The following is a 114,263-nucleotide window of genomic DNA, read 5'->3' on the forward strand; positions in this document are numbered from 1 at the left end:
CAGGCCTGCTGGAGCTGCGCCAGGATATCGATCTTAAAAGCAATAAAATCGGCATCTACAGCCGCCCGGCCAAGCTGGGCGATACGCTGAACGATGGCGACCGGGTGGAGATTTACCGGCCGCTGATCGCCGATCCGAAAGAGCTGCGCCGGCAACGGGCAGAAAAGGCAAAAAAATAAGGCGCTATAAGCGCCTTATTTTTTATCTGAAACTGATTTTCTCTTCCGTGTTGCAGCCTGCGACTGTCATGAGGAACACCATGCCCCCTCATGGGCCGGAAGAGCGGGAAGCGCCGATTACTTGGTCAGCGCCGGTTTGTTCTGGATGTCGGTCAACACGCCTGCGCTGTCGAAGGTCAGCGTCAGCGTCTGCTGGGTGATATCTTCATGGCCAGGCTGCTGGCGGAACACATAGAACCACGTCTGAGTTCCGAACGGGTCTTGCAGCATTGGGGTGCCCAATGTGTAAGCGACCTGTTGTTGGGTCATCCCTTTCTGAATTTTCGCCACGTCGGTCGACGTCAGGTAGTTCCCCTGGTTGATGTCAGGACGATAAACCACCTTTTCAAAAGTAGAACAGCCTGCAGTCAGCATCACAAGAACTACAGCGGCGGCAGTCAGCGTTTTACAGCGCATAGTAATCACATTCCTTTAGGGCATAGGATGCCGATGATAATAGACCTTGCGGCAGTTGGAAACCTTTATACCCTTCATCTTTCACGTTGCGACGCATTGGCTTTCCTTTAGCACCTCAAGCGCTTGGCCTTTTTCAGGCTGTTGAGATGGCTTTGGATCACCGCCGCGCCGCACTTTAGATATTTCTCGGGCCAACAGCGTCACTGTCAGACCGCAGGAAAGTGAAAAAGTTGAGCTTTTTTATGCCGCCAGCAGTTCTTTGGCGTTCGCCAACGTATTGCGGGTGACTTCGCTGCCGCCGAGCAGGCGCGCCAGCTCCTGCAGCCGGGCGCGTTTATCCAGCGGCGCCATCTGGGTTTCGGTAACCGTGCCGTCGGTCTGCTTGCTGACGAACAGGTGCTGATGCCCGCATCCGGCCACCTGCGGCAGGTGGGTGACGCACATCACCTGGGTGGATTCACCGAGCTGGCGCAGCAGGCGGCCGACGATGGCGGCGGTCGGGCCGCTGATGCCCACGTCCACCTCATCGAAGATCAGCGCCGGGGTTTCCATCTTGCGGGCGGTGATCACCTGAATGGCCAGCGCGATGCGCGACAGCTCGCCGCCGGAGGCGACCTTCGCCAGCGGCTGCAGCGGCTGGCCCGGGTTGGTGGAGACGCAGAACTCGGTGCGGCTGGCCCCTTCGGCGCTCAGGTGCTGCGGTTCGAAGCGCACGTCGATGTTGAACTTGCCGTGCGGCATGGAGAGCGCCTGCATGCTGTCGGTGATGAGCGTGGTCAGCTCGGCGGCGTAGTGCAGGCGTTTCTGATGCAGCTGCTCCGCCAGCGCCAGCGCCTGCTGATGATGCAGGGTCACCGCCTCGTTCAGGTGCTCATGGTCGCTTTCCTGCTGCGACAGCAGCTGCTGTTCATCCAGCAACTGCTGATGCAGCTGCGGCAGCTCTTCCGGCGCGACCTGGTGTTTGCGCGCCAGGCTGATTTGACGCGACAGGCGCTGTTCCAGCTCGTGCAGGCGATTGGGATCGAGATCCATGCGATCGGCGTAATGGCGCAGTTCGTCGCTGGCTTCGCTGATCTGGATAGAGGCCTCTTCCAGCATGTCCAGCAGACCGCTGAGCTTATCGTCCAGCCCGGCCAGCTCAAGCAGCAGGTGTTTGGCGCTGTAAAGCTGGCTGAGCATGTTGTTCTCGTCGCTGTCGGCCAGCAGCTGCAGCGTTTGCTGGCTGAGGGTCAGCAGTTGGCCGCTGTTGGCCAGGCGCTTGTACTCGGCGTCGGTCTGTTCGAACTCGCCGGCCTGCGGCGCGAATTCGTTCAGCTCTTTCAATTGGTATTGCAGCAGCTGCTTGCGCGCTTCGCGCTCGATGGACTGCTGCTGATGGTGCGCCAGCTCGCGGCAGCTCTGATGCCAGCGTTGATAGGCCTGGCTCATCGCCGCCAGCAGGGCGGGTTCGTCGGCGTAGGCGTCGAGCAGCGCTTTTTGGTGCTCCGGCTTGAGCAGCAGCTGATGGGCGTGTTGACCGTGGATTTGGATTAGGCGTTGCCCCAGCTCACGCAGCTGCGACAGCGGCACGGCGGTGCCGTTGATAAAGCCGCGCGAACGGCCGTCGGCGTTGATCACCCGGCGCAGCAGGCATTCGTTGCTGTCGTCCAGCTGGTTTTGCTCCAGCCACGCGCGCGCGGACGGGGTGTCCGCCAGCGAGAAGCGGGCGCAGATGTCGGCGCGGGCGGCTCCCAGGCGCACCACGTTGCCGTCGGCGCGGTTGCCGAGGCACAGCCCCAGCGCATCGATGGCGATGGATTTGCCGGCGCCGGTTTCACCGGTGATCGCCGTCATGCCCGGTTGAAAATCGATTTCCAACTCACGAACGATAGCAAAGTTGCTGATGGTTAATTGCGCCAGCATGGGAACCTTCCTGTGTATAAACACATAACTGTAGTTTCATACAGTATAAACTGGTTTTATATACAGTAAAGTGGCCGATGCAGATTTTAGAACAATTTTTTCGACCAGCCCAACTTGGTGCTTAACGTGTTGAAATAGCTGTAGTCCTTCGGGTGAATCAGGTTCAGATGGAAGTTGCTGCGGCGGATCAGCACTTCTTCGCCTTCCTGGATCGGCAGTGCGATCTGGCTGTCGCAGCTGATCTCCAGATCGCTGCCGATCTGCGAGAATTTCAGGCGGATGGTGCTGTCGCCGTTGATCACCAACGGCCGGGCGGAAAGGGTGTGCGGGAACATCGGCACCAGCGCGATCGCCTCCAGCGACGGGGTGAGGATCGGCCCGCCGGCGGAGAGCGAGTAGGCGGTGGAGCCGGTCGGCGTGGCGATGATCAGGCCGTCGGAGCGCTGCGAGAAGGCGAAGCGATCGTCGATGTACACCTCGAATTCGATCATGTGCGCCACTTTGCCGGGGTGCAGCACCACTTCGTTGATGGCGGTGCTGATGCGGCACTGCTGGTGCTCTTTATGCACGATGGTTTCCAGCAGGAAACGCTGTTCGTCGATGTACTCGCCTTCCAGCACGTCCGCCAGCTGCTGCAGGGCGTTGTCGGGATCGAGATCGGTGAGGAAACCGAGGTTGCCGCGGTTGACTCCGATTACCTTGATGTCGTAGCGCGCCAGCACGCGCGCGGCGCCGAGCATGTTGCCGTCGCCGCCGACCACCACCGCCAGATCGGCGCGCTGGCCGATATCCGCCAGGCTGCCGGTGACGGCGTCTTTCAGCCCCAAATCATGGGCGATTTGGCGTTCGACCATCACCGAATAGCCGCGGGCGACCAGCCAGTGGAACAGCATCTCGTGGGTTGCCAGCGCTGAAGGGTGACGCGGGTGGCCAACAATGCCAATACAGGCGAATTTTTTATTCATTTGTTGTGATTTTCCTCACCGGGACCCGTTTATGCCCCACATTGTGACCGGTTGACTTGAAACCCCGGTTTTGATCCCCATAATAAGCCAAGTTGCGAGATTAATGCTAAAACGCGGAGATATTCATGAGTAGTAAAGAACAGAAGACGCCAAACGAGCAAGTCTCGGAAGAAATGGAACAACACGCTCATCACGAGGATACGCTGCCGGAAGCGGCGGAAGGCGTCGATCTGCGCGATGCGCGTATCGCCGAACTGGAAGCCCAACTGGCGGAAGCTCAGCAGCACGAGCGCGACAGCCTGCTGCGCGCCAAAGCGGAAGCGGAGAACATCCGTCGCCGCGCCGAACTGGACGTCGAGAAAGCGCACAAGTTCGCCCTGGAGAAATTCTCCGGCGATCTGCTGCCGGTGATCGACAACCTGGAGCGCGCGCTGGATCTGGCGGATAAAAACAATCCGGAACTGGCCGCGATGATCGAAGGCATCGAGCTGACGCTGAAATCGCTGCTGGACGTGGTGCGCAAGTACGGCATCGAAATCGTCGGCGACGTCAACGTGCCGTTCAACCCGGAAGTGCATCAGGCGATGAGCATGATGGAATCCGCCGATCACCAGCCGAACCACGTGATGATGGTGATGCAGAAAGGTTATACGCTGAACGGCCGCCTGCTGCGTCCGGCGATGGTCGCGGTCTCCAAAGCCAAGGCGTAACCGCCCCGGCAACGGCATAAAGAAAGGCACCCGAGGGTGCCTTTTTTGTCTCTGGACTACGCCTGCGGCAGGCGCGGCATCCAGTCGATCGGCGTGAGCCCTTGCTGCTCCAGCAGCTGATTGGCCTGCGAGAAGTGGCGGCAGCCGAGGAAACCGCGGTGCGCGGAGAGCGGCGACGGGTGCGGCGCTTTCAGCACATGGTGACGGTTGCGGTCGATAAAGTTGCCTTTCTTCTGCGCGTGCGAGCCCCACAGCAGGAACACCACGCCTTCGCGGTTCTCGTTCAGGGCGGCGATCACCTTATCGGTAAAGGTTTCCCAGCCCAGGTTGGCGTGCGAGTGCGCGCGGCCGCCTTCCACCGTCAGCACGGTGTTGAGCAGTAGTACCCCTTGTTCGGCCCAGCTTTGCAGGTAGCCGTGATCCGGGCGCTCGAAACCGGGAATGTCGGTCGCCAGCTCTTTATACATGTTCACCAGCGACGGCGGCGCCGGCACGCCGGGGCGCACCGAGAAAGAGAGGCCGTGCGCCTGATTGGGGCCGTGGTAGGGATCCTGGCCGAGGATGACGACTTTGACGTCCGCCAGCTCGGTAAAGCGGAACGCGTTGAACACGTCTTTCTGCGGTGGATAAATGGTCTTACCGGCCTGGCGCTCAGCGGCAACAAAGGCGAGCGTTTCAACAAAATAGGGCTGCTCTTTCTCTTTGCCGATCACGTCATGCCAGGTGAGGGAGGTGGCCATAAACGCTCTCCTTTGTTTTCTTTAGCAATTCATGGGCTATAGCTTACCGTGTCGGCCCGCGCAGCGAAACCCGCTTTTCATTTCTCGCCGCCGTTTGCAATGCAATTATTTTTGAAAATTTACAAAAATAATTGTTTTTTAGCGCGACGGGAAAATTGATATAAAACATAAATTTGCCCCTTCACGCCTTGTGCCCACCCGGTAAAAATTGACTTTAATCAAAGAACTGGCCCGGTCAGGCTGGTATACAGAACAACAAGACAACAATGGTTTTACCAAATGGCCGAAACCAGAATTGGGTTTTCTCACGATGTGAATTTTTACGCCCTTGTACGGAGGCAACATAATGATTACCGGTATTCAAATTACCAAAGCGAACGACCAGGCGCTGGTGAATTCTTTCTGGCTGCTGGACGATGAAAAAGCGGAAGCTCGCTGCGTGTGCGCCAAGGCCAACTACGCGGAAGATCAGGTTGTCGCGGTCAGCGATCTGGGCCAGATCGAATACCGTGAAGTGCCGCTGGAAATGCAGCCGACCGTGCGCGTGGAAGGCGGCCAGCACCTGAACGTCAACGTGCTGCGTCGCGAAACCCTGGAAGACGCGGTCAAGCATCCGGAAAAATACCCGCAGCTGACCATCCGCGTGTCCGGCTATGCGGTGCGTTTCAATTCCCTGACGCCGGAACAGCAGCGCGACGTTATCGCCCGCACCTTTACCGAAAGCCTGTAATCGGCGGCGCAGTCAATCAGGGAGCTTCGGCTCCCTTTTTTGTGCTTGATGGCCGAAAACTGAAGGCGGATCACATTCTGCACAAAGATAAGCATTCCTGATACAGAACTCATCCGACCTGCCGATAGCTAAATCAGCACCTATTCAGGTGCTAAATAAAAAAGTCTATCGACAAGGAGTCGGCATGAGTATGCCTTTAAGTTTTACCTCTGCAGTATCCCCGGTGGCCGCGATCCCTACACCTCGCGCCGCTGCCGAAACGGCGACGGCATCGCAGCCTGCGGCAGCGCCGGCAAATCCGGCGCCGGTAGCCACCCCTTCTCAGAATACGCTGAACGCGCAGAACCTGTTGAATACGCTGGTCGGCGATATCTCCGCGGCGGCGCCGACGGCGGTTGCGCCGGGCGTGACCCGGGGGCAGCAATCTCAGGAAGGCGATTATGCGTTGGCGCTGTTGGCCAAGGACGTTTACTCGCTGAACGGCCAGGGCGCCGCCGGGTTCAACCGTCTGAGCGACAGCGCGTTGCTCGGGTTCGGCATCGATCCCGCCAGCCTGCACGACGCGGGCAGCGGTTTCCAGGCCGGGATTTACAGCAACGACAAGCAGTATGTGTTGGCGTTCGCCGGCACCAACGACTGGCGCGACTGGCTGAGCAACGTGCGGCAGGCGACGGGTTATGACGATGTGCAGTACAATCAGGCGGTTGCCGCCGCCAAAAGCGCCAAGGCGGCCTTCGGCGATGCGCTGGTGATCGCCGGTCATTCGCTCGGCGGTGGTCTGGCGGCCACGGCGGCGCTGGCGACCGGCACCGTCGCGGTCACCTTCAATGCGGCCGGGGTGTCGGATTACACCCTGAATCGCCTGGGGATCGATCCGGCGGCGGCGAAGAAAGACGCCGAAGCCGGGGGCATTCGCCGTTACAGCGAGCAATATGACATGCTGACCAGCACCCAGGAATCGACTTCGCTGATCCCGGACGCCATCGGCCACAACATTACCCTGGCCAACAACGATACCCTGACCGGCATCGATGACTGGCGGCCGAGCAAGCATCTGGATCGCAGCCTGACGGCGCACGGCATCGACAAGGTGATAAGCTCGATGGCGGAACAAAAGCCGTGGGAGGCGAAGGCCAATGCCTGAAGGGCGTCGCTTGCGGCGCGCGCTGGCGATAGCCTTACTGGCGCTGGTCGCGGTGACCGGTTTACTGATGATGGCTAAGGAGCAACAGATGGGGCAGGAGATTTCACCGTTTGACGGCCGCAGCAATCAGGCGCTGGCTCAGGCGGTGGCGCGCGGCGATACGCAGGGCATCGGTGCGCAGGCCACACAGGAGCGCTTGCGCGAACGGGGCGATCGGCAGGTCACGCTGTTGCAGTGGGCGGTGTTTTCGCAACAGCCGGCCAGCGTGCAGACGTTGCTGGAGCTCGGTGCCGACCCGGCAACGGCGGGGCTGGACGGCAACAGCGCGCTGCACACCGCGGCGATGTTGCAAGACGCGCAGTATCTGCGGTTGTTGCTGACCGAAGGGGCGCAGGTGAACGTGCGCAATGCCGTTACCGGCGCCACGCCGCTCGCGGCAGCGGTGCTGGCCGGGCGTGAGGAGCAGCTGCGGCTGCTGTTGGCGGCCGGGGCGGACACCACGTTGAGCGATCGGCTGGGGGATACTCCGCTGCATCTGGCGGCGAAGATCAACGCGCCGTACTTGGCGCTGTTGCTGTTGCAGGCCGGTGCCGATGCCCGGGCGCGCAATCAGCAGGGTTATGCGTTCCAGTTTTACTTCTCGCAAACGCCGGCGCATTTGCAGAATGACGAGCTGAAGGCGCAGTTCCGCGAGCTGGATAAATGGCTGCAGGGGCGCCGCCTGGCCACGCATTACGCGCAGCAGTAAACGCCCATAAAAAAACCGCCTGTACAGGCGGTTTTTTCTTTGGCAGCGGCGGTTATTGCGCGTCGCCGGCCGGTTTGGCCTTCGCCTGACGGCGTTTGCCGACGTTTTTGGCGTCGCGATGGCGCACTTTCACCTTGGCCTTTTCTTTGTTCTTCGCCTTGTCTTCCGCGCGCTTGGCCAGCACTTTCTTCGACGGTTTACCGTTGCTCTTCTCGTTCGGCACCTTGGTTTTCGGCCGCAGTTCGTCGATCACGCGCGCTTTCAGCGGCTCGTTCAGGTAACGGCCCACTTTGCCCAGCAGCAGATGGTCGTGCGCTTCCACCAGCGAAATGGCAGTGCCTTTGCGCCCGGCGCGGCCGGTACGGCCGATGCGGTGCAGGTAGGTATCCGCAGTGCGCGGCATGTCGAAGTTGAACACGTGGGTGATATCGAGGATATCCAGGCCGCGCGCGGCAACGTCGGTGGCCACCAGCACGTTAACCCGGCCATCCATCATGCGTTTGACCGCTTCGTTGCGTTTGGCCTGCACCATTTCGCCTTCGAGATAGCAGGTGTTGATGCCCGCTTCGCGCAGCCAGGTGGCCAGCTCATGCACGCGCTCGCGTTTGCGCACGAAGATCACCGATTTCTGCACGTCCGGCTGCTTCAGCAGGTGGATCAGCAGCGCGGTTTTGTGCTGCACGTCATCGGCGCGATAGTACCATTGCAGGATCTTTTTGCGTTCGCGGCGCGACGGATCGGCTTCCACTTCCACCGGCTCTTTCAGGATGCGCTCGGCGAATTCGCGGATCGCTTCGCCTTCCAGCGTGGCGGAGAACAGCAGCGTCTGGTTGCGCCAGCGGGTTTCGGCGGAGATGGTTTCGATGTCCTGCGCGAAGCCCATGTCGAGCATGCGGTCGGCTTCGTCGAGGATCAGGGTTTCCACCGCGCGGCAGTCGAAGTTCTCTTCTTTAATGTATTGCAGCAAGCGGCCGGTGGTGGCGACCACCACGTCCTGGTTTTCGCTGAACACTTCCGCGTGGTTCATGTAAGCGACGCCGCCGGTGATGGTGGCGATATCCAGCGAGGTATGAGCAGCCAATTCACGCGCCTGGTCGGCGACTTGCATCGCCAGTTCACGCGTTGGCGTCAGGATCAGCACGCGCGGCGGGCCGGATTTCTTGCGTGGAAAGTCCAGCAGATGCTGCAACACGGGCAGCAGGAAGGCGGCGGTTTTGCCGGTGCCGGTCGGAGCCGAACCTAAGACGTCGCGCCCGTCCATCGCCGGCGGGATCGCAGCGGCCTGAATGGCGGTGGGGCGATCGTAGCCTTTGTCGCGCAGCGCGTCGATCAGGCGATCATCGAGTTCGAGTTCGGAAAAAGTGGTTGCTGTCATGGTCTACCTCTACTTGGGGCGCCGATTATAGACGGGTTGGCCGCGATCTTCACCTATTTAAGCGGAAAGCCGCTCTTTTCCCGCCGATCAGATTGCCTTATGCTACGCCAGTTTTATAGCCAGGTGGTGAGTGTGAGCAAGCGATCGAAAGCCGATTTTACCCCACGCCGCGGGGGTTTTACCTTTAAACAATTCTTTGTCGCCCACGATCGTTGCGCCATGAAAGTGGGCACCGACGGGGTGCTGCTCGGCGCCTGGGCGCCGCTGGGGCAGGCGCGCCGGGCGCTGGACATCGGCAGCGGCAGCGGGCTGATCGCGCTGATGCTGGCGCAGCGCAGCGGCGACGAAGTGACCATCGATGCGGTGGAGCTGGATGAAGCCGCCGCCGGCCAGGCGCGCGAAAACGCGGCGGAATCGCCGTGGCCGCAGCGCATCCGCGTGCATGCGCAGGATATTCACCATTATGCGCAGCAGCATGCCGCTGAGTATGATCTGATCGTCAGCAATCCGCCTTATTTTGAGCCGGCGGTGGCCTGCCGCGACCAGGCGCGCCACAACGCGCGCTACACCGAAACCCTGACGCACGAGGCGCTGTTAGCCTGTGCAGTACAGCTGCTGGCGGAACAGGGTACGTTCTGCGTGGTGCTGCCGCACGACATCGGCGCCGCATTCGAACGCCTGGCGCAGCAAAGCGGTTGGCACACGGCGGCGAAAGTGAACGTCAGCGATCGGGCCGATACGCCGCTGCACCGGGTGTTGCTGGCGTTGACGCGGCGGGAAACGCCGCTGCGGGAGCAGGCGCTGGCGATCAAACAGGCCGACGGCAGCTATACCGACGATTTCCGCCGGTTGATCACCGACTTCTACCTGTTCTACTGAAAAGAAAAGGGCGCCGATAAGGCGCCCTGTCGCAGAGTTTAAGGCTGCAAAATGGTCGGCAGCGCTTCCGGCAGCAAATCCGGGTAGTCCAGCGTGTAGTGCAGGCCGCGGCTCTCTTTGCGCGCCATGGCGCTGCGCACGATAAGCTCGGCCACCTGCACCAGATTGCGCAGCTCCAGCAGGTTGTTGGAGATGCGGAAGTGAGCGTAGTACTCGTCGATTTCCGCCTGCAGCGTGTTGATGCGGCGCAGGGCGCGCTCAAGGCGCTTGGTGGTGCGCACGATGCCGACGTAATCCCACATGAACAGCCGCAGCTCGTGCCAGTTGTGTTGAATCACCACCCGTTCGTCCGCATCGTCCACCCGGCTTTCATCCCAGTGCGGCACCTGTTTGGCCTGCTGGATGAACGGCAGGCGCTGCAGAATGTCTTCCGCCGCCGACCAACCGTAAACCAGGCACTCCAGCAGCGAATTCGACGCCATGCGATTGGCGCCGTGCAGGCCGGTGTAGCTGACCTCGCCGATGGCGTACAGCCCGTCGAGATCGGTGCGGCCGTGCTGATCGACCATCACGCCGCCGCAGGTGTAGTGCGCCGCCGGGACGATAGGGATCGGTTGCCGAGTCAGATCGAAGCCCAGCGTCAGCAGCTTTTCGTGGATCATCGGGAAATGCTGGGTGATGAACTCCGCCGGCTTGTGGCTGATGTCCAGGTACATGCAGTCGGCGCCCAGGCGCTTCATTTCATGGTCGATGGCACGGGCGACGATATCGCGCGGTGCCAGTTCGCCACGCGGGTCGAAATCCGGCATAAAGCGGCTGCCGTCCGGGCGCTTCAGGTAAGCCCCTTCGCCGCGCAGCGCTTCGGTCAGCAGGAAGTTGCGCGCCTGCGGGTGGAACAGGCAGGTCGGGTGGAACTGGTTGAACTCCAGGTTGGCGACCCGGCAGCCGGCGCGCCAGGCCATGGCGATGCCGTCGCCGGAGGAGATGTCCGGGTTGGTGGTGTATTGGTATACCTTGGCCGCGCCGCCGGTGGCCAGCACCACCGTTTTGGCGCGGTAGGTTTCCACCCGCTCGAGCTCGCGGTTCCAGACGTAAGCGCCCACGACTCGGCGGGTGCCCGGCAGGCCGATTTTGTTCGAGGTAATAAGGTCAACCGCGTTGCGGCGTTCCATCACGCAAATATTGGGGTGAGCGCTTGCTTTCCCCACCAGCGTGGTCTCTACTTCCTTACCGGTAGCATCCGCAGCGTGCAGGATGCGGCGATGGCTGTGGCCGCCTTCGCGCGTGAGGTGATAATGCGCCTCGCCCTGCGCGTTGACCTCGGTGTCGAACAGCACGCCCTGATCGATCAGCCACTGCACGCAGTGGCGCGCGTTGCCGGCGATGAATTCGACGGCCTCTTTGTCGCACAGGCCGGCGCCGGCAATCAAAGTGTCATCAACGTGTGAGGCAATGCTGTCCGTCTCATCGAACACCGCGGCGATCCCGCCTTGGGCGTAAAAGGTGGCCCCCTCGCTGAGCGGCCCCTTGCTGAGAACGGTAACCTTGCAATGCTGCGCCAGGCGCAGCGCCAGTGACAGGCCCGCAGCGCCGCTGCCGACGATCAGTACATCGCTAACATGTTCAGATGATGGTTGCATAACGTATGATGTGTGCAGAAGAAGAGTGAATTTCATGTTAGCCTAACTGTCCGGGCAAAAGCCACGGATAGGGTGACATCAACAGAAAAAACAATGGCGATATGGAACTTCGTGTTCTATATGAACTCCAAGCGAGTGCTTGCTCAGGAAAATAATGTATGGCTGGCAGTACAATTTTACGCGTGGAGACGGATTTGGGGAGAGTTTACCTCGGATGAGCGAGCAGTTAACGGATCAAGTTCTGGTTGAGCGGGTCCAAAAGGGCGACCAGAAATCGTTTAACCTACTGGTAGTGCGCTATCAGCATAAGGTGGCGAGTCTCGTTTCCCGCTATGTGCCGCAGGGCGATGTGCCCGATGTGGTGCAGGAGTCGTTTATCAAGGCCTATCGCGCACTGGAATCGTTCCGTGGCGACAGCGCTTTTTATACCTGGTTGTATCGAATCGCCGTGAACACGGCAAAGAATTATCTGGTTGCTCAGGGGCGCCGTCCGCCATCCAGTGATGTGGACGCCAACGATGCGGAAAATTACGAAAGTGCGGGCGCACTGAAAGAAATTTCGAACCCTGAGAACTTAATGTTGTCAGAAGAGCTGAGACAGATAGTTTTCCGTACCATTGAGTCTCTCCCTGAGGATCTTCGCATGGCGATTACCCTGCGGGAGTTGGATGGTCTAAGCTACGAAGAGATAGCCGCCATCATGGATTGCCCGGTCGGAACCGTACGTTCGCGTATTTTCCGCGCCCGGGAAGCTATCGATAATAAAGTTCAACCGCTGATCCAGCGTTAGCAATGGCGGGCACAGGAAGGGTACTTAGGCATGCAGAAAGAAAAGCTTTCCGCTCTGATGGATGGTGAATCGTTCGACAGCGAGCTGTTGAGTTCTCTGTCGCAAGATCGAACGCTTCAGCAAAGCTGGCAGAGCTATCACCTGATACGTGACACACTGCGGGGTGATATCGGACAAGTGATGCATTTCGATATCGCCGATCGCGTCGCCGCTGCACTTGAGAAAGAACCTGCCCGGCTGGTGCCTTCCGCCGTTCAGGAATCTCAGCCGCAGCCTCACACCTGGCAGAAAATGCCGTTCTGGGACAAAGTGCGTCCTTGGGCGAGCCAGATTACGCAAATCGGCATGGCGGCCTGCGTGTCGCTGGCGGTCATCGTCGGCGTGCAGCACTACAACCAGCCTTCTGCGTCATCGAACGCGTCCGAATCGCCGGCCTTCACCACGTTGCCGATCATGGGCCAGGCCTCACCGGTCAGCCTGGGCGTTCCTGCCGACAGTTTCTCCACCGGCAGCGGCCAACAGCAGCAGGTGCAGGAACAGCGTAAGCGTATCAACGCCATGCTGCAGGACTATGAACTGCAACGTCGCCTGCATTCGGATCAGCTGCAGCTTGAGCAAAGCAATCCGCAACAGGCTGCCATTCAGGTTCCCGGAACTCAGTCTTTAGGAATGCAACAGCAGTAATGAAGCAAATCTGGTTCTCCGTTTGTTTATTGACGGGCAGCCTGCTCTATTCCAGCATCGCCCCGGCGCAGCCGACTGCGTCCGGGGCGTTATTGCAACAGATGAGCAGCGCCAGCCGTTCTCTCAATTACGAGCTCGCCTACATCAGCATCAGCAAGCAGGGAATCGAGTCGTTGCGCTATCGCCATGCGGTGATCGGCAACGTGCCGCTCGGCCAGCTGTTGCACATGGACGGCCCGCGCCGCGAAGTGCTGCAGCGCGGCGGCGGGATCAGCTACTTCGAACCCGGCCTGGAGCCGTTCACGCTCACCGGCGATCACATCGTCGATGCGCTGCCGGCGATCGTTTATGCCGATTTCACCCGCCTGGCCAAGTACTACGACTTTATCTCCGTGGGCAGCACCCGCATCGCCGATCGGCCGTGTGAAGTGCTGCGCGTGGTGGCGCGCGACGGTTCCCGCTACAGCTACATCGTCTGGATGGACGAGGACACCAAGCTGCCGCTGCGGGTGGATTTGCTCGATCGCGACGGCGAAACGCTGGAGCAATATCGGGTGATCTCCTTCGCGGTCGGCGCCGACGTGCAGGGCGCGATGCAGGGGCTGCTCAAAGCCAACCTGCCGCCGCTGCTGTCGCTGCCGGCGGTGGAAAACGTCCAGCTGAGCTGGAGCACCGGCTGGCTGCCGGCGGGGGTAGACGAGGTGGCGCGCAACCGCCGCAAATTGCCGAACGTCGCCGTGCCGGTTGAATCCCGCCTTTACAGCGACGGCTTGTTCAGCTTCTCGGTCAACGTCAGCCCGGCGGGCAGCGGAGCCGGGCAGCAGTACTACCGTCAAGGGCGCCGCACCATCCAGACCGAAGTGCGTGCGGGCAACGAAATCACGATTGTGGGCGAATTGCCGCCGGCGACGGCCAAACGCATCGCCGACAGCATTTCTTTCAAGGTATCGCCGTAATGATGAAAGAGTGGGCCACGGTGGTTTCGTGGCAACAGGGCGTAGCGCTGCTGCGCTGTGAACCCAAGGCCGGCTGCGGCAGCTGCACCGCGCGCTCCGGCTGTGGCGCGCGTGCGTTGAACGAGCTGGTGCCGGAAACCGAGCATCAGCTGCAGGTGCATATCGATCAGCCGCTCGAGCCGGGGCAGCGCGTCGAGGTCGGCATTGCGGAAGGCAGCCTGCTGCGCTCCGCCATGCTGGTTTACCTGACGCCGCTGCTGGGCATGATGCTGGGTGGCGCGTTATTGCAATATTGTTTCGGCAGCGACGCCTCGGCGGCAGTCGGCGCCGTACTGGGCGGCGGGGTGGCCTTTATGCTGGCGCGCCGCTTGGCCCGGCATTTGGGCGAGCAGGCCGACTATCAGCCGGTGGTGCTGCAGATTGGCTTACCGCCTACCGCACTGCGCATGCAGGCGGAAAACTCCCCGCTGATTTAAACCGACGACCGCGTCATCGCCGGGTTGTGATAGGCGGGGATGCGGTTGTGGATCATATGTTCCAGCAGCGCGATGAACAGATCGGCGCTGAGCAGCGAATCATCGTTGATAGCGAACAGCACATTGCCCTGGCCGTCGAATAAGCGGATGCCGCGCTGCGGATGATTTTCCAACGCGCGGATCTGCTCGATAGGCACGTTGCCCCGTTCAGTGGTCAGCAGGGTGGCGCTCAGCCGCAGCGTTTCGGTCGGCGTGCCTTGCCGTTTGCCGAGCAGCAACTGCCACAGCCAGCGTGCGTCGCCCTCAACCGTGTGAAACGACACCGTCTCCCCCTGATAGAGCGCGTTCAACGCCAATGGCCCGCGCTGCTGCAGCTGCTGATCGACGATCACGTCCGCCAGTCGCCACGAATGGGCGACATTGCTGAAGACCGTGCACCAGGGCTGATCCGCGCCGGCGCGGAACGCCGTGACGTCAAACAACCCGCCAAAAGCCTTGCCGCCGCGAAAGCGATAGATGTCGCCGATTTTCTCAAACGGAATGAAACGCTCTTTGTGATGGTGGCCGTCAAAGACCCGCACGCCGTGCTCGTAGAGCCGATATGTCAACACCGGGCGCAGGTAATGCCGCAGCGCCAGCAGCGTACAGCCGAGTAAAATTGTGCCCGCGCCGGCCTGCAACAGCGTGATGACGTCGTTCTCATCAATGCTGCTCAGCAGCGGCAGCACCAACAGCGCGGCCCCCACGCTGAACAGCAGCGCCGCCGCCGCCAGAATGCCCCAGTTGACCTTCGAAAAATCGTGCCGGCTCAGCATTTGCCCTTTATCGATCATAATGCACCTTCCAATCAACGTACGCAGATATGCTGGTGAACCCCGGTGGGCTGCCGATGTAGTGCCCGGAATAATGTTTTGTCGCGGAGTTCATGCCCTTTCTATCCGAGGGACGGTGGTGGCGTATATGGGGTTTTTCCTAAAGGATGTGGGGCAAAATCGAATTCTAAGAGGTTGATCCAAATATTCTTTTTCGATAATTTCAGAAGGGGTTTATTGCGCTGCGGCCGGTTATGTATTAGCGCCGGAGTTTGACGGCCACGGAGCACCTGCAAGCCTTGGGTTCAGGCCGTATAGCCCGTGTTAACATCTGTTTTCATCAGCCGGGGCGCCCTGTAACATTTAGCTGCGCATAATAGAATGCCTTCACTGCACCGATCGCTAGGTTTTCAGTGGTGTGGCATGTAGAATGCAGCGATTCAGGTGCAAGACGGCCTAACCCATTCACTGTCGCTTTAGGTCCATGCGGGTTTCTATAGGCGAGTAATTCAGAAATACCAAGGCAGAAAAACTTTTATAATGAAGCATATACGAAATTTCTCCATTATTGCCCATATTGACCACGGTAAGTCGACGCTGTCTGACCGCATTATCCAAATTTGCGGTGGCCTGTCCGACCGTGAAATGGCTGCGCAGGTGCTCGATTCCATGGATCTGGAGCGCGAGCGCGGCATCACCATCAAGGCGCAGAGCGTCACGCTGGATTACAAGGCGCTGGATGGGCAGACCTATCAGCTTAACTTTATCGACACCCCAGGCCACGTTGACTTCTCCTATGAAGTGTCCCGCTCGCTGGCGGCCTGCGAAGGCGCGCTGCTGGTGGTGGACGCCGGCCAGGGCGTAGAAGCCCAGACGCTGGCCAACTGCTACACCGCGATCGAAATGGATCTGGAAGTGGTGCCGGTGTTGAATAAAATCGACCTGCCGGCCGCCGATCCGGATCGCGCCGCGCAGGAAATTGAAGACATCGTCGGCATTGACGCCACCGATGCCGTGCGCTGCTCGGCCAAAACCGGCGTCGGCGTGCCCGACGTGCTGGAGCGCCTGGTGCGCGACATTCCTGCGCCGCAGGGCGATCCGGATGCGCCGCTGCAGGCGCTGATCATCGACTCCTGGTTCGATAACTACCTGGGCGTCGTGTCGCTGGTGCGCGTCAAGAACGGCACGCTGCGCAAGGGCGACAAGATCAAGGTCATGAGCACCGGCCAGGTGTACAACGCCGATCGTTTGGGCATTTTCACGCCGAAGCAGGTCGATCGCGACGTGCTGAACTGCGGCGAAGTGGGCTGGCTGGTCTGCGCGATCAAAGACATCCTCGGCGCGCCAGTGGGCGATACCCTGACGCAGGCGCGTCAGCCGGCGGATAAAGCGTTGCCGGGCTTCAAAAAAGTGAAGCCGCAGGTGTACGCCGGTCTGTTCCCGATCAGCTCCGACGACTATGAGTCTTTCCGCGATGCGCTAGGCAAGCTGAGCCTTAACGACGCCTCCCTGTTCTACGAACCGGAAAGCTCCACCGCGTTGGGCTTCGGCTTCCGCTGCGGCTTCCTCGGTCTGCTGCACATGGAGATCATTCAGGAGCGTCTGGAGCGTGAATACGATCTGGATCTGATCACCACCGCGCCGACGGTAGTCTACGAAGTGGAAACCACCGGCAAAGAAGTGATCTACGTCGACAGCCCATCCAAGCTGCCGCCGTTGAACAACATCCAGGAACTGCGCGAGCCGATCGCCGAATGCCACATGCTGATGCCGCAGGAATACCTGGGCAACGTCATCACCCTGTGCGTTGAGAAACGCGGCGTGCAGACCAACATGGTCTACCACGGCAACCAGGTGGCGTTGACCTATGAAATCCCGATGGCGGAAGTGGTGCTCGACTTCTTCGACCGCCTGAAGTCCACGTCGCGCGGTTATGCGTCGCTGGATTACAACTTCAAGCGCTTCCAGGCCTCCGACATGGTGCGCGTGGACGTGCTGATCAACAACGAGCGCGTGGATGCGCTGGCGCTGATCACCCACCGCGACAACTCGCAGTATCGCGGCCGTGAATTGGTGGAGAAGATGAAAGATCTGATCCCGCGTCAGCAGTTCGACATCGCGATTCAGGCGGCGATCGGCACGCACATCATCGCGCGCTCCACCGTGAAGCAGCTGCGTAAAAACGTGCTGGCGAAATGCTACGGCGGTGACGTCAGCCGTAAGAAAAAGCTGCTGCAGAAACAGAAAGACGGTAAGAAGCGCATGAAGCAGGTCGGCAACGTAGAGCTGCCGCAGGAAGCGTTCCTGGCCATTCTGCACGTCGGTAAAGACGGCAAGTAACCGCGACGAGTTCGCGAAACGAGGGAGTTTGCATGGCGAATATGTTTGCCCTGATCCTGGCGTTGGCCACCCTGGTCACCGGGATCATCTGGTGCTTCGAGCGCTTTAAATGGGCGCCGGCCCGCCGCGCGAAGATTGCGGCGGTCAACGAGCAGACCGCGGGCGCAGTAGACGATAAAACGCTGGCGAAAGTGGCTAAGCAGCCAGGCTGGGTAGAGACCGGGGCATCGGTCTTCCCGGTGTTGCTGCTGGTCTTTGTGGTGCGCTCGTTTATTTACGAACCGTTCCAAATCCCGTCCGGCTCAATGATGCCGACGCTGTTGATTGGCGATTTCATTCTGGTGGAGAAATATGCTTACGGCATTAAAGATCCGATAACCCAGACCACGCTAATTGAAACCGGTCATCCGAAGCGCGGCGATATTGCGGTATTTAAATATCCGCTGGATCCGAAGCTGGATTATATCAAGCGCGTGATTGGCCTGCCGGGCGACCGTATTACTTACGATCCGGTGAATAAGCGCGTTACGGTGCAGCCGTCGTGCAACAGCGGGCAGTCCTGCGATACCGCGCTGGCGGTCACCTACGCCGACGCGCAGCCGAGCGACTTCGTACAGCTGTTCAGCCGCAGCGGCATGGGCGAGGCCAGCAACGGTTTCTACCAGATCCCGCTGAATGACAACGTGCCGCAGGGCGGCATTCGTCTGCGTGAACGTCAGGAGAGCCTGGGCAACGTGACGCACCGCATCCTGACCGTGCCGGGCACGCAGGATCAGGTGGGCGCTTACTACCAACAGCCGGGCAAACCGCTGGCGGAGTGGGTGGTGCCGGCCGGGCATTACTTCATGATGGGCGACAACCGCGACAACAGCGCGGACAGCCGTTACTGGGGCTTTGTGCCGGAGAAGAATCTGGTGGGTAAAGCCACGGCCATCTGGATGAGCTTTGAAAAGCAGGAAGGCGAGTGGCCTACCGGCGTGCGTTTCAGCCGGATTGGCGGCATTCATTAATCGCTGATTTATTCCCTGTCAATTTCACGCCGCAGCCTGCTGCGGCGTGAAAGATTAAGGGGATATAAACACAGCATTATGTTTCCACTCGTTGTAGAATACTTTCTCGGGCGATAAAAGTTGGCTCCTGCTGGGAGCCACTGCAAACGAAACAGCTTTGGATCGGCTTTCGGCGAAGCAGGCCTGTTCCGTATGCTGCAAGTTTTTGACGCATTCTTGATCTATTGGTAACTCATGAACCCCATCGTAATAAACAGGCTGCAGCGGAAGCTGGGCTACACTTTTCAACAGCAGGAGCTTTTACTGCAGGCTTTGACTCACCGCAGCGCCAGCAGTAAACACAATGAACGTCTTGAGTTTCTGGGTGACTCGATTCTTAGCTTTGTCATCGCCAATGCGCTCTATCACCGCTTTCCTCGCGTAGACGAGGGCGATATGAGCCGCATGCGCGCCACGCTGGTGCGCGGCAACACGCTGGCGGAGATGGCGCGCGAGTTTGACCTGGGCGAATGTCTGCGGCTTGGGCCGGGCGAATTGAAAAGTGGTGGGTTCCGCCGCGAGTCAATCCTGGCGGATACGGTGGAGGCATTGATCGGCGGCGTGTTCCTGGACAGCGACATCCAGACCGTCGAGCGCCTGATTTTGGACTGGTATCGCAGCCGGTTGGACGAAATCAGCCCCGGTGATAAGCAGAAAGACCCGAAAACCCGTTTGCAGGAATTTTTGCAGGGGCGTCATCTGCCGTTGCCTTCTTATTTGGTGGTGCAGGTTCGCGGTGAAGCGCACGACCAAGAGTTTACCATCCACTGCCAGGTGAGTGGTTTGAGCGAGCCCGTGGTGGGCACCGGCTCGAGCCGCCGTAAAGCCGAGCAGGCGGCAGCGGAACAAGCGCTGAAAAAGCTGGAGCTTGAATGAGTGAAGTAAAACAACACTGCGGTTTTATCGCCATCGTTGGCCGCCCGAACGTGGGCAAATCGACGTTGCTGAACCAACTGCTGGGGCAGAAGGTTTCCATTACGTCGCGTAAGCCGCAGACGACCCGTCACCGCATCATGGGCATCGACACCGATGGCGCCTATCAGGCGATCTACGTCGATACCCCAGGGCTGCACATCGAAGAAAAACGCGCCATCAACCGTTTGATGAACCGCGCGGCCAGCAGCTCGATCGGCGACGTCGAACTGGTTATCTTCGTGGTCGAAGGCACCAACTGGACCGCCGACGACGAAATGGTGGTCAACAAGCTGCGCAGCCTGCGCTGCCCGGTACTGCTTGCGATCAACAAGGTCGATAACGTCACCGACAAATCCAAGCTGTTGCCGCACATCGCATTCCTCAGCCAGCAGATGAATTTCCTCGACGTGGTGCCTATCTCCGCCGAGAAAGGGATGAACGTCGACACCATCGCCGGCATCGTGCGCAAGCTGCTGCCGGAAGCAGAGCACCACTTCCCGGAAGACTACATCACCGATCGCTCCCAGCGCTTTATGGCGTCTGAGATCATCCGCGAGAAGCTGATGCGTTTCCTGGGTGAAGAGCTGCCGTATTCGGTGACGGTGGAAATCGAACAGTTCGTGGCCAACGATCGCGGCGGCTACGATGTGCACGGCCTGATCCTGGTCGAGCGCGAAGGCCAGAAGAAAATGGTCATCGGCAACAAGGGCGCCAAGATCAAAACCATCGGCATTGAAGCGCGCCAGGACATGGAACAGATGTTCGACGCCAAAGTGCATCTGGAGCTGTGGGTGAAAGTGAAATCCGGTTGGGCGGACGACGAACGTGCGCTGCGCAGCCTGGGCTATGTTGACGATCTGAAGTAACGCCGTGGACGGCTGGGAGCGCGCTTTCGTCCTGCATGGGCGGCCGTACAGTGAAACCAGTCTGATGCTGGATCTGTTTACCGAAGGTCATGGGCGGGTGCGCTTGCTGGCAAAAGGCGCGCGCAGCCGCCGCTCCAATCTGAAGGGCTGCCTGCAGCCCTTTACCCCCCTGTTAGTGCGCTGGGGCGGCCGCGGCGAAGTGAAAACGCTGCGCAACGCCGAAGCGGTCTCTCTCGGTTTACCCCTCAGCGGCATGATGCTTTACAGCGGCCTGTACGTGAACGAACTGCTGGCGCGCGTGCTGGAGCAGGAAACCAACTACTCGGTGCTGTTCTTCGACTACCTGCAGTGCCTGCAGGCGCTGGCGGCGGAAGACAGCTCGCCGGAACAGGCGTTGCGCCAGTTCGAGCTGGCCTTGTTGCAGCACCTGGGTTACGGCCTCGATTTCCTGCACTGCGCCGGCAGCGGCCTGCCGGTGGATGACGCCATGACCTACCGCTACCGTGAAGAGAAAGGCTTTATCGCCAGCCTGGTGGTGGATCACTACAGCTTCACCGGGCGCGAACTGCGCGCGCTGGCGGAGCGGCAGTTTCCCGATGCCGAGACGTTGCGCGCCGCCAAGCGTTTCACCCGCATGGCGCTGAAACCCTACCTCGGCGGCAAGCCGTTGAAGAGCCGCGAACTGTTTCGCCAATTCGTGCGCAAACAGCCGAATACGCCGGTCGACGACGCCTGACCTTTTCCCCTTTTGCCGTTCTGCACCCGCGTGTAAACTGCTGGCACTGAAAATCGTATTTAGAGGTTGTCATGGCTGATTTACTGTTGGGCGTCAATATCGATCACATCGCCACGTTACGTAACGCGCGCGGAACCCAATACCCGGATCCGGTTCAGGCGGCATTCATTGCCGAACAGGCGGGGGCCGACGGCATTACCGTGCATCTGCGCGAAGACCGTCGCCACATCACCGACCGCGACGTGCGTTTGCTGCGCCAGACCATCCAGACGCGCATGAATCTGGAGATGGCGGTGACCGACGAGATGCTGGACATCGCCGTGGAGCTGAAGCCGCATTTCTGTTGCCTGGTGCCGGAAAAGCGCGAAGAAGTGACCACCGAAGGCGGCCTGGACGTCGCCGGCCAGCTGGACAAAATGAGCGTGGCGGTCGAGCGCCTGGCGCAGGCGGGCATTCTGGTCTCGCTGTTCATCGATCCCGATCATCGCCAAATCGACGCGGCGGTGGCGGTGGGCGCCCCCTATATTGAAATCCACACCGGCGCCTACGCCGAAGCGCAGGGCGAGCTGGCGGTACAGGCCGAGCTGCGCCGCATCGCGGTCGCCGCCGCCTACGCGGCCGAGAAGGGGCTGAAGGTCAACGCCGGCCACGGCCTGACCTATCACAACGTGCAGCCGATCGCCGCGCTGCCGGAAATGCACGAGCTGAACATCGGCCATGCGATTATCGGCCAGGCGGTGATGAGCGGGCTGCCGGCCGCGGTTGCCGACATGAAAGTGTTGATGCGGGAAGCGCGCCGGTAATGGCGGTGCTCGGGCTGGGTACCGACATCGTCGAGATGGCGCGTATCGAAGCGGTGGTGGAGCGCAGCGGCGATCGTCTGGCGCGCCGGGTGCTAAGCGACGCCGAGTGGGCGCTGTACCAGCAGCACCAGCAGCCGATTCGCTTTCTGGCCAAGCGTTTCGCCGTGAAAGAGGCCACCGCCAAGGCGTTCGGCACCGGCATTCGCAACGGCCTGGCGTTCAACCAGTTCGAGGTGTTCAACGATGCGTTGGGCAAACCGAATATTCGTTTGCACGGCCGCGCCGCCGAGCTGGCGGGGGAGATGGGGGTCACCGCGATCCACGTTTCGCTGGCCGATGAACGGCGCTATGCCTGCGCGACGGTGATCGTCGAAAGCTGAAAATAGAAAGGGCGCCCTGCGGCGCCCTTGTCAGCCCTGCGGCGGGTTAAATGCGATCGGCGTGGTGCAACACCACGAACTTATCCCACAGCTGCTCATTAGTCTCGCGATGCTGCGGATCGGTAATGATGGTGTTGTCGATCGGGCAGACCTGCTGACAGGTTGGCGTATCGTAATGGCCAACGCACTCGGTGCAGCGGTCGGTATCGATTTGGTAGATCTCATCGCCCATCGAAATCGCCTGGTTCGGGCATTCCGGCTCGCACATGTCGCAGTTGATGCATTTGCGTGTGATTAGCAGGGCCATGACGTATCTCTCATTATTAACAGGGGTATTTTTCGCAGCGGCGATTATACCGGTTAAACCAACTTTTTCATCAATTGTTCGCTGTGCCTGATACGGTCGCGGGCATGATCGAGGTCGTGCTGGATCAGCGCCATAAACAGCAGGTCGGTGAGAGCGTACTGGGCGGTGCTGGAAGAGATGGCCGCGCTGCGGGTGCGGGGCTCTTCGGCGATGGTATAGAGGCAGTGATCGGCGCGTTGCTGCAGGCCGTTGGGCGAGAAGCTGGTCAGCGCCAGCACCCTGGCGCCGGCCTGGCGCGCTTCTTCCGCCGCCAGATTGATTTCACGCCGCTCGCCGCTGAAGGAGATCGCCACCAGCAGATCGCGTTTGTCCAGCGCCTGCACCGCCGCCAGTTGAACGTGCATATCCGCTTCGGCCACCGCCATCACCCCGATTTTCAGCAGCTTGAAGGAAAAATCCTTGGCCACCAGCCCGGAGGCGCCGATGCCGATCAGCATCACCCGGCGCGCCTGGCGCAGCATGTCCAGCGCCTGATGCAGCCGTTCTTCGCTGTTGATGTCCAGCGTCGCGCGCAGCGCCGCCTGCTTTTCCGCCAACAGCTTTTCACCGACGGTTTTCAGCGTGTCGCTGCTGAGAATGTGGTTATGAACGGTCACTACCGGTTCGGCCTGCGGCTGGGCCAGCGTCTCGCTCAGCGCCAGCTTCAGCGCCGGGAAACCTTTATAGCCCAGCTTTTGGGCGAACTTCACCACGCTCGATTGGCTGACGCCGGCCAACTGGGCCAGCTTTTGCGAGCTGAGATGGCGCGCCTGTTCGGCGTTGTTCAGCAAAAAATCCGCCAGCTTGCGGTCGTTTTGCGCCAGTGTCGGATACATCTGGCGAATGCGCAGAAGGGTACTCATTGATCTTTCCCTGGAAACCAGCGGCCATTTTGCCACGCAGGCGGCGAAAACGCGCGGTGAAAATTTTTGTGAGCTCGTCGTTAAAATAGCAAATAGCGCTCGCTTTGTTGAATAAAATATTCAAATATTGATTTAATTTTGTGAATTAAAAATTCAAAGGTGAACAGATGAACTTAGGCGCACTGGTATCGGAAACCCGCAACCCGGCCACCATGGGGCTGGATGAGATGTCGACGCTGGACATGGTCCGCTGCTTTAACCAGGAAGATCGCAAGGTGCCGGAGGCGATTGAAAAGGTGCTGCCGGCGATCGCGCAGGCGGTCGATTTGGCCGCGGCGGCGCTGAAGGCCGGCGGGCGGCTGATTTATTTGGGCGCCGGCACCAGCGGGCGCCTGGGCGTACTGGATGCCTCCGAGTGCCCGCCGACCTTCGGCGTGCCGCACGGTGTGGTGGTGGGGCTAATCGCCGGCGGCCCGGGCGCGCTGCTCAAAGCGGTGGAAGGGGCGGAAGATGACGCAGCCCTGGGTGAGGCCGACCTCAGCGCGCTGAACCTGAGCGCCGTCGATATGGTGGTGGGATTGGCGGCCTCGGGGCGCACGCCCTACGTGATCGGCGCGCTGCGCTATGCGCGCGGGCTGGGTTGCCCGACGGCGGCCATCTCCTGCAACCCGGATTCGCCGATCGCGCACGAAGCGCAGGTGGCGATCTCGCCGGTGGTGGGGCCGGAGGCGCTGACCGGTTCGACGCGCCTGAAATCAGGCACCGCGCAGAAGCTGGTGCTCAACATGCTGTCGACCGGCGCGATGGTCAAGCTGGGCAAGGTCTACCAGAACCTGATGGTGGACGTGAAGGCCACCAACGTCAAACTGGTGGATCGCGCCTGCCGCATCGTGGTGGAGGCCACCGGCGCCGAACGCGCTCAGGCGGAGGCGGCGCTGGCGCAGACCGGCTTTGAGGTCAAACCGGCGATCCTGATGATTTTAGCCGGCGTCAGCGCCGATGAGGCGCAGCAGCGGCTGCAGCGGCACGACGGCTACCTGCGCGCGGCGTTGGCGCGTTAATTCACGGTGGGGGCGGCGATGGACAAGACAACGGCATTGGCGACACAGATCCTGGCGGGCGTGGGGGGCGAGGGCAATATCCTCAAACTGGAGAACTGCATGACGCGGGTGCGCGTCGAGGTCAGCGACGAACAGCGTCTGGATCTGGCGGCCCTCAAGCAGTTGCCCGGCGTGAAGGGCTATATCAAGCAGGGTGAACAGCATCAGTTTATCGTCGGCCCGGGCGCCGCCGCCAAGGTGGTGGACGCCATGCGCGCTTTGCTGAGCGGCAGCGCGCAGCCCGCGGTTGGTGACGCCGCCCGCACCAAGGCGCAGGCCAAACAGAAATACGCGGCGCCGATGAGCGGCGCGCTGAAAAAACTGGCCGACGTTTTTATTCCGCTGATCCCGGCGTTTATCGCCTCGGGGCTGATCACCGGCATCATCAACCTGCTGAAACGGCCCGACATCGCCGGACAGTTGGCGTTGGACTACCCGAACGCGCTGGGGCTGCTGGCGATCTTCGGCAGCGCGGTGTTCGCCATCATGAACATTCTGGTCGGGGTGAACGCCGCGCGGGTGTTCGGCGGCTCACAGGCGATGGGCGGCGTGATGGCCGGGATCCTCTCCAGCCCGGCGCTGGCGCAGATCACCCTGTTCGGCGAGGCGCTGCAGCCGGGGCGCGGCGGGGTGATCGCCGTGCTGCTGGTGGTGGCGTTGATGTGCTGGGTGGAGAAACGCCTGCGCACGCTGCTGCCGGAGTCGGTCGAACTGATCCTCAATCCGCTGCTGACCACGCTGGTGACCGCCTCGTTGGCGATCCTGATCCTGCAGCCGATCGGCGGCGCCATTTCCGATGCCATCGCCCACGGCGCCAATCTGGCGATCGACAAGGGCGGGCTGCTTGTCGGGGCGCTGCTCTCCGGGCTGTTCCTGCCGCTGGTGCTGTCTGGCTTGCACCAGGGGCTGGTGCCGATCCACGTCGAGCTGGTGCAGGCGCACGGTTCCAACCCGCTGTTGCCGATCCTGGCGATGGCCGGCGTCGGTCAGGTGGGGGCGGCGCTGGCGGTGCTGTTGAAAACCCGTAACGCGCGGCTGAAGAAGGTGATCAAAGGGGCGTTGCCGGTCGGCATTCTCGGCATCGGCGAGCCGCTGATCTTCGGGGTGACGCTGCCGCTGGGCCGGCCGTTTATCGGCGCCTGCCTCGGCGGTGCGGTAGGCGGCGCGGTGATCAGCTACTGGAAAGTGGCGACGGTGATTACCTTCGGCATTTCGGGGCTGCCTTTGGCGTTGACCATCGTCTCAGGTAAGGTGATGTTGTATCTGGCGGGGATGCTGATTACGATTATCGCCGGTTTTCTCTTCACCTGGATGATGGGGTTCAACGATCCCGAGGAGTAGCGTTTGAGCGACAAGCAGCAACCATCGGCCGCAGCAGGGCGCCGCGTGGTCTTTTTCGATCTGGACGGCACTCTGCATCAGGAGGATATGTTCGGCAGTTTCTTGCGTTTCCTGCTGCGCCGTTTACCGCTGAATTTGCTGCTGGTGATACCGCTGTTGCCATTGATTGGCCTGGCGCTGTTGCTGCTGGGGCGCGCCGCGCGCTGGCCGATGAGCCTGTTGCTGTGGGCTATCACCTTCGGGCGTACCGAAGCGACGCTGAAGGCGCTGGAGCGGCAGTTCATCGAGGTTTTCCGCCAGAAGGTCACTGCGTTTCCGGTGGTGCAAATGCGCTTGCGGCAGTATTTGGATGAGCACGATGCCGAGGTGTGGCTGATTACCGGCTCGCCGGAGCAACTGGTGGCGCAGGTGTATCGGGATTCGGCGTTTCTGCCGCGGGTGCGATTGGTCGGCAGCCGCATCGCGCGCCGCTATGGCGGCTGGGTGCTGACCTTGCGCTGTCTGGGCGTACAAAAAGTGGTGCAGTTGGAGCAACGGCTCGGCGCGCCGCTGAAACTGTACAGCGGTTACAGCGACAGCAAGCAGGATAACCCGCTGCTGTTTTTTTGCGAGCACCGTTGGCGGGTGAGCAAGCAGGGCGAGCTGCAGCAGCTGGAATAAACAAAGGGCGGAGAATTCCGCCCTTTGCTGTTATCGCTGCCGCGATCAGTCGTCGGTTACGTCGTGCGGTTTGCGTCCGAGCTGCCAAATCTTCTCCGCATAATGCCCCAACGCCCACAGGCTCAGGCCGAGCAGCGCGAAGAAAATCGTCTTCGGCATGCTGTCCCAGAAAAACTCGAACAGGCGGGTATAGAGGTTGATGCCGAGGAAGGTCAGCCCGAAACCGCGCAGCATGGCGTCGTCATGCTTCAACCCCAGCCAGATGGCGGCGAAGGCGGCCAGCCCGAACAGCAGGCTCCAGTGGAACAGCTCAATCTGGCGCGCGCGGTACCAGCTGTCGAGATCGCCGTAGTTGCCGAAGATGGACAGCAGCCACAGCGCGATGAACAGGTACAGCAGGCCCATCGCCAGCGACACCCGCTGCAGGCCGCGCTGCGCCAATAGCGGCCGCAGCAGCAATGCGGCGGCGATCAGCACCGCGCCGAAGGCGATAAAGCGAATCGGGTAGCTCATGCCGAGCCAGTAGGCGCCCCAGCCGGACAGGTAGCCGGTCTCGGCGCCGAAGGCATTGCCGAGAGACAGCAGGGCGAACCACCATACCAGCCCGGAGCGGCTGAACCAGCCGATGGCGCCGTACAGCAGCGCGGCGACCAGCAGCAGCACGGAAACCCGCCCGCTGCCGTTATCCAGCCAGACGCCCAGTTGCCATAAGGCGCAGGCGGTGAGCAACACGGCGACAAACAGCGCCGCCTCATTGCCGTAGCGTTTTTCTGGGTGGCGTTGACGACGACGCAGCGCCCAGACGTAGGCCAGCGCCGCCAGTACGCCGGCGATCGCCATGCGCACCGGCGCGTCGAAGCGGAACAGTTCGCTCAGCCATTCAAGCAGTGCGCTGTCGGCGAACAGGCTGGTGACGGCGATCAGCAACGAGGCCAGCGCGGCGAGAAACGCATAGCGCGCCAGCCGTCGCCAGTCGAAAGGCTGCACGTCCACATGCAGCAGCAGTTGCTGTTGTTGCTCGGGGCTCAAGGCGCCTTCCCCAACCCAGCCGTCCAGCGCCTTGCGCACCACGACGGCGTTCTTTTTACTGAGTTTCATGTTTCTTGTCCCTGAATCACACGCTGATGTGGCCAGTATAGCCATTGGCGGGCGGCTACGACAAAGGGAGGCTAGTGTGTATAATGCCCGCCGCAAAAGCGCACGAGGAATTATGCGATGACTGAATATAACGATGAGTACTGGATGCGTCAGGCATTGCAGCTGGCCCTGCGCGCGCAGGAAGAGGGCGAGGTGCCGGTGGGTGCGCTGCTGGTGCTGGACAATCAGGTCATCGGCGAGGGCTGGAACCGGCCGATCGGCCGGCACGATCCTACCGCGCACGCCGAGATCATGGCGCTGCGCCAGGGCGGCGCGGTGCTGCAAAACTACCGCTTGTTGAACGCCACGCTGTACGTCACGTTGGAACCCTGCGTGATGTGCGCCGGCGCGATGGTGCACAGCCGCATCCGCCGGTTGGTGTACGGCGCCGCCGACGAGAAAACCGGCGCGGCCGGTTCGCTGGTGGATATTTTGCGCCATCCGGGCATGAATCATCAGGTGGAGATCGTCTCGGGCGTGCTGGCGGACGAATGCGCCGCCACCCTGAGCAATTTCTTCCGCCTGCGCCGCGAACAGAAAAAAGCGCTCAAGCTGGCGCAGCGGGCGGCGGATAAGCCGGAATAATCAGTAGTTGAGCGCCAGTTCCGGCATCACCGTCGGATAGCCTTTTCCCAACGCTTCCTGCTCGGCGGCCGCTTGCGCCGCCTTTCTCTCTTTTTCCTGCAGATAACCCACCAGGCTGACCTGGTAGCGGCGGATGTTTTCTACATAGTTGTAGGCTTCACGCCCGCGCGCATAGCCATAGGTCAGCTGCGGGTAGTAGCGCTTTTGGCTAAGCATCGGCAGGCGCTGTTTGACGTCGACCCAGCTGTCCGGATTGCCTTTTTGCGTTTTGGTCAGCTTACGCGCGTCCAGCATATGCCCCCAGCCCATGTTGTAGGCCGCCAGCGAGAACCAGATGCGCTCATCTTCCGGCACGCTGTCCGGCACCTTGGCCATCAGCCGCTGCAGGTACAGGGCGCCACCCTGAATGCTCTCTTCCGGATCGAGGCGATCGTTGACCCCCAGGCCGTCGGCGGTGGCGCGGGTCAGCATCATCAGGCCGCGCACGCCGGTGGGGGAGGTGGCCTGCGGATTCCAGTGCGATTCCTGATAGGCGATGGCCGCCAGCAGCTTCCAGTCGATCTCGTTGGCGTGTTTCTCGAACAGCGGGCGGAAGTTGGGCAGCACCGAGTCGATGGCCGACAGGAAGGTTTTGGTATCCACGTAGTCGAAGCTGCCGACGTGGCCGAGGTATTTCTCTTCCAGCCGCGCCAGGGTGCCGTCGTCCACCATTTGACTGTAGAAATCCAGCATCGCCGCGTACAGGCTGTCGTCGCCGTCGCGTTTGAGGTACCAGGTGACCGGCTCTTCGTCGGTGACGTCGAACGCCACCGCCAGCTGCGGATGGATGCGCTGCAGCAACGCGATGGTCACCGAATCGCCGAGGGTATAGTCCAGCTTGCCGTCGGCAACCCGCTCCAGCAGCTCTTTGGAGGTGAGATCGCTGGAGGACTCCCAGGCGAGATCCGGGTATTTATCCTGTTTGAGCTGCTTTAGCGTGCTGACGTGCGCGGAACCGGAGGCGACCGCCAGCTTGCCTTTGATGTCGGCGAAGCCTTTTGGCCGCGGGGTGCCCAGCCGGTACACCAGCTGTTGGGAAACGGAGTAGTAGGCGGGGCCGGTGCGCGCGCGGCTGAGGCGCTCCTGGTTGTAGATAAGGCCCGCCGCCAGCAGGTCGGCGTCGTCGTCGTCCAGATCGTCGAACAGGTCATTGATGTTCTGATGGGGGATCACCACCAGTTTTACCCCGAGGTAGTTGGCGAAGCGCTTGGCCAGTTCGTAGTCGAGCCCACCCGGCCCTTGCTTGGTGTTGAAATAGGTCAGCGGTGAGTTCAGCGTGCTGATACGCAACTCGCCGCGGGAAATGATCTCCTGGAGTTGCCCGCCCTGGCCGCTGCGCCAGGTGATATTGGGCCACAGCGCGAGAGCCAGAAGCAGGGTGACAACGCCGATGAGGATGTAGTTTATTTTAAGACGTTTCAAATAGTTATCCAGTGGTGGCACAGGTACGCCGGCGACGACAACCGCGACTTTTCTCATGGTTAAATCACCAGTGCGGGGGGCATTTTGCGCAACAAAACGCCAGTGTGCAACTTTATTGACACGTTATGACAATTCGACGGTGCGGCGCGCTTTTATCAATAATCCCTACGCAAACGGTTTCGTCGGCGGCGAGGATTCTCTATAATGACGCGCGTTTTCCCCTGTTGCGCCCAATGAAGCGTCTTATCCGTCGCTTCGAAGACGAGAGAACTTTGATTATGGAAATTCTGCGTGGTTCGCCCGCTTTATCGGCTTTTCGCATTACCAAACTGCTGTCCCGCTGCCAGGACGCCCACCTGCCCGTCAGTGATATCTACGCCGAGTACGTCCACTTTGCCGATGTTAGCGCACCGCTAAGTGCCGAAGAACACGCCAAACTTCAGCGCTTGCTCAAGTACGGTCCTTCTCTCGCCGAACACGCCCCCGAAGGCCGGCTGCTGCTGGTCACGCCGCGCCCGGGCACCATTTCTCCCTGGTCTTCCAAAGCCACCGACATCGCCCACAACTGCGGTTTGCAACAGGTGCTGCGGCTGGAGCGCGGTCTGGCGTTCTACGTCAAGGCGCCTGAGCTGACGGAAGCCCAGTGGCACCAGCTCGCCGCGCTGCTGCACGATCGCATGATGGAAACCGTCTTCAGCGAGCTGCAACAGGCTGAACAGCTGTTCGCGCACCATCAGCCGGCGCCGTATCAGTCGGTCGACGTGCTGGGCGCAGGGCGCGCCGCGCTGGAGCAGGCCAACGTCCGGCTCGGCCTGGCGCTGGCGCAGGACGAGATCGATTACCTGCTGAATGCCTTTACCGGTTTGGGGCGCAACCCGACGGATATCGAACTCTATATGTTTGCGCAGGCCAACTCTGAGCACTGCCGCCACAAGATTTTCAACGCCGACTGGATCATCGACGGCGAACAGCAGCCCAAGTCGCTGTTCAAAATGATCAAGAACACCTATGAGCAGACGCCGGACTATGTGCTGTCGGCGTATAAAGACAACGCCGCGGTGATGGAAGGCTCGCAGGTCGGCCGCTTCTTCGCCGCGCCGGAGAACGGCACGTACGACTACCATCAGGAAGACGCGCATATCCTGATGAAGGTGGAAACTCACAACCACCCGACGGCGATCTCGCCGTGGCCTGGCGCCGCGACCGGCTCCGGCGGCGAGATCCGCGACGAAGGCGCCACCGGCCGCGGCGCCAAGCCGAAGGCCGGCCTGGTGGGCTTCTCGGTGTCCAACCTGCGCATTCCCGGCTTTGAACAGCCGTGGGAGCAGGACTTCGGCAAACCGGAGCGCATCGTCACCGCGCTGGACATCATGACCGAAGGCCCGCTGGGCGGCGCGGCGTTCAACAACGAATTCGGTCGCCCGGCGCTGCTGGGCTACTTCCGCACCTATGAAGAGCGCGTCAACAGCCATAACGGCGTTGAGCTGCGCGGCTACCACAAACCGATCATGCTGGCGGGCGGTATCGGCAACATCCGCGCCGATCACGTGCAGAAAGGGGAAATCACCGTCGGCGCCAAGCTGGTGGTGCTGGGCGGCCCGGCGATGAATATCGGTCTGGGCGGCGGCGCGGCGTCATCGATGGCGTCAGGCCAGTCCGATGCCGATTTGGACTTCGCATCGGTGCAGCGCGACAACCCGGAAATGGAACGCCGCTGTCAGGAAGTGATCGACCGCTGCTGGCAGCTGGGCGACCAGAACCCGATCCTGTTTATCCATGACGTCGGCGCCGGCGGCCTGTCCAACGCCATGCCGGAGCTGGTGAGCGACGGCGGCCGCGGCGGCCGTTTCGAACTGCGCGACATTCTCAACGACGAGCCGGGCATGAGCCCGCTGGAAGTATGGTGCAACGAATCGCAGGAACGTTACGTGATGGCGATCGCCCCGGCGCAGATGGCGCAGTTCGACGAGGTCTGCCGACGCGAGCGCGCGCCTTACGCGGTGATCGGCGAAGCGACCGAAGAGCAACATCTGACGTTGAACGATCGTCACTTCGACAATCAGCCGATCGACATGCCGCTGGACGTGCTGCTCGGCAAGACGCCGAAGATGACCCGTGACGTAACCCGTCTGCAGGCGCAGGGCCAGGCGGTACAGCGTGAGAACATCACGCTGGCCGACGCGGTGAAGCGCGTGCTGCATCTGCCGGCCGTCGCGGAGAAAACCTTCCTGATCACCATCGGCGACCGCACCGTCACCGGCATGGTGGCGCGCGACCAAATGGTCGGCCCGTGGCAGATCCCGGTGGCCGACTGCGCGGTCACCACCGCCAGTCTGGACAGCTATTATGGCGAAGCGATGTCGCTCGGCGAACGCGCGCCGGTGGCGCTGCTGGACTTCGCCGCCTCCGGCCGCCTGGCGGTCGGGGAAGCGCTGACCAACCTGGCCGCCACGGAAATCGGCAGCCTGAAGCGCGTGAAGCTGTCCGCCAACTGGATGGCCGCCGCCGGCCACCCGGGTGAAGACGCCGGCCTGTACGAAGCGGTGAAAGCGGTGGGCGAAGAGCTGTGTCCGGCGCTGGGCATCACCATTCCGGTGGGTAAAGACTCCATGTCGATGAAAACCCGCTGGCAGGAAGGCAATGAACAGCGTGAAATGACCTCGCCGCTGTCGCTGGTCATCACCGCCTTCGCCCGCGTGGAAGACGTGCGCCACACCGTGACGCCGCAATTGCGCACCGATAAGGGCGACAGTGCGCTGCTGTTGATCGACCTGGGTAACGGCCATAACGCACTGGGCGCTACCGCGCTGGCGCAGGTTTATCGCCAACTGGGCGACAAACCGGCCGATGTGCGCGATGTCGCGCAGCTGGCGGGCTTCTTCAACGCCATGCAGCAACTGGTGGCCGATCGCGCGCTGCTGGCTTATCACGACCGTGCTGACGGCGGCCTGCTGGTGACGCTGGCGGAGATGGCCTTCGCCGGTCACTGCGGCGTAGAGGTTAACCTCGATGGCCTCGGCGACGATGCGCTGGCGGTGCTGTTCAACGAAGAGCTGGGCGCGGTGATCCAGGTGAGCGCCGAACGTCTTGACGACGTGAAGCGGGCGTTCGCGCAGCACGGTCTGACCGACAACGTGCATCACATCGGCAGCGTACAGGCCGGCGATCGTTTCGTCATCAATCAGCACGGCAAAGCGTTGTACAGCGAAAGCCGCAATACCCTGCGCACCTGGTGGGCGGAAACGACCTGGCAGATGCAGCGTCTGCGCGACAACCCGGCGTGCGCCGATCAGGAACATCAGGCCAAGCAGGATGAACAAGATCCCGGCCTGAACGTGAAGCTGACCTTCGCACCCGAGGAAGACATCGCTGCGCCGTACATCGCCAAGGGCGCTCGCCCGAAAGTGGCGGTGCTGCGCGAGCAGGGGGTGAACTCCCACGTTGAAATGGCGGCGGCGTTCCATCGAGCCGGCTTTGACGCCGTGGATGTGCACATGAGCGATCTGCTGGCCGGGCGCCGCGATCTGCAGGACTTCCACACGCTGGTGGCCTGCGGCGGCTTCTCTTACGGCGACGTTCTGGGCGCCGGCGAAGGCTGGGCGAAATCTATCCTGTTCAACGAGCGGGTGCGCGACGAGTTCGAGGCGTTCTTCCACCGTCCGCAGACGCTGGCGCTGGGCGTGTGCAACGGCTGCCAGATGATGTCCAACCTGCGTGAGCTGATCCCGGGCGCCGAACACTGGCCGCGTTTCGTGCGCAACCTGTCGGATCGCTTCGAGGCGCGCTTCAGCCTGGTGGAAGTCGCAGCCAGCCCGTCGCTGTTCATGCAGGGCATGACCGGCTCGCGCATGCCGATCGCCGTTTCCCATGGCGAAGGGCATGTCGAAGTGCGCGATGCGGCGCATCTGGCGGCGTTGGAAAGCCACGGCCTGGTGGCGCTGCGTTTCGTCAACAACGCCGGTCAGGTCACGGAAGCTTACCCGGCTAACCCGAACGGTTCGCCGAATGGCATCACCGCCGTGACCAGCGCCAACGGGCGCGCAACGGTGATGATGCCGCATCCGGAACGCGTGTTCCGCACCGTCAGCAACTCCTGGCACCCGGAAGAGTGGGGCGAGGATAGCCCGTGGATGCGCATGTTCCGCAACGCCCGTAAGCAACTGGGCTAAAAACGGCCACCACCGTACAGAGGGCGCAAGCAATTGCGCCCTTTTTTATGGCCGGCATTCGGCGATTGGCGGCAGTGTCTGCATTTTGCGACAAGCGCTGGTTTGCTTGTCGCTAAATGGAGACATTTAAGCCATTGATTTTATTATCGGTAAACAGGTTTGACTTTAGTTGTCGGCGTTTGGCGACAGAGCGGCGTTTATTTCATCACTGCTCGGCGCGGAATCGGCGAATCAAACGGCAGAATTTTATTTATTTTTTAGTGAAATCAATTTGTTATTAATTTAATTGCAAAGTTGGCACGTAACGTGCATTATTCTCTGCGGTTGCTCATTCACCTTTTTATGACGGCGCCGTAATTATAAACGGCAAATCGCCTCATAAGCCTCCGAATGATGCCAAAGAAATGGTGCCTATCGTCCAACCAAACCGATAACAGACCGCGCAAGCGGCTTTATCAAGCATCGGGCGACACGTGGAGTGAGGCACCGCCTGTATCCAACTGTGATGAAGGGTTCATCAATCCTGGATACTTACGGATGCTATTCGTCCTGTTCGATGCCAGCCGCTGCGCTACATCACCCTGGGGACGAGGTTCAAGGGCATCCACACTTTCCTTGCGGCGGGGCAAGCTTATTGCCCCGGCGTCAATTCTCAACGCTGCGCTTACCCCTGTTTCGTTGCCTATGCCCTCGAACGCAGACGCTATTCCCACACTCTCGCTTTCGTACCGGTTTTTGTTACCGGGGCCGTATACTATCGGCAGGCCAACCTTATCGGCGCGGTTCACCGATCCCGCGGCTTTTTCCTTGTGCGTTCAGGATTCTCCCTTGCCGGGCTTTTCTCTTTCCGGCGAGTCAGTTAGCATCGTGACAGGCCTGAGAGAATGAGATGATTTCGTTGAAAAAATGGCGTTTATTCCCACGTTCGCTGCGGCAATTGGTGCTGCTGGCGTTCCTGTTGGTGCTGCTGCCGCTGTTGGTGCTGGCCTATCAGGCCTACCAGAGTCTGGATCACCTGAGCGCGCAGGCGGCGGACATCAACCGCACCACGCTGGTGGACGCGCGGCGCAGCGAGGCGATGACCAGCGTGGCGCTGGAGATGGAGCGCAGCTATCGTCAGTACTGCGTGCTGGTTGAGCCCACGCTGCAGAAGCTGTACCAAAATCAGCGCAAGCAGTATTCGCAGATGCTGGACGCCCACGCGCCGATCTTGCCGGACGAGCGCTACTACCAAACGTTGCGTCAGTTGCTGACCCAGCTGGCGGCGATCAAGTGCCATAACAGCGGGCCGGACCAAGAGGCTTCGGCCTTGCTCGAATCGTTCTCGCGCTCCAATGCCGAAATGGTGCAGGCCACGCGCGCGGTGGTGTTCTCGCGCGGCCAGCAGCTGCAGCAGGCCATCGCAGAGCGCGGCCAGTTCTTCGGCTGGCAGGCGCTGCTGCTGTTCCTGGTCAGCGTGCTGCTGGTGGTGCTGTTCACCCGCATGATCATCGGGCCGGTCAAGGCCGTGGAGCGGATGATCAACCGCCTGGGGGAAGGGCGCGCGTTGGGCAGCACCGCATCGTTTAAAGGGCCGCGCGAGCTGCGTTCGCTGGCGCAGCGCATCATCTGGCTGAGCGAACGGCTGGCGTGGCTGGAGTCGCAGCGCCACGAGTTCCTGCGCCATATCTCGCACGAATTGAAAACGCCGCTGGCCAGCATGCGCGAAGGCACCGAACTGCTGGCCGACGAGGTGGCGGGGCCGCTGACTTCCGACCAGAAAGAGGTGGTGACGATCCTCGACAACAGCAGCCGCCACCTGCAGCAGCTGATTGAACAACTGCTGGATTACAACCGCAAACTGGCCGATGGCCCGGCGGAGCACGAGAACGTCGAGCTGCGCGAGATGGTCGATTTGGTGGTCGCCGCGCACAGTTTGCCGGCGCGGGCGAAGATGATTTCCACCGAAATCGCGCTGGAAGCGGAAATCTGCTGGGCAGAGCCTACGCTATTAATGCGCGTGCTGGATAATCTCTACTCCAATGCGGTGCACTACGGCAAGGAATCCGGTAACATTTGGATCCGCAGCCGTCAGGTTGGACAACGGGTGCAAATCGACGTCGCCAATACCGGCACGCCGATCCCCGAGGCTGAAAGAGCCATGATTTTCGAGCCTTTTTTCCAGGGTAGTCACCAGCGAAAAGGGGCGGTAAAAGGAAGCGGACTGGGGTTGAGCATCGCTCAGGACTGTATCCGTCGCATGCGCGGTGAGCTGCAACTGGCGACGGTCGCCGGTGCAGACGTCTGCTTCCGCATTGAACTGCCGTTAACCGCCGAGAATGAATAAATAATGTACACATGGTCTAAACGCCTTCGTCTTTCACAGACCGAACGTTCACCGCGTGCCACGCACAGAGCGCCGCTCGGCAAACGCCCGATCACCTGGCTGGGCGCCGTTTTCTTTATGCCGCTGTTGCTGGCGGGCTGCGTCGATCGCGCCGTCAGCGGCGGATTGAGCGCTCAGCAGCAAGAGGCGATCCCGGATACCAAGGTGATCGATTACCGCACCGCGGCTTGCGATACCCTGTGGCAATTGGACGACAAGGACGCGCTGGATAACGCGCTCTACTGGCTGCGCGCGATGGACTGCGCCGATCGCATCGGCTCGACCCAGGCGCGTGCGCTGGCGAAAACGGTGCCGGGTGACAGCTGGTCCGGCGTTTTCAAACAGAGCATCCTGCTGGGGAGCGCACAGCCGACCTCCGGTGAACGCCGCCAGATGCTCGACAGGATCAACAGTTACCGGATGGAGTTCCCCGGTTCGCTACGTCCGTTGACGCAGCTGTGGCGCCAGCAGCAGATGCTGCAGATCACGTTGTTCGATGAGAAAGCGCGCTATCAGCATCTGCAGGAGAGCAGCGACAGCCAGATCGATTCGCTGCGCCAGAGCCAGGCGCGCCTGCAATCGCAGCTGCAGGACACCTCGCGCAAGCTGGAAAACCTGACCGATATCGAGCGCCAGCTCTCATCGCGCAAGCAGCTGCAAGGGGAAATCCCGGAAAACGGCGCGGGCCAGCAGAAGGGCGAAGCCGCCGGTAAAAGCGGCGCGGCCGCCAAAGGCGCTGAAACGCAGGACGAACCGGAAAAAGGCACCGCGTTGCCGGTTGAACCGGAAGACACCTATACGCCGCACCCCGCCAATAAGGAGTCCCACGCGCAATGACCGCACGCAAACCGGCCAACCTGTTATTGGTTGACGACGATCCCAGCCTGCTGAAGCTGCTGGGCATGCGCCTGACCAGCGAAGGTTTTCACGTCACCACCGCCGAAAGCGGCCAGGAGGCGCTGCGCCTGTTGGCGCGCGAACAGATCGATCTGGTGATCAGCGATCTGCGCATGGATGAGATGGACGGCATGGCGCTGTTCGCCGAAATCCAAAAGCATCAGCCGGGCATGCCGGTGATCATTCTTACCGCGCACGGTTCGATTCCCGATGCGGTGGCCGCCACCCAGCAGGGGGTGTTCAGCTTCCTCACCAAACCGGTGGATCGCGATGCGCTCTATAAGGCCATCGACGAGGCGCTGTCGCTGTCGGCCTCTCCTGCGGGGGACGACGCCTGGCGCGAAGACATCGTCACCCGCAGCCCGTTGATGCTGCGGCTGCTGGAGCAGGTGAAAATGGTGGCCCAGTCCGACGTCAGCGTGTTGATCAACGGCCAGAGCGGCACCGGCAAAGAGGTGTTGGCGCAGGCGATCCACGCCGCCAGCCCGCGCGCCGGCAAGGCGTTCATCGCCATCAACTGCGGGGCGCTGCCGGAGCAACTGCTGGAGTCCGAACTGTTCGGCCACGCCAAGGGCGCCTTCACCGGCGCGGTCAGCAGCCGCGAAGGGCTGTTCCAGGCGGCGGCGGGCGGCACGCTGTTCCTCGACGAGATAGGCGACATGCCGCTGTCGCTGCAGGTGAAACTGCTGCGCGTGCTGCAGGAGCGCAAGGTGCGGCCGCTGGGCAGCAACCGCGATCTGGACATCGACGTGCGCATCATCTCCGCCACCCACCGCGATCTGCAAAAGGCGATGGCGAAGAACGAGTTCCGCGAAGATCTCTACTATCGCCTCAACGTGGTAAACCTGAAGATCCCGGCGCTCAACGAGCGCGCCGAAGACATTCCGCTGCTGGCCAATCACCTGTTGCGCGAAGCGGCTCAGCGGCACAAGCCGTTCGTGCGCAGCTTCTCGACCGACGCCATGAAGCGGCTGATGACCGCCAGCTGGCCGGGCAACGTGCGTCAGTTGGTCAACGTCATCGAACAGTGCGTGGCGCTGACCTCGGCGCCGGTGATCAGCGAGGCGCTAGTGGAACAGGCGCTGGAAGGGGAAAACACCGCGCTGCCGACTTTCGCCGAAGCGCGCAACCAGTTTGAGTTGCACTATCTGCGCAAACTGCTGCAGATCACCAAGGGCAACGTGACCCAGGCCGCGCGCATGGCGGGCCGCAACCGCACCGAGTTTTACAAATTGCTGTCGCGCCACGAGCTGGACGCCAACGATTTCAAAGAATGACAGATTCCCGCCGGCGCCTGCCACGCAGGTTCTCAACAAATCCGGCGGAATGATTTACACTCCGTTCTCTTTGCCGCGGCGCGCCCCGGCGTAGAGCACCATGGAACGTATTAAGCGGGATCGTACACAAATGAGCAGATCACTTTCTATCGCCCTGGCCCAGCTGAACCTGCTGGTCGGCGACATTGAAGGCAACACCGAACGCATGTTGCAAATCGTGCAGGAGCAGCAGAAGGCGGGAGCCGATCTGGTCATGTTCACCGAACTGGCGCTGTCCGGCTACCCGCCGGAAGACCTGCTGTACCGCAATGATTTCTATCAGCGCTGTGATGCGCAGCTGCTGCGCCTGCAGCAGGCTTCCGCCGAGACGGCGATCCTGGTCGGCCACCCGTGGCGCGAAGGCGACAAGCTGTACAACGCGCTGTCGCTGTTTGCCGAAGGCCGCCTGCTGACCCGCTACTTCAAGCAGCAGTTGCCGAACTACGGCGTGTTCGATGAGAAGCGCTATTTCCACGCCGGCAACGACACCTGCGTGGTGGAACTGAAAGGCTACCGTCTGGGGCTGCTGATTTGCGAAGATCTGTGGTTCCCGGAGCCGATCGACGCCGCCAAGGCCGCCGGCGCGGAGATTATCCTGTCGATCAACGCCTCGCCGTATAACCGCGAAAAACCGTATATCCGCAAAACGCTGATGGCCGGCCACTGCCAGCGCACCCAGCTGCCGCTGGTGTACCTCAACCAGGTCGGCGGCCAGGATGAGCTGATCTTCGACGGCTGCTCCAAGGTCTTCGACGCCGCCGGCAGCATGACCCACCGTCTGGCGGCCTTCGACGAGCAGGTCACTCGCCTGGAATTCAACGAGCTGGACGTGGTGCCGATGGCCGATCCGGCCGCCGAACTGCCGCAGCTGGCGCAGGTGTATCAGGCGCTGGTGTTGGCGGTGCGCGACTACGTGACCAAGAACGGTTTCAAAGGCGCGGTGCTGGGGCTGTCCGGCGGCATCGACTCGGCGCTGACGCTGGCGATCGCCGTGGATGCGTTAGGTAAAGACAAGGTGCAGGCGCTGATGATGCCGTTCCGCTATACCGCAGATATCAGCATCGCCGACGCCAAGGAAGAGGCGGAAATCCTCGGCGTGGAGTTCGATATCGTCTCCATCGAGCCGATGTTCGATGCCTTTATGGGCCAGCTGTCGCCGATGTTCGCCGGCACCGAGCGCGACACCACCGAAGAGAACCTGCAGGCGCGTTGCCGCGGGGTGGTGCTGATGGCGCTGTCCAACAAACGCCGCAGCATCGTGCTGACCACCGGCAACAAGAGCGAAATGGCGGTGGGTTACGCCACGCTGTACGGCGATATGGCCGGCGGTTTCGACGTGCTGAAGGACGTGCCGAAAACGCTGGTGTTCAAGCTGTCCGAATACCGCAACACCGTCTCCTACGTGATCCCGCAGCGGGTGATCGATCGTCCGCCGTCCGCCGAGCTGGCGCCGGATCAGGTCGATCAGGACAGCCTGCCGCCGTACGATATCCTGGATGCGATCCTGGAAGGCTACGTTGAGCGCGACAAGTCGGTCGCCGATCTGGTGGCCGAAGGCTTCGACGAAGCGATCGTGCGCAAGGTGATCCGCCTGGTGGACATCAACGAATACAAGCGGCGTCAGGCCGCCGTCGGGCCGCGCATCACCGCCCGTAACTTCGGCAAAGACCGCCGTTATCCCATCACATCCGGTTTTGGCCGCAAAAATTGGTAAAAGGAAAGAAGATGAAAAAGATCGACGCGATTATCAAGCCGTTCAAACTGGATGACGTCCGCGAAGCGCTGGCCGAAGTGGGCATCACCGGCATGACGGTCACCGAAGTGAAAGGCTTCGGCCGCCAGAAGGGCCACACCGAGCTGTACCGCGGCGCCGAGTACATGGTCGACTTTCTGCCGAAGGTGAAGATAGAGATCGTGGTTGCCGACGACATCGTCGACACCTGCGTAGAAACCATCATGCAGACGGCGCAGACCGGCAAGATCGGCGACGGCAAGATCTTCGTCTTCGACGTGGCGCGCGTGGTGCGCATCCGTACCGGCGAGCAGGACGAAGAAGCGATCTGATCCTCCGCAGGATCATCGGTCATCAGGGCGCAGCTTGCTGCGCCCTTGTCATTTCTGTCCCCCGCACATCGCACTTCTTCGCCTCATTGTTCCCCCCATTTTTGCCTGTCAGCATTCTAAAAAAGCGAACGCTATCGCGTTTTTGATACTTTTCCCGATCGCTTCTCTCGCGAGATCTACAATCAACGTAACTATTTTGATTAAGGTGATCCCCAATGAATTTCAAGTTGCGGCTAGGCGGCAAGGGCGTGCATCCCCAGGAGCTTACTCAAGTAAGTGACTGGGGTAAGCGAACGCAGACAACAACGCAGCGGCTTGAAAGGCGATGGGGATGATGACGTTACGCCAAATCCGCCACTTTATCGCGGTGGCGGAAACCGGGTCGATCTCCGCCGGCGCCCAGGCGGTGTTTGTCTCCCAGTCTTCGCTGACGCTCGCTATCCAGCAGCTGGAAACCGAGATCGGCGTGCGGCTGTTCGATCGCCACGCCAAGGGCATGACGCTGACCCATCAGGGGCACCAGTTTTTGCGCCAGTCGTATCTGATCCTGGCGACGGTGGACAATGCCAAGCGCAGCCTGCAGATCGGCACTGAAAGCCTGACCGGCAAGCTGACCATCGGCGTCACCAGCCTGGTGGCCGGCTACTTCCTGGTGGAACTGCTCACGCGCTTTAAATCGGCCTATCCCAACGTCACCGTGCAGGTGGTTGAAGACGAACGCCCGTACATCGAGCATCTGCTGGTCAGCGGCGAGATCGACATCGGCGTGCTGATCTTGTCGAACATCGAGGACCGCGACGCGCTGCAGACCGAGGTGCTGATGCACTCGCCGTATCGCCTGTGGCTACCGCCGCTGCACCCGCTGCTGGAGCACGAGAGCATCAGCCTGGCGGACGTGGCCAAACAGCCGCTGATCCAGCTCAACGCTGATGAAATGGACGTGCACGCGCGGCGCATCTGGGCGCGCGCCGGGCTGAAGCCGGAGATCGCGATGAAGACCGCCTCGACCGAGGCGGTGCGCAGCCTGGTGGCGGCGGGGATGGGGGTCTCCATCCAGCCGGACATGGCGTACCGCGCCTGGTCGCTGGAGGGCAATATGATCGAGGCGCGCAAGCTGGACGATCTGCTGGAGCCGCTGGATATCGGGCTGGCATGGCGGCGCGGCAGCGCGCGGCCGGAGCTGGTGACGCCGTTCCTCACCATCGCGCGCGAGAACGGCAGCAAACACGCCGCTGGGCTTAAGCATTCGATTTAATCGAACGCGGCGTTCAGTATTTAGAATTTGTTGCCCGCCAGAGGCTCGCTTAGGCTGATTAAAACTAACTTATTCACATTTGGTTAACGTTTTTGTCACTTAGGGGCGTCAGGCGATGGCGGATGTGCAGGTTCTCTCAGGTTTGTCCTGTCAGCAGTTCATTAACGGTCAGCTTATCGACGGCGAAGGCCAGCAGGAATGCATCGTCAATCCGGCCAACGGCGAGACGCTGATCGCCCTGACCGAAGCCTCTTCGGCGCAGGTCGGCAGCGCGGTAAAAGCCGCGCAGCAGGCGTTCGGCCATTGGTCGCGCACCACGCCGGCCCAGCGCGCCACGCTGTTGCTGCGCATCGCCGACGCCATCGAGCGGCAGGCGCCGCAGCTGGCGCAGTTGGAAGCCCTCAACTGCGGCAAACCGCTGCATCAGGCGCTCAATGACGATCTGCCGGCGGCGGTCGACGTGTTCCGCTTCTTCGCCGGCGCAGTGCGCACGCAGCAAGGGCAGCTGGCCGGTGAGTATGTGCCGGGCCACACCTCGATGATCCGCCGCGATCCGATCGGCGTAGTCGCCTCGATCGCCCCCTGGAACTATCCGCTGATGATGGCGGCGTGGAAGATCGCGCCGGCGTTGGCGGCGGGCAATACCGTGGTGTTCAAACCGTCCGAGCACACGCCGCTGACTATTCTGGCGCTGGTGCCGGCGCTGCAGGAGATCCTGCCGCCGGGCGTGCTGAACATCGTCTACGGCGGAGGGGAAGGGGTCGGCAGCCAGCTGGTGGGGCACCCGCAGGTGCGGCTGGTGTCGGTCACCGGCGATATCGTCACCGGGCAAAAAATTCTTCAGGCGGCGGCCAAAAGCGTCAAGCGCACCCACCTGGAACTGGGGGGCAAGGCGCCGGTGATCGTCTGCGACGACGCCGATCTTGACGAAGTGGTCAACGGCATTCGCACCTATGGCTATTACAACGCCGGCCAGGACTGCACCGCCGCCTGCCGCATCTACGCGCAGGCCGGTATCTATCCCAAATTGGTGGACGCGCTGGGCGAGGCGGTCGCCAGCCTGCGCTTCGCCCGCAAGCGCGATCAGGACAACGAGATCGGCCCGTTGATAAGCAGCCGCCAGCGCGATCGCGTCGCCAGTTTTGTCGAGCGCGCGCTCAGCCAACCGCATATCGAATTGATCACCGGCGCCGCGGCGCACTCCGGGCCGGGATTCTACTATCAGCCGACCCTGCTGGCGGGCTGCCTGCAAAGCGACGAGATCGTGCAGCGCGAGGTGTTTGGCCCGGTGGTCAGCGTCACGCGCTTCGAGCATCTGGCGCAGGCGGTCGAGTGGGCCAACGACTCGGAATATGGGCTGGCTTCGTCGGTGTGGACGCAAAATATCGATCGGGCGCTGCACATCGCCGCCCATCTGCAGTACGGCAGCACCTGGATCAACACCCATTTCACCTTGGCGAGCGAAATGCCGCACGGCGGCCTGAAACGCTCCGGCTACGGCAAGGATCTGTCCAGCGATTCGCTGCAGGATTACAGCGTTGTCAGGCACGTAATGGCGAAGTTCAAAGCCAGCTTCTAGCGGTTCTATAAAGCAAAATCGGGCGGCAGCCGTTCCCTGCCGCACACAGATACGCAACACAGGGGTAATTACGATGAGAAAAACTACCGCAGTCACCACCACCGTCTCCGCGCTCTGTCTCACCGTGCTGTGCGGCCTGGCTCAGGCGGCCGATCTGCCGCAGTCGCTGGGCAAAGGCGAAGGCCGGCTGGATATCATCGCCTGGCCCGGCTACATCGAACGCGGCCAGTCCGACAAAAACTACGACTGGGTCACCCAGTTTGAGAAGCAAACCGGCTGTGCGGTGAACGTGAAGACCGCCGCCACCTCCGATGAAATGGTCAGCCTGATGGCCAAGGGCGGCTACGATCTGGTGACCGCCTCCGGCGACGCCTCGCTGCGCCTGATCTTCGGCAAGCGGGTGCAGCCGATCAACACCGCGCTGATCCCGAACTGGAAGAACATCGATCCGCGCCTGCTGAACGGCGCCTGGTATACCGTGGACGGCAAAACCTACGGCACGCCGTACCAGTGGGGGCCAAACCTGCTGATGTACAACACCAAAACCTTCCCGACGCCGCCGGACAGCTGGGCGGTGATCTTCCAGCAGCAGAACCTGCCGGACGGCAAGAGCAACCAGGGGCGGGTGCAGGCTTACGACGGCCCGATCTACATCGCCGACGCGGCGCTGTTCCTGAAAGCCACCCAGCCGCAGCTCGGCATCAGCGATCCTTACCAGCTCAACGAAGAGCAGTATCAGGCGGCGCTGAAGCTGCTGCGCAGCCAGCACGCGCTGATCCACCGCTACTGGCACGATACCTCGGTGCAGATGAGCGACTTTAAAAACGAAGGCGTGGTGGCTTCCAGCGCCTGGCCGTATCAGGCCAACGCCCTGAAGGGCGAGGGGCAGCCGATCGCCACCGTGTTCCCAAAAGAGGGCGTGACCGGCTGGGCGGATACCACCATGTTGCACAGCGACGCCAAACACCCGAGCTGCGCCTACCAGTGGATGAACTGGTCGCTGGAGCCGAAGGTGCAGGGCGACGTGGCGGCCTGGTTCGGGTCGGTGCCGGCTTCGCCGGCGGGCTGCAAGGCCAGCGCGCTGCTGGGTGAGAAGGGCTGCGAAACCAACGGCTTCAACCAGTTCGACAAAATCGCCTTCTGGAAAACACCTCAGGCGCAGGGCGGCAAGTTCGTGCCGTACAGCCGCTGGACCCAGGACTACATCGCCATCATGGGCGGCCGCTAAGCCGCGGGGCGCAGCCCGCTGCGCCCGAATTACATCCGTATGGAGCACAGAAAATGACCATTGCCGTGCAATTCATCGATGTTTCGCGGACTTTCGGCGATGTTCGCGCCGTGGATCGGGTATCCATCGATATTCAGGACGGGGAATTCTTCTCCATGCTCGGGCCATCCGGCTCGGGCAAAACCACCTGCCTGCGCCTGATCGCCGGCTTTGAACAGCTGACTTCCGGCTCGATTCGCATTCACGGTCAGGAAGCCGCCAACCTGCCGCCGTATCAGCGCGACGTGAACACCGTGTTTCAGGATTACGCGCTGTTCCCGCACATGTCGGTGCTGGAAAACGTCGCCTACGGCCTGATGGTGAAGGGCGTCGCCAAACGTGAGCGGCTGGCGCGGGCGCAAGAGGCGCTGGAGAGCGTGGCGCTCGGTTTCGTCGCCGAACGCAAACCGGCGCACCTGTCGGGCGGCCAGCGCCAGCGCGTGGCGTTAGCGCGCGCGCTGGTCAATCGGCCGCGGGTGCTGCTGCTGGACGAGCCGCTCGGCGCGCTGGATCTCAAGCTGCGCGAGCAGATGCAGGGCGAGCTGAAGAAGCTGCAGCGTCAGCTGGGCATCACCTTTATCTTCGTCACCCACGATCAAAGCGAAGCGCTGTCGATGTCCGATCGGGTGGCGGTGTTCAATAACGGCCGCATCGAACAGGTGGATACGCCGCGCGAGCTTTACATGCGGCCGAAGACGCCGTTCGTCGCCGAGTTCGTCGGCACCTCCAACGTGGTGCGCAGCGAGCTGGCGCAGCGCCTGCTCGGCGAAAGCCGAACCTTCTCGATCCGGCCGGAACATATCCGCCTGCTGGAGCAAGGCGGCGCGGCGCAGGACGAGATCCAGGTGCAGGGCACGCTGCAGGAAATCCATTACCAGGGCGCGGCCACACGCTATGAAATCGCGCTGAACGGCGGCGAAAAGCTGTTGGTCAGCCAGGCCAATCCGCAGTGGATCGCCGAAGGGCAACAGCGGCAGATCGGCCAGCCGATCGTCGCCTGCTGGCCGCGCGCGGCGATGGTGCCGTTGCTGGAGGAGAGGTGAGATGGACATGAGCATCGATTCCCCCTCGACGCGCGGCGGCACCGTGCGCGCGCTGTCGACCTGGCTTTATCGCCGGCCGACGCTGTATCTGCTTTTGCTGCTGGTGCCGCCGCTGCTGTGGTTCGGCGCGGTGTACCTCGGTTCGCTGCTGACGCTGCTGTGGCAAGGATTTTACACCTTCGACGATTTCACCATGGCGGTGACGCCGGATCTGACCTTCGCCAACCTGGCGGCGCTGTTCAACCCGGCCAACTACGACATTATCCTGCGCACGCTGACCATGGCGGTGCTGGTGTCGCTGGCCAGCGCGGCGCTGGCGTTCCCCATCGCCTATTACATGGCGCGTTACACCAGCGGCCGCGTCAAGGCGTTCTTTTACATCGCCGTGATGATGCCGATGTGGGCCAGCTATATCGTCAAAGCCTATGCCTGGACTTTGCTGCTGGCGAAAGACGGCGTGGCGCAGTGGTTCCTGCAGCACCTGGGGCTGGAGCCGCTGTTGGCGTCGCTGCTGACGGTGCCCGGCGTCGGTGGCAACACGCTGTCGACCTCGGGGCTGGGGCGTTTTCTGGTGTTCGTCTATATCTGGCTGCCGTTCATGATCCTGCCGATCCAGGCGGCGCTGGAGCGCCTGCCGCCCTCGCTGCTGCACGCTTCGGCGGATCTGGGCGCCCGGCCGGCGCAGACCTTCCGCCACGTCATTTTGCCGCTGGCGGTGCCGGGCATCGCCGCCGGATCGATCTTCACCTTCTCGCTGACACTGGGCGACTTTATCGTGCCGCAGCTGGTGGGGCCGCCGGGCTATTTCATCGGCAGCATGGTGTACGCCCAGCAGGGCGCGATCGGCAATATGCCGATGGCTGCGGCCTTTACGCTGGTGCCGATCGTCCTGATCGCCATCTATCTTTCCATCGTCAAACGTCTGGGGGCTTTCGATGCACTCTGAACGCGCGCCCTTAGGGCTGAAGCTGGCCGCCTGGGGCGGACTTGTCTTCCTGCATTTCCCGTTGGCGATCATCGCCATCTACGCCTTCAACACCGAGGACGCGGCCTTCAGCTTCCCGCCGAAGGGCTTCACGCTGCACTGGTTCAACGTCGCCGCCGGGCGGCAGGACATTATCGATGCGGTGTTGCTGTCGGCGCAGATCGCCTGCCTGGCGACCGCCATCGCACTGGTGCTCGGCACCCTGGCGGCGGCGGCGCTGTATCGGCGCGATTTCTTCGGCAAGGACAGCATTTCGCTGCTGTTGCTGCTGCCGATTGCGCTGCCGGGGATCGTCACCGGCCTGGCGCTGCTGGCGGCGTTCAAGGCGCTGAACATCGAGCCCGGCATCCTGACCATCGTCGTCGGCCATGCGACGTTCTGCGTGGTGATCGTGTTCAACAACGTCATCGCCCGGTTCCGCCGCACCTCGTACAGCCTGATCGAAGCGTCGATGGATCTCGGCGCCGACGGCTGGCAAACCTTCCGTTACGTGATCTTGCCGAACCTCGGCTCGGCGCTGCTGGCCGGGGGCATGCTGGCGTTCGCGCTGTCGTTCGACGAAATCATCGTGACCACCTTTACTGCCGGCCACGAGCGCACGCTGCCGCTGTGGCTGCTGAACCAGCTCGGCCGCCCGCGCGACGTGCCAATCACCAACGTGGTGGCGCTGTCGGTGATGCTGTTGACCATGCTGCCGATCCTCGGCGCTTACTACCTGACCAAAGGTGGAGAAAGCGTCGCCGGCAGCGGCAAATAATTTCCTTACCCGACCTCTGACAAAAGGATAACCCTATGCAAAGCCAACTGTTGATTGACGGCCAACTGGTGAATGGCCAGGGCGCGACCCAGCCGGTGTATAACCCGGCGACCGGCGAAGTGATCGCGCAGGTGGCGGAGGCCAGCCCGGAGCAGGTCGATCGCGCGGTGCTGGCGGCGGACGCCGCGTTCGCCGCCTGGGGGCAAACCACGCCGAAGGAGCGCGCCGAGCATCTGCTCAAGCTGGCGGATCTGATCGACGAGCATGCCGAGACCTTCGCCAGGCTGGAGTCGCTCAACTGCGGCAAGCCTTATCACTGCGTATTGAATGACGAACTGCCGGCGGTGGCCGACGTGTTTCGCTTCTTCGCCGGGGCCAGCCGCTGCCTGACCGGCATGGCCGCCGGCGAGTATCTGGCCGGGCACACTTCGATGATCCGCCGCGATCCGCTCGGCGTGGTGGCCTCGATCGCGCCGTGGAACTACCCGCTGATGATGGCGGCCTGGAAACTGGCGCCGGCGTTGGCGGCGGGCAACTGCGTGGTGATCAAGCCTTCTGAGCAGACGCCGCTGACCACTTTCAAACTGGCCGAACTGGCCGCCGGGCTGTTCCCGCCGGGCGTGCTCAACGTGCTGTTCGGGCGCGGCGCCGGCGTGGGCGATCGGCTGACCGGGCATGACAAGGTGCGCATGGTGTCGCTGACCGGGTCGATCGCCACCGGCGAGCACATTATCGCCCACACCGCCGCCGGCATTAAGCGCACTCATATGGAGCTGGGCGGCAAGGCGCCGGTGCTGGTGTTTGACGATGCCGATCTGCAGCAGGTGGTCGACGGCATTCGCGGTTTCGGCTTCTACAACGCCGGGCAGGATTGCACCGCCGCTTGCCGCATCTACGCGCAGAAAAGCATTTATCCCGAGCTGGTCAAGCGGTTGGGCGAGGCGGTGGCCAGCCTGAAGATCGGCGCGCCGGACGACGAGAGCACCGAGCTGGGGCCGTTGATTACCGCCCAGCATCTGGAGCGGGTGGCCGGTTTTGTCGAGCGAGCCAAAGCGTTGCCGCACGTACAGGTGGTGACCGGCGGCGAGAAGGTGAAAGGGCCGGGCTACTACTTCCAGCCGACGCTGTTGGCGGGCGCGCGCCAGGACGATGAGATCGTGCAGCGCGAAGTGTTCGGCCCGGTGGTGACGGTGACGCCGTTCGACGACGAAGAGCAGGTGCTGGCCTGGGCGAACGAATCCAATTACGGGCTGGCGTCGTCCGTGTGGACCCGCGACGTGGGCCGCGCGCATCGCTTAAGCGCCCGCCTGCAATACGGCTGCACCTGGGTGAACACCCACTTCATGTTGGTGAGCGAAATGCCGCACGGCGGCCAGAAATTGTCCGGCTACGGCAAGGATATGTCGATGTACGGGCTGGAGGATTACACGGCCATTCGTCATGTAATGTTCAAACATTGATTTTACAGTAATTATCCGCACAATAGCGCGGCCTTTGAGCCGGCTCCGGCCGGCTGATGATAATAAAAATTGAAAGGAAGCCTATATGGGTATCACCAGACGCGATTTTCTCAACGGAGTGGCGATCACCATCGCCGCCGGGTTGACGCCGCTGCAAATCTTGCGCGCGTCGCCGCAAACCGCCAATCAAACCCTGTACTATCCGCCGGCGCTGACCGGGTTGCGGGGCAACCATCCGGGCTCGTTCGAGCATGCGCACCAGTTGGGGCGCGACGGCAAAACCTTTGATTTCGGCAGCGTACCCGCCGTTGAAGAGTTCGATCTGGTGGTGGTCGGCGCCGGCATCAGCGGGCTGGCGGCCGCCTGTTTCTGGCAGCAACTGAAAGGCGAGCGGCAGCGCATTCTTTTGATCGACAACCACGACGACTTCGGCGGCCACGCCAAGCGCAACGAGTTCAACAGCGACGACGGCATGCTGCTCGGCTACGGCGGCAGCGAATCGTTGCAGTCGCCGCGCTCCAACTTCAGCCCGGTGGCGATGGGGCTGCTGCGCAAGCTCGGCGTCGATATCGACCAACTGGAGCAGGCTTTCGACACCACCTTCTACCCGGATTTGAATTTGAGCCGCGGGGTTTACTTCGATCGCAAGAACTTCGGCGTCGACAAGGTGGTGAGCGGCGATCCGGGGCGCACGGTGGCGGACGACATTCCGCGCGATCGGCTCAACGGCCGTTCTTATGAAGCGTTCATCGGCGATTTCCCGCTGCCGGAAAGCGATCGCCAGGCGCTGATCGCGCTACACACGGTGGAGAAGGATTATCTGCCAGAGATGACGCTGGAGCAGAAGGTCGAGTGGCTCGATACCCACAGCTATACCCAGTTCCTGCGCGAGAAGGTGGGCCTGAGCGAACTGGCGATCCGCTATTTCCAGCAGACCACCAACGACTTCCAGGCGGTGGGTATTGACGGCACCTCGTGCAGCGATGCGCGCATCTGCGATCTGCCGGGCCTTGACGGCATGAATCTGCCGCCGCTGGACGAAGAGTCGCAGGCGGATCTCGACGATCCTTACGTGTTCCACTTCCCGGACGGCAACGCCACGCTGGCGCGCCTGATGGTGCGCCAACTGATCCCGGCGGTGGCGCCGGCCGGCAAGGACATGAACGATGTGGTGCTGGCCAAATTCGACTACAGCCAGCTCGATCGGCCGGAATCGCCGGTGAAGCTGCGTTTGAACAGCACCGGGCTGCACGCGGCCAACGTCGGCGACAAGGTGGAAGTCACCTACATGACCGGCGAGAAGATGACCAAAGTGCGCGCCGGGCAGGTGGTGATGGCCGGCTACAACATGATGATCCCGTATCTGGTGCCGGAGATGTCGCACGAGCAGCAGGAGGCGCTGAAGCAGAACGTCAAGGCGCCGCTGGTGTACAGCAAGGTGGTGATCCGCAACTGGCAGCCGTTCATCAAGCTGGGCGTGCACGAGGTCTATTCGCCGGCCGCGCCGTACAGCCGCGTGAAGCTGGACTATCCGGTGAGCATGGGCGGCTATCAGCACCCGCGCGATCCGGATCGGCCGATCGGCCTGCATATGGTGTATGTGCCGACGCTGCCGGGCAGCGGCCTCAGCACGCGCGAACAGTCGCGCAAAGGGCGCGCGCTGCTGCTGGGCACGCCGTTCGAAGTGCACGAACAGATGATCCGCGAACAGCTGCAGGGCATGCTGGGCGAGGCCGGTTTCGACCATCAGCGCGACATTCAGGCGATCACCGTCAACCGCTGGTCGCACGGTTACTCCTACTTCCTCAACGGGCTGTTTGACGACGAAGACGAAGCCAAGAAAATCATCGAAACGGCGCGGCAGCCGATCGGCAAGATCGCTATCGCCAACTCCGATGCCGACTGGAGCCCGTACGCCAACTCGGCGATCGATCAGGCGTGGCGCGCGGTGAACGAACTGGCCTACGGCAAGGTTGCCGCCAAGGAGGGAGCATGAGTCTGCGTTCGCTGTACCTGTTGAGCCTGCTGGCCGCCGGCGGCTCGGCCCAGGCGATGTCGGCCGGGGAATACGTCGCCAAAGCCGGTGACTGTACCGCCTGCCATGCCGCACCGGGCGGCGCCGAATTGGCGGGCGGCATGAAGTTCCCGACGCCGCTCGGGGCTATCTACGCCACCAACATCACGCCGGACAAGCTGCACGGCATCGGCGCTTACTCGTTCGAAGAGTTCGATCGCGCCATGCGTCAGGGGATCGCCAAAGACGGTCACCGGCTTTATCCGGCGATGCCGTACACCTCGTACGCCAAAATGAGCGCGGAAGACATGCGCGCGCTGTATGACTATCTGATGAACGAGGTGCCGGCGCAGAACGTCGCCAACCGCGCCAGCGACATCAGCTGGCCGCTGTCGATGCGTTGGCCGCTGGCGGTGTGGAACCAGCTGTTCCACGACGACCAGCCGTATCAGGCCGATCCGCAGCAAAGTGCCGAGTGGAACCGCGGCGCCTACCTGGTGCAGGGCGCGGGCCACTGCGGCAGCTGCCATACGCCGCGCGGTTGGGCGATGCAGGAGAAGGGGCTGGACGGTAAGGAACCGGTGTTCCTGAGCGGCGCCGAGCTGGACGGCTGGTACGCTTCCAACCTGCGCGGCCTGCCGCCGGAAGAGGTGACGGCGCTGCTGAAAACCGGCCGCAGCCGCCATGCGGCGGTCGCCGGGCCGATGAGCGAGGTGGTGGCCCACAGCACGCAGTACCTCAGCGACGGCGATCTGAACGCCATCGCGGTGTACCTGCGCAGCCTGGCGCCGGACACCGTCGCCGGGGCCGCCTCGAAGGTTGCGCTGGCGGATAATCCGAGCGGCAAGGCGACCTATGCGATGTATTGCTCGACCTGCCACGGCAATAAGGGAGAGGGCACCGACTTCACCATCCCGGCGCTGGCGGGCAACGCCACGGTAACGGCGGACAATCCGCTGACCGCGCTGCGGGTGGTGCTGGAAGGGGCGCATACCCCGATCACGCAGCAGGCGATGGCGCTCGGGATGCCGGCTTACGGCTGGGCGTTGAACGACCGGCAGGCGGCCGACCTGATGAGCTATCTGCGGGGAAGCTGGGGCAACCAGGCGGCGCCGGTAACGGTGCAGCAGGTGCAGGACGCGCGCCAACTGCAGGCGAAATGAAGAGGGAGCGCGGTCTGACGGCCGCGCTCCGCAAGCATTACAGCACCTTATGCGGGCCGAAGCATTCGTAGTGGATGCGTTCGGCCTCTACGCCCATCTCCAGCAGCTGTTTGCCCACGAACTGCATGAAGGCCACCGGGCCGCAGAAGTAATAGTGCATTTGCGGATCGGCCAGGCTGCCGCGCAGCGCGCTCAAATCCATCAATCCGCGGCTGTGGTAGTCGCGGCCTTCCACGTCATCGGCGCCCGGCTCGCGGTACCACACATGGCGGCTAAGATTCGGCATGCGCCCGGCAATATCCGCCACTTCCTCGGCAAAGGCATGCACGCTGCCGTTTTCCGCCGCGTGCAGCCAGTGGACCTGCGCCTGGTGTTGGTTGTCGTGCAGGCTGTTGAGCATGCCGAGCATCGGGGTTTGGCCGACGCCGGCGGAGATCAGCGCCACCGGCGTGGTCGGCGCCACGTCGAGGAAGAAGTCGCCGTGCGGCGGGGCGATGTCGATCACGTCGCCTTCCTGCGCCTGCCGGTGCAGGTAGTTGGACACTTTCCCCTGATCTTCGCGCTTCACCGCGATGCGGTAGAACTCGCCGTTCGGTGAGGTGGTCAGCGAGTACTGGCGAATTTCCTGATGCTCCAGGCTGTCGTGCTTGATGTAGACCGCCAGGTATTGCCCCGGTTTGAAGTCCGCCACCCGGCCGCCGTCCACCGGCGCCAGCACGAAGCTGCAGATCACGTCGCTCTGCGGCTGTTTCTTCAGGATGCGGAATGCGCGCAGATCGCGCCAGCCGCCGTTGTCGGTTTCGCTCTGCTGATAAATCTGCTCTTCACGCTGAATAAACACGTTGGCCAGCACGCCGTAGGCTTTGCCCCAGGCGTCCAACACTTCCTGACCCGGGCTGAACATTTCGTCCAGCGTCGCCAGCAGGTGGCCGCCGACGATTTGGTATTGTTCCGGCTGGATATTGAAGCTGGTGTGCTTCTGCGCGATGCGCTCCACCGCCGGCAGCAGCGCCGCCAGGTTCTCGATGTTGGCGGCATAGGCGCAGATGGCGTCGAACAACGCCTGACGCTGATCGCCGTTGCGCTGGTTGCTCATGTTGAAAATGTCTTTCAATTCCGGGTTGTGCGCGAACATGCGATCGTAAAAGTGGGCGGTCAGCTTCGGCCCGGTCGCAGCCAGCAGGGGAAGGGTGGATTTTACGGTAGCGATGGTTTGGCTATCCAGCATGGGAGCGCTCCTTGGGTTGGGATCTTGACGAGAATTTTAATGATGTATTTTAAATGCATCTTATTGAGTTCCACGCCGCTTGTAAATACCCTTGTTTTCGTTGCGGTGTTCTTCCGGCGTCGATCGCGCTCACAGAACATGAAAAAAGCGCATCGTTCGCATGAGGAAATGTCCGTTGATAAACGGCGGCGTTTAGCGGATCAAAGCCTTGCGCCGCCTTATGCCAATCGTTTGCGTAAAAACCTCTGTCAAGACCTATCTTCGGTGGGGCGAAACGGTTTACACTGTGGCCCAGAACCCAAACGGGTAGTTATTTGGTGATTTTTTAGTTAGCTGATTTAAGTCAGGAGATGCCGGATGTTAAAGCGTGAAATGAACATTGCCGATTACGATGCGGAACTGTGGCGTGCCATGGAGCAGGAAGTGGTGCGTCAGGAAGAGCACATCGAGCTGATCGCGTCTGAGAACTACACCAGCCCGCGCGTGATGCAGGCTCAGGGTTCCCAGCTGACCAACAAATACGCTGAAGGCTATCCGGGCAAGCGTTACTACGGCGGCTGCGAATACGTGGATATCGTTGAGCAGCTGGCTATCGACCGCGCCAAAGAATTGTTCGGCGCCGATTACGCCAACGTGCAGCCGCACTCCGGCTCCCAGGCTAACTTCGCCGTTTACACCGCGCTGCTGCAGCCGGGCGACACCATTCTGGGCATGAACCTGGCGCACGGCGGCCACCTGACCCACGGTTCCCCGGTTAACCTGTCCGGCAAACTGTATAACGTGGTGCCTTACGGCATCGACGACAAAGGTCAAATCGACTATGACGATCTGGCCAAGCAGGCGCAAACCCACAAGCCGAAAATGATCATCGGCGGCTTCTCCGCCTACTCCGGCGTGGTTGACTGGGCCAAAATGCGCGAAATCGCCGACAGCATCGGCGCTTACCTGTTCGTCGACATGGCGCACGTGGCGGGCCTGATCGCCGCCGGCGTGTACCCGAACCCGGTACCGCACGCACACATCGTCACCACCACCACCCACAAAACCCTGGCGGGCCCGCGCGGCGGCCTGATCCTGGCGAAGGGCGGCGACGAAGATCTGTATAAGAAGCTGAACTCCGCCGTGTTCCCTGGCGGCCAGGGCGGCCCGCTGATGCACGTGATCGCCGGCAAGGCGGTGGCGTTGAAAGAAGCGATGGAGCCTGAGTTCAAGGTTTACCAGCAGCAAGTGGCGGTCAACGCCAAGGCGATGGTGGACGTGTTCCTGCAGCGCGGCTACAAAGTGGTCTCCGGCGGCACCCATAACCACCTGTTCCTGCTGGATCTGGTCGATAAAAACCTGACCGGTAAAGAAGCGGACGCCGCCCTGGGCCGCGCCAACATCACCGTCAACAAAAACAGCGTGCCGAACGATCCGAAGAGCCCGTTCGTCACCTCCGGCGTGCGTATCGGCACCCCAGCCGTGACCCGTCGCGGCTTCAAAGAGGCCGACGTGCGCGAACTGGCCGGTTGGATCTGCGATGTGCTGGACAACATCAACGATGAAGCCACCATCGAACGCACCAAGAAGAAAGTGCTGGATATCTGCGCCCGCCTGCCGGTTTACGCATAATCCCGCTTTTGCCTGATAAAACCCGCTGCGGCGGGTTTTTTTGTGGCCGCTCGCGGTAAACTGTGAGCTGTCTGGCACTCTAACGCATTGAAGCGGAATGAAGATTGCGGGGCGGTGTGAGCTCTGTCAAAGTATTGCCCTCACTCCGGAGGGATCATGGTTCTGCAATCCACGCGTTGGCTCGCGCTCAGTTATTTCACCTACTTTTTTTCCTACGGCATTTTCTTACCGTTCTGGGGCGTGTGGCTGAAAGGCGAGGGCATCGCGCCCGAAACCATCGGCATATTGCTCGGCGCCGGTTTGGTGGCCCGCTTCCTCGGCAGTTTACTGATTGCTCCCCGCGTTAAAGATCCCTCTCATCTGGTTTCCGCGCTGCGCCTGCTGGCGCTGCTGACCCTGGCTTTCGCGGTTGGCTTCTGCTTCGGCAACGGCTGGGGCTGGCTGATGCTGGTGATAGCGGGCTTCAACCTGTTCTTCTCGCCGCTGGTGCCGCTGACCGACGCGCTGGCCGCCACCTGGCAAAAGCAGATCCGCATGGACTATGGCCGGGTGCGGCTGTGGGGCTCGCTGGCGTTCGTCATCGGCTCGGCGCTGACCGGGCAACTGGTGGCGGTGTGGGGCCATAACGCCATTCTCTACAGCCTGATCCTCAGCGTGCTGGCGATGCTGCTGGGCATGCTGCTGAAGCCGAGCGTGATGCCGCAGGGCGAAGCGCGCACGCACGGCGGGGCCGAGCGTTCGCTGTGGGCGCTGTTGAAAGAAGGGCCGGTGTGGCGCTTCCTGCTGTGCGTCACGCTGCTGCAGGGCGCGCACGCCGGCTACTACAGCTTCGGCTCCATTTACTGGCAGGAGGCGGGCTATTCGGCCTCGACCATCGGTTATCTGTGGTCGCTGGGCGTGGTGGCGGAAGTGATTATTTTCGCCAGCAGCAACGTGCTGTTCCGCCGCTGGAATGCGCGCAACCTGCTGCTGCTTTCCGCCTGTTGCGGCGTGTTGCGCTGGAGCCTGATGGCCTACAGCACCGAGCTGGGCTGGCTGCTGCTGATCCAGATCCTGCATTGCGGCACCTTCACCGTCTGCCATCTGGCGGCGATGCGCTTTATCGCCGCGCGCCAGGGGCAAGAGGTGATCCGGCTGCAGGCGGTGTATTCGGCGCTGGCGATGGGCGGCGGTATCGCCGTCATGACGGTCATTGCCGGGTTCCTGTTCGAACATTGGCAGGGCGGGGTATTCTGGGTGATGGCGGCGGTCGCGGTGCCGGCCTTGTTCATCCGGCCGCCGGCGGTCAGCGTCAGCCGGTGATTAAGGGGCTTCCAGCAGCGCGCGGATGGCCTGGCGCTGGCGGTTTTCCAGCGGCAGTTCGGTATAGATCAGCGGCGGGTGTGGAGCGCTGTGCACCGCCGCGTAGGGGGTGATCACCAGCGTGACGCCCTGCGGCGCTCCGCCGCACAGATAGTCGCTCAGCGGCAGATACTTGATGTTCAGCGGCAGCAGCGTGAGCTCGCGGATCTGATATTCCACTTCCTCTTCCAACTGCGGGTTATCCAGCGTCAGCAGCAGCACCTGTTTTTCCTGCAGCGCGTTGTCCTGCATCAGCCAGGCGCCGAAGCTGATGGCCACCAGGCCCGCCTCCTCGTTGGAAAAATGCACGCCGTACTCCTGCTCCAGCGGTTTCAACGCTTCCTGCGTGGTGCGCATCAGCCGCGGGTATTTGCGCACCACTTCTTCCAGCAGCATATTGTCGATGCCGATGGCGAAACGGCAGCGCTCCAGCGCCGGCGCCAGATGGGCGAACAGCTGGCTGACCAGCTCCGCCTTGCTGCTGAAAGCCATGCCGGACAGCTGCTGGAACCGCTCGACCATGCTGTCGATCGCCGTCATCAACCGCTGCTCATGCGCCGAGTCGTTGCTGTGGTAGCTGTGGCTTTTCAACAGGGTGAAGGTCAGCGCCAGGAAATCGCGCTCGTCCGCGTGCGGCGGCTGGTTAAACAGCCGGTTGCAGGTCTGATGCAGCCAGGCGGCGGCTTGCTGCTCCGGTTTTTGCCGCAGCCAGTCGCGCTGAACGGCGTCGAAACACGGGTGTTGCTGCAGGCGGTTTTGCCAGGCGCAGTAGAGCAGATAATGCTGCAGGAATTGGCGGTCGCGCGCGTCAAAGTGACGATTGAGCAGCGGCTCGCAGGCGTCGAGCGACTGGGCCAACAGCGATGTCAACTCGGCATCGGCCGCCAGCGCTTGCCGCAGGCGCGGGGCGAAATCGTCTTCGACGAACCGCGGGCTGCAGCGCAGGGTGCGCCTTAGCCAATGGAGCAGGCACAGGCGTTGGTTGAGCGCGCTGCCCCTCAATCGGTAGCCATGGTCGGGATCGACGGCGATCTCCAGATGGTGGAAACGCTGGATTTCACTGGCCACCTCGGCTATATCTTGCCGGGTTATCGGGGGGGCGACGCCATTGATTCGGCTGAGGGTCTCCAGCTGTAACTCGGGCTCCGGCGTGTACAGCATCAGCAGCAGATGGCAGCGCCGTTGTTGTCCGGAGAGCTCAGGCACGGGAGAGGTGTCCAGGCTCATATCACCTTCCGGCATAAAAGGTTGCGATTATGCCTAAGCATAGCAAAAGGCTTTGTGCCGGCAGGGTTAACGCGCGGCTTTTACTTCGGCTTACAACTTTCGTCACAAATATCGCCGGCAGAGGCGGGCCGTTCGACATTTATTTGTGTTACGTTATAACAAATATAGTAAAGCAGGATAATGATGAAGTTACGTCGACTTTTGGCTGCCTTTGGCGCCGTGTTCAGCGCCGGTGCGATCGCGCATCCGCACAGCTTTATCGATATGAACACCACCTTCGTCGCCAAGGATCAGCGGTTGGTCGGCCTGAAAATGGTGTGGGTGATGGATGAAATCACCTCGGCGGATCTGCTCTACGATGCGAAAAACGCCAAGAGCGATTCGGAAGTGTGGAAAAAGCTGGCGGCGGAAGTGATGGCCAACGTGCTGGGGCAGCACTATTTCACCGACCTTTACCGCGACGGCAAGCCGGTGAAATACCTGAACTTGCCCAGCGAATATCACCTGTCGCGCCAGGGCAACCAGGCGGTACTGGAGTTCGTGCTGCCGTTGGCCGAGCCGCAGCCGCTGGCGGGCAAGCCGTTCGAGCTTTCTACTTACGATCCGACTTATTTCGTGGATATGACCTATAAAGACCAAAATGCGCTGCATTTGCCGCCGGAGATGGCGCAACTGTGCAGCTACAAGCTGATGACGCCGAAGCCGATTGCGTCGCTGCAGGCCTATGCGCTGTCGCTCGACAAGAACGACTCGCCCGGCGAAGACCTGGCGCTGGGGCAGCAGTTCGCCCAGCGGGTGACGCTGCAATGTCGCTGAATCTCTCGCAACCGACGATAAACCGGCGCCACTGGGCTTTCGGCCTGTGGCCGCTGCTGCCGTTCACGCTGGCGCTGGCGGCCGCCGCGCTGCTGGCGTGGCACTATTGGCCGCAGCTGCTGATGCAGAGCGTGGTATGGCAAAAAGCGCTGCACCAGCAGATGGCGGGGTTGTTGCAGCAGGTGAAGGCCGCGCCGCAGCAGGCAGGGTTGGCGCTGACGCTGTTCAGCCTCGGCTATGGCGTTTTGCATGCGCTCGGCCCCGGCCACGGCAAAGTGGTGATCGCCACCTATCTGGCCACTCACCCGGCGCGGCTGAAAAGCAGCCTGAAGCTGACCTTCGCCGCTTCGCTGGTGCAGGGCGGGGTGGCGATCGCGCTGGTCACGCTGATGCTGGTGGTATTGCAGCTCTCTTCGCGCCAGCTGCACCAAAGCAGCTTCTGGCTGGAGAAGGGCAGCTTTATTTTGGTGATGTTGCTTGGCGTGTTGCTGAGTTGGCGCGCGCTGAAACGTCTGTTTGCGGCGATCAAGGCGATGCGCCCGGCGCCGGCGCTGCGCATCAACAGCCTGACGCCGCTGGCGGCGGAGCATGTGCACAGCGCCGATTGCGGCTGCGGCCACCGGCATCTGCCGAGCGACAGCGAGCTGCAGGCGGGAAGCGATTGGCGCACCCAGACTGCCATCGTGCTGGCGATGGGCATGCGTCCCTGTTCGGGGGCGATTTTGGTGCTGCTGTTCTCCAAGGTGATCGGCGTGTTCGGCTGGGGAGTGATCTCCGCGCTGGCGATGGCGTTTGGCACGTCGTTGACCATCTCCATGCTGGCGCTGCTGGTGCATTACAGCCGACGGCTGGCGGTGCGCCTTAGCCGCTCGCGTGCGCCCGCCGCCTGGAGCGCGGTGGCCTGGGGCTCGTTGGCGCTGGCCGGGGGCCTGATCCTGTTGGCCGCCGGGCTGTTGCTGTACGTCAGCGCGCAGCCGGCATTCGGCGGCGGCATCCGCCCCTTCTCCCGCTGACGGGCATAAAAAAAGCGCTGCATCGGCAGCGCTTTTTTCGATTCGCTTCTGGCGATTAACGCTTCAGCGCTTCGCTCAGTTCTTCGCGCATGGTGGCCAGCATGGCTTTCACGACGCGCGGGTTGCCTGCTACCACGTTGCCGGAGCTGAAGTGGTTGTGGCCGCCGACGAAGTCGGTGACCAGGCCGCCGGATTCACGCACCAGCAGTTCGCCCGCGGCGAAGTCCCACGGCTTCAGGCCGATTTCGAAGAAACCGTCTACGCGGCCGGCGGCCACATAGGCCAGATCCAGCGCAGCGGAACCGGTGCGGCGGAAGTCCGCGCACTGGGTGAACAGCTTGCCGACGATGTTGATGTAAGGCGTTGCGTGCTGTTTGACTTTGAACGGGAAGCCGGTCGCCAGGATGGTGCCATCCAGATCTTTGGCGTTGGTGCCGCGCAGACGGTAACCGTTGAGCTGGGCGCCCTGACCGCGCGTGGCGGTGAACAGTTCGTTGCGCATCGGATCGTAAACCACGGCCACTTCAGTGCGGCCTTTGATGCGTACGGCGATGGAAACGGAGAAATGAGGGAAACGTTTGATGAAGTTTGCAGTGCCATCCAGTGGATCGATCACCCATTGCACATCGCGATCTTCGCCGATCAGCTCACCGCGTTCTTCGCTCACGATACTGTGTTGCGGATAAGACTTGCGGATGACGTCGATGATCAGATGCTCTGCATCGCGATCGACGTTGGTGACGAAGTCATTGGTCCCTTTCTGGCTCGCTTCTACAGCGTCCGGGGTTTCGTAGTTTTTGGCAATCAGGTTACCGGCCTTGCGCGCAGCGCGCACGGCGATAGTCAGCATCGGATGCATGGGTATCTTCCAACTAGGATGTTAAAGAACAGGAAACGGCGCGAAGTATAGCAGCTGTTCGGCAAATTGCCTACGGCTGTGTTAAGATGCTGCGATTTTCCGCCACGCTCAGAGTTTGTATGCTGCACAATATCCGCATTGTTCTGGTAGAGACTTCACATACCGGCAACATGGGCTCGACCGCCAGAGCCATGAAAACCATGGGGTTAACCAACCTTTATCTGGTTAATCCGCTGATCAAACCCGATTCTCAGGCCATCGCCCTGGCCGCCGGCGCCAGCGACGTGATCGGCAACGCCACTATCGTCGATACCCTCGATGACGCCATCGCCGGCTGTAGCCTGGTGGTGGGCACCAGCGCGCGCTCTCGCACCCTGCCGTGGCCGATGCTGGAGCCGCGCGAATGCGGCGTGCGCGCCGTGCACGAGGGCGAGCACGCGCCGGTGGCGCTGGTGTTCGGCCGTGAACGCGTCGGGCTGACCAACGATGAATTGCAGAAGTGCCACTACCACGTCGCCATTCCGGCCAACCCGGACTACAGCTCGCTGAACCTGGCGATGGCGGTGCAGATCCTGGCGTACGAAGTGCGCGTGGCTTACCTCGATCGCCAACAGGCGGGCGCGCCGCAGCTGGAAGAGACGCCGTATCCGCTGGTGGACGACCTTGAGCGTTTCTATCAGCACCTTGAGCAGACGCTGCAGCGTACCGGCTTCATTCGCCCGTCCCATCCGGGCCAGGTGATGAGTCGCCTGCGTCGGCTGTTCACCCGCGCGCGCCCGGAAGGGCAGGAGCTGAATATCCTGCGCGGCATGCTGACCTCGATCGAGAAACAGGATAAACATCAAGGTAATTAATTGATGTGGCATAACGGTGGGCGACAATAGTATTAGTTATCCAAAGGTTATAACATGTATTTTATATACCTTTGTTCTTGCTAAGTTCAAAACGTGCTAATACTTGAGTTAATTACTAGGTTAAATAGTTGACTGTTTTACTCAGGAATGTCAGACTTTCGGCCATATTTGACCAACAGGTAACCATTGAGCTATGAGACTGACATCCAAAGGCCGTTATGCCGTAACCGCTATGCTCGACGTAGCGCTGCATTCCCAGGAAGGGCCGGTGCCACTGGCGGACATTTCCGAACGCCAGGGTATTTCGCTCTCTTATCTGGAACAATTATTCTCCCGTCTGCGCAAGAATGGCCTGGTGGCCAGCGTGCGCGGTCCGGGCGGTGGTTATCTGCTGGGTAAAGACGCGGGTGAGATCGCCGTTGGCGCTGTCATCACTGCCGTCGATGAATCGGTAGATGCAACCCGTTGCCAGGGCAAAGAAGGCTGTCAGGGCGGCGATCGCTGCTTGACCCACGCCCTGTGGCGCGATCTGAGCGAGCGCATCAGCGGGTTCCTGAACAACATTACGCTGGCTGAACTGGTCAACAACCAGGAAGTGCTGGTGGTGGCGGATCGTCAAAACAACGATACGCGCCGCACGGCCAACGGTCGTCCGCAAGAAACTATCAACGTTAATCTGCGCGCATAAGCAGCTGGCGAAATTATTTTAGTTTTTGGAAGTGATGTACGGAGCACAAGAGCAATGAAATTACCGATTTATCTGGATTACTCAGCAACGACGCCGGTTGACCCGCGCGTTGCTGAGAAGATGATGCAGTTTTTGACCCTGGACGGCACTTTCGGCAACCCGGCTTCCCGTTCCCACCGTTTCGGTTGGCAGGCGGAAGAGGCGGTAGACATCGCCCGTAACCAAATCGCCGAACTGGTGGGCGCCGATCCGCGCGAAATCGTCTTCACCTCCGGGGCGACCGAATCCGACAACCTGGCGATCAAAGGCGCTGCCAATTTCTACCAGAAAAAAGGCAAGCACATCATCACCAGCAAAACCGAACACAAAGCCGTGCTCGACACCTGCCGTCAGCTGGAGCGCGAAGGGTTTGAAGTGACCTACCTGGCGCCGCAGAGCAACGGCATCATCAGCCTGCAGGATCTCGAAGCGGCGATGCGCGATGACACCATCCTGGTCTCCATCATGCACGTCAACAACGAAATCGGCGTGGTGCAGGATATCGAAGCGATCGGCGAAATGTGCCGTGCGCGCGGTATCATCTACCACGTTGACGCCACCCAGAGCGTGGGCAAACTGCCTATCGATCTGAGCAAGCTGAAAGTCGACCTGATGTCGTTCTCCGGCCACAAAATCTATGGTCCGAAAGGCATCGGCGCGCTGTACGTGCGTCGCAAGCCGCGCATCCGCATCGAAGCGCAGGTGCACGGCGGCGGTCACGAGCGCGGCATGCGTTCCGGCACCCTGCCTGTCCACCAGATCGTCGGCATGGGCGAAGCTTATCGCATCGCCAAAGAAGAGATGACCGAAGAGATGGCGCGTCTGCGCACCCTGCGCGATCGTCTGTGGAACGGCGTGAAAGATATGGAAGAAGTGTATCTGAACGGCGATCTGGAGCACGGCGCACCGAACATCCTGAACGTCAGCTTCAACTACGTTGAAGGCGAGTCGCTGATCATGGCGCTGAAAGACCTGGCCGTTTCTTCCGGTTCAGCCTGTACCTCCGCCAGCCTCGAGCCGTCCTATGTGCTGCGCGCGCTGGGCATGAGCGATGAATTGGCGCACAGCTCGATCCGTTTCTCCCTGGGGCGTTTCACCACGGAAGAAGAGATCGACTACACCATTCAACTGGTGCGTAAATCCATCGGCCGTCTGCGCGATCTGTCCCCGCTGTGGGAGATGTTCAAGCAGGGCGTGGACATCAACAGCATCGAATGGGCGCATCATTAATTCTCAGGTTTCAGGAGCAAGGTCATGGCTTACAGCGAAAAAGTAATCGATCATTATGAAAACCCGCGTAACGTGGGTTCTTTCGACAACGAAGATCCTACCGTCGGCAGCGGCATGGTAGGGGCGCCGGCTTGCGGCGACGTGATGAAGCTGCAAATCAAGGTTAACGATGAAGGCATCATCGAAGACGCGCGCTTCAAAACTTACGGCTGCGGTTCCGCCATCGCCTCCAGCTCGCTGGTGACCGAATGGATGAAAGGCAAGTCGCTCGATCAGGCTGAAGCGATCAAAAACACCCAGATCGCCGAAGAGCTGGAATTGCCGCCGGTCAAAATTCACTGCTCGATCCTGGCTGAAGACGCCATCAAAGCAGCGATTGCTGACTATAAGAGCAAGCATAGCGCCAAGTAATTTGTCTGAGTCGGCCCGGCCGCGCCGGGCTTTGATGTGAAGTGTGAGGTTGTGATGTCTATTACCATGAGCGACAGCGCTGCGCAGCGTGTTCAGGCGTTTTTGACGAACCGCGGCAAAGGTCTCGGCCTGCGTCTGGGAGTGCGAACTTCCGGCTGCTCCGGGATGGCGTACGTGCTGGAATTTGTTGACGAAGCCAACGATGACGACATCGTGTTTGAAGACAAAGGCATCAAGGTGATCATCGACGGCAAGAGCCTGGTCTACCTTGACGGCACCGAGCTTGATTTCGTTAAGGAAGGCCTGAACGAAGGCTTCAAGTTCAACAACCCGAACGTCTCAAGCGAGTGCGGCTGCGGCGAGAGTTTCAACGTCTGACAGTCCATCGTGCTCCCCCGTTTCGGCGGGGGAACTTCATCCGCTAACGCCCAGAGCACGCTATGGATTACTTTACTTTATTCGGGCTGCCAGTTCGCTACACCGTGGACGGCAGCCTGCTTGCGTCCCGCTTCCAGGATCTGCAGCGCCAATTCCACCCCGATCGTTTCGCCAACCAGCCGGAGCGCGAACGCCTGATGGCGTTGCAGCAGGCGGCGACCATCAACGAAGCCTACCAGGCGCTGAAGCACCCGTTAAAACGCGCGGAGTATATGCTATCGTTGCACGGCTTCGATCTGGGCAACGAACAGCATACGATGCGCGACACCGCGTTCCTGATGGAACAGCTGGAACTGCGCGAAGAGCTCGACGCCATTGAGCGCAAGCCGGAGGCGGAAAGCCTGCTGGCCGATTTCGGCGCGCGGCTGGCCGCCTCGGTCAAACAGCGCAGCGCGCTGATGCTGCAGCAGTTGGACAGTGAACAGTGGGCGGACGCCGCCGACACCGTGCGCAAGCTGCGCTTCTTGGACAAACTCCAGCAACAGGTTGAACAACTCGAAGAAAAACTGCTGGGTTTTGAGTAACACCTTCTGATTCTGATTGTGGAAGCTTCAACATGGCCTTATTACAAATTAGTGAGCCTGGCCTCAGCGCCGCGCCGCACCAGCGACGTCTGGCCGCCGGCATCGACTTGGGCACCACCAACTCGCTGGTCGCCACGGTGCGCAGCGGGCAAGCGGAAACGCTGGCCGACGAACAGGGTCGCCATTTGCTGCCTTCGGTAGTGCATTATCAGGCGGACGCGCAGCGCGTCGGCTGGGAGGCGCGCCAACAGGCGGCGCAGGATCCGGCCAATACCGTCAGCTCCATCAAACGCATGATGGGCCGCTCGTTGGCGGACGTGCAGCAACGTTACCCGAACCTGCCGTACCAATTCCAAGCCAGCGACAACGGCCTGCCGCTGATCGTCACCGCCGCCGGCGCGGTTAACCCGGTCGGCGTCTCCGCCGATATCCTGCGGGCCCTGTCCGCGCGCGCGCAAGCGGCGCTGGAAGGTGAGCTGGACGGTGTGGTGATCACCGTTCCCGCTTACTTTGACGACGCGCAGCGCCAGGGCACCAAAGACGCGGCGCGTCTGGCCGGCCTGCACGTCCTGCGTCTGCTGAACGAACCGACCGCGGCCGCGATCGCCTACGGGCTGGATTCCGGCCAGGAAGGGGTGATCGCGGTTTACGATCTGGGCGGCGGCACCTTTGATATCTCCATTCTGCGCCTCAGCCGCGGCGTGTTCGAAGTGCTGGCCACCGGCGGCGATTCCGCGCTGGGCGGCGACGACTTCGATCACCTGTTGGCCGACTGGCTGCGCGAGCAGGCCGGCGTGGCCGATCGCAGCGACCACGGCGTGCAGCGCCAACTGCTGGATGCCGCCATCGCCGCCAAAATCGCGTTGAGCGATGCCGACAGCGTGCGCGTCGAGGTGGCCGGCTGGCAGGGTGAAGTGACCCGCGCCCAGTTTGAAGTGCTGATCGCTCCGTTGGTGAAACGCACGCTGATGGCCTGCCGCCGCGCGCTGAAAGACGCCGGCGTCGCCGCCGACGAGGTGCTGGAAGCGGTGATGGTCGGCGGTTCCACCCGCGTGCCGCTGGTGCGTGAGCAGGTGGGCGCCTTCTTCGGCCGCACGCCGCTGACGTCGATCGATCCGGATAAAGTGGTCGCCATCGGCGCCGCGATCCAGGCCGACATTCTGGTGGGCAACAAGCCGGACAGCGACATGCTGCTGCTGGACGTGATCCCGCTGTCGCTGGGCCTCGAAACCATGGGCGGCCTGGTGGAGAAAGTGATCCCGCGCAATACCACCATTCCGGTGGCGCGCGCGCAGGAGTTCACCACCTTTAAAGACGGCCAGAGCGCGATGATGATCCACGTGCTGCAGGGCGAGCGCGAGCTGGTGCAGGATTGCCGTTCGCTGGCGCGCTTCACGCTGCGCGGCCTGCCGCCATTGCCTGCCGGGGGCGCGCATATTCGCGTCACCTTCCAGGTGGATGCCGACGGCCTGCTGAGCGTCACCGCGATGGAGAAATCCACCGGCGTCGAAGCCTCGATCCAGGTCAAGCCGTCGTACGGCCTGTCGGACAGCGAAATCGCCGGCATGATCAAGGATTCGATGGCCAACGCGCAAAGCGACGTGGGCGCGCGCAAGCTGGCGGAGCAACGCGTGGAAGCCGCGCGGGTGCTGGAAAGCCTGCAGGGCGCGCTGGCCACCGACGCCGCGCTGCTGAGCGAGGCGGAAAGCCAGGCGATCGCCGCCGCGACCCAGGCGTTGCAGCAGGCGGTGCAGGGTGAAGACCCCGCCGCTATCGAAGACGCCATCAAAACATTAGATGCACAAACGCAAGATTTTGCCGCGCGCCGCATGGATGCTTCCATTCGCCGCGCGCTGGCTGGCCATTCTGTGGATGAGGTTTAACCATGCCTAAAATTGTTTTCCTGCCCCATCAAGATCTGTGCCCGGAAGGGGCGGTTCTGGAAGCCGAAAAAGGGGAGTCGATCCTCAACGTTGCGCTGCGCAACGGCATTGAAATCGAGCACGCCTGCGAGAAATCCTGCGCCTGCACCACCTGCCACTGCATCGTGCGTGAAGGCTTCGATTCGCTGGAAGAGAGCAGCGAGCTGGAAGACGACATGCTGGACAAAGCGTGGGGGCTGGAGCCGGAAAGCCGTCTGAGCTGCCAGGCGCTGGTCGCCGACGAAGATCTGGTGGTCGAAATGCCGCGCTACACCGTCAACCACGCGCGTGAGCATTAATTGTTAGCCGCAGCGTCAACCCGGAGATCATAATGGGACTGAAGTGGACCGACAGCCGTGAAATCGGCGAAGCCCTGTACGACCAATACCCGGACACCGATCCGAAAACCGTGCGTTTTACCGACATGCATCAGTGGATCTGCGATCTGGAAGAGTTCGATGACGATCCGCAGGCTTCCAACGAAAAAATACTGGAAGCGATCCTGCTGGTCTGGTTAGATGAAGCGGAGTAAATAGCGTAACGGGCTGCCATGGGCGGCCCGTTTATTTTGTATCCGACATACCCGTCGTCTTTCAAACCGCAGCGTTGTTACCTGCACGATCACACCCCAGTCACTTACCTGAGTAAGCTCCTGGGGATGAGATCGCTGGGCGCCTAGCTGCAATTTGAAATCCATAGGGTATGCAATAAAGCCCTAATGAAATAATAAAGGGAACATCCGGAGTAAGAAGGCTATGACAACTGAATTCATGCAGGTCACGCTGTCGCAACAACCTGCCGACGCCCGCTGGGGCGAGAAAGCGCTGCTGAGCACCAACGGTGAAGGGATGACTATCCACCTGACCGGGGCCGACAAGCTGGGCGCGATCCAGCGCGCGGGCCGCAAAATTGACGGCCAGGGCATCAAAAACGTCAAGCTGGCCGGCGACGGTTGGGATTTGGAAAACAGCTGGGCGTTCTGGCAAGGCTATCGCGGGCCGAAAGGGCAGCGCAACGTCGAATGGGCCGAACTGCCGGAAGCCGCGCGTCAGGAGCTGGATAAGCGCCTGAAGATCGTCGACTGGGTGCGTGACACCATCAACATGCCGGCGGAAGAGCTGGGGCCGGAGCAACTGGCGACCCGCGCCGTCGATCTGATGTGCGACGTCGGCTGCGATGCCGTCAGCTACCGCATCACCAAGGGCGAAGATCTGCGCGAGCAGAACTATGCCGGCATCCACACCGTCGGCCGCGGCTCCGAACGTCCGCCGGTGCTGCTGGCATTGGACTTCAACCCGACCGGTAACCCGGATGCGCCGGTGTTCGCTTGCCTGGTCGGCAAGGGCATCACTTTCGACAGCGGCGGCTACAGCCTGAAGCAGAGCGCCTTCATGGATTCGATGAAATCCGACATGGGCGGCGCGGCCACTATCACCGGCGCCCTGGCGCTGGCGGCGGCGCGCGGCCTGAAGCAGCGCGTGAAGCTGTACCTGTGCTGCGCCGACAACATGGTCAGCGGCAACGCCTTCAAACTGGGCGACATCATTCGCTACCGCAACGGCAAAACCGTTGAGGTGATGAACACCGATGCGGAAGGGCGCCTGGTGCTGGCCGACGGCCTGATCGACGCTTCTGAGCAGAACCCGCAGCTGATTATCGACTGCGCCACCCTGACCGGCGCGGCGAAAACGGCGGTAGGCAACGACTATCACGCGCTGTTCAGCTTCGACGACGCGCTGGCGCAAGAGCTGCTGAGCAGCGCCGCCGCCGAGCACGAGCCGTTCTGGCGTCTGCCGCTGGCCGAGTTCCACCGCAGCCAGCTGCCGTCCAACTTCGCCGAGCTGAACAACGTGGCCGGCCCGGCCTACACCGCCGGCGCCAGCACCGCGGCGGCCTTCCTGTCGCATTTCGTTAAGAACTACCAGCAAGGCTGGTTGCACATCGACTGTTCCGCCACCTACCGCAAAGGCGCGGTGGATCAGTGGTCGGCCGGCGCGACCGGGCTGGGCGTGCGCACCCTGGCCAATCTGTTGCTGAGCAAAGCCAAATAATTGAACGCCCGCCGCGTCGGGCGCTAGAATGCGCATTATCTTCGGGGCCCAGCATGCTGGGCCTCGCTATTTGATCCCTGGAGTTTGCCATGAGTTCCCATCATCACGATGCCGCCCCGAGCGAGAACGAGCTTGAACGCCTGCTGAAGCTGGCGGTGACGGAGCCGGCCCACCGTCCGGCGTTCTTCCGTGAACTGCTCGACGCCACGGTGCTGATCCTCGGCGACAGCGAGCAGGTGCAGCAGGACGGCGACATCACGCTGAACGCGGATACGCCGGTCAATATCCAGCATTGGGAAAAGCAGGACGGCGGCAGCATCATTCCGTTCTTCACCTCGCTGGACGCGTTGCAGAAGGCCGTTGAGGACGAACAGCCGTTCATCGCCATGCCGGCGCGGGTGCTGTTTGAAATCACCCAAGGCGCGGATCTGTTCCTCAACCCGAAGGCGGAATACGGCAAAGAGTTCTACCCGGAAGAGGTGGCGATGCTGCTGGCGACCGGCGGCGTCGTCAAACCGGTTGAGCATTACGTTGACAAAGAGACCCAAATCCTGTTGGGGCAGCCCGAAGAGTACCCGTCGGCGATGGTGGATGCGCTGACCACGCTGTTCAGCCAGCGCAAACCGGTGCGCCGCGCGTTTCTGGCGCTGATGCACGACCAGGCGGCGGACGAGAAGCCGAATCTGCTGATCGGGCTGGAAGTGGATGCAGAACCGGCGGAGATCGAGGCGTTGATCAACGAGGCCGGCAGCGTCGCCAGCGAAACGGCGCCGAATGACGAACCGGTCGATTTCTGCCTGGTGTCGGAGAAAGAGCGCGGCATCAGCCACTACCTGATCGCCCATACGCAGCCGTTTTATCAGCGCCGCTGGGGCAGCTGGCTGCGCAATTTGATCCCGTCCACCGACAAGACCCAGTAACGCGGCGCGTGGTCGGAAATGCCGCAGGAAGATCATATTTTTTTAATGAAATGTTGATTTTCCCGTAGGCAAGCGTTAACGGCGCACATATAATCTGCGCCACTTGAGAAGGCCGGCAACATTGCAGACCGGCCTGTTTTGGAAGTCATACAGAGGCCATCATGACCGTAGAACGTACCTTTTCCATCGTTAAACCAAACGCTGTAGCCAACAACGACATCGGCGCTATCTACGCGCGTTTCGAGCGCGCCGGTTTCAAAATCATCGCCGCTAAAATGCTGCGTCTGACTCGCGAGCAAGCTGAAGGCTTCTACGCTGAGCACAAAGGCCGCCCATTCTTCGACGGTCTGGTAGAGTTCATGACCTCCGGCCCAATCATGGTGCAGGTTCTGGAATCTGAAAACGCCGTGCAGCGCAACCGCGACATCATGGGCGCAACCAACCCGGACAACGCACTGGCCGGCACCCTGCGCGCCGACTACGCGGACAGCTTCACCGCTAACGCCGTTCACGGTTCCGACTCCGTTGAATCCGCACAGCGTGAAATCGCTTACTTCTTCAACGAAAGCGAAATCTGCGCACGTTAATCGTGCCGTTTCTGAGCTGATAGCCAGACATTCACCGGCTGAAACAATAAAAATGCCCTGAATGCCTTTCAGCCATAGAAACCCGCTACTAAAATTTGTACAATGCCGCGCCCCTGATAAGACGACTTGTCAGGGGCGTGTTTTTAGTGCCGCCACCCGAATCTCGCGGGCTGAAATGCACAACTTACTTTCCATTCTTTAGCGCCATAACGTGTAATAACGAGGCCAGAGATCATTATGTTAGAACCCATCACGTCCGAGCACACCGTGTCTGAAAATAATTCGCTGACTACCCCCTCCGTTAACGTGGAGCAACCGGCTGCGGCCAAAATCAACCTGCTGGATCTGAACCGCCAGCAAATGCGCGAGTTCTTCGCCGAAATGGGCGAGAAACCGTTCCGCGCCGATCAGGTGATGAAGTGGATTTATCACTACTGCTGCGACGATTTCGAGCAGATGACCGACATCAACAAAGTCCTGCGCGGCAAGCTGCAGCGCGTGGCGGAAATCCGCGCGCCGGAAGTGGCGGAAGAACAGCGCTCGGCCGATGGCACCATCAAGTGGGCGATCAAGGTGGGCGATCAGCAGGTCGAAACCGTGTACATCCCGGAAGCCGACCGCGCGACGCTGTGCGTCTCCTCGCAGGTGGGTTGCGCGCTGGAGTGCAAATTCTGTTCGACGGCGCAGCAGGGCTTCAACCGCAACCTGCGCGTGTCGGAAATCATCGGCCAGGTGTGGCGCGCGGCGAAAATCATCGGCGCGCTGAAGGTGACCGGCCAACGCCCGATCACCAACGTGGTGATGATGGGCATGGGCGAACCACTGCTCAACCTGAACAACGTGGTGCCGGCGATGGAAATCATGCTGGACGACTTCGGCTTTGGCCTGTCCAAACGCCGCGTGACCCTGTCTACCTCCGGCGTGGTGCCGGCGCTGGACAAGCTGGGCGATATGATCGACGTGGCGCTGGCCATTTCGCTGCACGCGCCTAACGACACCATCCGCGATGAGATCGTGCCGATCAACCGCAAGTACAACATCGAGACCTTCCTGTCCGCGGTGCGTCGCTACCTGGAGAAGTCCAACGCCAACCAGGGGCGCGTCACCGTCGAGTACGTGATGCTGGATCATATCAACGACAGCACCGACGATGCGCATCAGCTGGCGGAAGTGCTGAAAGACACGCCGTGCAAGATCAACCTGATCCCATGGAACCCGTTCCCGGGCGCTCCGTACGGTCGCAGCTCCAACAGCCGGGTGGATCGTTTCTCCAAGGTGTTGATGGAATACGGCTTTACGACTATTGTTCGTAAAACCCGCGGTGACGATATCGACGCCGCCTGCGGGCAACTGGCGGGTGAAGTGATCGACCGTACCAAGCGTACCCTGAAAAAGAAAATGGCCGGGGAACCTATCAACGTACGGGCGGTCTGAATCCTATAGCACCTTTTTTGTTATCTAACAGCCTGTTATGCGAGATGTTGACGCTAATGGGCGTTAGCTGACGGCCGATAAGGAAATGAATGCGGGCATGAAGCTGAAACTGTGGGGTGTGTGGCTGGCGGTCGGGTTGTTGGCCGGGTGTTCCGGCTCATCGCCGGAAAAGGAAGCACAGGTCGCTGAGGCGGGCCAGACGCGGTTGCAGCTGGGGCTGGAGTACCTGCAGCAAGGTGACATGGACGCCGCGCGCCAGAACCTGGAAAAGGCGCTGGACGCGGCCCCGCAGGATTACCGCACGCAGTTGGGCATGGCGCTCTACGCGCAGCGGATCGGTGAAAACGCCGCGGCTGAACAGCGTTATCGGCAAGCGCTCAAACTTGCGCCGGGCAATGGCACCGTACTGAATAATTACGGTGCGTTTCTTTGCAGTTTAGGGCAGTATGTACCGGCGCAACAGCAGTTTAGCGCTGCGGCGCTGGCGCCCGATTATGGTCAGGTCGCCGACAGCCTGGAAAACGCAGGTTACTGTTTTCTCAAGGCCGGACAAAACGATGAAGCGCGCACGCTGTTGAGCCGCGCGCTGAAAGTCGATCCGGACAAAGGCGCTCCGCTGTTGGCGGAGGCCGAAAAGCAATTTGGAGAAGGGAAGCGCGCCCAGTCGCAACTTTTATTGGATGTTTATCAGCATGTTCTGCCGGCTAGCGCCAGCAGCTTATGGTTACAGATTCGTTTCGCCGCGTTAGCCGGCCGTCAGGATAGCGTTCAACGCTATGGCAAGCAGTTAGCGCGAAGTTTTCCACAATCCAAACAGTACCAGCAGTTCTTAGCTAATGAATACTGAAGCCTCCCAAGATAAAACCGTATCCATGACGACGGGCCAGCGCCTGCGTCAGGCCCGTGAGCAACTCGGGCTGAGCCAACAGGCCGTTGCAGAACGCCTGTGTCTCAAAATGTCCACCGTGCGCGATATCGAGGAAGACAGCGTGTCCGCTGACCTCGCGTCCACCTTCGTGCGCGGCTACATCCGTTCCTACGCCAAGCTGGTGCATTTGCCGGAAGACGAACTGCTGCCGATGCTGGCCAAGCAGGCACCGTTGAAGATGGCGAAAGTGGCGCCGATGCAAAGCTTCTCGCTGGGCAAGCGCCGCAAGAAACGCGACGGCTGGCTGATGAGCTTCACCTGGCTTATCGTGTTCGTGGTGATTGGCCTGACCGGCGCCTGGTGGTGGCAAAACCACAAGGCGCAGCAGGAAGAGATCGCCACCATGGCCGATCAATCCTCCGCGCAGCTTTCACAGAATAACGAAGGGCAGTCCGTGCCGCTGACGGACGGCAACGCCGACGCCGGCACCAACGTGCCGTTGACCGACAACAGCGCCGCGCCGGCCGATACCGGCGCAGCGGCTCAGGCGCCGGCGGCGACCGCCCAGACGCCGGGCGCGGCTCAGCAACAGCCTGCCGTGGTGTCGCCAAGCCAGACCACCCTGCCGGAAACCGCGCCGGCGGCGCAATCGCCGCTGCCGACCGCCGATGCGGGCGTGGCTGCGCCGGCGGCCGATCCGAACGCGCTGGTGATGGATTTCTCCGCCGACTGCTGGCTGCAGGTGACCGACGCGAGCGGTAAAACGCTGTTCAGCGGCACCCAGAAGCAGGGCGGCAAGCTGAACCTGACCGGCACTGCGCCGTATAAACTGACCATCGGCGCGCCGGCGGCAGTACAGATCCAGTATCAGGGTAAACCGGTTGATTTGAGCCGGTTCGTTAAGTCAAACCGTGTTGCTCGCCTGACCGTCGCCGCGCAGTAATCGCGCGGCCCCGGTCGTGATGTCAGAGCAGCAATGGAGAGTAAGTAATGCATAACCAAGCGCCCATCAACCGTCGAAAATCTACACGCATTTACGTCGGCAAGGTGCCTATTGGTGATGGCGCGCCGATTGCCGTGCAGTCGATGACCAACACCCGTACCACCGATGTTGAAGCAACGGTTAATCAGATTAAAGCGCTGGAGCGCGTGGGCGTCGACATCGTCCGCGTTTCGGTTCCTACCATGGACGCCGCCGAGGCGTTCAAGCTGATCAAGCAGCAGGTCAACGTGCCGCTGGTCGCCGATATCCACTTCGATTATCGCATCGCGCTGCAGGTTGCCGAATACGGCGTGGACTGCCTGCGCATCAACCCGGGCAACATCGGCAACGAATCGCGCATTCGCTCGGTGGTGGACTGCGCCCGCGACAAGAACATCCCGATTCGCATCGGCGTCAACGGCGGTTCGCTGGAGAAAGATCTGCAGGAAAAGTACGGCGAACCTACGCCGGAAGCGCTGCTGGAATCCGCCATGCGCCACGTGGATATCCTCGATCGCCTCAACTTCGACCAGTTCAAGGTCAGCGTCAAGGCATCGGATGTGTTCCTGGCGGTGCAATCCTACCGTCTGCTGGCGTCGCGCATCGATCAGCCGCTGCATCTGGGCATCACCGAAGCCGGCGGCGCGCGCAGCGGGTCGGTCAAATCGGCCATCGGCCTGGGCATGCTGCTGTCTGAAGGCATCGGCGACACCCTGCGCATCTCGCTGGCGGCGGATCCGGTCGAAGAGGTGAAGGTCGGTTTCGACATTCTGAAGTCGCTGCGCATCCGCGCGCGCGGCATCAACTTCATCGCCTGCCCGACCTGTTCGCGTCAGGAGTTCGACGTGATCGGCACGGTGAACGCGCTGGAGCAGCGCCTGGAAGACATCATTACGCCGATGGACGTCTCGATCATCGGTTGCGTGGTGAACGGCCCGGGCGAAGCGCTGGTGTCCACCATGGGCGTGACCGGCGGCCACAAGAAGAGCGGCTTCTACGAAGACGGCGTGCGCCAGAAAGAGCGTTTCGACAACGAACAGATGATCGACCAGTTGGAAGCGAAGATTCGCGCCAAGGCCGCGATGATGGACGAAAGCAACCGTATCACGGTCAATCTGCTGGAAAAATAAGCGTTATCGCTACACGGCGGGCCTGTTGGCCCGCTTGTTTATGCACCTGAAGGGCGGAAAACCGCATCCGCGTTGAATACCGGGCGGCAAAGTCCCTATAATCAGGTTCATTTTTACAGACAACGGACAGAGAACTCACGTGGCAAAGAACATTCAAGCCATCCGCGGCATGAACGACTACCTGCCGGAAGAAACGGCATTATGGCAGCGTATTGAAGGCACCCTCAAGCAGGTGCTGGGCGGCTACGGTTACAGCGAAATCCGGTTGCCGATTGTAGAGCAGACCCCGTTATTCAAACGCGCGATCGGCGAAGTGACCGACGTCGTGGAAAAAGAGATGTATACCTTCGAAGACCGCAACGGCGAAAGCCTGACGCTGCGTCCGGAAGGGACGGCCGGTTGCGTGCGCGCCGGCATCGAACATGGTCTGCTGTACAATCAGGAACAGCGTCTGTGGTACATCGGCCCGATGTTCCGCTACGAGCGCCCGCAAAAGGGCCGCTATCGCCAGTTCCATCAGCTGGGCGCGGAAGTGTTCGGCCTGCAAGGCCCGGATATCGACGCCGAGCTGATCCTGCTGACCGCCCGCTGGTGGAAAGCGCTGGGCATCGCCGAGCACGTCAAGCTGGAGCTGAACTCCATCGGTTCGCTGGAGGCGCGCGCCAACTACCGCGATGCGCTGGTGGCGTTCCTGGAGCAGCACGTCGAGGTGCTGGACGAAGACTGCAAACGCCGCATGTACAGCAACCCGCTGCGCGTGCTGGACTCCAAGAATCCTGAGGTGCAGGCGCTGCTGAACGACGCGCCGCGCCTGTCCGAGTACCTGGATGAAGAATCCCGTGCTCACTTCGCCGGTCTGTGTGAACTTTTGGCGCAGGCAGGTATCCCATATACCGTTAACGAGCGCCTGGTGCGCGGTCTGGATTACTACAACCGCACCGTGTTTGAGTGGGTGACCACCAGCTTGGGCGCGCAGGGCACCGTCTGCGCGGGCGGCCGTTACGACGGTCTGGTCGAGCAGTTGGGCGGCCGCGCCACCCCGGCGGTCGGTTTCGCCATGGGCCTGGAGCGTCTGGTGCTGCTGGTGCAGGCGGTCAACCCGGAATTCAAGGCGCCGTCGGCTATCGACGTGTACGTCATCTCTTCCGGCGCGGGCACCCAGAGCGCGGCGATGCAGCTGGCTGAACAGGTGCGCGACGCGGCGCCGCAGCTGAAGCTGATGACCAATTACGGCGGCGGCAACTTCAAGAAGCAGATCACCCGTGCGGACAAATGGGGCGCGCGCATCGCGCTGATCCTGGGCGAGAGCGAAGTGGCGGCGCAGCAGGTGGTGGTGAAAGACCTGCGCAGTGGTGAACAAGAAACGCTGGCGCAAAGCGAAGTCGCTGCGCGTCTGGCTTTGATGTTAGGTTAAGGAGAAGGACACCGTGGAAGTCTATACCACTGAAAACGAACAAGTCGACGCACTGCGTCGGTTCTTTGCCGAGAACGGCAAAGCGCTGGCGGTGGGCGTGGTGCTCGGAATTGGTGCCCTGGTTGGCTGGCGTTACTGGCAGAGCCATGAAAACTCCAACATGATGGCGGCATCGCAATCCTATCAGGAAGCCAGCGATCGTCTGGCGGCCGGCAAGCCGGATGACGTGGCTGCCGCAGAGAAATTTGTCCAGGCCAACGGCAACAGCTACGGCGTACTGGCCGCGCTGCAGTTGGCCAAGCACTTTGTCGAACAGAATGATTTCGCCAAGGCGGAACAACAATTGGCGCTGGCGCAGGGCCAGACCAAAGACGACAACCTGTTGGCGATGATCGACCTGCGTCTGGCGCGCGTCCAGCTGCAGGAGAAAAAGCTGGATGAAGCACTGAAAACGCTGGATGGCGTGAAAGGCGAAGGCTGGGCGGCGATGATGCAGGATGTGCGCGGCGATGTGCTGCTGGCGAAGGGCGACGCCAAGGGCGCGCGCGAAGCTTACAGCAAAGGCATTGAGTCCAACGCTTCTCAAGCGCTGCAGGTTCTGCTGCGCATGAAATTGAATAACTTGTCCAGCTAAGGGGAATTCCCATGCAATTGCGTAAAACACTCTTGGTCGGACTGGTTTCCGCTGCCTTGCTGAGTGGTTGCTCGCTGTTTAACAGCGAAGAAGACGTGGTTACCATGTCGCCGTTGCCGAAAGTTGAAAATCAGTTTACGCCGAACAAGGCGTGGAGCACCTCGGTGGGCGACGGTATCGGTGAGTATTACTCCCACCTGCGCCCGGCCTATCAGGACAGCACCATTTACGCCGCCGATCGCTTCGGCATCGTGAAAGCGATGGATGCCGACAGCGGCAACGAGAAATGGAAGGTCAATCTTTCCGAGAAGACCGGCTTCTTCTCCAGCAACCTGTCTGCGCTGCTGTCGGGCGGCCTGACGGTTGCGGGTGACAAGGTTTACGTCGGCAGCGAAAAAGCGGTGGTTTACGCATTGAACACCGCCGACGGCGCCATCGCCTGGCAGACCAAAGTGGCCGGCGAAGCGATCTCCCGTCCGGTTGTCAGCGACGGCATGGTGTTGGTGCATACCTCCAACGGCATGCTGCAGGCGCTGAACGAAGCCGACGGCGCGGTGAAGTGGACGGTTAACCTGGACATGCCTTCGCTGTCGCTGCGCGGTGAATCCGCGCCGGCCGTCGCCTTTGGCGCCGCCATCGTCGGCGGTGACAACGGCCGCGTCAGCGCCGTGCTGATGCAGCAGGGCCAACTGATCTGGCAACAGCGCATTTCTCAGCCGAGCGGCGCGACCGAAATCGATCGCCTGAACGACGTGGACACCACGCCGGTGATCGTTGACGGCGTGGTCTACGCGCTGGGTTACAACGGCAACCTGACGGCGCTGGATCTGCGTTCCGGTCAGATCATCTGGAAACGCGAGCTGGGTTCGGTGAATGATTTCATCGTCGACGCGGGCCGCATCTACCTGATCGACCAGAACGATCGCGTGGTGGCGCTCAGCACCGAAGGCGGCGTGACCGTGTGGACGCAAAGCGATCTGCTGCACCGCAACCTGACGCCGCCGGTGATGTATAATGGTTATCTGGTGACCGGTGACGCCGAAGGCTATCTGCACTGGGTCAACACCACCGATGGCCGTTTTGTCGCCCAGCAGGAAGTGGACAGCTCCGGCTTCCTGTCTGCGCCGATGGTGGCCGGCGACAAGCTGGTCATCCAGGCTCGCGGCGGGAAAGTTTACGCTTTCACCCGCTAACGCCGCTCGTCGTAACCCTTCTTGCACCCGAATGATTTCGGGTTGCAGCCAGGCGGCAAGCGCATGAGTCCTCGGGAGCTTAGTGAGCTAAGTGACCGAGGCGAAGGTGCGCAGACAACGCCGCTGTGGCGCGAAAGATGAAGGGGAAAACGGCTCCTGAATGTTCAGGGGCCGTTTCGTATTTTATAAGCTGCACCGCTGGTGTCTATCCACAGTGCAGTAACGCATTGATTATTAAGTAATGAGGCTTCAACAATGATACCTGTCGTCGCGCTGGTCGGGCGCCCGAATGTGGGTAAATCCACCTTGTTCAACCGTTTAACCCATACGCGTGATGCGCTGGTGGCGGATTTCCCGGGGCTGACGCGTGACCGCAAGTATGGTCGTGCTGAAATCGAAGGCAATGAATTTATCATCGTCGATACCGGCGGCATCGACGGCACCGAAGACGGCGTCGAAACGCGCATGGCCGGTCAGTCGCTGCTGGCGATCGAAGAAGCGGACATCGTGCTGTTCATGGTCGACGCCCGCGCCGGCCTGATGCCGGCGGATCAGGGCATCGCCCAGCACCTGCGCAGCCGCCAGAAGGCGACCTTCCTGGTGGCCAACAAGACCGACGGTCTGGATCCGGACACCGCCACCGCCGATTTCTACTCGCTCGGTCTGGGTGAAGTGTTCGCTATCGCCGCTTCTCACGGCCGCGGCGTGACCCAGCTGATCGAACACGTGCTGGTGCCGTTCGTGCCGGAAAAACCGGAAGACGTCGAGCTGACCGAGGAAGAGGCCAACGCCGCTTACTGGGCCGAGCAAAACGGCGAAACGCTGGAAGGCGAAGAAGACGAAGAGCCGGAAGAAGCGTTCAATCCGCAGGATCTGCCGATCAAACTGGCGATCGTCGGCCGCCCGAACGTAGGTAAGTCTACGCTCACTAACCGTATCCTCGGCGAGGAGCGCGTGGTGGTGTATGACATGCCGGGCACCACCCGCGACAGCATCTACATTCCGATGGTGCGCGACGAACGCGAATACGTGCTGATCGACACCGCCGGGGTGCGCAAACGCGGCAAGGTGACCGAAACCGTCGAGAAATTCTCGGTGATCAAGACCCTGCAGGCGATTGAAGACGCCAACGTGGTGCTGCTGGTGATTGACGCGCGTGAAGGCATCTCCGATCAGGACCTCTCGCTGCTCGGCTTTATCCTCAATAGTGGGCGCTCACTGGTGATTGCGGTCAACAAGTGGGACGGCATGAGCGAAGAAGATCGCGAGCACGTGAAAGAGATGCTCGATCTGCGTCTGGGCTTCGTCGACTTCGCGCGGGTGCACTTTATTTCCGCCCTGCACGGCAGCGGCGTCGGCAACCTGTTCGAATCGGTACAGGAAGCCTACGAGTGCGCAACCCGTCGCGTAAACACCTCGATGCTGACCAAAATCATGCAGATGGCGGTTGACGATCACCAGCCGCCGTTGGTGCGCGGCCGCCGCGTGAAGCTGAAATACGCCCACGCCGGCGGTTACAACCCGCCGATCGTGGTGATCCACGGCAACCAGGTCAGCGATCTGGCCGATTCGTACAAGCGCTACCTGATGAACTACTTCCGTCGCTCGCTGAACGTGATGGGGACGCCGATCCGCATCCAGTTCAAAGAGGGCGACAACCCGTTCGCCGGCAAACGCAACCTGCTGACGCCGACCCAGATGCGTAAGCGCAAACGCCTGATGAGCCACCTGAAAAAGAGCAAGTAATCGCTCATGAGGGGCGCGGCAGTGATGCCGCGCCCCTTTTTTATTGGCCCGAAATCGTTTTATTATCTGAAGATTACCTCGCCTGTCTGAAGGAACACCATGTCCTGGGAAACCTGGAGTTTTGCGTTCGACGTCACCGTGCCGAATCTGCTGATGATGCTGCTGGGGATCCTGTTGCGCCATTGGCGCCTGATGGATGACCGCTTCGTCGATGGCGCGACCCGCCTGGTGTTCAATCTGGCGCTGCCGTGCCTGCTGTTTTTCAGCATCGCCAACAACCATCCGCAGCTGCTCGGCAATCTGCCGCTGGTGCTGTTCGGCGCGGTCGGCACGCTGGCGACCTTCCTGCTGCTGGAGCTGGCGGCCAGGTGGGTGGTGAAAGAACCACGTGAGCGCGGGGTATTCGTGCAGGGCGGGTTTCGCGCCAACACCGCCATCGTCGGTTTGGCCTACGCCATGACCGCCTACGGCAGCGAAGGCATTGCGCTCGCCTCGCTGTACCTGACAGTGACCGTGATCCTGTTCAACATACTGTCGGTCATCACCCTCACGCGCAGCCTGCAGGGCGGGCAGGGCAAGAAAATCAGCCACCTGTCGCTGCTGCGCAGCATTGTCACCAATCCGCTGATCATCGGCCTGGTGTGCGGGCTGCTGTATGCGCAAACCGGGCTGGGCATCCCGACCGTGATCCGCCAGACCGGCAGCTATATCTCCGCGCTGTCGCTGCCGTTGGCGCTGCTGTGCACCGGCGCCAGCCTGGATTTCCGCGCCATGTTCCGCTCGTCCAACGTGGCGGCGCTGTCGTCGGCGGCCAAGCTGTTTCTGGTGCCGTTCCTGATGACGCTGGCCGGCTGGCTGTGCGGGTTTCAGGGGGCGGCGCTGGGCATTATCTTCCTGTTTTCCGCCACGCCGACCGCTTCGGGCAGCTATGTGATGACGCGCGCTATGGGCGGCAACGCCACGCTGGCGGCCAACATTATCGCTATCACCACCGTCGGGTCGTTCTTCACCACCGCGTTGGGGATCTATTTCTTGCGCTCATGGGGCGCGATTTAACCTGGGAGCCGTTATGGATGCGCATTGTCCGCACTGTCGTCAGACCATGAATTGGGTAGCGGGTCACTACCATTGTGCCGCCTGTCAGCGCGATTATCGGCAGCTGGCGAGCTGCCCGGAGTGCGGGCAGCCGCTGCAAGAGTTGAAGGCCTGCGGGGCGGTGGATTACCTGTGCCAGAACGGGCACGGGCTGATCTCCAAAAAACGGGTGAATTTCAGCTATCAGCCGCTGTAAGCCCTCACTCATCCACCTGGCCGGTTTTCCACAGATCCACCAGCGCCTGCGGCGCGCTGCTTTCCGGGATTAACAGCACGATCTCGGTGCTCAGGGTGGGGCTGGTGTAGTTGATCTGTACGCGGTAGTAGCGCTGGTCGCCGCAGCCGGGGGAGTTGGGTTGGCCCTCTTCCTGGGCGTACGGCAGCGTCTGATTCAGCAACTGATTCAGGCGCTGCCGTTGCTCCGGCGTGATATCGGCCAGCGCAATGCGGCGCTGGCCCGCCAGTTTGGGAATGTAGGCGAAGCCTCCCTCGCGCGCCAGCTCAATGACCGTATCCTGATTGAGCGTCGGCAGCGGTTTCATTACTCCACCCCCACCTGATGCCAGGCCTGTTGCACCTTGTCCGCCACGCTTTGATCGAAACGCGCCTGCGCGTGTTTCACCGTGGCGCGGGCGAAGGTGGCGAAGTCGGCGTTTTGCGGCAGCGCTTTGTCGCACACCGTGTCATACCAGACGTAGCCGGCTTTTTCCCAGGCGAAGCCGCCCAGCGCGGTTGCCGCCAGGTAGAACGCGCGGTTGGGAATGCCGGAGTTGAGGTGCACGCCGCCGTTGTCTTCCTTGGTCTGGATGTAATCCTTCATGCTGGCAGGCTGCGGGTCTTTGCCCAGCAGCGGGTCGTCGTAGGCGGTGCCGGGCGCTGACATCGAGCGCAGCCCTTTGCCTTTGATGCCCTTGGCGAGCAGCCCGGCGCCGATCAGCCAGTCTGCTTTATCGGCGGTTTGCTGCAGGTGGAATTGTTTGACCAACGAACCGAACACGTCAGACAGCGATTCGTTGAGCGCGCCGGACTGCTGGTAGTAGATCAGCCCGGCTTCGCTCTCGGTCACGCCGTGCGCCAGCTCGTGGCCGACCACGTCGATGGCGATGGTGAAACGGTTGAAGATCTCGCCGTCGCCGTCGCCGAACACCATCTGCTGGCCGTTCCAGAAAGCGTTCTGGTACTCCTTGCCGTAGTGCACGCTGCCGACCAGCGGCAGCCCTTTATTATCCAGCGAATTGCGCCGGTAGGCCTGCCAGAAGAAATCGTAGGTGACGCCGAGATAGTCGTAGGCCTCGTCCACCGCCACGTCGTGGTTGCTGGGCTGGCCCTCCTTGCGCACCTGTTTGCCGGGCAGTTGGGTGCCGTTCTGGGCGTCGTAGATATCGCGGAGCGCTTCGCCGGCTCGGGCGTTTTTCTCGGTCGGTGAACGCAGCGGCTTGTTGCCGAGCAGGCTTTGCACGTGGTTCAGGGTGTGCAGCGCGCAGTCGCGCTGCGGGGCGTTACCGTGTTCAATAATGCGGCGCAGCATGTAGGGAGGAATAACGGAACGCATGCGCTGGGCTGGCATAGTGGCTCTCCTTAGGCAAAAAATTTACCTCATCGAATGAATGCACTGAGCCTAAGTGTAGTCTACTCGTCATAAAGCCTGTGGTTATGCGTGCTCACCGCCGGGGTGGTCTTGTGGGGACTGATGCGCCGCACCGAGGCGCGTACCGCCAACCGGCCATGCAGCAGCAGGTTGCACGGCGGCGCGTCGGCGCGCAGCATGCGCCGCTGCAGCAGCTGGATCGCCTCGTAGCCCAGCTCATCGCGCGGCACCTGTACCGAGGTCAGCGGCACGTCGTGTATTTCCGCCAGGTTGAAGCCATCGGTGCTCATCACCGATACGTCGCCCGGTACGCTCAGCCCCAGCTTGTTGAGCGCCTTGACCGCCCCGACCGCCATGTAGTCGCCGCCGGCCAGGATCGCCGTCGGCAGCGGGGCGCTGTTCAGGTAGGTAGTCAGCGCCTGTTCGGCCTCTTCGCTGCCGAAGCCGGAAGTGGTCACCAGATGGCGGCCGTCGTCGAACGGCAGATGATGCCGCGCGTAGGCCTGCCGGATGCCCGCCAGCCGCAGCTCCATAGTGTGGCGGCGCAGACACTGCAGGTTGAGGATATGGCTGTGCCCCTGCTGGAACAGATAGCTGGCGGAATAGTCGCCAATCAGCTGATGATCCGGCGAGACGCTGTCCAGCCGCATCTGCCGATCGGTGCAGTTGATCAGCACGCAGGGCTTGGGCAGATCGGCCGCCAGGGTATGGATGTGTTCGTCGTCGATGCCGATGATCAGCGCCGCTTCGGTGTGCGGATCGCTCATTTTTTCCAGAAACAGCGCGCCGTCGCTGTGCTGCTCTTCCAGGCCGCAGTAACGGATGCGCACCTCGTGCTGCATCAGTGCGGCGGCGATGCCCTGAATGACCTTGTAGTAGAAGATATCGGTGCGCACGTCGAACGCGCGCTGCGGCGCGAACACCATCACGTTGTTCAACATCAGTCGGCCGCTGGAAATGCCCTGTAGAATGCCGTTTTGCTGCGCGCATTCCAGCACCTTGCGGCGCGCTTCGGCGCTGGTGTTGGCCTTGCCCGCCAGCACGCGGGAAACGGTGCTGATCGACAGCCCGGTTTGGCGGGCGATCTCCTGGATTTTCAGCTTTCCGTTCATTTTGTGATCTCCTTCAAATTCGTCCATGAGAATATTTTCACTGCGGCTTTTCAGCACTTTGACTGGATCCTGCGGCCATTATGACTATTTTTTCACCCGCCTGTGAAAATCTTTGCAAAAAACCCCGTTTCGCTGTGCGTGATCGCTGAGTAGTCTGCATTGGTACACCAATTTTAACGACTTGTCAGTCCAATTTTAACGGTGTGCAAAGAAGAAAACAAAAAATAAATCATGGGGTTGTGATGGAATGCCGGTCTGTTAGGCGGGCATTGGCCTGTGTTCACCGTCCCCTTTTGATAGCGCAATGTACCCTACCAATGCGCGCGTCGTTGTCACGGGCGGCCGCGGGGAGAGAACCGATGAGTGTGGAGATCAATCAGACGGTCGCGCAGAGCGGCCGGCGCAAGTTCAAATCGCTACGCTGGTGGATGCTGGCGCTGTTCTTGTTGGGCGTCACGGTCAACTACATTACCCGCAACTCGCTGGGCATTCTGGCGCCGGAACTGAAAACCAGCCTGAACATGAGCACCGAGCAATATGCCTGGGTGGTGGCGTCGTTCCAGTTGGCCTATACGGTATTTCAGCCGATCTGCGGCTGGCTGATCGACGTCATCGGCCTGAAGATGGGTTTTCTGATCTGCGCGGGCATTTGGGCGGTGGTGTGTATGCTGCACGCCGGTGCCGGCAGCTGGTTGCAACTGGCCATTTTGCGCTTCTTCATGGGGGGCGCGGAGGCGGCGGCCACTCCGGCCAACGCCAAGGCGATCTCCGACTGGTTCCCGAAGAAGGAGCGTCCGATCGCCGCCGGTTGGGCGGGCGTCGGTTTCTCCATCGGCGCCATGCTGGCGCCGCCGATCATCGTCATCGCCCACGTCTCCTTCGGCTGGCAGGGCGCGTTCCTGTTCTCGGGCGGGCTGGCGCTGATCTGGGTAGTGCTGTGGTGGCTGTTCTACCACTCGCCCCAGCAGCACCCGAACCTCAGCCAACAAGAGCTGGATCTGATCCGTGAAGACAACGAGCCGGTGCTGCCGAAGCTGCCGTTCTTCACTTCGCTGGCCAGCCTGTGCAAGAACAAGAAATTCTATGGCATCGCCATCCCGGCCTTTCTCGCCGAGCCGGCCTGGGCGGTCTTCAGTTTCTGGGTGCCGCTGTACCTGGCCACCGAACGCGGCATGGATCTGAAGCAGATCGCGATGTTCGCCTGGCTGCCGTTCCTGGCGGCGGATATCGGCAGCGTCGCCAGCGGCTATCTCACCACGCTATACCGCAAATGGTTCGGCTGCAGCCGCGTCAACTCGGTGGTCGCCAGCTCGGTGACCGGCGCTTTTATGATGGTGTCGCTGGCGTTCGTGGCGATCACCCAAGATCCCTATGTGGCGATCGCGTTGATCTCGATCGGCGGATTCGGCCATCAGGTGATCTCCTGCATGCTCAGCGCCCTGGTGGTGGAATCGTTCGATAAGAACCAAATGGCGACGGTCAACGGCATGCGCGGCTCCAGCGCCTGGATCGCCAGCTTCCTGTTCACGCTCCTGATCGGCGCGGTATCCGACACCCTCGGTTTCAACCCGCTGTTTATCGCGATGGGCTTCTTCGATTTGATCGGCGCCCTGTTCTTGATCACCCTGATCGCCGAGCGCGGCGGTAAGAAAACCCCTTCACACAGCTAAGTGGAATATGTATGAAAACGTTGAAAAATTGGACGCTGGCGGCGCAGCATGCCGACTACGTCGAGCTGCTGGTCGATGAACGCCACCGTTTCTGCCTGTACGTGCTGGAAGACGGTCTGTTCCGCGTGTTGATCAAACGTGAGGGCGAGCTGGCGCTGGATCGCACCTGGAGCATTGCGCCGCAGGAGGATGTGCCCTGGGAGGGGCGAGATCGGCTCAGCGTCGCCGGTTTCAGCCTGCCGGGCTATCAGCTGCGCCGGGAGGGCGATCGGCTGGTGGTCAGCACGCCGCTGCTGCGCGTGACGGTGCATCAGCCGCTGTGGCTGGCGTGGGAGTATTGCAATGCCGCCGGCGAGTGGCGGCCGCTGGCGGCGGATCGGCCGACCAGCGCCTACCTGCTCAACGCGCACGGCGACGGCGTGGCGCATTACCAGCGGCGTTTCGCCGATGAGCGCTATTACGGCCTGGGGGAGAAGGCCGGCGATCTGGAACGCACCGGCCGCCGCTTCGAGATGCGCAACCTGGACGCGATGGGCTACAACGCCGCCAGCACCGATCCGCTGTACAAGCACATTCCGTTTACCATCACCCGCGGGCCGGAGGCGAGCTTCGGCCTGTTCTACGACAACCTGAGCAGCTGCTGGCTGGATCTGGGCAACGAGATCGACAACTACCATACGGCCTACCGCCGCTATCAGGCCGAAGCGGGCGATCTGGATTACTACCTGTTCCTCGGGCCGAAGGTTTTGGATGTCACCAAGGCGTTCGTGCGCCTGACCGGCCGCACCCACTTCGGGCCGAAGTGGAGCCTGGGCTACAGCGGTTCGACCATGCACTACACCGACGCGCCGGACGCCCAGCAGCAGCTGCAACAGTTCATTGCGCTGTGCCGTCAACATGCCATCCCTTGCGACTCTTTCCAGCTGTCGTCGGGCTACACCTCGATCAACAACAAACGCTACGTGTTTAACTGGAACTATGACAAGGTGCCGCAGCCCAGGCTGCTCAGCCAGGCGTTTCACGACGCCGGCCTCAAGCTGGCGGCCAACATCAAGCCGTGCCTGCTGCAGGATCATCCGCAGTATCAAGAGGTGGCGGCGCAGGGGCTGTTTATCCGCGATTCGCAAAGCGACGCGCCGGAACGCTCCAGCTTCTGGGACGACGAAGGATCGCACCTCGACTTCACCAATCCGGCGACGGTGCGTTGGTGGCAGCAGGGCGTCACACAGCAGCTGCTGGAGATGGGCATCGATTCGACCTGGAACGACAACAACGAGTACGAAGTGTGGGACGGCGAAGCGCGCTGCCACGGCTTTGGACGGCCGATCGCCATCAAACATCTCCGCCCGGTGATGCCGCTGCTGATGATGCGCGCCTCGATGGAGGCCCAGTTGCGCTTTGCGCCGCAGCGGCGGCCGTACCTGATCTCGCGCTCCGGCTGCGCCGGCATGCAGCGCTACGTGCAGACCTGGAGCGGCGATAATCGCACCAGCTGGCAGACGCTGCGCTACAACATTCGCATGGGGTTGGGCATGAGCCTGTCCGGGTTGTATAACCTCGGCCACGACGTCGGTGGCTTCTCCGGTGACAAACCGGACGCGGAGCTGCTGGTGCGCTGGGTACAAAACGGCGTGATGCACCCGCGTTTCACCATCCACTCCTGGAATGACGACGCCACGGTCAACGAACCCTGGATGTACCCGGCCGCCACCCCGGCGGTGCGCGAGGCGATCAACCTGCGTTACCGGCTGCTGCCGTATTTCTACACGCTGCTGTGGCAGGCCTGCGCCGACGACGAGCCGATGCTGCGCCCGACTTTTCTCGATCACGAACAGGATGCGCGCACCTTTGGCGAAAACGACGATTTTCTGATTGGCCGCGATCTGCTGGTGGCCAGCGTGGTGGAGCCGGGGCAACGTCGCCGTTCGGTGTATCTGCCGGATAATGGCGAAGGCTGGTACTGCTTCTACAGCGGCCAGTGGTTCGGCGGCGGCCAGACGGTGACGCTGGCGGCGCCGTTGGAGCGTCTGCCGCTGCTGGTGCGCGCCGGGGCGGCGCTGCCGCTGTCGCAGCGGTTGGCGCATGTGGACGTGGCCGCCGACGATCGGCGCGAGCTGCGCCTGTTTCCGCTCAAGGGCGGCGGGGCGAGCGGCGGGCTGCTGTTTGAGGACGACGGCGAAAGCGACGGCTGGCGGCAGGGCGATGCGCTGTGGCTGCGCTGGGAAATGCGCTGCGACCATCAGCGCATCATGGTGGATATCACGACGGAAGGGCATTTCCGCCCGGCCTGGCGCACGCTGATGCTCAGCCTGCCGGAAGGCGAAACGCGCGCGCTGTGGGTGAACGGTGAACCCGGCGAGCGTTTTACGCTGGAGTAGGGCTTACTCGGCCGCGCGCTTCTTGCGCGGCTTTTTGGCGACGGTGATGGTTTTCACCTCGCTTTCCACCCAGCCATCCTGCAGGCGGGTTTTCAGCAGTTCGCCGACCTGCGCCTGCTTGGTGGTTTTCAGCAGCTCGCCGCGCGGAGTTTGCGTCACGCTGTAGCCGCGCGCCAGCGTCGCCAGCGGGCTGACGGTCTCCAGCTGGCTGCACGCCACGCCGAAACGCTGGCGGTAGGCGTTGAGCTGGCGCTCCATCGCCTGCTGCAGACGGTATTCCTGCTGCTGCACGCGCTGTTGGTAGCGGTGAATGCGGCCCTGCGGCTGCACCTGCGCCAGCCGCTGCTGGATACGTTCGCTGCGGCGGGCGGCCAGGCGCAACTGCTGCTGCATGCCGTCTTCCATTCGGCGCTGCAGCTTGAACAGCAGCGTCTGCTGGCGCGCCAGGCGCAGATGCGGATGCTGCTGCTGTAAACGGTGATGAATGCGGGTGAACTGCTGCTGACGCTGCGCCAGGTAGTAATCCATCGCCATCTCCAGCCGCTGCTGCTGCGACTGCAGCTGGCGCAACAGCTCGAGCTGATTGCGGCTCACCAGTTCGGCGGCGGCGGAAGGGGTCGGCGCCCGCAGGTCGGCGACGAAGTCGGCGATGGTGACGTCGGTTTCATGGCCGACGGCGCTGACGATCGGAATGCGGCTGGCGAAGATCGCCCGCGCCACGCGTTCGTCGTTGAAGCTCCACAGATCCTCCAGCGAACCGCCGCCGCGGCCGACGATCAGCACGTCGCATTCATCGCGGCGGTTGGCGGTCTCAATGGCGCGCACGATCTGCATCGGCGCTTCCGCGCCCTGCACCGAGGTGGGGTAGATGACGATCGGCAGCGACGGATCGCGCCGCTGCAATACCTGCAGGATATCGTGCAGCGCCGCGCCGCTGGCGGAGGTGATCACCCCGACGCGTTTGGCCGGGGCGGGCAGCGGCTGCTTGAACTGCTGATCGAACAGCCCTTCGGCGCTCAGGCGCTGTTTTAACTGCTCGAACTGTTGCTGCAGCAGGCCGTCGCCGGCGGGCTGCATGCTCTCGGCGATCAGCTGGTAGTCGCCGCGCGGTTCATACAGCGTGATGCTGGCGCGCACCAAGACCTGCTGGCCGTTTTGCGGCCGGAAGGTGACGCGGCGGTTGCTGTTGCGGAACATCGCGCAGCGCACCTGGGCGCGGTCGTCTTTCAGGGTGAAATACCAGTGGCCGGAGGCGGGCTGGGAGAGGTTGGAGATCTCGGCGGAGAGCCAAATCTGCCCCATTTCCATTTCCAGCAGTTGGCGAACCGTCTGATTCAGGCGGCTTACGGTAAAAATGGAAGGCGAAACAGGTAGCGACATGTGACCCAGATCAAATTTCAAAACAATCACTTAATTGGTCGATACTACATGGCTGAAAAAGGTAATCAAGACTTTTTGTAAGAAAGTGCTGGAGGCAACCGATTCCGCTCTGTATAATGCCGCGGCAATATTTTATCTTTTTCACAGCCCACCCTGGTGAGATATTGCCCATGCTACGTATCGCTAAAGAAGCTCTGACGTTTGACGACGTCCTCCTGGTTCCAGCCCACTCCACGGTTCTGCCTAACACCGCAGAGCTCGGCACTCAACTGACCAAAACCATCCGCCTGAACATCCCTATGCTGTCCGCAGCCATGGATACCGTTACCGAATCCGGCCTGGCCATCGCGCTGGCGCAGGAAGGCGGCCTGGGCTTCATCCACAAAAACATGTCCATCGAGCGCCAGGCTGAAGAAGTCAGCCGCGTGAAAAAACATGAAAGCGGCGTAGTCACCGACCCGCAGACCGTTACCCCGGCCACCACGCTGCAGGAAGTGAAAGAGCTGACCGCGCGCAACGGCTTCGCCGGTTATCCGGTCGTCACCGAAGACAACGAGCTGGTCGGCATCATTACCGGCCGCGACGTGCGCTTCGTGACCGATCTGACTCAGCCGGTGACTGCGGTGATGACGCCGAAAGATCGCCTGGTCACCGTGAAAGAAGGTGAAGCGCGCGACGTGGTGCTGCAGAAGATGCACGAAAAGCGCGTAGAAAAAGCGCTGGTGGTGGACGACAGCTTCCACCTGCTGGGCATGATCACCGTTAAAGACTTCCAGAAAGCGGAACGTAAGCCGAACGCCTGTAAAGACGAGCACGGCCGTCTGCGCGTGGGCGCGGCGGTCGGCGCCGGCGCCGGCAACGAAGAGCGCGTTGATGCGCTGGTGGCGGCAGGCGTTGACGTCCTGCTGATCGACTCCTCGCACGGCCACTCCGAAGGCGTGTTGCAGCGCATCCGCGAAACCCGCGCCAAATACCCGGATCTGCAGATCGTCGGCGGCAACGTCGCGACCGCGGCGGGCGCCAAAGCGCTGGCTGAAGCCGGCGTGAGCGCGGTGAAAGTGGGTATCGGCCCTGGCTCCATCTGTACCACCCGCATCGTGACCGGCGTAGGCGTACCGCAGATCACCGCCATCGCCGACGCGGTGGAAGCGCTGGAAGGCACCGGTATTCCGGTTATCGCCGACGGCGGCATCCGCTTCTCCGGCGATATCGCCAAAGCGATCGCCGCGGGCGCCTCTTGCGTGATGGTCGGCTCCATGCTGGCGGGCACCGAAGAATCTCCGGGCGAAATCGAGCTGTATCAGGGCCGCTCGTTCAAATCTTACCGCGGCATGGGCTCGCTGGGCGCGATGTCCAAAGGCTCTTCCGACCGTTACTTCCAGACCGATAACGCCGCCGACAAACTGGTGCCGGAAGGTATCGAAGGCCGCGTGGCCTATAAAGGCATGCTGAAAGCCATCGTGCACCAGCAGATGGGCGGCCTGCGCTCCTGCATGGGCCTGACCGGCTGCGCCACCATCGACGATCTGCGCACCAAGGCGGAGTTCGTGCGCATCAGCGGCGCCGGCATTCAGGAAAGCCACGTGCACGACGTGACCATCACCAAAGAGTCGCCGAACTACCGCATGGGCTGATGCCTTAACCTCTCCTGAGTGAGAGGCCGGGGTGGGGCGCTAAGCCCCATCCCGAAAACATACATTTTCGCTCTTTTTCTCTTGTTGCTGGAATTCGCCTCACATGACACAAAATATCCATAAGCATCGCATCCTCATACTGGACTTCGGTTCGCAATACACCCAACTGGTCGCCCGCCGCGTGCGCGAAATCGGCGTTTACTGCGAACTGTGGGCCTGGGACGTTAGCGAAGAGCAGATCCGCGAATTCAACCCAAGCGGCATCATCCTGTCCGGCGGCCCGGAAAGCACCACCGAAGCCGGCAGCCCGCGCGCCCCTGACTACGTGTTCAACGCCGGCGTGCCGGTGCTGGGCGTGTGCTACGGCATGCAGACCATGGCGATGCAGCTGGGTGGCCATGTGCAGGGCTCCAACGAACGCGAGTTCGGCTACGCGCAGGTGGAAATCGTCAACGAGAGCGCGCTGCTGCGCGACATCGAAGACGCCATCAGCCCGGCCGGCAAACCGCTGCTGGACGTGTGGATGAGCCACGGCGACAAAGTGACCGCGATCCCGTCCGACTTCGTGACCGTCGCCAGCACCGATACCTGCCCGTTCGCCATTATGGCCAACGAAGAAAAACGCTTCTACGGCGTGCAGTTCCACCCGGAAGTGACCCACACCCGTCAGGGCCAGCGCATGCTGGAGCGCTTCGTACTGGACATCTGCCAGTGTGAGGCCCTGTGGACGCCGGCCACCATCATCGAAGATGCGGTTGAGCGCATCCGCGAGCAGGTGGGTGAAGACCACGTGATCCTCGGTCTGTCCGGCGGCGTTGACTCCTCCGTGACCGCGATGCTGCTGCACCGCGCCATCGGCAAGCGTCTGACCTGCGTGTTCGTCGATAACGGTCTGCTGCGCCTGAACGAAGCCAAGCAGGTGATGGAAATGTTCGGCGACCACTTCGGCCTGAACATCGTGCACGTCGAGGCGGAAAACCGCTTCCTGACCGCGCTGGCGGGCGTCGACGAGCCGGAAGCCAAGCGTAAAATCATCGGCCGCGTGTTCGTTGAAGTGTTCGACGAAGAAGCCTGCAAGCAAGAGCAGGTGAAATGGCTGGCGCAGGGCACCATCTACCCGGACGTAATTGAATCCGCCGCTTCCGCCACCGGCAAAGCGCACGTGATCAAGTCGCACCACAACGTGGGCGGCCTGCCGAAAGAGATGAAGCTGGGCCTGGTCGAGCCGCTGAAAGAGCTGTTCAAAGACGAAGTGCGCAAAATTGGCCTGGAACTGGGCCTGCCGTACGACATGCTGTACCGTCACCCGTTCCCGGGCCCGGGGCTGGGCGTGCGCGTGCTGGGCGAAGTGAAGAAAGAGTACTGCGATCTGCTGCGCCGCGCCGACGCCATCTTCATCGAAGAGCTGCACAAAGCCGATCTGTACAACAAAGTCAGCCAGGCGTTCACCGTGTTCCTGCCGGTGCGCTCGGTCGGCGTGATGGGCGACGGCCGCAAATACGACTGGGTGGTCTCCCTGCGTGCGGTGGAAACCATCGACTTCATGACCGCGCACTGGGCGCATCTGCCGTATGACTTCCTCGGCCGCGTGTCCAACCGCATCATCAACGAAGTGGACGGCATCTCCCGCGTGGTGTACGACATCAGCGGCAAGCCGCCGGCGACGATCGAGTGGGAGTAATCCCGCGTCCGGCGTAGGCTGGCGTCAGTGAACCGCACATGAGAACCAAACCCGCTTAACGGCGGGTTTTTTTATGCCTGATGTTTGGCGCCCTGTGCCGTAGACGGCCTCCGATCCGCAAGAGGGCTGGGTTGAGAGAGGCGCGAATGGAGAGGACAGCCCGCACGGAGCCGCCTGCGCTTTGCTTACGGCTCATTTTCTGAGGCGCGGCGTTTTCCATCTCGGCTTTGCGCCTATCCGCAGAACGGTATTCTGCAACCACGCGCACTTCGCCGGTGCGATGATGTCGTCGGATAACGGGGCTTTATTCACCGTATCCGCCGGGCCGCGGCATTAAAATGAATTGCCGTATTGAGGCGCGTCGACTCATCGGCATCGGGCGATGGCGTAGCTAATTAATCCTCTGCGAAAATTAAAGGACTCCGTGCGCCATTTTATGGGATTTTTCTGAAAGACTTGGTCTGACGAATAAATATATCAGAAGGATGCGATGAATTAGTCTATTTCTTATTTTATAAATCTTTCTTTCTGTTTTTATTGGGGAAATCAGCGGTTTCATTGTTTTTAATAACCCTTCTCAAGGACGAGACCTACGTTTTATCGGCATTCATTGCTTGGAATTGAAATTCTAATTATATGATTTTTCTTATCTTTTAATTATTGTCGTAACATAAAGTGCGAACTATGTAATTATCTGGCATTTGATATTTTCTAAGCTATCTACATAGGCTACTCTAAATGTAAGGGTATTAAAATGCACCGCCGAGAGGGAGGCAAACGATTTATCAACGGATGCCAGGATATGCTTTCTTTTGACTGCTTAGTTGCACAACGTCAGGATGGATATTGGTCAAGATGAAAGAGACAGGAAAAGCCTTCACCAGGGAAAAGCTTTATAAGAATTATACCAATAACGTCACAAGGAGGATGTCTACCCAAAAAGAAGTATCTCTCTGTCAATCAATTATAAAAGGTTCATCGTTTTTCACATTCTAATCCTAATTGCATGATTGCGGCAGCGCTTTGTTTTTCATTTTAATGGATAAAAGCCCAATGAGCAGGTTGTCTGAGGGTGGGTTTTGTTAGGGCATGGATGTCATTATGAGTTACCAGCATAGTATTGTGGTCGAGCTAGTTAATTTGATCGAGATGAATATACAGCATGATCTCTCGATAGAAAAGTTATCGGATTTGTCTGGTTATTCGAAATGGCACTTGCAAAGAATGTTTCAGCGTTATACGGGAATGAAAATAGCGACGTATATCAGAAATAGGCGTCTGAGCAAGTCTGCCGTCATGCTCAAACAGTCTGATTTAAAAGTATTGGAAGTGGCTACTGCTATCGGCTTTAGCTCCCAGCAGGCTTTTAGCCGCGCCTTTCAACGCTTTTTCGGTGAAAGCCCAAAGGACTTTAGAACGAGCCAGGAATGGGACTTTTCCAAACATCTCCCTCCCTTTTTAATACAAAATCCGTCAGCATATCATTTTATCGAAATGCCCAAGAACATATACCTGCTTAAGGGATATAAGTTTTTTCTCTATCATTCGATGAATGCTTCCAGCTCTGGAGGAGAGGAACGACAGAAATACGGCAGCCGCACAGGGAAAAATACCGATACGTCAATGCGCACGGTAAAGTTGGCCTCATCCGGTTGGGAAGTAACGCTCAGCAAAGGGTACTACGAGACACGCAATCTGACGTTGATAAGAGGGCAGTATTTGTTGTTCGAGTTTAACGGCAGGTTGAACGAATACCTGGTTTTTTTTGACAGCATCTATGACGCCTATCTTCCTTTACTTGGCGTGCGAATAAGAAACGGCTTTTTAATTGAGTTGCATAAAGAAAAGAATTTTCAATACGCGGAAATTAACGTCAAAGTGTTGATTTATATTGGCAAGTCTTGACGCTATTCGGGCAGTAAAACAGAGGGATTATCCCAAGGAAAAGGAGGTGCTTATCAGGGTGATCAATTAGCGCTCGGGCTGTTGCCGTTTTTATCTCTATCTATTTTAATTTTAAAAGGAAGTCAGTTATGACTAGTTCTAGTTTGAACACGTTCCCTGTGGGCTATGAGTATGTCAATTTTGTTAATTGGTCAAAAGAAATCTCCGGCAATCATATTCTGACCTGCTATCCACAAAATACGGATGAGCTCTTGGCCGTAATTAACTGGGCGCATGAGAATAAATATTGCGTGCGTCCGGTTGGCATCAAGCACAACTGGTCCCCGCTCGTTATTGCAAACGGGGAGGATAACAGCAATGTCGTGCTGATCGACCTCACCAGGAAATTCAAAAACATCTCAATCAATAAAGTGGGAGAGCATGGATACGTCACCGCGCAAACGGGGGTGACAATGCAGGCTTTGCTCACTGAATTAGAAAAAAAGAAACTCGGCTTTTACGCGACGCCGGCGCCTGGCGATCTGACCCTGGGCGGCGTGCTCGCCATCGGCGGCCATGGAACCTGCATTCCGGCAAAAGATGAGCCTCTGGCTGAGTTTGCCAGCTTTGGTTCCGTGAGCAATAGCGTGGTGTCGCTAAAAGCTGTCGTCTGGGATCAGGCGCGGTCGAAGTATGAATTAAAGGAGTTTACGCGTGATAATGCGGAGAGCTCGGCATTCCTGGTGCATGTCGGCCGGGCTTTTATCAGCGAAGTGACGCTGCAGGTGCCGCGCAACCGGCGTTTACGCTGTCAAAGTTATGTTAATGTCACCGCGGCGGATCTTTTTTCCACTGCAAGCACGACAAAAAATACCTTCAGCCATTTCTTGGATCTGTGCGGGCGCGTTGAAGTCATTTGGTTCCCGTTCACGGAAAAACCATGGCTGAAAGTGTGGAAGCAAGAAGACAGCTTCCCAAAAGTGTCAAAACCGGTTAATGGTCCATTTAACTATCCGTTCTCGGATAATTTGCCGGTTAAAATTTCCGATATCATTAAAAAAATCAATAATGGTCATCCGGAGCTGACCCCGACACTCGGCAAGGCGCAGATGGAGTTGGTCAGCATTGGTTTAGGGGCCACCGTGTCGGCGGATCTGTGGGGGTGGAGCAAGGATCTGCTGTTGTATGTGAAGCCGACAACGCTGCGCGTGACGGCCAATGGTTACGCGATAATCACGAAGCGGAGCAATATTCAAAACGTATTGCACGATTTCACGAAAAAATATGAAGAAATGGTGGCCGATTACCAGAGCAAGAATTCATTTCCGATGAATGGCCCGATTGAAATTCGCGTCACCGGATTGGACAATGCAAAAGAGAGCGCGGTGGCCAATGCCATTGCTCCCGATCTTTCGGCCATTCGCCCCGTTGAATCCCATCCGGAATGGGATGTCGCGATCTGGTTGGATATTCTGACCATGCCCGATACGCCGGATGCCAATAAATTCTACAGTGAAATGGAAAAATGGATTTTTAGCCACTATGCGGGCGACTATGCGACGGTTCGCGTAGAGTGGAGTAAAGGCTGGGGTTATACGTCACAGGCCGCGTGGCAGGATAAAACCGTACTCGAAGAAAACATTCCGCGCAGCTTTAATGCAGGGGCAGGGAACAATGACAGTTGGAATCATGCCTGCAACGTGCTGAATAAGTACGATCCGCACAACGTGTTCTCCTCTCCATTGACCAAAGCGGTTTTCAAACAGAAGAGTTAGTGAGTGCGTAATTGAAATAACCACCTGATTGGGCAGGTGGTTAGCATCATTAACCTTTCAGAGGGAGCCGCTTGTTTTCAAGCACCCCATTCTTTCTCGTAATGATATTCGATACGGCTTGCATCCCCGCCCAGCAGGGAGCCTACGGCTGCAACGCTTTTAAATGCCGCATAGCCAAGCGAGTCCGCGACATTATGAACGGCGCCCAAGCCAAAACCGATCGCGTTGAACCCTTGGCCTACGGAAGAGATCAATCGGGTATTAAGCGCATCATTGGCCAATTTTACGGTATCAATGATAACATCGCCGGCAAATCCTGATACAAAGCTTGCCGTATCGGAAATAATCCCCGCACCAGAAACGATTTCGATCTCTGCAGTATTTAGCTCTTTCATAGTAAATCCTTTCAACTTTATCCCTATGCCTCAGGAACGAAACGTAAAGCGTTTCGCCGCTTAATTCTCGCAGCCTCTGTGAATGACGGCTTGATGAGAATACGCTTAGATTAAAGAGGTCGGCGTTGAAATATGCAACTCATAACGCCGTTGCTAATATTAGGGTCGCACTTTTTGTGACGTTTCAGCAGTTTTGTGTTTTTTTAAGATTATTATTACTTGTGGGTTTTGCCAACAAAGACTAAATCTAAATAAGCGCCGTGTTGGGCCAGGGAAAAGATAAAAATGAACGGTGTCGTTATATATGGAGAGGTCAGAATTTGTTTAGGGAAGAGGCCTTATCGCACAGTCGTTCTAAATGGGCAGGAAAAGCATTGTTAATTGCAGGGTTGCCGGCCTGGGTCATCGCGGGCATTTCACTTTCATTCGTTTCTGTGCTGATCATTTTCGTGACCTATGGCGGTTATACCCGGCGTATCAGCGTGGGCGGAGAGGTCACGACGCTGCCAAGATCGGTCAACATATTTGCTACTCAGCAGGGATTCATTGCACAACGCTTTGTCAATGTGGGCGATCAGGTAAAAAAAGGGCAGCATCTTTATCAGATAGACGTCAGCAGGGTGACGGATTCCGGCACCGTCAGCGCAAGCACGCGGCAGGCGATAGAAAATCAACTAGCGCAGGTCGATAGCATCATCGCCAAATTGGAGGCGAACAAGAAAACGACCCTGGTCAATCTGCAAGCGCAGATTGACCAATATAAACTGGCGCACAGCCAGTCCAAACAGATGGTCGAAAATTCACGCAACGGCGTTAACTTCATGCGCGAAACCATGAAAAATTACGATGAGTATCGCAGTAAGGGGCTCATTAATCGGGATCAGCTGAATAACCAGGTTTACCTCTACTATCAGCAGCAGAGTACGTTCCACAGTCTCTATAACCAAAGCATTCAAGAGTCTTTGCAGATAACTAACCTGAATAGCGATCTCGCGACAAGAGCGTCCGATTTCGATAATCAAATCTCACAATATCAATTTCAGCGCAATGATCTCCTGCGGCAGCTGGCCGAAGCGGACGCCAGCGGCTCGTTGATTGTCAATGCGCCGGCGGACGGGCGCGTTGAATCGCTCAGCGTGACGCCTGGGCAAATGGTCAATACGGGAGACAGCCTGGCGCAATTAATCCCCAGTAATCATGCCATCTATTATTTGGTTTTATGGTTGCCCAACAGCAGCGTGCCTTACGTGAGCCGAGGCGATCACATCAACGTTCGCTATGACGCCTTCCCGTATGAAAAATTTGGTCAGTTTCCCGGCGTGATCGAAAGCATCGCTTATGTTCCCGCATCGATTCAGGAAATGTCCACTTACAGCAGTTCGCCAACTCGACAATCGGCTGAACTGGTTGAGTCGTACTACAAAGTGCTGGTGGCTATCGATAACACGCAGTTTGGCTATCAGGGAAAGAAGCTGAACCTTTCAAGCGGCATGAAGGCGCAAGCCACGCTTTTCCTGGAAAAAAGACCTATCTACCAATGGATGTTCGCGCCATTTTATGACATGAAAAACAGTGTGTCGGGGCCACTTCGTGAATAAAGTTTATGAGAATATCGTTGGCAAGCTGAACCTGTCGCTCAGAAGAAAAGTGCCGCAGGTCTTGCAAACGGAGGCCGCCGAATGCGGGCTGGCCAGTTTAGCGATGGTGTGCGGCTATTACGGCATGCACATCGATATGCTGTCGATGCGCCAGAAGTTTGATATCTCGGCCCGCGGCGCCACCCTGAGCTCGCTGATCGCGATCGCCGAGAATCTCAATTTGAAAACGCGGGCTCTATCCTTGAGCCTGGATGAGATTCACCAGGTGAAAAGGCCCTGCATATTGCACTGGGATATGAATCACTTTGTGGTCCTGGTCAACATTCGCGGTGGACGGATAACCCTGCACGATCCGGCATTTGGCCGCCGGGTTATCGGCCTGCAGGAGTTTTCCCTTCATTTTACCGGAATCGCTTTAGAGGTATGGCCAAGCAGTGAATTCACGCCTGTGGTGCAGAAAAATCGCCTGCACTTTAGAAAACTGCTCAGCAATGTCACCGGTCTTAAAAGCGCGCTGGTAAAAATTTTCGCGCTGTCGCTGGTCATTGAGGCCGTCAACCTGCTGATGCCCGTCGGGACTCAGTTGGTGATGGACCACGTCATCCAGGCCGGCGACCATAATTTATTGGTCATTATTTGCGTCGGTTTACTGTTTTTTATCTTGTTCCGCACCTGCGTTTCGATGTTTCGCTCGTGGATCTCCATCGTGATGGGCGCGCTGATCGATATACAGTGGAAATCAGGGCTGTTTGATCATCTGATGAAGCTCCCGCTTGCCTATTTTGAAAAGCGCAAGCTGGGTGATATTCAATCGCGCTTTGGCTCGTTGGACGCCATTCGCACCACGTTTACCACCAGTATCGTTTCCAGCATCATTGATGGCATCATGTCGGTCGGCGTATTTATCATGATGTTCATGTACGGCGGCTGGCTGGTGTGGGTAGCCTCCGGCTTTACGGTCTTATATGTTCTGCTGCGCCTTTCGACCTATCGCTATTATCGGCAAGCGTCCGAGGAGCAATTGGTGAAGTCGGCGAAAGCCAGCTCACATTTTATGGAGACGCTGTACAGCATCGCGACGCTGAAGTCGTTGGGGTTGGCGGGAACGCGTTCGCAGTTCTGGTTAAATTTAAATATCGATACGGCAAACGCCAATATTCGGGTAACGAAGCTCGATATGTTCTTTGGCGGCGTGAATGCGTTTCTTGCGGCCTGCGATCAAATCGTTATCTTGTGGTTGGGCGCGTCTTTAGTGATCGACAGTCAAATGACATTAGGCATGTTTGTCGCCTTTAATGCCTATCGGGGGCAATTCTCCGATCGCGCGTCAAATCTTATCGATATGGTCATTCGGCTGCGAATGCTGAATTTGCATAATGAAAGGCTGGCGGACATCGTGCTTTCTACGACAGAGGAAGAAAAGCCCTATCGCAAGATATGCAATCCCAACGAGGCGGTGACTTTTGAAGTGCGCGATCTGCTTTATCAATATGACAGCCTTTCGCGCCCAGTGATCCCCGGGCTCAGCCTGCAGATCGCGGCGGGAGAAAGCGTGGCGATCGTCGGGCCTTCAGGCGTTGGCAAAACCACGTTGATGAAGCTGATGTGCGGGCTGTTGGAACCGACGGAAGGGCGCTTGTTTATCAACGGCATTAACATTCATGATATCGGCATTAATAATTATCGGGAGTGCATCGCATGTGTATTGCAAGAAGATAAACTGCTTGCCGGTTCAATTGCCGAGAACATATGCAGTTTTGATGCTCATCCCGATACGGAATTTATCGTTGAATGCGCCAAGCATTGCAATATTCACGACGATATTATGAAAATGCCGATGGGATATGAAACCTTGGTGGGCGAATTGGGGGGTAGCCTTTCCGGCGGGCAAAAACAGCGGGTTCTTATCGCCCGCGCGTTATATCGAAGGCCCAGTATTCTGTTTATGGACGAAGCCACCAGTCATTTGGATCTGGACAATGAAAAAAGGGTGAACGAAGCCATATCCTCGTTGAAAATGACCCGCGTTATCATTGCTCATCGGCCATCGACGATTGCATCGGCAGATCGGGTAATTACTTTGCAGCCTGTAAATGCAATGGCGTAATTGTTTGATGAAATATAAAATTTTATATTTATTTCATCTTTAATTAAGATTTTCGTTATTGAGTTAATTTATCGAGCGCCTTATACCTAAAGCGTGAACCGACGGTTCATAAAAAGCAGTATTTTAAATTGATTCTTTTTAGTGAATGGAGATGAAAAATGAGAGAATTAAATTCAACAGAAGTTCAGCAGGTGAACGGCGCAACGATTGGCCTGGGTCTGGCTATTATCGGCAAAGTGATTAACAGCTGGGGAAACGCGTGGAATAATGCCTGGGGCGATTGCACGCCAAAACCGCCGATATGTAAACCTGAGCCGCCGGTTTGCAAACCAGAACCGCCTAAATGCGATTAATCGTATTTAGATAACGCCACGTAAAATGCGGCAGGCTTAATGTTTTATTCATTGAGCCTGCCTTATTGCTGGCGGATAACCTGCGCCATCTGTGTAGTTAACTTGCCCCCCACTGCGTCAACAGCGCATGCAGCCTGGCCGGTTCCAGCGGCTTGCGCAGCACCAGATAGCCTTCCTGCTCGGCCTCTTGCAGAACTTGCGAATTGAACTCGCCGCTGACCATGGCGCCGCTCACGTCCGGCAGGCGTTCGAATAAGGTCAGGGTAACTGATGACGAAAAGGGGGCGCTGGTAGATAGGGCGGATTCGTCTCGCTTGCCTGTACCATCTTTTGTTTTCACAGAGGATTTTTCTTTATATGGCTATGCTATTTTCTGCCTCGCTTCAATCATGAGGTTTGAAGCAGATTATTGTTTTTGGTCTAAATATAGACTATATTCAGACCTTAATATGATTGGTAGCGCCTGGGGGCACGATGAAAGTAGAGACCATCAGCTACGTTAAAAAAAACGCGGCCACGCTCGATCTCTCTGAACCTATCCTGGTCACGCAAAATGGGGTTCCCGCCTACGTGATAGAATCCTATGAGCAGCAGCAGGAGCGAGAGAACGCCATTGCTCTGCTGAAATTGCTGACGCTGTCAGAGAAGGATAAAGCGGAAGGGTGCGTGTTCTCAAAGGAACAGCTGTTGGATGGGCTTTAAGCATTACAGTGCTCAACATTAAAGGATTGCAATGGAACAGCAGGTGACCTTTGAGTACACGCTTACGGTAAAGCACTGCATCGGCACAATAGCGGGTTTCCTGCGCCGTATTGATGTTGAGCCACGCCTGGTTATCGCAGACATTCTCACTCAGTTTGAGCGCATCGTTGGCCAGTTTCCACAGGGATGCCAGATTTGCCCCGAGCTGCTGAAAATCGGCTGCGCAAAGTACCGGGAGTTTAACCACCCTGAAGGTTACCGGGTTTTGTATTCTGTCGACGGAAGGGTGGTAACAGCACATGCGATTTTGTCACATCGGCAGGACATTCAGCAGCTGCTGTTTAAGCGTCTGATCATGGCCTGATCGCCCTCAATATGCGCTAGCCGGCCCCCCACTGCGTCAACAGCGCATGCAGCCTGGCCGGTTCCAGCGGCTTGCGCAGCACCAGATAGCCTTCCTGCTCGGCCTCTTGCAGAACTTGCGAATTGAACTCGCCGCTGACCATGGCGCCACTCACGTCCGGCAGGCGTTCGAACAACGCTTTGAGGATGTCGAAACCGCTCTCGCCGGAGCGCAGGCGTTGATCGCACAGCACGGCGAACGGCGTAAAGCCGTCGTCGACGATGGCGAAGGCTTCCTCGGCGGAGGCCGCGCAGCGCACGGTGATGCCCCAGGTGCTCATCAGGCTTTCCCAGGCGGAGGTCACCAAAGGATCGTCGTCCACCACCAGGCAGGATCCCCGCAGCGGCGCGTAGCGGGTGGGCGTGGCGGTGTTGTTGTACGTCGCCGCGATCTCCGGCGCTTTGTCTTCGCCGAGGTATTGCGCAAAGCGCATCCAGAAGCGCGAGCCTTTGCCCTCGACGGAGTGCATGCCGTACTTCACTTTCATCAGCTTGGCGCAGCGCGCTACCACTGCCAACCCCAGCCCGTGCCCGGCGCTGTCTATCTTCCACGCCAGCTCGGGGCGGTAGTAAGGGGAGAAGATTTTGCTTTTCTCTTCGTCGGCGATGCCTACGCCGGTATCCCACACTTCCACCAGGCACTCGGCGCCGCGCGGGCGGATGGCGATCAGTACGCCGCCCCGTTGCGTGTAGCGCAGGGCGTTTTGGATCAAATTGATCAGCGATTGCCGCACCAGCAGCGGATCGCCCATCACGCTGATGCGCCGCCTGGGCCGCCAGGTGCGCAGCGCCAGCGAGCGGCTGTTGGCCTCTTCGCGGAACAGGGTGATCACTGAGTCGAGCAGGGCGCCGATATCCACATGGGTGGCGGCGGTGCGCACGTTGCCGGATTCGATCTTGCTGAGATCAAGCAGCGAATTGAACATCAGATGCACTGAGCGCACGCTCTGCTGCAGATCCAGCAGCTGCGGCGTCAGGCTGTCGTCCCGGTTTTTGTGGATGATGGCTTCGATCAGAAAACCCATGGCGTGCACCGGTTGGCGCAGATCGTGGCTGGCGGTGGTCAGGAACTGGTTCTTGTCCAACAGCGCCTGTTCCGCCTCTTCTTTGGCCTGGCGGAACTGTTCCGCCAGGCGCGAACTTTGCTCTTCGAGCAGCGCTTGCTGAATAAAGAACGCATGTGAGGTTAACGCGTGGCGATAAATGGCGAAACCGTACAGCAAGTTCAGCATCAGCACGATGAACATCACGTCTTCCAGCCGCCAAATGATACCGAGGTTCAGCAGCCCCCAGGAGGCGAAGAAAAAACGCGTAAAGGTGCTGATGACGGGCGTCAGATGCGTTGCGTTGGCGGCGACGATCGCGGCGATGCTGATATTGAGCAGCAGGAAAAAATCAAAGTTATGGGTCTGCGGGGTAATTAAATAGAGTGAGGAGATCCCCAGCCCGTGAATAAAGGCCACCTTATTAATGCGCGGCAGCCAGCGGCGCAGCACGGTGTCTTCATCATTTGCTTTGGCCTCGCGCAGGTAGCGTCGATGCCATATTCTGATCGCCACGGCGCATAGCAGGTAAACCATGATCCAGGCAATGGTTGGGCCAAGTTCATCCCCCAGCAAATAAATCCAGATGGCAAAAGGGATACCGACGAAAGGTACGGCGGTAAAGCTGAACACCAATCGCATGAAGGTGTTGTCCAGCAGGCGGATCTGCGCGCGTGGTGAGATGCCATCATTGTGTAAATTCTGGAAAAACCTCATTGCGACGGCTCCCGTTTGCCGTGCAACAGCGTAATGGCTTCGACCCGGCTGTTGACGCCGATCTTTTTCAAAATATTGCTGATGTGTTCTTTGACGGTGGGTTCGGAAATAGACAGCTGCGCGGCGATCCTTTTATTGGGCAGGCCACGCATCATCATATTTAATACGTCAACTTGTCGCGGGGTTAAATTAAATTTTTTTAAATGCTCGTAGTTGCTTTTAACGGCGAATTCATTCCCGTCAGGAAACCATTCCTGATTATCGTTCAGCGCAAAGACCGCCTTGGCGAATAATTCAGGAGGTTCGTTTTTTAATACAAATCCATGCCCGCCGGCAGTGTGCACTTTCTGCCAGATATCGTTATTCTCGTCGCCGCTAACCACCAAGATCCGCACCTGAGGATAAAGTTGCCTTACTTCTTTGAGTAATTTCAACGCCGTACCGGAAGAGAGCCAAAAATCGATCACCAGTAAACGCGGCGGGCCGTTTTCCCTAATATGACGGTAGCAATTCTCTTCTGTGGTCACCACATGCGCCTGTTTGAATCGGCAATGCGTGCTGAGAAAATTAGCGATGCCGCTTGCTACCAATGGATGGTCATCAACGACCAACGCATAATCCTGCCCCAAAGGATTCTCCTTTCGCCTTCAAATATCAGATAGGTCTGATGAGTTATTATCAACCCTCCCTACTTTAGGAGGGTTTTTTCGTTTAGGAAAGGGAAATATATTATTCGAGGATTTGGATAAGAGAAAACATAAAGCCAATCGGTAATTTTAACTGATTGGTTATAAAGGATAATTTATGAAGAAACCACTTATCGCTTTAACCGTTACGATGATGATAGCCGGTTGTTCCACCCTGAAAACCGATCAGGCCATTCCGCTGCTGCAGGCGGAAACCGCTAAAATGCTGGGCCTGGGTTCATCGGACGAAATTACCGTGACCAATGTCAATGGCGCGCAGCCGGATGCGCTGGGCGGCCAAAAACTTTCTTATCGCGCCACCACAGAAAAAGGCCGAATTTTCGATTGTTCATCGCTGATGATGCCGGGAATTTTAGGCTCCTCGCCGTCGCTGAGCGCGCCGACCTGTACACCGGTAGTCACCCATAAATAATTCGCTTTGGAGGCGGTATTGCCGCTTCCTGGTTTTCCATCGTCGGAGCGCCAGCGCCGGGGGGCAATAAACTTTTGCTTCGACGATCAATAAACCTGCGTGCGCGGAATAACGCCTCATACCTCTTCTAGCGCATTGAGTTTTCTTATAACAATACATTCCGCGACATCACGCTAACGAGTACGGAGATAGCCCGTGAATGACACGACATCGCATTCTTTAGCGGTTAAAACACCGCTTTCCAAACTTTACCTCGCTCTATTTTCCGCGCCGCTGTTGATGCTGGCGCCCGCCGATATCGCTCGCGCAGACGATGCCATTTTTGACGGCGACTCAAAAATTACCGAATCATTGGCCTACACCGGGGACGTTTACGTCGGCCGTAACCAAAGCGGCAACCTGCTGATCGAGAATGGCAAGATCAGCGCCTATAACATCAATATCGGCCGGATGTTCAACGGCCAAATTCATGACAGCGTAGTCACGGTCCGCGGGCCGAACGCCGAGCTGAATGCGGTGAACGATCAGTTCGTGCTGCGCGGCGGCCTCAATCTGGGGCGGGGCACTTTGCGGGTTGAAGACGGTGCGCTGGCCAGCGCGAAAGAGATCGTGGTCGGCACCACCCGTGGCTATGACAGCCACCTTATCGCCACCGGCGCCGGTTCTCGCGTTACCAGCAATTTTCTCAGCGTCGGCACCGATCTGGGGGCACGTTCCACGCTGGCGATTGAAGACGGCGCGGTGCTGAACACCGCCTTTGACGCACGCATCGGCAATGGCAGCGGGCCGGGTGAGACCGATACGCTGAGTCCGAAAGCCACGGTCAAGGGGGCCAATTCCCAGTGGAACGTCGGCCGTGCGCTCACGCTCTACGGCGATCTGGACGTGCTGAACGGCGCTGCGGTCAACGTCGGTAATATTCAGGTGGCGGGCGTCTCGGGCGCGCGTAAAACCGCTGAGCTGACGATCGCCGGCAACGGCTCACGGTTTACCAGCGGCAGCAGCGTCAACGTCGGCGATTACGGCAATGGCGTGTTGGCGGTCATGGACGGCGGGACATTCTCCGCCGGCGGCAACGAAGTGGTGCTGGGCAAGACCGGTTCCGGCTCGAACCGCGGCGCGCTGATTATCGGCAGCCGCGGCAATATGGACACCGGCACCGGGTTGACCGAACCGACGCTCGGCGCGGCGGGCGCCGCTGGCGCCATCGATGCCCAGACGGCGATCGCCCTGCGAGGCGGATTGTTCCGCAGCTATGTGTACTTTAACCATACCGACGGCAATTACGTTTTCAGCAACAAGATGAGCGGCGAAGGCGAGGTGATCAACAGCGCCGGGCACACGACGCTGAACGGCGATCTCTCTGAGCTGCAGGCGAACGTCACCGCGCGCGGCGGCAAGCTCATCATCGCCAGCGACATCAATACCCAGAAAGAAGACGACATCTTCGAGATCCAAACCCTTGGCGCCGAGAACGGCGGCACGCTGATCCTTAACGCGACGGCGGGCACCGACGTCAATAACGGGCTGGGCTACAGCAGCGCCGCGTCGATCAAGGCCGGCGGCACGCTGGGCGGCAACGGCACGCTGGGCCAGACCGAGATCCAGTCCGGCGGCCATATCTCGCCCGGCGACGGCAATATCGGCACGCTGACGCTGAAACGCTACCTGAACTTTATCGGCGAATCCTTCTATGACGTCGATATCGCCGGCGACGGCCGCAGCGATCAACTGCTGGTGGCGGGCAAAACCACCATCAGCGATCGGGCCAAGGTGCAGGTTACGGCGCTGGATCCGCAAACCAGCTATAAAACCGGCCAAAGCTACCGCATTCTGACCTCGGACGGCGGCATTGACGGCCAGTTCGCGTCGGCGGTCTCCAAGTCCGCCTTCCTCGATGTGGCGTTAAAACACAGCGCCAACGCCGTGGATCTGACCATCGCGCAGAAAGACACCGGCGGTGAAAACCCGGGCGGTGAGAATCCGGGTGGGGAAAATCCAGGTGGTGAGAATCCGGGCGGAGAAAACCCTGGCGGTGAGAATCCAGGGGGCGAGAATCCGGGCGGAGAAAACCCAGGCGGGGAAAATCCGGGGGGCGAGAATCCAGGCAGCGGCAAGCCGGGCATTTTCCAAACGGTGGCCGAGAGCGGCAACCAGTGGAATACCGCCGGCGCGCTCTCCACGCTGGCGCAGCGCGGTCCTTCACTGGCGCTATACAACTCGCTGCTGCTGCTGAGCGCGCCGGAAGCGCGCGAGGCGTTCAATCAGCTGTCCGGCGAAGTCTATCCGTCGATGCAGTCTAACCTGATCGCCGGCAGCACCCAGCTGTTCAACGTGCTGAACCAGCGCATGCTGCGCCTGTTCGACAATGACAGTCTGCCGGTACCGCCGTTGGCGATGTCGCTGGTGCAACCGGCGCAGGCGCAAAACAGCGGCGTCTGGGGCCAGACCTTCAGTTCCTGGGGCAGGAACAGCGGCAACGGCAACGTGGGCAAGCTGGATGGCAACACCACCGGCTTCCTGTTGGGGGCGGATCGCAAGCTGGCGGACCATAACGTGCGCATCGGCGGTTACTTCGGTTACAGCCGCGGCGATTATGACGTCGACAGCCGCCGATCCAAGGCCGATACCGACAACTACCACCTCGGCCTGTATGCGGCCGGGCAACAGGATGCGTTCTCGCTGCGCGGCGCGCTGGGTTACACCTGGCACAAGATTGAAGGCAAGCGCAACGTCGATTTCAGCGGCTTCTCGGATCGGCTGAAGTCGGATTATGACGCGAACTCGCTGCTGGCGTTCACCGAAGCGGGTTACCGTTTCGGCCAGCCGGAGATGAACGTCGAACCGTTCATCAACCTGAGCTACATCCGCCTGCATACCGACAGCTTCCAGGAGTCGGGTGGCGCGGCGGCGCTGAGCGTGCGCAATGAAACGATGGACACCTTCTACTCCACGCTCGGGGTGCGCGGCGTGACCGAACTGCCGAAGAACGTCAGCCTTTACGGCTCGCTCGGCTGGCAACATGCCTACGGCGATAAGAACACCTCATCGCGCATGGCGTTTGCCGGCAGCGACGCGTTCGTTACTCAGGGCCAGGCCGTGGATGACAACGTGATGGTGGGCGATATCGGCGTGAGCGTGAAGCTGTCGCGCGCTGCGACGTTGGATGTTGGCTATCAGGGGCAATTCGGCGCCGATACCCGCGTCAATTCGGTCAACGCCAACCTGCGCTGGTCGTTCTGATTTTTCCTCTAGACTTCTCTGGTACTTTCAGGCCCGCTTGATGCGGGCCTTTTTTATGGTGGGCATTAAGTTTCCCGTGAGCCTGAGTAAGGGGGCGCTAAGACATTTCCCGATATGAGCAGGGCGGGATTGCCTGTATGATTAATGCTCTTATTGGTATGGGCAAGGGACTGATTTTCCAATGCGTGAATTGACAAGGCCGTTAACGATTTTCACCAGCAAGAAGCCTTTTAACGACCGTTTTGCGGATGATATGCAATATGGCGATATGGATGAACGTACACTTAAGCAACGGTATCGCTTGGGGCAAGTATCAACGTTTATCGATTGGAGTGCTTATAAATCGCCCTATGATCATCCGGCAACGCGAAATATTCCGGCAGCAGGAAAAGAAAAGGCGGTTGCCATGCTTTTTGATGAGCTGAGAGCTGCATCGAGATACTTTTCTTTTACTGGCGTTTATCAAGGCTTGATAGTTAAGCTTTTCAATCATATGCAGTGCAATAACGGAACTGACTTTCAAGATGTTCAAATGGATTTAGCCTATAAAAGGCTGATACTGAGCGATAAATCAGAAAATAGTACGCTAATTCGAATTAAAAGTGTTCTCGACACCTTTGACTTTAACTCATATCGGCTGAATAAAGAGGCATTTGCTCTTCAGTTATCACAGAGCCGTTTGCCAAAGTATGTTCGCTGGGAAGACTGCATAAATGGAATGGGAGTCAGTGTGCATGAGGTCAACAGTACAGAGATCAGTGTTGATTCTTTGGTTTTTCAAGGTAATAGATATACTGCCGTGATTAGCTATAAAGCTCAGGATCATTTTGGATTGGATAAAGAAGATATTAGCAAGTTAACGTTTAATTCTATTGGTTTTTTCAGGCTTTGGTTTGTACTTCAAAGGTATAAAGAGTTCGCGTTTAGACCATTTTTCACCAACTTTGGCGCGAAGATAATAGTGACAGGTGAAAACTATGCTTAACAAGAAAAAGGTTGCGTTCTTTTCTTTGGTTGCCGTAGCGGCTTTTTGGTTGGTTTGGGTGCTTGTCAGGCCGGCTAATGTTGTGCGGGTTGATGGTGCTGCTGTTTATGTTCAATACCTTCCGTTGACCACGGAAGGTAAAATATCTTGGTGGAATGATAATAAAGATAAACTTCAGGAAAAATATCATATTATCAAAGACGAGAGTCACTTTACCGTTGCCGTAATGAATTTTGACGGCTATGTTGCCGCTCCGACGGGTAGCAATGATGGAAGTGTTGATGACTATCATTGTTTTGCCGAGGGCGATGCCAAGAACAAATGTATCTATAAGGATATAGCGATGATTATTAATGGTGATGCTAATAAAAGGATTTTTATCAGTCTGGATGGGAAGACTTTTGCTCAAGAGCCTGACGGTAAGACCACGCTGTTAAAAAAATAGTGACTCTTACTCTTACCCCCTGATTTTTCCTCGTTTTCAATCAGACTCGTCTAGGTGGTGGTCAGGGTTTCGCCCTCGCCAAGCCCGCGCAACGGCGGGCTGAGCAGGGAAGGACGTTTAACGCCCTTTTTTCTTGCGTCCTGGCTGGGTAAAGCGCTTGCGGCCGGCCGGCGCAGCGGTTTTATCGGCGCTTTTCGGTCCGCCGGCGCTCGGTTTTTTCGCCGGGGCAGATTTGGCCGGGGCTTTCTTCATCGGTTTAGCCTCGGACGAAGAGCCTTCAATCAGCTTGAACAGCTCAATCAGCTCGTCATCGGTCAGATCGCGCCATTCGCCCAGCGGCAAGCCTTTCAGGCTGACGTTCATGATGCGCGTGCGTTCCAGCTTGGTGACCTCATAGCCGAAGTGTTCGCACATGCGGCGGATCTGGCGGTTCAGCCCCTGCACCAGCGTGATGCGGAACACGAACGGCGCTTCTTTCTTCACCTTGCACTTTTTGGTCACCGTGCCAAGCATCGGCACGCCGGCACCCATGCCGCGAATAAACTCGTCGGTCACTGGCTTGTTGACCGTCACCAGATACTCTTTCTCGTGATTGTTGCCGGCGCGCAGGATCTTGTTGACCAGGTCACCGTGGTTGGTCAGAAAGATCAGCCCCTGCGAATCCTTGTCCAAGCGGCCGATCGGGAAGATGCGCTTGCTGTGGTTGACGAAGTCGGTGATGTTGTCGCGCTCGCCGTCCTCGGTGGTGGTGACGATGCCGACCGGTTTGTTCAGCGCGATCAGCACCAGATCTTCTTCATTGCGCGGTTCGATCAGCTGACCGTTAACCTTCACCACATCGCCGGCAAATACCTGGGCGCCAACGGTGGCGCGTTTACCGTTGATGAAAACGTTGCCCTGTTCGATGTATCGATCGGCGTCGCGGCGTGAGCAGATACCGCTCTCGCTAATGTATTTGTTCAGACGAATGGATGAGTTAGTCAGCATGGGATCTCCGTAAAACGCGGACTATACATTACCCGGATGGCGCTGCGAAGCGAATCATGCAGGAGGCGGCGGCTATGAACAAAATCCGTCCCTGCATCAAAAAGTGCAGACGATAAGTGGTGTCGACAGGCCTGCGTCTTATTGCGATGCTGTTGTCGTCAATAGACTTGCGATCGTCGTTTTGGCATAGCCGATGAATGCCGCCAACGGCTGCTGATGCTGAGACAGGTCATCTATCGCTTGTCCGAGATAAACTCGCCGCGCGGTGCTAAGTACCGGCTGGTGTTCAGATGGCAAGCGTTCCAGCAGCCATTCGGCGGCCACATCTTTGGGGGCGATCCGACCGGTTGCCGCGCTGAACCAGATGCGCGCTAGCGCAAGCACAATGTTGCATTCGTCGCCATGCCAGTCATCAGGTTCTTTCCATTGACTCAGGGTATCGGTGAGCGCGGCGATGAAGTCACTGCGAGGGACGCTGTCATACAGGAGTTCAAAGGAGGCGCCGAACAGATGTCGATGATGCTGCCGGGCTTTGGTAAGCAGGATCGCCACATCAGGATCCAAGGTGGCGGGGGAGACAATTCCCACCAGCAACTCTTCACGCAGCCATTCGCCAAACTGTAACTCACGTCGTGGCGGATAGCGCCAAGGTTTGATGTCGGTCTGTACCAGCACGGTGACTTCCAGCGGGCGAAAAATACTGTCGGCATCTGGCGGAGCCGACACGGTCAGCAAAGCTTTCATGAGGGCGGCCCGAGTGGTTGACATCAGCGGCTTGCTGATGACGACCAATATGTCGATATCGCTGTTGGGTTTAAGACCGCCATCGACCGCAGATCCATACAGATGGATGCCCAAGAGTGTCTCGCCGAGTTGCTCTGTCAGCACATTGTATGCGGCGTCGATCTGTGCGGCGATTTCGGTTGGAAGTGTTTCTTTTATAGCTAATTGGCGATTGTTAAAAGATGGCTCAAACCGTTCCCCCACCTTCACCACCCGGGTGTTAAGCGGGGTGAGCGTCTGCCCGGCGTTGCCGATCGGCGTCAGGCGCGGCACGGGGCGGCCGCTGTCGCTTTCTACCAGCGTTGAGTGCGCTTCTCCCTCGGCGAACAAATGATCTTCCCCCCACTGGCGCAGGCCAACGATCACCGGAAACAGCGCGCGGCCTTTCTCGGTCAGCACATACTCCTGATAGGCACTGCCGTCCGCGGCGGGCACGATCTCCAGCACGCCGTGCGTCACCAGGGCGCGCAGCCGGGTGGTAAGGATGTTCTTCGCCATCCCCAGCCCTTTTTGAAATTCGCTGAAGCGGGTGACGCCGTCGAAGGCGTCGCGCACGATCAGCAGCGACCACCAGTCGCCAATCACATCCAGCGTGCGCGCCACCGGGCACGGCGCGTCTTCCAGGCTCTTACGTTTCACGACGATTATCTCCTGCTGCATATTCTGGTTGCATTATAAAACCTCTGCACCTAAAGTTCATTGGGTTTAATAATGAAACCACATTGAGGTGTGCGATGAGCGACAAACTGCTGGATCCTCCCTGTGCGGCATTGGGGCGCCTGCCGGCCGCCCTGGTGCTGCTGTTGGCCGCCGCCAGCGCCTTTAGCGTGGCCAACGTTTACTATGCGCAGCCGCTGTTAGACGCCATCGCCCGCGATTTTTCCATCAGCCTGGCGGCGGTCGGCATGGTGATCGCCGTGACTCAGTTGGGCTGCGCGCTGGCGTTGCTGTTGGTGGTGCCGCTGGGGGATCGGTTGAACCGGCATCGATTGCTGGCGGGGCAACAGCTGGGGCTGATCGCTGCGCTGCTGCTGGTGGGCTGGGCGCCCAGTGCGGCCTGGCTGCTGGTGGGGATGATGTTGGTGGGGCTACTGGGCACCGCCATGACGCAGGGCCTGATCGCGTTCGCCGCCGCCCTGGCGCCGCCGCAGGAGCGCGGGCGGGTAGTCGGCGCGGCGCAGGGCGGGGTGGTGCTGGGGTTGCTGCTGGCGCGCACCTTGTCCGGCGCGCTGGCGGACGTCGGCGGCTGGCGCACGGTGTACTTCTTCTCTGCCGGAGTGACGTTGGTATTGCTGCCGATCCTGTCGCGCCTGCTGCCAGCGCCACGCACCGTTCCCAGCACGCTGAGTTATCCCGCGCTGCTGGGTTCAATGTTGAGCCTGTTGCTGCATGACCGCACGCTGCAAATTCGCGGCATGCTGGCGCTGCTGATGTTCGGCGCTTTCAGCCTCTTTTGGAGTTCGCTGGTGTTGCCGCTGAGCCGGCCGCCGTTCAACTTCACCCATGCCGCGGTGGGAGCGTTCGGCCTGGTCGGCGCGGTGGGCGCGCTGGCGGCGGTGCGCGCCGGGCATCTGGCGGATCGCGGGCTGGGGCAGGCGGCCAGCGGCGCATGTCTGCTGCTGTTGACGCTGGCCTGGCTGCCGCTCGGTTTGCTCGGCAGCGGCCTGGTTTGGCTGGTGGCGGGCATCGTGCTGCTGGATCTGGCGGGCCAGGCTATCCACGTGCTGAACCAGAGCATGATTTTCAGCGCACACCCGCAGTCGCACAGCCGGCTGGTGGCCTGCTACATGCTGTTTTACGCCGTCGGCAGCGGGCTGGGCGCCTTTGCCGGCACCCATGTGTACGCCTGGGCGGGCTGGAGCGGCGTTTGCTGGCTGGGGGCGGGCGTCAGCCTGAGCGCATTGCTGTTTTGGCGGCTGACGCTGTGCGGGATGCCGGATGCGGCGGGTAAGGGCTAGCGGGCCGGTGAGTGCATCAGGTAATAATCTTCTTCGCCGTCGTTGCCAGTGGAGATGATGCGCCAGCCGTGCTTGCGGTAGAACGCCAGCGCTTTTTCATTTTTCACCAGGCATTTCAGCGAACCGGTGGCGGTGAAGGTGGCTTGCGCCGCATGCAGCAGCGCACTGCCGACGCCGCGCGGCGGCTGATGGGGATCGACATACAGGTTATGAATGAAGTTATCTTCGCGGTAGACGGAGACGAATCCCAGCAGCGCGCCGCCGTCTTCCGCCACCCAAATCGCTTCGCCCAGCGTCGCGCCGTCGAAATCTTCCAACTGATAGTTTGAGGTATCGCGCCAGCCGAACGCCACCTTGCGCGACGCCAGGTACAGCGTGCGCAGGAAGGGGCGATCGGTCTCTTGGTAGGGTCTTATCTGCATGGCATCTCCCGGTGATGTATGCAGACTATAGCGCATTGCGGTAGGAACGTACGGCCATCTTAAGCGCGTGGCGATATGTCGTCAGGCGTGCTCCGCCTGCATTTTCATCCAGAACGCTTCCTGGCAGCGATTATAAAACTGCTTTTTTCTCGGCGAGACGGTATGGCCGCCGTCGTGTACGACTTCGTAGCTTATCCAGCATTCGCGGCACAGATCGTCGGATTGAAAACTATCCGACTCCATCTTGCACAAGAGGGTGACGCCGTTGCTGAATTCATAAAGCATTTCGCGCTCTTCAATAACGTTTTCCTCATCAAAGAAGCGTTCGACGCTTTCCGTTTTGTTGATTGCTCGCACCTGTGAAGAGCGTGCGTGAATGCCGCAGAGGTAGGTATAAAGTCGATGCATCGCCAGTCCTGTCTATAATGCGCGAAGCGAGAAGAGCGTGCGTCCAAGCATAAGGCAATCGTCGGTGGAGAAGAAGCGTCTCGGTAGCGTGTAATTCAGCTGCTACGTAATTAACGGATTGTGTTGGGCGTAATAGAACATTAATTTTTGATTTTTTTGTGATGGATGTCAAAAAATCTTTGGGATTTATATTGAAAGGTTAGAGGGCTATATTCATATGGTTTTGATACTTACTTTTCAGAATGAAAAGGGTACTATGGTTAACTGTGAAGATGAACATAGTTGCGATTTTTTTGGAAAAACTCCCGATTAACGAGGGATGGGGAGGAAGAAATAATTATTAAAATGATATTTATTAAGGAGATGAAATGGCAATTCGAAGAATAGCTTACGCATATTATGATCCTGACTGGATTAAAGGCGAGCATACGCTTCTTGCTATCAAAAGAAATACCGTTGAGCCCTTGGCTTACTCACTCCACATGAAAGGATATATTTTCTGCCCTTCTTGCTATGAACATATCACCCGTGTACCTGCAGATCCTGACAGGGGCATGACTACGAACGAAGTTCCGGCCTATTACAAACATCTTAAAGATGATAATGCGCCCTTCTGTAGCCTGAGATGTGGGTCTATTCAGTACAAAAAATACTCATCTCAGGAGGATGCAAAGAAAGCCGTTGAAGATGAGGAGCTCATTGTCATAAGTGGTTTTCTGGAGTCTCGGCCAGACAATAATCCCAGGATAGGCTCTGAAGGTGACGAAGTCCCAGTCGATTCGCATTTCGAGAGAAAAAATGGCAAAGAGGTTTCATTGCCCATTGCCCGCCATCATGGTGAGTCTTTCAAGGTTCCCAGTCAGGTAACAAGTGTTCAGTCTCTATGCGTCAATTTCGATCACAATTATTACCGTGAGATTTATCTTGTTGGTGAAGATGGTAGAGCTAAGCGTTATAGGCTATGTGACTCTCTCAAAGAAATAAATGATATAAAGGATGATTGCTCTGAGCCCGCATTCTATTTTGGTGAATTTTTGATGATTGAAAGGTTTTCAGGTCATAGCAATGTCTGGTTAAAGATTACCCAAGGAACCTCATTTAAGGATTTCAGAATACGAATTACTAACGATACTGCTG

At 59.7% G+C, this 114,263-nt stretch carries 105 protein-coding genes and 1 pseudogene (2 of these 106 running past the window's edge); 79 read left to right on the forward strand and 27 right to left on the reverse strand.

The window, feature by feature from the left end; all coding sequences use genetic code 11:
- Window positions 1-179 carry the 3' portion of an RnfH family protein gene (locus ACJ8IP_RS20245; RefSeq protein ID WP_004929098.1) on the forward strand. It extends 106 nt beyond the left edge of the window, so 179 of the gene's 285 nt are visible here — the last part of the coding sequence; the start codon falls outside the window, past its left edge; the stop codon is at window positions 177-179.
- A 117-nt stretch (window positions 180-296) separates the two neighbouring features.
- On the opposite strand, the gene bamE is transcribed toward ACJ8IP_RS20245, so the two are convergent.
- The 3 genes from bamE to nadK all read right to left on the reverse strand — a co-directional run bounded on the left by bamE (window position 297) and on the right by nadK (window position 3,502).
- Window positions 297-635: an outer membrane protein assembly factor BamE gene (gene bamE, locus ACJ8IP_RS20250; protein ID WP_004929101.1), complete on the reverse strand. Its 339-nt coding sequence runs from the start codon at window positions 633-635 to the stop codon at window positions 297-299.
- A 240-nt stretch (window positions 636-875) separates the two neighbouring features.
- Window positions 876-2,537, reverse strand: a complete 1,662-nt coding sequence (gene recN / locus ACJ8IP_RS20255; RefSeq protein WP_033644129.1) for a DNA repair protein RecN — start codon at window positions 2,535-2,537, stop codon at window positions 876-878.
- 86 nt (window positions 2,538-2,623) lie between these two features.
- Entirely contained in the window at window positions 2,624-3,502 is an 879-nt protein-coding gene (nadK, locus tag ACJ8IP_RS20260; protein WP_004929107.1) for an NAD(+) kinase, read from the reverse strand.
- Between the two features lie 125 nt (window positions 3,503-3,627).
- On the opposite strand from nadK, the gene grpE reads away from it, so the two are divergent.
- A complete protein-coding gene (grpE, locus tag ACJ8IP_RS20265; protein ID WP_025159545.1) occupies window positions 3,628-4,212 on the forward strand; it encodes a nucleotide exchange factor GrpE in 585 nt (194 codons plus the stop codon).
- Between the two features lie 56 nt (window positions 4,213-4,268).
- Here grpE and ung read toward each other — a convergent pair whose 3' ends face one another.
- Window positions 4,269-4,952, reverse strand: a complete 684-nt coding sequence (gene ung / locus ACJ8IP_RS20270; protein ID WP_004929112.1) for a uracil-DNA glycosylase — start codon at window positions 4,950-4,952, stop codon at window positions 4,269-4,271.
- Between the two features lie 346 nt (window positions 4,953-5,298).
- Here ung and grcA point away from each other — a divergent pair, with 346 nt between their 5' ends.
- The 3 genes from grcA (at window position 5,299) to ACJ8IP_RS20285 (ending at window position 7,574) form a co-directional block, all read left to right on the forward strand.
- Window positions 5,299-5,682 carry an autonomous glycyl radical cofactor GrcA gene (gene grcA, locus ACJ8IP_RS20275; protein WP_004929114.1) on the forward strand — a complete coding sequence of 128 codons (384 nt, stop codon included), beginning with the start codon at window positions 5,299-5,301 and terminating at the stop codon, window positions 5,680-5,682.
- Between the two features lie 184 nt (window positions 5,683-5,866).
- The gene (locus tag ACJ8IP_RS20280) at window positions 5,867-6,826 is read left to right on the forward strand and encodes a DUF2974 domain-containing protein (RefSeq protein WP_033644128.1); all 960 of its coding nucleotides are present in this window, start codon (window positions 5,867-5,869) and stop codon (window positions 6,824-6,826) included.
- Entirely contained in the window at window positions 6,819-7,574 is a 756-nt protein-coding gene (locus tag ACJ8IP_RS20285) for an ankyrin repeat domain-containing protein (RefSeq protein ID WP_442524503.1), read from the forward strand. Before ACJ8IP_RS20280 ends, ACJ8IP_RS20285 begins: the two co-directional genes overlap by 8 nt.
- Before the next feature lie 52 nt (window positions 7,575-7,626).
- Here ACJ8IP_RS20285 and srmB read toward each other — a convergent pair whose 3' ends face one another.
- Complete coding sequence (gene srmB, locus ACJ8IP_RS20290; protein WP_004929122.1) at window positions 7,627-8,949, reverse strand: ATP-dependent RNA helicase SrmB; 1,323 nt, start codon at window positions 8,947-8,949, stop codon at window positions 7,627-7,629.
- Window positions 8,950-9,048: 99 nt separating this feature from the next.
- Here srmB and trmN point away from each other — a divergent pair, with 99 nt between their 5' ends.
- Window positions 9,049-9,828, forward strand: coding sequence for a tRNA(1)(Val) (adenine(37)-N(6))-methyltransferase TrmN (trmN, locus tag ACJ8IP_RS20295; protein WP_047573975.1), 780 nt, complete (start codon window positions 9,049-9,051; stop codon window positions 9,826-9,828).
- A gap of 38 nt (window positions 9,829-9,866) precedes the next feature.
- On the opposite strand, the gene nadB is transcribed toward trmN, so the two are convergent.
- Window positions 9,867-11,468, reverse strand: coding sequence for an L-aspartate oxidase (gene nadB / locus ACJ8IP_RS20300; RefSeq protein ID WP_016929796.1), 1,602 nt, complete (start codon window positions 11,466-11,468; stop codon window positions 9,867-9,869).
- A 214-nt stretch (window positions 11,469-11,682) separates the two neighbouring features.
- On the opposite strand from nadB, the gene rpoE reads away from it, so the two are divergent.
- From rpoE to rseC, 4 genes are read left to right on the forward strand one after another with little or no spacing between them, the layout of a single operon-like run.
- Window positions 11,683-12,258 (forward strand): RNA polymerase sigma factor RpoE, encoded by a 576-nt coding sequence (rpoE, locus tag ACJ8IP_RS20305; RefSeq protein WP_004929136.1) that lies wholly within the window; start codon window positions 11,683-11,685, stop codon window positions 12,256-12,258.
- Between the two features lie 30 nt (window positions 12,259-12,288).
- Window positions 12,289-12,942, forward strand: coding sequence for an anti-sigma-E factor RseA (gene rseA, locus ACJ8IP_RS20310; RefSeq protein ID WP_033644125.1), 654 nt, complete (start codon window positions 12,289-12,291; stop codon window positions 12,940-12,942).
- Window positions 12,942-13,898: a sigma-E factor regulatory protein RseB gene (gene rseB / locus ACJ8IP_RS20315; protein WP_025303948.1), complete on the forward strand. Its 957-nt coding sequence runs from the start codon at window positions 12,942-12,944 to the stop codon at window positions 13,896-13,898. The genes rseA and rseB overlap by 1 nt, the downstream gene beginning before the upstream one ends.
- Window positions 13,898-14,374, forward strand: coding sequence for a SoxR-reducing system protein RseC (gene rseC, locus ACJ8IP_RS20320; protein WP_198793316.1), 477 nt, complete (start codon window positions 13,898-13,900; stop codon window positions 14,372-14,374). The genes rseB and rseC overlap by 1 nt, the downstream gene beginning before the upstream one ends.
- On the opposite strand, the gene ACJ8IP_RS20325 is transcribed toward rseC, so the two are convergent.
- Window positions 14,371-15,207: a hypothetical protein gene (locus ACJ8IP_RS20325; RefSeq protein WP_047025580.1), complete on the reverse strand. Its 837-nt coding sequence runs from the start codon at window positions 15,205-15,207 to the stop codon at window positions 14,371-14,373. The two genes, rseC and ACJ8IP_RS20325, sit on opposite strands and share 4 nt — an antisense overlap.
- Window positions 15,208-15,726: 519 nt before the next feature.
- Between ACJ8IP_RS20325 and lepA the strand changes: the two genes are divergently transcribed.
- From lepA to acpS, 7 genes are all read left to right on the forward strand, one after another.
- Entirely contained in the window at window positions 15,727-17,526 is a 1,800-nt protein-coding gene (gene lepA, locus ACJ8IP_RS20330) for a translation elongation factor 4 (protein ID WP_019452315.1), read from the forward strand.
- Window positions 17,527-17,558: 32 nt separating this feature from the next.
- Window positions 17,559-18,536 (forward strand): signal peptidase I, encoded by a 978-nt coding sequence (gene lepB / locus ACJ8IP_RS20335; protein WP_033644122.1) that lies wholly within the window; start codon window positions 17,559-17,561, stop codon window positions 18,534-18,536.
- Between the two features lie 234 nt (window positions 18,537-18,770).
- Window positions 18,771-19,451, forward strand: coding sequence for a ribonuclease III (gene rnc, locus ACJ8IP_RS20340; protein ID WP_004929158.1), 681 nt, complete (start codon window positions 18,771-18,773; stop codon window positions 19,449-19,451).
- Window positions 19,448-20,356, forward strand: coding sequence for a GTPase Era (era, locus tag ACJ8IP_RS20345; RefSeq protein WP_004929162.1), 909 nt, complete (start codon window positions 19,448-19,450; stop codon window positions 20,354-20,356). The genes rnc and era overlap by 4 nt, the downstream gene beginning before the upstream one ends.
- A 4-nt stretch (window positions 20,357-20,360) precedes the next feature.
- On the forward strand, window positions 20,361-21,092 hold the full coding sequence (gene recO, locus ACJ8IP_RS20350) for a DNA repair protein RecO (RefSeq protein WP_015378804.1): 732 nt from the start codon (window positions 20,361-20,363) through the stop codon (window positions 21,090-21,092).
- 71 nt (window positions 21,093-21,163) lie between these two features.
- Window positions 21,164-21,895, forward strand: a complete 732-nt coding sequence (gene pdxJ / locus ACJ8IP_RS20355) for a pyridoxine 5'-phosphate synthase (RefSeq protein WP_033651585.1) — start codon at window positions 21,164-21,166, stop codon at window positions 21,893-21,895.
- Window positions 21,895-22,275, forward strand: coding sequence for a holo-ACP synthase (gene acpS / locus ACJ8IP_RS20360; protein ID WP_206358221.1), 381 nt, complete (start codon window positions 21,895-21,897; stop codon window positions 22,273-22,275). The genes pdxJ and acpS overlap by 1 nt, the downstream gene beginning before the upstream one ends.
- A 46-nt stretch (window positions 22,276-22,321) precedes the next feature.
- Here acpS and ACJ8IP_RS20365 read toward each other — a convergent pair whose 3' ends face one another.
- Together ACJ8IP_RS20365 and ACJ8IP_RS20370 are read right to left on the reverse strand one after the other, a co-directional pair.
- Window positions 22,322-22,582: a YfhL family 4Fe-4S dicluster ferredoxin gene (locus tag ACJ8IP_RS20365; RefSeq protein ID WP_033632309.1), complete on the reverse strand. Its 261-nt coding sequence runs from the start codon at window positions 22,580-22,582 to the stop codon at window positions 22,322-22,324.
- A gap of 53 nt (window positions 22,583-22,635) precedes the next feature.
- Window positions 22,636-23,484, reverse strand: a complete 849-nt coding sequence (locus tag ACJ8IP_RS20370; protein WP_033644119.1) for a MurR/RpiR family transcriptional regulator — start codon at window positions 23,482-23,484, stop codon at window positions 22,636-22,638.
- A gap of 167 nt (window positions 23,485-23,651) precedes the next feature.
- Between ACJ8IP_RS20370 and murQ the strand changes: the two genes are divergently transcribed.
- Genes murQ through yfhb form a run of 3 tightly spaced genes read left to right on the forward strand, consistent with a single transcriptional unit; the run spans window position 23,652 to window position 26,585 of the window.
- Entirely contained in the window at window positions 23,652-24,545 is an 894-nt protein-coding gene (gene murQ / locus ACJ8IP_RS20375) for an N-acetylmuramic acid 6-phosphate etherase (protein WP_216474705.1), read from the forward strand.
- An 18-nt stretch (window positions 24,546-24,563) separates the two neighbouring features.
- Complete coding sequence (locus ACJ8IP_RS20380) at window positions 24,564-25,925, forward strand: PTS transporter subunit EIIC (protein WP_072627118.1); 1,362 nt, start codon at window positions 24,564-24,566, stop codon at window positions 25,923-25,925.
- Window positions 25,926-25,928: 3 nt separating this feature from the next.
- A complete protein-coding gene (yfhb, locus tag ACJ8IP_RS20385) occupies window positions 25,929-26,585 on the forward strand; it encodes a phosphatidylglycerophosphatase C (RefSeq protein WP_042785222.1) in 657 nt (218 codons plus the stop codon).
- Window positions 26,586-26,630: 45 nt separating this feature from the next.
- On the opposite strand, the gene ACJ8IP_RS20390 is transcribed toward yfhb, so the two are convergent.
- On the reverse strand, window positions 26,631-27,683 hold the full coding sequence (locus ACJ8IP_RS20390; protein WP_099782384.1) for a DUF2157 domain-containing protein: 1,053 nt from the start codon (window positions 27,681-27,683) through the stop codon (window positions 26,631-26,633).
- A gap of 117 nt (window positions 27,684-27,800) precedes the next feature.
- Here ACJ8IP_RS20390 and tadA point away from each other — a divergent pair, with 117 nt between their 5' ends.
- On the forward strand, window positions 27,801-28,307 hold the full coding sequence (gene tadA, locus ACJ8IP_RS20395) for a tRNA adenosine(34) deaminase TadA (RefSeq protein ID WP_033644114.1): 507 nt from the start codon (window positions 27,801-27,803) through the stop codon (window positions 28,305-28,307).
- Here the strand turns inward: tadA and mltF are convergent, their stop codons facing one another.
- Window positions 28,308-29,768: a membrane-bound lytic murein transglycosylase MltF gene (gene mltF, locus ACJ8IP_RS20400; protein WP_033644113.1), complete on the reverse strand. Its 1,461-nt coding sequence runs from the start codon at window positions 29,766-29,768 to the stop codon at window positions 28,308-28,310. It abuts the gene before it with no gap.
- 275 nt (window positions 29,769-30,043) lie between these two features.
- Here mltF and purL point away from each other — a divergent pair, with 275 nt between their 5' ends.
- The 15 genes from purL to ACJ8IP_RS20475 all read left to right on the forward strand — a co-directional run bounded on the left by purL (window position 30,044) and on the right by ACJ8IP_RS20475 (window position 52,102).
- Complete coding sequence (purL, locus tag ACJ8IP_RS20405; RefSeq protein WP_442524515.1) at window positions 30,044-33,937, forward strand: phosphoribosylformylglycinamidine synthase; 3,894 nt, start codon at window positions 30,044-30,046, stop codon at window positions 33,935-33,937.
- Between the two features lie 889 nt (window positions 33,938-34,826).
- On the forward strand, window positions 34,827-36,263 hold the full coding sequence (locus ACJ8IP_RS20410; RefSeq protein ID WP_033644112.1) for a sensor histidine kinase: 1,437 nt from the start codon (window positions 34,827-34,829) through the stop codon (window positions 36,261-36,263).
- A 3-nt stretch (window positions 36,264-36,266) separates the two neighbouring features.
- Complete coding sequence (gene qseG, locus ACJ8IP_RS20415) at window positions 36,267-37,139, forward strand: two-component system QseEF-associated lipoprotein QseG (protein WP_089192171.1); 873 nt, start codon at window positions 36,267-36,269, stop codon at window positions 37,137-37,139.
- Window positions 37,136-38,476, forward strand: a complete 1,341-nt coding sequence (gene glrR, locus ACJ8IP_RS20420; protein ID WP_033644111.1) for a two-component system response regulator GlrR — start codon at window positions 37,136-37,138, stop codon at window positions 38,474-38,476. The genes qseG and glrR overlap by 4 nt, the downstream gene beginning before the upstream one ends.
- A gap of 130 nt (window positions 38,477-38,606) precedes the next feature.
- Window positions 38,607-40,229, forward strand: a complete 1,623-nt coding sequence (locus ACJ8IP_RS20425) for an NAD+ synthase (RefSeq protein ID WP_072627122.1) — start codon at window positions 38,607-38,609, stop codon at window positions 40,227-40,229.
- An 11-nt stretch (window positions 40,230-40,240) separates the two neighbouring features.
- Window positions 40,241-40,579, forward strand: coding sequence for a nitrogen regulatory protein P-II (glnB, locus tag ACJ8IP_RS20430; protein ID WP_004847623.1), 339 nt, complete (start codon window positions 40,241-40,243; stop codon window positions 40,577-40,579).
- A 331-nt stretch (window positions 40,580-40,910) separates the two neighbouring features.
- Window positions 40,911-41,834, forward strand: a complete 924-nt coding sequence (locus tag ACJ8IP_RS20435; RefSeq protein ID WP_015378793.1) for a LysR substrate-binding domain-containing protein — start codon at window positions 40,911-40,913, stop codon at window positions 41,832-41,834.
- 115 nt (window positions 41,835-41,949) lie between these two features.
- Window positions 41,950-43,413, forward strand: a complete 1,464-nt coding sequence (locus ACJ8IP_RS20440; protein WP_042785220.1) for a gamma-aminobutyraldehyde dehydrogenase — start codon at window positions 41,950-41,952, stop codon at window positions 43,411-43,413.
- Between the two features lie 73 nt (window positions 43,414-43,486).
- Complete coding sequence (ydcS, locus tag ACJ8IP_RS20445) at window positions 43,487-44,641, forward strand: putative ABC transporter substrate-binding protein YdcS (RefSeq protein WP_025303928.1); 1,155 nt, start codon at window positions 43,487-43,489, stop codon at window positions 44,639-44,641.
- A gap of 53 nt (window positions 44,642-44,694) precedes the next feature.
- A complete protein-coding gene (locus ACJ8IP_RS20450; RefSeq protein ID WP_015378790.1) occupies window positions 44,695-45,723 on the forward strand; it encodes an ABC transporter ATP-binding protein in 1,029 nt (342 codons plus the stop codon).
- Window position 45,724: 1 nt separating this feature from the next.
- Entirely contained in the window at window positions 45,725-46,669 is a 945-nt protein-coding gene (locus tag ACJ8IP_RS20455) for an ABC transporter permease (RefSeq protein ID WP_047025585.1), read from the forward strand.
- Complete coding sequence (locus ACJ8IP_RS20460) at window positions 46,659-47,465, forward strand: ABC transporter permease (protein ID WP_016929774.1); 807 nt, start codon at window positions 46,659-46,661, stop codon at window positions 47,463-47,465. Before ACJ8IP_RS20455 ends, ACJ8IP_RS20460 begins: the two co-directional genes overlap by 11 nt.
- Window positions 47,466-47,500: 35 nt before the next feature.
- A complete protein-coding gene (gene patD / locus ACJ8IP_RS20465; protein ID WP_033651578.1) occupies window positions 47,501-48,925 on the forward strand; it encodes an aminobutyraldehyde dehydrogenase in 1,425 nt (474 codons plus the stop codon).
- An 85-nt stretch (window positions 48,926-49,010) separates the two neighbouring features.
- Window positions 49,011-50,921, forward strand: a complete 1,911-nt coding sequence (locus tag ACJ8IP_RS20470; RefSeq protein WP_069100606.1) for an NAD(P)-binding protein — start codon at window positions 49,011-49,013, stop codon at window positions 50,919-50,921.
- Window positions 50,918-52,102 carry a c-type cytochrome gene (locus tag ACJ8IP_RS20475; protein WP_442524504.1) on the forward strand — a complete coding sequence of 395 codons (1,185 nt, stop codon included), beginning with the start codon at window positions 50,918-50,920 and terminating at the stop codon, window positions 52,100-52,102. The genes ACJ8IP_RS20470 and ACJ8IP_RS20475 overlap by 4 nt, the downstream gene beginning before the upstream one ends.
- Before the next feature lie 37 nt (window positions 52,103-52,139).
- On the opposite strand, the gene hmpA is transcribed toward ACJ8IP_RS20475, so the two are convergent.
- A complete protein-coding gene (gene hmpA, locus ACJ8IP_RS20480; protein ID WP_164106887.1) occupies window positions 52,140-53,330 on the reverse strand; it encodes an NO-inducible flavohemoprotein in 1,191 nt (396 codons plus the stop codon).
- Window positions 53,331-53,687: 357 nt separating this feature from the next.
- On the opposite strand from hmpA, the gene glyA reads away from it, so the two are divergent.
- Together glyA and ACJ8IP_RS20490 are read left to right on the forward strand one after the other, a co-directional pair.
- Window positions 53,688-54,941, forward strand: a complete 1,254-nt coding sequence (gene glyA / locus ACJ8IP_RS20485) for a serine hydroxymethyltransferase (protein ID WP_047570908.1) — start codon at window positions 53,688-53,690, stop codon at window positions 54,939-54,941.
- 156 nt (window positions 54,942-55,097) lie between these two features.
- The gene (locus tag ACJ8IP_RS20490) at window positions 55,098-56,243 is read left to right on the forward strand and encodes a 3-phenylpropionate MFS transporter (protein WP_108681767.1); all 1,146 of its coding nucleotides are present in this window, start codon (window positions 55,098-55,100) and stop codon (window positions 56,241-56,243) included.
- Here the strand turns inward: ACJ8IP_RS20490 and csiE are convergent, their stop codons facing one another.
- Window positions 56,244-57,509 (reverse strand): stationary phase inducible protein CsiE, encoded by a 1,266-nt coding sequence (csiE, locus tag ACJ8IP_RS20495; RefSeq protein ID WP_033651573.1) that lies wholly within the window; start codon window positions 57,507-57,509, stop codon window positions 56,244-56,246.
- A gap of 180 nt (window positions 57,510-57,689) precedes the next feature.
- Between csiE and ACJ8IP_RS20500 the strand changes: the two genes are divergently transcribed.
- Window positions 57,690-58,325 (forward strand): DUF1007 family protein, encoded by a 636-nt coding sequence (locus tag ACJ8IP_RS20500; protein ID WP_164106889.1) that lies wholly within the window; start codon window positions 57,690-57,692, stop codon window positions 58,323-58,325.
- Window positions 58,316-59,338, forward strand: coding sequence for a nickel/cobalt transporter (locus ACJ8IP_RS20505; protein WP_147838555.1), 1,023 nt, complete (start codon window positions 58,316-58,318; stop codon window positions 59,336-59,338). Before ACJ8IP_RS20500 ends, ACJ8IP_RS20505 begins: the two co-directional genes overlap by 10 nt.
- 55 nt (window positions 59,339-59,393) lie before the next feature.
- Here the strand turns inward: ACJ8IP_RS20505 and suhB are convergent, their stop codons facing one another.
- Window positions 59,394-60,197, reverse strand: a complete 804-nt coding sequence (suhB, locus tag ACJ8IP_RS20510; protein ID WP_033644096.1) for an inositol-1-monophosphatase — start codon at window positions 60,195-60,197, stop codon at window positions 59,394-59,396.
- Between the two features lie 119 nt (window positions 60,198-60,316).
- Between suhB and trmJ the strand changes: the two genes are divergently transcribed.
- The 22 genes from trmJ to ACJ8IP_RS20620 all read left to right on the forward strand — a co-directional run bounded on the left by trmJ (window position 60,317) and on the right by ACJ8IP_RS20620 (window position 80,553).
- Complete coding sequence (gene trmJ, locus ACJ8IP_RS20515) at window positions 60,317-61,051, forward strand: tRNA (cytosine(32)/uridine(32)-2'-O)-methyltransferase TrmJ (RefSeq protein WP_025303916.1); 735 nt, start codon at window positions 60,317-60,319, stop codon at window positions 61,049-61,051.
- Between the two features lie 193 nt (window positions 61,052-61,244).
- The gene (gene iscR, locus ACJ8IP_RS20520; RefSeq protein WP_004941404.1) at window positions 61,245-61,739 is read left to right on the forward strand and encodes a Fe-S cluster assembly transcriptional regulator IscR; all 495 of its coding nucleotides are present in this window, start codon (window positions 61,245-61,247) and stop codon (window positions 61,737-61,739) included.
- Between the two features lie 54 nt (window positions 61,740-61,793).
- The gene (iscS, locus tag ACJ8IP_RS20525) at window positions 61,794-63,008 is read left to right on the forward strand and encodes a cysteine desulfurase (RefSeq protein ID WP_015378780.1); all 1,215 of its coding nucleotides are present in this window, start codon (window positions 61,794-61,796) and stop codon (window positions 63,006-63,008) included.
- Window positions 63,009-63,032: 24 nt separating this feature from the next.
- Entirely contained in the window at window positions 63,033-63,419 is a 387-nt protein-coding gene (gene iscU, locus ACJ8IP_RS20530) for a Fe-S cluster assembly scaffold IscU (RefSeq protein WP_004941408.1), read from the forward strand.
- Window positions 63,420-63,473: 54 nt separating this feature from the next.
- Window positions 63,474-63,797, forward strand: coding sequence for an iron-sulfur cluster assembly protein IscA (gene iscA / locus ACJ8IP_RS20535; protein ID WP_004941410.1), 324 nt, complete (start codon window positions 63,474-63,476; stop codon window positions 63,795-63,797).
- A gap of 62 nt (window positions 63,798-63,859) precedes the next feature.
- Window positions 63,860-64,381 carry a co-chaperone HscB gene (hscB, locus tag ACJ8IP_RS20540; RefSeq protein ID WP_033644094.1) on the forward strand — a complete coding sequence of 174 codons (522 nt, stop codon included), beginning with the start codon at window positions 63,860-63,862 and terminating at the stop codon, window positions 64,379-64,381.
- A 32-nt stretch (window positions 64,382-64,413) separates the two neighbouring features.
- Entirely contained in the window at window positions 64,414-66,264 is a 1,851-nt protein-coding gene (hscA, locus tag ACJ8IP_RS20545) for a Fe-S protein assembly chaperone HscA (RefSeq protein ID WP_273974480.1), read from the forward strand.
- Between the two features lie 2 nt (window positions 66,265-66,266).
- On the forward strand, window positions 66,267-66,602 hold the full coding sequence (gene fdx / locus ACJ8IP_RS20550; protein ID WP_004941417.1) for an ISC system 2Fe-2S type ferredoxin: 336 nt from the start codon (window positions 66,267-66,269) through the stop codon (window positions 66,600-66,602).
- Between the two features lie 32 nt (window positions 66,603-66,634).
- Complete coding sequence (gene iscX / locus ACJ8IP_RS20555; protein ID WP_006327336.1) at window positions 66,635-66,835, forward strand: Fe-S cluster assembly protein IscX; 201 nt, start codon at window positions 66,635-66,637, stop codon at window positions 66,833-66,835.
- Between the two features lie 223 nt (window positions 66,836-67,058).
- A complete protein-coding gene (gene pepB, locus ACJ8IP_RS20560) occupies window positions 67,059-68,354 on the forward strand; it encodes an aminopeptidase PepB (RefSeq protein WP_033632327.1) in 1,296 nt (431 codons plus the stop codon).
- A gap of 89 nt (window positions 68,355-68,443) precedes the next feature.
- Window positions 68,444-69,274, forward strand: a complete 831-nt coding sequence (gene sseB, locus ACJ8IP_RS20565) for an enhanced serine sensitivity protein SseB (protein WP_060660349.1) — start codon at window positions 68,444-68,446, stop codon at window positions 69,272-69,274.
- 161 nt (window positions 69,275-69,435) lie between these two features.
- Window positions 69,436-69,861, forward strand: coding sequence for a nucleoside-diphosphate kinase (gene ndk, locus ACJ8IP_RS20570; protein WP_004941424.1), 426 nt, complete (start codon window positions 69,436-69,438; stop codon window positions 69,859-69,861).
- 237 nt (window positions 69,862-70,098) lie between these two features.
- Complete coding sequence (locus tag ACJ8IP_RS20575; protein ID WP_004941426.1) at window positions 70,099-71,295, forward strand: bifunctional tRNA (adenosine(37)-C2)-methyltransferase TrmG/ribosomal RNA large subunit methyltransferase RlmN; 1,197 nt, start codon at window positions 70,099-70,101, stop codon at window positions 71,293-71,295.
- A gap of 97 nt (window positions 71,296-71,392) precedes the next feature.
- The gene (gene pilW, locus ACJ8IP_RS20580) at window positions 71,393-72,142 is read left to right on the forward strand and encodes a type IV pilus biogenesis/stability protein PilW (protein WP_033644344.1); all 750 of its coding nucleotides are present in this window, start codon (window positions 71,393-71,395) and stop codon (window positions 72,140-72,142) included.
- Window positions 72,132-73,106 (forward strand): cytoskeleton protein RodZ, encoded by a 975-nt coding sequence (rodZ, locus tag ACJ8IP_RS20585; protein WP_033644090.1) that lies wholly within the window; start codon window positions 72,132-72,134, stop codon window positions 73,104-73,106. Before pilW ends, rodZ begins: the two co-directional genes overlap by 11 nt.
- A 47-nt stretch (window positions 73,107-73,153) precedes the next feature.
- Window positions 73,154-74,275: a flavodoxin-dependent (E)-4-hydroxy-3-methylbut-2-enyl-diphosphate synthase gene (gene ispG, locus ACJ8IP_RS20590; protein WP_016929756.1), complete on the forward strand. Its 1,122-nt coding sequence runs from the start codon at window positions 73,154-73,156 to the stop codon at window positions 74,273-74,275.
- Window positions 74,276-74,414: 139 nt separating this feature from the next.
- Window positions 74,415-75,689: a histidine--tRNA ligase gene (gene hisS, locus ACJ8IP_RS20595; RefSeq protein ID WP_025303909.1), complete on the forward strand. Its 1,275-nt coding sequence runs from the start codon at window positions 74,415-74,417 to the stop codon at window positions 75,687-75,689.
- Between the two features lie 13 nt (window positions 75,690-75,702).
- Window positions 75,703-76,323, forward strand: coding sequence for a YfgM family protein (locus tag ACJ8IP_RS20600; protein WP_033635592.1), 621 nt, complete (start codon window positions 75,703-75,705; stop codon window positions 76,321-76,323).
- Between the two features lie 11 nt (window positions 76,324-76,334).
- Window positions 76,335-77,516: an outer membrane protein assembly factor BamB gene (gene bamB / locus ACJ8IP_RS20605; protein WP_046687651.1), complete on the forward strand. Its 1,182-nt coding sequence runs from the start codon at window positions 76,335-76,337 to the stop codon at window positions 77,514-77,516.
- Between the two features lie 255 nt (window positions 77,517-77,771).
- Window positions 77,772-79,262: a ribosome biogenesis GTPase Der gene (der, locus tag ACJ8IP_RS20610; protein ID WP_004941442.1), complete on the forward strand. Its 1,491-nt coding sequence runs from the start codon at window positions 77,772-77,774 to the stop codon at window positions 79,260-79,262.
- Between the two features lie 99 nt (window positions 79,263-79,361).
- On the forward strand, window positions 79,362-80,318 hold the full coding sequence (locus ACJ8IP_RS20615; protein WP_164106891.1) for an AEC family transporter: 957 nt from the start codon (window positions 79,362-79,364) through the stop codon (window positions 80,316-80,318).
- A gap of 13 nt (window positions 80,319-80,331) precedes the next feature.
- On the forward strand, window positions 80,332-80,553 hold the full coding sequence (locus ACJ8IP_RS20620) for a zinc ribbon domain-containing protein (protein ID WP_004941446.1): 222 nt from the start codon (window positions 80,332-80,334) through the stop codon (window positions 80,551-80,553).
- A gap of 4 nt (window positions 80,554-80,557) precedes the next feature.
- On the opposite strand, the gene ACJ8IP_RS20625 is transcribed toward ACJ8IP_RS20620, so the two are convergent.
- The 3 genes from ACJ8IP_RS20625 to ACJ8IP_RS20635 form a co-directional block, all read right to left on the reverse strand.
- Entirely contained in the window at window positions 80,558-80,899 is a 342-nt protein-coding gene (locus tag ACJ8IP_RS20625) for a protealysin inhibitor emfourin (protein WP_016929750.1), read from the reverse strand.
- On the reverse strand, window positions 80,899-81,924 hold the full coding sequence (locus ACJ8IP_RS20630; protein WP_033644087.1) for a M4 family metallopeptidase: 1,026 nt from the start codon (window positions 81,922-81,924) through the stop codon (window positions 80,899-80,901). Before ACJ8IP_RS20630 ends, ACJ8IP_RS20625 begins: the two co-directional genes overlap by 1 nt.
- 62 nt (window positions 81,925-81,986) lie before the next feature.
- Window positions 81,987-83,057 carry a LacI family DNA-binding transcriptional regulator gene (locus ACJ8IP_RS20635; RefSeq protein ID WP_164106893.1) on the reverse strand — a complete coding sequence of 357 codons (1,071 nt, stop codon included), beginning with the start codon at window positions 83,055-83,057 and terminating at the stop codon, window positions 81,987-81,989.
- 359 nt (window positions 83,058-83,416) lie between these two features.
- Here ACJ8IP_RS20635 and ACJ8IP_RS20640 point away from each other — a divergent pair, with 359 nt between their 5' ends.
- Together ACJ8IP_RS20640 and ACJ8IP_RS20645 are read left to right on the forward strand one after the other, a co-directional pair.
- The gene (locus tag ACJ8IP_RS20640) at window positions 83,417-84,727 is read left to right on the forward strand and encodes an MFS transporter (RefSeq protein ID WP_198793319.1); all 1,311 of its coding nucleotides are present in this window, start codon (window positions 83,417-83,419) and stop codon (window positions 84,725-84,727) included.
- Between the two features lie 11 nt (window positions 84,728-84,738).
- A complete protein-coding gene (locus ACJ8IP_RS20645) occupies window positions 84,739-87,105 on the forward strand; it encodes a glycoside hydrolase family 31 protein (RefSeq protein ID WP_033651563.1) in 2,367 nt (788 codons plus the stop codon).
- 3 nt (window positions 87,106-87,108) lie between these two features.
- Here the strand turns inward: ACJ8IP_RS20645 and xseA are convergent, their stop codons facing one another.
- Entirely contained in the window at window positions 87,109-88,485 is a 1,377-nt protein-coding gene (gene xseA, locus ACJ8IP_RS20650; RefSeq protein WP_147881066.1) for an exodeoxyribonuclease VII large subunit, read from the reverse strand.
- Between the two features lie 170 nt (window positions 88,486-88,655).
- Between xseA and guaB the strand changes: the two genes are divergently transcribed.
- From guaB to ACJ8IP_RS20670, 4 genes are all read left to right on the forward strand, one after another.
- On the forward strand, window positions 88,656-90,119 hold the full coding sequence (gene guaB / locus ACJ8IP_RS20655) for an IMP dehydrogenase (protein ID WP_004941460.1): 1,464 nt from the start codon (window positions 88,656-88,658) through the stop codon (window positions 90,117-90,119).
- A gap of 103 nt (window positions 90,120-90,222) precedes the next feature.
- On the forward strand, window positions 90,223-91,800 hold the full coding sequence (gene guaA, locus ACJ8IP_RS20660; RefSeq protein ID WP_021504498.1) for a glutamine-hydrolyzing GMP synthase: 1,578 nt from the start codon (window positions 90,223-90,225) through the stop codon (window positions 91,798-91,800).
- Between the two features lie 1,101 nt (window positions 91,801-92,901).
- Window positions 92,902-93,705 (forward strand): helix-turn-helix domain-containing protein, encoded by an 804-nt coding sequence (locus ACJ8IP_RS20665; RefSeq protein WP_033644341.1) that lies wholly within the window; start codon window positions 92,902-92,904, stop codon window positions 93,703-93,705.
- A gap of 128 nt (window positions 93,706-93,833) precedes the next feature.
- Window positions 93,834-95,459 (forward strand): cholesterol oxidase substrate-binding domain-containing protein, encoded by a 1,626-nt coding sequence (locus ACJ8IP_RS20670; RefSeq protein WP_038872486.1) that lies wholly within the window; start codon window positions 93,834-93,836, stop codon window positions 95,457-95,459.
- A 77-nt stretch (window positions 95,460-95,536) separates the two neighbouring features.
- Here ACJ8IP_RS20670 and ACJ8IP_RS20675 read toward each other — a convergent pair whose 3' ends face one another.
- The gene (locus tag ACJ8IP_RS20675; RefSeq protein ID WP_079007635.1) at window positions 95,537-95,854 is read right to left on the reverse strand and encodes a hypothetical protein; all 318 of its coding nucleotides are present in this window, start codon (window positions 95,852-95,854) and stop codon (window positions 95,537-95,539) included.
- A 302-nt stretch (window positions 95,855-96,156) separates the two neighbouring features.
- Here ACJ8IP_RS20675 and ACJ8IP_RS20680 point away from each other — a divergent pair, with 302 nt between their 5' ends.
- The 3 genes from ACJ8IP_RS20680 (at window position 96,157) to ACJ8IP_RS20690 (ending at window position 99,912) form a co-directional block, all read left to right on the forward strand.
- The gene (locus tag ACJ8IP_RS20680) at window positions 96,157-97,452 is read left to right on the forward strand and encodes an HlyD family secretion protein (RefSeq protein WP_046688529.1); all 1,296 of its coding nucleotides are present in this window, start codon (window positions 96,157-96,159) and stop codon (window positions 97,450-97,452) included.
- Window positions 97,445-99,559 carry a peptidase domain-containing ABC transporter gene (locus ACJ8IP_RS20685; protein ID WP_033644081.1) on the forward strand — a complete coding sequence of 705 codons (2,115 nt, stop codon included), beginning with the start codon at window positions 97,445-97,447 and terminating at the stop codon, window positions 99,557-99,559. Before ACJ8IP_RS20680 ends, ACJ8IP_RS20685 begins: the two co-directional genes overlap by 8 nt.
- 158 nt (window positions 99,560-99,717) lie before the next feature.
- Entirely contained in the window at window positions 99,718-99,912 is a 195-nt protein-coding gene (locus ACJ8IP_RS20690) for a hypothetical protein (protein WP_164106895.1), read from the forward strand.
- Window positions 99,913-100,009: 97 nt separating this feature from the next.
- Here the strand turns inward: ACJ8IP_RS20690 and ACJ8IP_RS20695 are convergent, their stop codons facing one another.
- Window positions 100,010-100,252 (reverse strand): hypothetical protein, encoded by a 243-nt coding sequence (locus ACJ8IP_RS20695; RefSeq protein ID WP_147881067.1) that lies wholly within the window; start codon window positions 100,250-100,252, stop codon window positions 100,010-100,012.
- A 134-nt stretch (window positions 100,253-100,386) separates the two neighbouring features.
- Here ACJ8IP_RS20695 and ACJ8IP_RS20700 point away from each other — a divergent pair, with 134 nt between their 5' ends.
- Both ACJ8IP_RS20700 and ACJ8IP_RS20705 read left to right on the forward strand, forming a co-directional pair.
- Window positions 100,387-100,614, forward strand: a complete 228-nt coding sequence (locus ACJ8IP_RS20700) for a type II toxin-antitoxin system Phd/YefM family antitoxin (protein ID WP_033651562.1) — start codon at window positions 100,387-100,389, stop codon at window positions 100,612-100,614.
- A 31-nt stretch (window positions 100,615-100,645) separates the two neighbouring features.
- Window positions 100,646-100,978: a type II toxin-antitoxin system RelE/ParE family toxin gene (locus ACJ8IP_RS20705; RefSeq protein WP_033651561.1), complete on the forward strand. Its 333-nt coding sequence runs from the start codon at window positions 100,646-100,648 to the stop codon at window positions 100,976-100,978.
- Window positions 100,979-100,994: 16 nt separating this feature from the next.
- Here the strand turns inward: ACJ8IP_RS20705 and ACJ8IP_RS20710 are convergent, their stop codons facing one another.
- Both ACJ8IP_RS20710 and ACJ8IP_RS20715 read right to left on the reverse strand, forming a co-directional pair.
- Window positions 100,995-102,776: a hybrid sensor histidine kinase/response regulator gene (locus tag ACJ8IP_RS20710; protein WP_164106896.1), complete on the reverse strand. Its 1,782-nt coding sequence runs from the start codon at window positions 102,774-102,776 to the stop codon at window positions 100,995-100,997.
- Window positions 102,773-103,405, reverse strand: coding sequence for a LuxR C-terminal-related transcriptional regulator (locus ACJ8IP_RS20715; RefSeq protein ID WP_442524505.1), 633 nt, complete (start codon window positions 103,403-103,405; stop codon window positions 102,773-102,775). The genes ACJ8IP_RS20710 and ACJ8IP_RS20715 overlap by 4 nt, the downstream gene beginning before the upstream one ends.
- Window positions 103,406-103,580: 175 nt before the next feature.
- On the opposite strand from ACJ8IP_RS20715, the gene ACJ8IP_RS20720 reads away from it, so the two are divergent.
- The 4 genes from ACJ8IP_RS20720 (at window position 103,581) to ACJ8IP_RS20735 (ending at window position 108,568) form a co-directional block, all read left to right on the forward strand.
- Window positions 103,581-103,895, forward strand: a complete 315-nt coding sequence (locus tag ACJ8IP_RS20720) for a hypothetical protein (protein ID WP_025303891.1) — start codon at window positions 103,581-103,583, stop codon at window positions 103,893-103,895.
- A 195-nt stretch (window positions 103,896-104,090) separates the two neighbouring features.
- Complete coding sequence (locus ACJ8IP_RS20725) at window positions 104,091-107,138, forward strand: autotransporter outer membrane beta-barrel domain-containing protein (protein ID WP_108681758.1); 3,048 nt, start codon at window positions 104,091-104,093, stop codon at window positions 107,136-107,138.
- 181 nt (window positions 107,139-107,319) lie between these two features.
- Window positions 107,320-108,123: a YPO3983 family protein gene (locus ACJ8IP_RS20730; RefSeq protein ID WP_164106899.1), complete on the forward strand. Its 804-nt coding sequence runs from the start codon at window positions 107,320-107,322 to the stop codon at window positions 108,121-108,123.
- Window positions 108,116-108,568, forward strand: a complete 453-nt coding sequence (locus ACJ8IP_RS20735) for a DUF943 family protein (protein ID WP_033644077.1) — start codon at window positions 108,116-108,118, stop codon at window positions 108,566-108,568. The genes ACJ8IP_RS20730 and ACJ8IP_RS20735 overlap by 8 nt, the downstream gene beginning before the upstream one ends.
- Window positions 108,569-108,685: 117 nt before the next feature.
- Here ACJ8IP_RS20735 and rluF read toward each other — a convergent pair whose 3' ends face one another.
- The 3 genes and pseudogenes from rluF to ACJ8IP_RS20750 all read right to left on the reverse strand — a co-directional run.
- Window positions 108,686-109,555 (reverse strand): 23S rRNA pseudouridine(2604) synthase RluF, encoded by an 870-nt coding sequence (gene rluF / locus ACJ8IP_RS20740; protein WP_089192127.1) that lies wholly within the window; start codon window positions 109,553-109,555, stop codon window positions 108,686-108,688.
- A gap of 138 nt (window positions 109,556-109,693) precedes the next feature.
- Window positions 109,694-110,497: an aminoglycoside adenylyltransferase family protein gene (locus ACJ8IP_RS20745; protein ID WP_369334399.1), complete on the reverse strand. Its 804-nt coding sequence runs from the start codon at window positions 110,495-110,497 to the stop codon at window positions 109,694-109,696.
- Between the two features lie 42 nt (window positions 110,498-110,539).
- Window positions 110,540-110,977, reverse strand: a pseudogene (locus ACJ8IP_RS20750) (winged helix-turn-helix transcriptional regulator); the annotation flags it as partial.
- Between the two features lie 95 nt (window positions 110,978-111,072).
- On the opposite strand from ACJ8IP_RS20750, the gene ACJ8IP_RS20755 reads away from it, so the two are divergent.
- The gene (locus ACJ8IP_RS20755) at window positions 111,073-112,296 is read left to right on the forward strand and encodes an MFS transporter (protein WP_164106901.1); all 1,224 of its coding nucleotides are present in this window, start codon (window positions 111,073-111,075) and stop codon (window positions 112,294-112,296) included.
- Here ACJ8IP_RS20755 and ACJ8IP_RS20760 read toward each other — a convergent pair.
- Window positions 112,293-112,718 carry a GNAT family N-acetyltransferase gene (locus tag ACJ8IP_RS20760; protein ID WP_108681750.1) on the reverse strand — a complete coding sequence of 142 codons (426 nt, stop codon included), beginning with the start codon at window positions 112,716-112,718 and terminating at the stop codon, window positions 112,293-112,295. The genes ACJ8IP_RS20755 and ACJ8IP_RS20760 overlap by 4 nt on opposite strands.
- Before the next feature lie 81 nt (window positions 112,719-112,799).
- Complete coding sequence (locus tag ACJ8IP_RS20765; RefSeq protein ID WP_164106902.1) at window positions 112,800-113,126, reverse strand: hypothetical protein; 327 nt, start codon at window positions 113,124-113,126, stop codon at window positions 112,800-112,802.
- A gap of 368 nt (window positions 113,127-113,494) precedes the next feature.
- Here ACJ8IP_RS20765 and ACJ8IP_RS20770 point away from each other — a divergent pair, with 368 nt between their 5' ends.
- On the forward strand, window positions 113,495-114,263 hold the 5' portion of the coding sequence (locus ACJ8IP_RS20770; RefSeq protein ID WP_198793321.1) for a hypothetical protein. Its footprint extends 185 nt past the window's final position; the window shows 769 of its 954 coding nt (coding positions 1-769); its start codon is at window positions 113,495-113,497; its stop codon lies off the right edge, out of view.

It is taken from the genome of Serratia sp. CY52157 (assembly GCF_052168495.1).
Taxonomy (GTDB): domain Bacteria; phylum Pseudomonadota; class Gammaproteobacteria; order Enterobacterales; family Enterobacteriaceae; genus Serratia; species Serratia ureilytica.

Coding starts and splice junctions, on each gene's coding strand:
- ACJ8IP_RS20380 (WP_072627118.1), top strand. CDS start 24,564: ATGGACAAGACAACGGCATTGGCGACACAGATCCTGGCGGGCGTGGGG.
- srmB (WP_004929122.1), bottom strand. CDS start 8,949: ATGACAGCAACCACTTTTTCCGAACTCGAACTCGATGATCGCCTGATC.
- ACJ8IP_RS20325 (WP_047025580.1), bottom strand. CDS start 15,207: ATGATCGATAAAGGGCAAATGCTGAGCCGGCACGATTTTTCGAAGGTC.
- sseB (WP_060660349.1), top strand. CDS start 68,444: ATGAGTTCCCATCATCACGATGCCGCCCCGAGCGAGAACGAGCTTGAA.
- iscA (WP_004941410.1), top strand. CDS start 63,474: ATGTCTATTACCATGAGCGACAGCGCTGCGCAGCGTGTTCAGGCGTTT.
- ung (WP_004929112.1), bottom strand. CDS start 4,952: ATGGCCACCTCCCTCACCTGGCATGACGTGATCGGCAAAGAGAAAGAG.
- glnB (WP_004847623.1), top strand. CDS start 40,241: ATGAAAAAGATCGACGCGATTATCAAGCCGTTCAAACTGGATGACGTC.
- ACJ8IP_RS20575 (WP_004941426.1), top strand. CDS start 70,099: ATGTTAGAACCCATCACGTCCGAGCACACCGTGTCTGAAAATAATTCG.
- ACJ8IP_RS20470 (WP_069100606.1), top strand. CDS start 49,011: ATGGGTATCACCAGACGCGATTTTCTCAACGGAGTGGCGATCACCATC.
- suhB (WP_033644096.1), bottom strand. CDS start 60,197: ATGCATCCGATGCTGACTATCGCCGTGCGCGCTGCGCGCAAGGCCGGT.
- ACJ8IP_RS20720 (WP_025303891.1), top strand. CDS start 103,581: ATGAAGAAACCACTTATCGCTTTAACCGTTACGATGATGATAGCCGGT.
- trmJ (WP_025303916.1), top strand. CDS start 60,317: ATGCTGCACAATATCCGCATTGTTCTGGTAGAGACTTCACATACCGGC.
- murQ (WP_216474705.1), top strand. CDS start 23,652: ATGAACTTAGGCGCACTGGTATCGGAAACCCGCAACCCGGCCACCATG.
- pilW (WP_033644344.1), top strand. CDS start 71,393: ATGAAGCTGAAACTGTGGGGTGTGTGGCTGGCGGTCGGGTTGTTGGCC.
- ACJ8IP_RS20755 (WP_164106901.1), top strand. CDS start 111,073: ATGAGCGACAAACTGCTGGATCCTCCCTGTGCGGCATTGGGGCGCCTG.
- ACJ8IP_RS20625 (WP_016929750.1), bottom strand. CDS start 80,899: ATGAAACCGCTGCCGACGCTCAATCAGGATACGGTCATTGAGCTGGCG.
- rseC (WP_198793316.1), top strand. CDS start 13,898: ATGATGAAAGAGTGGGCCACGGTGGTTTCGTGGCAACAGGGCGTAGCG.
- iscX (WP_006327336.1), top strand. CDS start 66,635: ATGGGACTGAAGTGGACCGACAGCCGTGAAATCGGCGAAGCCCTGTAC.
- ACJ8IP_RS20425 (WP_072627122.1), top strand. CDS start 38,607: ATGAGCAGATCACTTTCTATCGCCCTGGCCCAGCTGAACCTGCTGGTC.
- iscR (WP_004941404.1), top strand. CDS start 61,245: ATGAGACTGACATCCAAAGGCCGTTATGCCGTAACCGCTATGCTCGAC.
- ACJ8IP_RS20760 (WP_108681750.1), bottom strand. CDS start 112,718: ATGCAGATAAGACCCTACCAAGAGACCGATCGCCCCTTCCTGCGCACG.
- ACJ8IP_RS20460 (WP_016929774.1), top strand. CDS start 46,659: ATGCACTCTGAACGCGCGCCCTTAGGGCTGAAGCTGGCCGCCTGGGGC.
- ACJ8IP_RS20435 (WP_015378793.1), top strand. CDS start 40,911: ATGATGACGTTACGCCAAATCCGCCACTTTATCGCGGTGGCGGAAACC.
- ACJ8IP_RS20635 (WP_164106893.1), bottom strand. CDS start 83,057: ATGAACGGAAAGCTGAAAATCCAGGAGATCGCCCGCCAAACCGGGCTG.
- ACJ8IP_RS20455 (WP_047025585.1), top strand. CDS start 45,725: ATGGACATGAGCATCGATTCCCCCTCGACGCGCGGCGGCACCGTGCGC.
- ACJ8IP_RS20285 (WP_442524503.1), top strand. CDS start 6,819: ATGCCTGAAGGGCGTCGCTTGCGGCGCGCGCTGGCGATAGCCTTACTG.
- ACJ8IP_RS20730 (WP_164106899.1), top strand. CDS start 107,320: ATGCGTGAATTGACAAGGCCGTTAACGATTTTCACCAGCAAGAAGCCT.
- fdx (WP_004941417.1), top strand. CDS start 66,267: ATGCCTAAAATTGTTTTCCTGCCCCATCAAGATCTGTGCCCGGAAGGG.
- nadK (WP_004929107.1), bottom strand. CDS start 3,502: ATGAATAAAAAATTCGCCTGTATTGGCATTGTTGGCCACCCGCGTCAC.
- trmN (WP_047573975.1), top strand. CDS start 9,049: ATGCTACGCCAGTTTTATAGCCAGGTGGTGAGTGTGAGCAAGCGATCG.
- ispG (WP_016929756.1), top strand. CDS start 73,154: ATGCATAACCAAGCGCCCATCAACCGTCGAAAATCTACACGCATTTAC.
- guaA (WP_021504498.1), top strand. CDS start 90,223: ATGACACAAAATATCCATAAGCATCGCATCCTCATACTGGACTTCGGT.
- iscU (WP_004941408.1), top strand. CDS start 63,033: ATGGCTTACAGCGAAAAAGTAATCGATCATTATGAAAACCCGCGTAAC.
- ACJ8IP_RS20675 (WP_079007635.1), bottom strand. CDS start 95,854: ATGAAAGAGCTAAATACTGCAGAGATCGAAATCGTTTCTGGTGCGGGG.
- ACJ8IP_RS20450 (WP_015378790.1), top strand. CDS start 44,695: ATGACCATTGCCGTGCAATTCATCGATGTTTCGCGGACTTTCGGCGAT.
- era (WP_004929162.1), top strand. CDS start 19,448: ATGAGTGAAGTAAAACAACACTGCGGTTTTATCGCCATCGTTGGCCGC.
- guaB (WP_004941460.1), top strand. CDS start 88,656: ATGCTACGTATCGCTAAAGAAGCTCTGACGTTTGACGACGTCCTCCTG.
- acpS (WP_206358221.1), top strand. CDS start 21,895: ATGGCGGTGCTCGGGCTGGGTACCGACATCGTCGAGATGGCGCGTATC.
- qseG (WP_089192171.1), top strand. CDS start 36,267: ATGTACACATGGTCTAAACGCCTTCGTCTTTCACAGACCGAACGTTCA.
- rseB (WP_025303948.1), top strand. CDS start 12,942: ATGAAGCAAATCTGGTTCTCCGTTTGTTTATTGACGGGCAGCCTGCTC.
- tadA (WP_033644114.1), top strand. CDS start 27,801: ATGACTGAATATAACGATGAGTACTGGATGCGTCAGGCATTGCAGCTG.
- rluF (WP_089192127.1), bottom strand. CDS start 109,555: ATGCTGACTAACTCATCCATTCGTCTGAACAAATACATTAGCGAGAGC.
- pepB (WP_033632327.1), top strand. CDS start 67,059: ATGACAACTGAATTCATGCAGGTCACGCTGTCGCAACAACCTGCCGAC.
- hscA (WP_273974480.1), top strand. CDS start 64,414: ATGGCCTTATTACAAATTAGTGAGCCTGGCCTCAGCGCCGCGCCGCAC.
- hscB (WP_033644094.1), top strand. CDS start 63,860: ATGGATTACTTTACTTTATTCGGGCTGCCAGTTCGCTACACCGTGGAC.
- rnc (WP_004929158.1), top strand. CDS start 18,771: ATGAACCCCATCGTAATAAACAGGCTGCAGCGGAAGCTGGGCTACACT.
- grpE (WP_025159545.1), top strand. CDS start 3,628: ATGAGTAGTAAAGAACAGAAGACGCCAAACGAGCAAGTCTCGGAAGAA.
- ACJ8IP_RS20440 (WP_042785220.1), top strand. CDS start 41,950: ATGGCGGATGTGCAGGTTCTCTCAGGTTTGTCCTGTCAGCAGTTCATT.
- iscS (WP_015378780.1), top strand. CDS start 61,794: ATGAAATTACCGATTTATCTGGATTACTCAGCAACGACGCCGGTTGAC.
- glyA (WP_047570908.1), top strand. CDS start 53,688: ATGTTAAAGCGTGAAATGAACATTGCCGATTACGATGCGGAACTGTGG.
- pdxJ (WP_033651585.1), top strand. CDS start 21,164: ATGGCTGATTTACTGTTGGGCGTCAATATCGATCACATCGCCACGTTA.
- ACJ8IP_RS20705 (WP_033651561.1), top strand. CDS start 100,646: ATGGAACAGCAGGTGACCTTTGAGTACACGCTTACGGTAAAGCACTGC.
- xseA (WP_147881066.1), bottom strand. CDS start 88,485: ATGTCGCTACCTGTTTCGCCTTCCATTTTTACCGTAAGCCGCCTGAAT.
- ACJ8IP_RS20280 (WP_033644128.1), top strand. CDS start 5,867: ATGAGTATGCCTTTAAGTTTTACCTCTGCAGTATCCCCGGTGGCCGCG.
- bamE (WP_004929101.1), bottom strand. CDS start 635: ATGCGCTGTAAAACGCTGACTGCCGCCGCTGTAGTTCTTGTGATGCTG.
- ACJ8IP_RS20700 (WP_033651562.1), top strand. CDS start 100,387: ATGAAAGTAGAGACCATCAGCTACGTTAAAAAAAACGCGGCCACGCTC.
- recN (WP_033644129.1), bottom strand. CDS start 2,537: ATGCTGGCGCAATTAACCATCAGCAACTTTGCTATCGTTCGTGAGTTG.
- patD (WP_033651578.1), top strand. CDS start 47,501: ATGCAAAGCCAACTGTTGATTGACGGCCAACTGGTGAATGGCCAGGGC.
- lepB (WP_033644122.1), top strand. CDS start 17,559: ATGGCGAATATGTTTGCCCTGATCCTGGCGTTGGCCACCCTGGTCACC.
- ACJ8IP_RS20735 (WP_033644077.1), top strand. CDS start 108,116: ATGCTTAACAAGAAAAAGGTTGCGTTCTTTTCTTTGGTTGCCGTAGCG.
- ACJ8IP_RS20370 (WP_033644119.1), bottom strand. CDS start 23,484: ATGAGTACCCTTCTGCGCATTCGCCAGATGTATCCGACACTGGCGCAA.
- ACJ8IP_RS20365 (WP_033632309.1), bottom strand. CDS start 22,582: ATGGCCCTGCTAATCACACGCAAATGCATCAACTGCGACATGTGCGAG.
- glrR (WP_033644111.1), top strand. CDS start 37,136: ATGACCGCACGCAAACCGGCCAACCTGTTATTGGTTGACGACGATCCC.
- ACJ8IP_RS20410 (WP_033644112.1), top strand. CDS start 34,827: ATGATTTCGTTGAAAAAATGGCGTTTATTCCCACGTTCGCTGCGGCAA.
- ACJ8IP_RS20665 (WP_033644341.1), top strand. CDS start 92,902: ATGAGTTACCAGCATAGTATTGTGGTCGAGCTAGTTAATTTGATCGAG.
- grcA (WP_004929114.1), top strand. CDS start 5,299: ATGATTACCGGTATTCAAATTACCAAAGCGAACGACCAGGCGCTGGTG.
- ACJ8IP_RS20615 (WP_164106891.1), top strand. CDS start 79,362: ATGTCCTGGGAAACCTGGAGTTTTGCGTTCGACGTCACCGTGCCGAAT.
- rseA (WP_033644125.1), top strand. CDS start 12,289: ATGCAGAAAGAAAAGCTTTCCGCTCTGATGGATGGTGAATCGTTCGAC.
- ACJ8IP_RS20640 (WP_198793319.1), top strand. CDS start 83,417: ATGAGTGTGGAGATCAATCAGACGGTCGCGCAGAGCGGCCGGCGCAAG.
- ACJ8IP_RS20710 (WP_164106896.1), bottom strand. CDS start 102,776: ATGAGGTTTTTCCAGAATTTACACAATGATGGCATCTCACCACGCGCG.
- ACJ8IP_RS20505 (WP_147838555.1), top strand. CDS start 58,316: ATGTCGCTGAATCTCTCGCAACCGACGATAAACCGGCGCCACTGGGCT.
- ACJ8IP_RS20620 (WP_004941446.1), top strand. CDS start 80,332: ATGGATGCGCATTGTCCGCACTGTCGTCAGACCATGAATTGGGTAGCG.
- ACJ8IP_RS20690 (WP_164106895.1), top strand. CDS start 99,718: ATGAGAGAATTAAATTCAACAGAAGTTCAGCAGGTGAACGGCGCAACG.
- ACJ8IP_RS20390 (WP_099782384.1), bottom strand. CDS start 27,683: ATGAAACTCAGTAAAAAGAACGCCGTCGTGGTGCGCAAGGCGCTGGAC.
- ydcS (WP_025303928.1), top strand. CDS start 43,487: ATGAGAAAAACTACCGCAGTCACCACCACCGTCTCCGCGCTCTGTCTC.
- ACJ8IP_RS20645 (WP_033651563.1), top strand. CDS start 84,739: ATGAAAACGTTGAAAAATTGGACGCTGGCGGCGCAGCATGCCGACTAC.
- hmpA (WP_164106887.1), bottom strand. CDS start 53,330: ATGCTGGATAGCCAAACCATCGCTACCGTAAAATCCACCCTTCCCCTG.
- ndk (WP_004941424.1), top strand. CDS start 69,436: ATGACCGTAGAACGTACCTTTTCCATCGTTAAACCAAACGCTGTAGCC.
- der (WP_004941442.1), top strand. CDS start 77,772: ATGATACCTGTCGTCGCGCTGGTCGGGCGCCCGAATGTGGGTAAATCC.
- ACJ8IP_RS20500 (WP_164106889.1), top strand. CDS start 57,690: ATGATGAAGTTACGTCGACTTTTGGCTGCCTTTGGCGCCGTGTTCAGC.
- bamB (WP_046687651.1), top strand. CDS start 76,335: ATGCAATTGCGTAAAACACTCTTGGTCGGACTGGTTTCCGCTGCCTTG.
- csiE (WP_033651573.1), bottom strand. CDS start 57,509: ATGAGCCTGGACACCTCTCCCGTGCCTGAGCTCTCCGGACAACAACGG.
- rpoE (WP_004929136.1), top strand. CDS start 11,683: ATGAGCGAGCAGTTAACGGATCAAGTTCTGGTTGAGCGGGTCCAAAAG.
- ACJ8IP_RS20475 (WP_442524504.1), top strand. CDS start 50,918: ATGAGTCTGCGTTCGCTGTACCTGTTGAGCCTGCTGGCCGCCGGCGGC.
- rodZ (WP_033644090.1), top strand. CDS start 72,132: ATGAATACTGAAGCCTCCCAAGATAAAACCGTATCCATGACGACGGGC.
- ACJ8IP_RS20630 (WP_033644087.1), bottom strand. CDS start 81,924: ATGCCAGCCCAGCGCATGCGTTCCGTTATTCCTCCCTACATGCTGCGC.
- lepA (WP_019452315.1), top strand. CDS start 15,727: ATGAAGCATATACGAAATTTCTCCATTATTGCCCATATTGACCACGGT.
- nadB (WP_016929796.1), bottom strand. CDS start 11,468: ATGCAACCATCATCTGAACATGTTAGCGATGTACTGATCGTCGGCAGC.
- ACJ8IP_RS20670 (WP_038872486.1), top strand. CDS start 93,834: ATGACTAGTTCTAGTTTGAACACGTTCCCTGTGGGCTATGAGTATGTC.
- ACJ8IP_RS20765 (WP_164106902.1), bottom strand. CDS start 113,126: ATGCATCGACTTTATACCTACCTCTGCGGCATTCACGCACGCTCTTCA.
- ACJ8IP_RS20490 (WP_108681767.1), top strand. CDS start 55,098: ATGGTTCTGCAATCCACGCGTTGGCTCGCGCTCAGTTATTTCACCTAC.